Here is a 113,914-nt window from a genome sequence, read left to right as displayed (position 1 = left end):
CTGGTGAGCTTTTAGAACGTCCTGCTTTGAATCGCTTAAGGGAGGATGCAGGCAAGGGACTTATAAGTCAAGTCATTTGTTATGATCCAGACCGTCTTTCTCGGAAATTAATGAATCAGCTTATCATTGATGATGAACTCCGAAAGCGAAATATACCATTAATATTTGTAAATGGAGAATACGCCAATTCTCCAGAAGGTCAATTATTTTTCGCAATGCGCGGAGCAATCTCAGAATTCGAAAAAGCCAAAATCAAAGAACGGACATCAAGCGGCCGACTTCAAAAAATGAAAAAAGGCATGATCATTAAAGATTCCAAACTATATGGCTATAAATTTGTTAAAGAGAAAAGAACTCTTGAAATATTTGAAGAGGAAGCAAAAATTATTCGAATGATTTTCAACTATTTCACCGATCATAAAAGCCCTTTTTTCGGCAGAGTAAATGGTATTGCTCTACATTTAACTCAGATGGGGGTTAAAACAAAAAAAGGTGCCAAAGTCTGGCACAGGCAGGTTGTTCGACAGATATTAATGAACTCTTCTTATAAGGGTGAACATAAACAGTATAAATATGATACAGAGGGTTCCTATGTTTCAAAACAGGCAGGGAACAAATCTATAATTAAAATAAGACCTGAAGAAGAGCAAATCACTGTGGCAATTCCAGCAATTATTCCACCTGAACAATGGGATTACGCCCAAGAGCTTTTAGGCCAAAGCAAAAGAAAGCACTTGAGTATCAGTCCCCACAATTATTTGTTATCGGGTTTGGTTAGATGCGGGAAATGCGGAAATACCATGACAGGGAAGAAAAGAAAATCACATGGTAAAGACTACTATGTGTATACTTGCCGGAAAAATTATTCTGGCGCAAAGGATCGCGGCTGCGGAAAAGAAATGTCTGAGAATAAATTGAACCGGCATGTATGGGGTGAAATTTTTAAATTCATCACAAATTCTCAAAAGTATGCTTCTTTTAAAGAGATTGAACAATCAAATCACCTGTCTGATGAATTAGAACTTATTCAAAAAGAGATAGAGAAAACAAAAAAAGGCCGCAAGCGTCTTTTAACGCTAATCAGCCTAAGCGATGACGATGATTTAGATATTGATGAAATCAAAGCACAAATTATTGAGCTGCAAAAAAAGCAAAACCAGCTTACTGAAAAGTGTAACGAAATTCAATCAAAAATGAAAGTCCTGGATGATACAAGCTCAAGTGAAAATGCTCTAAAGAGAGCCATCAACTATTTTCAATCAATCGGTGCAGATAACTTAACTCTTGAAGATAAAAAAACAATTGTTAACTTTATCGTGAAAGAAGTTACTGTTGTGGATTCTGACACCGTATATATTGAAACGTATTAAAGAGGGGTGTATGCACCCCCCTTTTGTAATTACAATCTCATTTTCAATACACCGCGCGGCATACGTCGCCAGCTTTGTCCCTTTTCCGGCGGAATAGCTTTCAATTCCTTTGATCAGCCCGATTGTTCCGATGGAGATTAAGTCCTCTGCATCCTCACCTGTATTTTCGAACTTTTTCACAATATGGGCGACCAAGCGAAGATTATGCTCAATTAGCATGTTTCTGGCATGTTCATCCCCTTTAGCCATGAGCTCTAAGTATTTTTTTTCCTCGCTGCTTGAGAGCGGTTGTGGAAAGGCATTGTTTTTCACGTAAGATACTAAAAAGACAAGCTCTTTAACAACAAAGCCGAGCGCTGCGAAAACACCTGTCACCATCGTCACCTCCACAAAAGTATGTAGGCAAAAGCCTATATGTAAATGTATGTGAGCAGGAGGCTGTCTGTGTCTGTACCGGGAAATTTCTCGCAGGGGAGCCTGGCTTTCGTGAGCAGCAGGCCAACTTCAAATTTTAAAAATAATCTTTATCATGCGCCCATACATTGAAATGAACGATGTATGGGGGGATGGGAATGAAAAAATGGATGGCAGGCCTGCTTCTTGCTGCAGCAGTTTTTCTTTGTTTAGTGGTTCCGCAGCCGATCAAGAGCGCTTCTTTGTATGACAAAGTGTTGTATTTTCCGCTGTCTCGTTATCCGGAAACAGGGGATCATATTAGAGATGCGATTACAGAGGGACATTCTGATATTTGTACCATCGACAGGGATGGAGCGGACAAAAGGCGAGAGGAATCATTAAAAGGAATTCCGACGAAGCCGGGCTATGACCGGGATGAGTGGCCAATGGCGGTTTGCGAGGAAGGCGGCGCAGGAGCTGACGTCCGATATGTGACGCCTTCTGATAATCGCGGGGCCGGCTCGTGGGTAGGGAATCAAATGAGTGGTTATCCTGACGGCACCAGAGTGCTGTTTATTGTGCAGTAATCAAGAAGAGGCTCTTTCTTGAGCCTCTGTTGTTACGATCCTTCGCGATGCTGAATGTTCGGAGGATAGGTTTCTGCTTTTCGCCAATACTGGCGTGTGCCTTCGTCTCGAACAACGATGCCCAGCTGTGCAAGCTCGAGACGGAATTCTTCTACATCGTCTGTTTCCTCGTCTTTCAGCGCTTTGTGACGAGCCTTCAATAAAGCATGAGCGCCTTGAGAGAGGTCCGGTGCATCAGGTATCCACCGGCGAAATTGATCTTTAAACGGATCACCATCTGCTGCCCATTCGTAATGATGCTGTCTAAAGGCCTTCTCGACGTTTACTGGTTTTTTATCAATTTCTTCCCGTGCCAATTCATATCCAGCTGTTCCTAGGAGGACAAGCCGTTTGTGATCGATAAACACAAGAGCGATGTCCTTGGAACGAATCGTTTGCACTTTCTTTCCTTTGATTAATTCCACTGTGTCACCTGTTATCCTTACAGTCAGCAGTAATGAAATAACAGAGTGGGCGAACCAAATCCCCGCAGACATTGAGCAGCGCAGTGATAAATGCAGCTGCCTGAAAAGAGGTGACCAGCCTGAGCGGTCCTTCAAAAGGAATCCACGGAAGGGATAATGCCCATTTCGCAAACTGCGGGATCAAATACCCAATCGTAAGTCCGATGATTGCAAGTGCGGCGTATAAAAAGTATGCAGCGGTTTTCGTAACTCCAATGAGAGTGTGGGATTGATCGTGCAACGTGTCACCTTCTTTTAAAGAAATCGATCTCTTCCCATATTTTAACTCAAGCAGATGGTAAATTAGGATAAACTTGTGGTTTTCATAAAAGGAGAGTCGGTTATAGGGAGATAAAAACATAAGGTTTCCATAAGAAATGCACCTGATTTTGCAGTCGTGCAAGTAAAGCGGCTTATAGTACTTCGGAAAAAGAAAAGCTGATGGTGAACAACATACAAATCAAAATGAAGGGGCGCAGTGAAATTCTGTAAGACATTTGTTTTTTGCGTATCACAATACAATTCAAAGGGAACATAAAGATTATAGGCTTTTTAGCAAACCAGGAGGAACAGACATGAAAATCGGATTAATCGGCTTAGGGAAAATGGGCATTAACATAGGAAAGCAATTCATTGATCGCAATCATCAAGCGGTCGGGTATGATGTAAATCAAGCGGCTGTTGATGAACTGAAAGCATATGGGGCTAGAGGGACAACGAATCTAAAAGAGTTGGTTTCTTCATTAGACACGCCGCGTATACTATGGGTTATGGTGCCGCATGGCGTTGTCGATGCTGTTTTGCGTGATGTGACACCTTTATTAAACAAAGGCGATATTGTCATTGAAGCCGGAAACTCTCATTATAAAGAATCGATTCGCCGCTACAATCAAATGAAAGAAGCGGGTATCCATTATCTTGATGCCGGAACGTCGGGCGGAATGGAAGGCGCGCGCCATGGAGCCTGTTTTATGGTGGGAGGTAATCCCGAAGCATGGGATATTGTAGAGCCGCTGTTTCAGGATACTGCCGTCGAAAACGGATATCTATATGCGGGTGAACCGGGAAGCGGACATTTCTTGAAGATGATCCATAATGGCATTGAGTACGGAATAATGGCGGCGATCGGTGAAGGATTCGAAGTACTTGATAACAGCCAATTTGATTTTGACTACGAAAAAGTTGCGAGAGTGTGGAATCATGGCTCTGTCATTCGCTCTTGGCTCATGGGGCTGACTGAGCGAGCATTCTCTAAAGATGCAAAGCTGGATCAGATCAAAGGCATTATGCATTCCTCAGGTGAAGGGAAATGGACAGTGGAAACAGCACTTGAACTGCAAACGGCAACTCCGGTGATCGCCATGTCGCTGCTGATGAGATACCGTTCTTTAACAAACGATACGTTTACAGGAAAGGTTGTGGCTGCACTTCGGAATGAATTCGGTGGCCATGCAACAGAAAAAAAGTAAGGGGGCAAACAGGCCTCCTTATTTTTTTTGTGCCTTCAGCAGATGAGGGAACTTTTTATAAATGATCAGCATCATGATCAGAATGTAGGCTCCGTAAATACTGAAGGACAGTAATTTATTGCTGGTAAAATTAGCACCAGCAATGGTGACAACGATAATATTCGGGATTTTTCCTATTAAAGACGCGAAGAAAAAAACATGCCAGCGAACCTGACTCAGTCCACATATCACGTTCATGACAAGAGAAGGAATGACCGGAATAAGTCTTCCTAGTAAAACAGCGGCAAAAGCATTTTTGTGGAAGAGAGCCTCGTAGCTTTGGATGGCAGGATAGGCCTGAACTTTTTTTCTGGCCCAATCTCTAAAGCTGTACCTGGCGAGAAAAAACAGCATCATTGTACCAAGCATTGAGCCGGTTAATGTAATCCAAATCCCATTGGCCATTCCGAACACAGCGCCATTTAAAGCGGCAACCAAAGCAAACGGCACAATTGGGAAAAAAACATCGGCAGCAATCAGCAGCATACTGAATAAAACAGAAAACAGCCCTCCTGCTTTGATCGCATCAAGCCAAGCTTCTTTCTGAAAAAAAACGACTGCAATGATCGTAAACACCACGATGATACCTAGAATCTTTTTGAACATGTCTATGGTCACTCCCAACTAAGATGATGTCAGGAGCCAAAACCTCCGTCATCTAGGGTTAGTATAACTGGTGTCATTTCAACGGTTCAACTGAAAATCATGTTTGGGAACACAATTCTTTTTTATCTTGTAAAATAGGCTGTCCATCTCTCTGTTTGCTGCATTCTTTAATAGTAGGGAGGGATGTGAAATGGTAACGATAAAAAAGGATTTTATTCCGGCATCGAACGATAATCGTCCTGGCTATGCGATGACTCCTGCTTACATTACGGTGCATAATACGGCAAATACCGAAAAAGGCGCAGATGCGAAAATGCACGCCAATTATGTGAAAAATCCAAGCACATCTGTCAGCTGGCATTTTACAGTTGATGATTCAGTCATCTATCAGCATCTTCCGATAGATGAAAACGGCTGGCATGCGGGCGACGGCACAAATGGGACAGGGAACCGCAAATCGATCGGGATTGAAATCTGCGAAAATGCTGACGGCGATTTTGAAAAAGCAACAGCAAATGCCCAGTGGCTGATCCGAAAACTAATGAAGGAAAACAACATTCCGCTGAAACATGTGGTTCCCCACAAAAAATGGTCCGGAAAAGAATGTCCGCGCAAACTCTTGGATCACTGGAACTCTTTTATAAACGGAATTTCTTCCTCCGATACACCTCCAAAAGAGTCATCTCCAACATATCCGCTGCCGTCAGGAATTATCAAACTCACTTCGCCTTACCGAAAGGGCACGAAAGTCCTGCAGCTGCAAAAGGCTTTAGCCGCGCTTCATTTTTATCCTGATAAGGGTGCCAAAAATAATGGGATAGATGGGGTTTACGGACCAAAAACAGCGAATGCCGTCAAGCGTTTTCAGCTCATGAACGGATTAACTGCAGACGGTATCTATGGACCAAAAACTAAGGCCAAGCTTAAATCGAAGTTAAAGTGAATGCTGAATTCAAGGGATAACCTGTTTCCAGTGTGGATTCAGGTTATTTTCTATCCTATTCATTGCGTGTTTTTTCAATGGAGAAGAAGGGAATTTGAAAAGAATCACCTGATATGTCGCATTGAAAAGAATGATTTTCATTGAGGGGGACACGTTAACTATAGAAAAAACAGTGCACGAAAAACTCTTCGTTGAATGAAGGGAAACAGAGGTATAACATTAAGGTGAGGATTTTGGGGGTGTAAAGATGAAGCATTTTTTCATCCTTTTCCTGTTGCTGTTCGTTACAGCAGGATGCGAGGGAAGGGGATATGAAGATGTTGTAGCATTTGGTGACAGTAATACGCGAGGCTCTAATTGGGATTATCGTGATTATCCAAAAGCACAACAGTGGGTCAATATATTAAAAACGGCTGAACGAGGAAAGCTTGATATACTCAATGCGGGAATTGGCGGACAGACGACAGAGGATGCCCGTCTGCGGTTTCAGACAGATGTGCTGGATCAAAAACCGAAGTATTTGTTTATTATGTTCGGCACAAATGACGCCGCGATACTGACTGAGGGGAAACCGAGAGTGTCGAAGCAGCGTTTTAGAGAAAATCTGGTTTATTTTATTAAAGAAAGCAGAGAACACGAGATCAAGCCAATCCTAATGACATGTATCCCAATTATTGAAGGAAACGGGAAGCATCATCTGTTTTACTATTCGAGATATAAAGCAGCTGCTTTTGAACCGAAAGGCGGGGCGAGGAAATGGCACAACTCATACAACGATATTACAAGAGATGTGTCGAAGCGCCTGGATGTCCCTCTTGTAGACAACTGGAAGCATTTTATAGAAGCAGACGGCGGAAAAGCAACCGATGAAGCGCTTATCCAATCCGGTCTGATAGATCCTTCAGGCAATCATATGACACCTAAAGGGGCAAGGATTGTATATGAAGGAATACAAGATGGGCAGGTTTTGACGTACTGAGCCGGACAACGGCCTAAGCCGTTTTATTTCTCCTACATAGGCTGTTATAAACCTTATTTAAGGAGGCGCTTCACATGTATGGCGCAGGCAGAGCATATGGATACGCTTTTATTGTTGTTTTAGTTGTTGTTCTCCTAGTTGTGGGCGGCATATATTGGTTAGCGTAGGAACCGGCCCTTTAAAACACCTCTTTTAGGGGTGTTTTTTGCTGAAAACAGTAGTAAAGCCCGTAACTGAAGTGATATAATATCAGTCATCTGAGTAAAAAAAGGAAATACGCCCGGAAAAAATAGACAAATTCCTATTAAGAAGATACGGAAATAATATGTCCGAGCGATCTTCTTTTTATTTCGTTTTCAATTAACTCGATAAAGTCACGGTTTAAATTCATTTCGGTGGCTTTGAAATAAGATTCTATTAGTAATTCATCAGACAGTTTTCTCATGCTAGGAACCCAATTAATGGGAGAGACACCTCCTTAAAAGTTGGAATCATTCATGATTTTAACGCATACATTGATAAGTTGCGTTCATCTGTGGCTGAAGTTATCTTTAATCTACCATGAATTGCATATAAGAACAATCGTTCTGTTATCCACACCAGAAAGTGGATAACTTGTGAGTATCGTGTTTATAATTTGTCTAAAGAGTGATGTAATAAGAGTGGATAGTGTGTGTAATTTTATCCACACCTGGTGAAGAAACCCAATTTTTGTCGAAATTTTTTTGCTCAGTTTTTCTTTAGGCGCAAGTTCGATTTTTTTCGACAATCATTTTGAGAGAAAGAAAAGGGAAGGGTGCGGGTTTTGTTAAAAAAGTTTTTTTTACCTGACGAGTTTGTAAAAAATATTTTTCATATTACACCTGAGAAATTAAAAGAACGAAATGTAAAAGGAATTATTACCGACCTGGATAATACGCTTGTTGAGTGGGACAGACCAAACGCGACGCCGCGTTTGATCGAGTGGTTTGAAGAAATGAAGGAGCACGGCATTAAAGTGACGATTGTCTCTAATAATAATGAGAGAAGAGTAAAACTTTTCTCAGAACCGCTTGGAATCCCATTCATCTACAAAGCAAGAAAACCGATGGGCAAAGCCTTTAACAGAGCGGTGCGCAATATGGAGCTAAAAAAAGAGGACTGCGTTGTCATAGGAGACCAGCTGCTGACCGATGTACTCGGAGGAAACCGAAACGGCTACCATACAATTTTGGTCGTGCCTGTCGCTTCCTCTGATGGATTCATTACGCGCTTTAACCGCCAGGTCGAACGCAGAATACTGAGTGCTCTCAAACGAAAAGGGCACATTCAGTGGGAGGAGTAAGAAATGGAAAAGGTTGTTTGTATCGGCTGCGGAGTTACAATCCAAACCGAGGACAAAACAGGTCTGGGATACGCGCCGCCTGCATCGCTTACGAAAGAGAATGTGATTTGCCAGCGCTGCTTCAGACTGAAAAACTATAATGAAATACAAGATGTTTCCTTAACAGATGATGATTTCTTAAATATTCTTCATGGTATTGGGGAAACGGATTCTCTCGTTGTTAAAATTGTTGATATTTTTGATTTTAACGGCAGCTGGATCAATGGGCTGCAACGCTTGGTGGGAGGAAACCCTATCTTATTGGTTGGAAATAAAGCGGATATTTTGCCTAAGTCTTTGAAAAGAGAGCGTCTGATCCAGTGGATGAAGCGTGAAGCGAAAGAGCTTGGCTTAAAACCGGTTGACGTGTTTTTGGTCAGTGCGGGACGCGGCCAGGGGATCAGAGAAGTGATTGATGCGATTGAGCATTATCGCAACGGAAAAGACGTCTATGTTGTTGGATGTACCAATGTAGGGAAGTCAACCTTTATTAACCGGGTTATTAAAGAAGTGTCAGGTGAAGAAGATATTATTACGACATCCCAATTTCCTGGCACAACTCTTGATGCAATTGAAATCCCGCTGGACGACGGCTCAGCGCTTTATGATACACCGGGAATTATCAACCATCATCAAATGGCGCACTATGTCAATAAAAAGGATCTTAAAATCCTATCTCCTAAAAAGGAGCTGAAACCTCGCACATTTCAGCTTAACGATCAGCAAACACTGTATTTTGGCGGGCTTGCAAGGTTCGATTATGTGTCCGGAGAAAGGGCTCCTTTTATTTGCTATATGCCGAATGAGCTGATGATTCATAGGACAAAACTGGAAAATGCAGACGCGCTTTATGAAAAGCATGCAGGGGAATTGCTCACACCTCCGGGAAAAGATGAAATGGATGAGTTTCCGGAATTGGTCGCCCATACGTTTACGATAAAAGACAAAAAGACAGATATCGTTTTCTCAGGGTTAGGCTGGGTAACAGTGCATGACGCCGATAAAAAAGTAACTGCTTACGCGCCTAAAGGCGTTCACGTATTTGTTCGGCGCTCATTAATTTAATGAAAAGGGGAGAGGAGTATGAAAAAGCTGTACGGAGTTATCGGAAATCCGATTGGCCATTCCATGTCACCTGATATTCATAACGCATCATTGAAAGATCTCGGTCTAGACGGACATTACCATGCTTTCAAGGTAGAAGAGGATGATCTGGAAGATGCGGTAAAAGGAATAAAAGCACTTGGCGTACAAGGAATCAATGTGACTGTTCCGCATAAGGTTTCCATTATGGATTACCTGGATCATATTGATGATAGTGCAAAAGTGATCGGTGCCGTAAATACGGTCAGAAGAGAGGGAGACAAGCTTGTTGGATACAATACCGACGGGGAAGGCTTTGTGAAGTCATTAATGAAGGTATTGGATAAGCCCATCTCTGAACTGTCATTCTTAATGATCGGCGCGGGCGGAGCGGCAAGAGCCATTTTCACAACAATTGCCCGCAATGTTCCGATAAAGTTTGACATTTGCAACCGGACGTTGGAAAAAGCAAAGCAGCTTACAGAATCCACTCCCTCGTTTCACAATAAAGAAGTGTTAAGCATAAAAGAAGCAGAAGCAAGGCTTGAGCAGTATGATGTTATTATCCATACAACGTCTGTGGGCATGTATCCGAACGTGAACGATGTGCCGATTTCATTACAGCGTGCCGCAAGCAGTGCCGTCGTATGTGATATCGTGTATAATCCAATTCAGACGGCTCTTTTAAAAGAAGCAAACCAAAAAGGCCTGAAAACACTCGATGGAGTGGGCATGTTTGTTGAACAAGCAGCATTGTCTTTCCAACTGTGGACTGGACAAGAGCCTGATATTGAAAAAATGAGATCAATTGTCATAGGAAAATTAGGAGGAACAGAATGTTAACAGGTAAACAAAAACGTTTTTTGCGCTCAAAAGCGCATCATTTAACGCCGATTTTTCAAGTAGGTAAAGGCGGAGTAAACGACAACATGATTAAGCAAATTGCTGAGGCGCTTGAAGCGAGAGAGCTGATTAAAGTAAGTGTTCTTCAGAATTGCGAAGAGGATAAAAACGATGTAGCGGAAGCCCTAGTAAAAGGAAGCCGCTCTCAATTGGTGCAGACAATCGGCAATACGATTGTGTTATATAAGGAATCAAAGGAAAATAAACAAATCGAGCTTCCTTAAAGGTGGTTGAAATGAAGAAAATCGGAATTTTCGGAGGCACGTTTGATCCTCCGCATAACGGTCACCTCTTAATGGCCAATGAGGTGCTGTATCAAGCGGGGCTTGATGAAATTTGGTTTATGCCCAATCAAATTCCGCCGCATAAACAGGACGAAAACTATACGGACAGCTTTCATCGCGTGGAAATGCTGAAGCTTGCGATTCAGTCTAATCCGTCCTTTAAGTTGGAACTCGCTGAAATGGAAAGAGAAGGGCCTTCATATACCTTTGATACCGTTTCTTTACTGAAGCAGCGTTATCCGAATGATCAGTTGTTTTTTATTATCGGTGCCGATATGATTGAATATTTGCCGAAATGGTATAAGCTGGACGAGCTGCTGAACCTCATTCAATTTATTGGAGTAAAGCGCCCCGGTTTTCATGTTGAAACCCCTTATCCGCTTCTCTTTGCAGACGTTCCGGAATTTGAGGTATCATCAACTATGATAAGAGAACGGTTTAAAAGCAAGAAGCCCACTGACTACTTAATCCCTGACAAAGTGAAGAAGTATGTAGAGGAGAATGGTTTATATGAATCGTGAGGAGGCACTTGCATGCGTTAAGCAGCAATTGACCGAACACCGATATACCCACACTATTGGCGTGATGAACACGGCGATCGAACTTGCGGAGCGTTTTGGAGCCGACCCTAAAAAAGCGGAAACAGCAGCTATCTTTCATGATTACGCCAAATTCCGCCCGAAAGAAGAAATGAAACAAATTATTGCGCGAGAAAAAATGCCTTCACATTTATTGGATCATAATCCGGAGCTATGGCACGCTCCGGTCGGCGCTTATTTGGTCCAAAGAGAAGCTGGAGTTCAAGATGAAGACATTCTTGACGCCATCAGGTATCATACCTCTGGGCGGCCTGGCATGACACTTTTAGAAAAAGTCATTTACGTTGCCGATTACATTGAGCCCAACCGGGCATTTCCCGGTGTCGATGAGGTACGTAAACTTGCTGAGACAGATTTAAATCAAGCGCTGATTCAATCCATCAAAAATACAATGATGTTTCTTATGAAAAAAAATCAACCGGTTTTTCCAGACACATTTTCAACGTATAACTGGCTTGTGTCTGGCAACTGAACAGGAGGAATTTGTGAATGAACCAAAAGTCCATTTTAAAGATCGCAGCTGCGGCTTGCGATGATAAACGGGCAGAGGATATTTTAGCACTGGATATGGAAGGCATTTCTCTGGTTGCTGATTATTTTCTGATCTGCCACGGGAATTCAGATAAACAGGTGCAAGCGATTGCCCGTGAAATCAAAGATCAAGCTGAAGAAAACGGCATTCAAGTCAAAAAGATGGAAGGCTTCGATGAAGCAAGATGGGTGCTCGTTGATCTTGGTGATGTGATTGTCCATGTCTTCCACAAGGACGAAAGAAGCTACTACAACCTTGAAAAGCTGTGGGGGGACGCTCCGCTCGCAGATCTTGAGCTTGGATTGAACCAATGATTTACCAAGGCTTTGCAAGCGTGTATGACGAGTTAATGTCACACGCACCTTACGATCAATGGACAAAGTGGATTGAAACATCTCTCCCGGAAAAAGGCCGTATCCTCGATCTTGCATGCGGCACGGGAGAAATCTCAATCCGGCTTGCCGACAAAGGCTTCGAGGTCACGGGGATCGACCTCAGTGAGGAAATGCTTTCCTACGCCCAGCAAAAGGTCTCTAGTAACCAGCCTATTCTTTTTCTTCAGCAGGATATGAGAGAGATTACCGGCTTTGATGGCCAGTTTGACGCTGTTGCGATATGCTGTGACTCATTAAATTATTTAAAATCGAAAAATGATGTGATCGAAACCTTTAAAAGTGTATTTCGAGTGCTGAAGCCTGGAGGCATTTTGTTGTTTGATGTTCACTCATCTTATAAAATGGCCGAAGTCTTTCCGGATAGCACATTTGCTGACCAAGATGAAGATATCAGCTATATTTGGCAGAGCTTTGCCGGAAGTGAAGAGCTTTCTGTCATTCATGACATGTCTTTTTTTGTGTGGAACGGAGAGGCGTATGACCGCTTTGATGAGACGCACGAGCAAAGAACGTTCCCGGTGGATGAATACGAAGAGATGCTGAAGAGCTGCGGCTTTCAGCTTCATCGCGTGACAGCTGATTTTACGGATTCAGAGCCGTCAGCACAATCAGAACGCCTATTTTTCAAGGCGCAGAAATCAAAAACCATCGTTTCCTAAGACGATGGTTTTTTAAAACGCTTTTTTATGTTTTTGCAGTACAGACAAACATATGACATACTCGTCTACACATGAAACTGCTTCTTCACTGCGGATATATCCTCTTCGTATTTCAAATGAGTATTTTGAAATACCCGGTGAAACATATCCTGCACACCGCTTTCCAGCGCTTTAATGCCTTCTCCTGTCACACCGCCTTTAACGCAAACCTTTTCCTGTAATGCTGGCAGGCTATACAATTCGGTTTCTAACAGTTTTCCCATTCCGACAAGCATTTCCTTACACATTAGAATAGCGTCCTGTTTGGACACTGACGTTTCTGAAACTGCTGCATCTATAAACCGCTGAATCAGATAGCTCATAAAAGCGGGACCGCAGCTTACGATATCTGATGCCACTCTCGTGATGTCACTTTCAATTTGCAGCGGATGAGAGATATGCTTCATCAGCTCATTGATTTTCGCTTTTGCAGCTTCTCCGCAGCTTGTGCCGAAAGTGACGAGAGACACGCCCGCCAGCGCCCTGTTCGTAATACTTGGGATCACTCGCGCCACTTGACACGGCACATACTGTTCGAGCTGTTCGGTTTGAACTGGGCTTGTAATTGAAATGAGAATATGATCCTTTCTTAAATAAGGTAACGCTCTTGCGAGTAAAGGGTATATATCCAACGGCTTAACACAAATAAAAATCATCTCGTTTTCAGAAACAAGCCTTTCCAGACTTTCTGTTACGCTTATGCTGTTGTAGCGGTTTTTTATGTGCAACGCTTTTTCAATTGTGCGGTTTGTGATTGTTATGTTTGAGGGATCGGCTGCTTTTGATTCAATAAATGATTCTATAAGGATCGTACCCATATTTCCTGTGCCGATAAAGCCTATCTTCAATGGTTTCCCCTCCTTTTAGCTATTATCCTCTAAACCATATGTGTTATGAAAATAAAATATGACGAAAGCGAGGAACATGCACAATGAATTGGTTGAATCAGCATAAGAAAGCAATTGTTTTAGCTGCTTCTGCGGCTGTTTTCATAGCGGTTATTGTCTTCCTGGCCAGCGGAAAAAACAAAGAGCCGGTGAAGCACGCTGTATCAACTGAGACAGAAAATACGGAGGTAAAGCAGGAAGAAGTCAAAGACGAGTCAAACGAAACAATTGTGATTGACATCAAAGGTGCTGTTCAGCATCCTGGCGTTTATGAAATGCGAACAGGGGATAGAGTGTCTCAGGCAATTGAGAAAGCAGGCGGAACCAGTGAACAAGCAGACGAAATGCAAGTGAATTTGGCGGAGCTGCTGCAGGACGGGATAGTAGTGTACATCCCGAAAAGGGGGGAGGAGTCAGCGGTGCAGCAAGCAGCCGGAGGCGCTATCCAGAGCGATGGAGGGAAGGGGGCGCTGGTAAATATCAATACAGCAACCTTAGAGGAATTACAAGGCATCTCAGGGGTGGGGCCATCCAAAGCTGAAGCTATTATTGCATACCGGGAAGAAAACGGGCGTTTCCAGACAATTGAAGATATCACGAAGGTTTCAGGAATCGGTGAAAAGTCGTTTGAGAAAATAAAGTCCTCCATTACAGTAAAGTGATTTGACGGTCATGCATAATGATAGGTAAACTAAAGGTCAGGCAACACACAATTTGGAGGGAACAACGTGGAACGAATTTCATGGAATCAATACTTTATGGCTCAAAGCCATTTACTGGCGCTGCGCAGCACCTGCCCTAGATTGTCTGTCGGCGCTACTATAGTCAGAGACAAACGCATGATTGCAGGAGGCTATAACGGGTCAATCGCTGGCGGCGTGCATTGTGCAGATGAAGGATGCCTTATGATAGATGATCATTGCGCAAGAACGATTCACGCTGAAATGAATGCAATTCTTCAATGCTCTAAGTTCGGGGTGCCGACTGATGGAGCAGAGATCTATGTGACGCATTATCCGTGCATTCAATGCTGTAAATCTATCATACAGGCTGGTATCAAAACGGTTTATTATGCTGAGGATTACAAAACAAATCCTTATGCACAGGAATTATTTGAACAGGCGGATGTAACTGTTGAACAGGTTGAACTCGCTGAAATGATCGTCGATCTGAAAAACAGGGAAAAGCTTTCATTTGTAGCTGGTCTTTTAGAGAAACTGGCGGATGCTGGTCTGGCAGAGGAAGATTTGAAAAAGATACATGAACAGGCGAATACACTTTTCACGAGCTATGTGTGATTAATGCGTAATTCGCGTTTGTTATTGCCTTTGGCGGCAGCTTCGGCGACAGCTGGAATTACTGCCGCCGTTTATATCTCCGCTGTTTTTCTTTTCTTCCTCTTTTTCCTCATCATTTTAATCAAAACGAGACACGCTTTTCTCATTTTTGTTTGTTTCTTCTCTTTTATGTTATTTTTTGCACTTCATGCAGTCACAGATTCCCAGAATGTCTCTTTATATCAGCGGGGCACCTATCAAGTCAAGGCAGTGATTGACAGTATTCCTAAAATTGATGGTGACCGTATGTCTATGGTAGTTAAGACGCCTGATAGTGAAAAATGGGCCGCATCGTATCGCATTCAGTCTGCTGATGAAAAGGATCGGCTGTCATATGTAGAACCGGGAATGGCATGTGAATTAACTGGTTCATTGGAAGAACCGAAACATTCAACTGTGCCGGGTACATTTGATTATAACGAATATCTTTACCGACAGCATATTCACTGGAACTATTCTGTCACATCGATCCAAAATTGCAGCGAACCTGCAAATGTCAGGCATAAGCTGCTCAGTTTGAGAAAATACATCGTATCATTCACAAACGATTTGCTGCCTCCTGACTCGGCAGGAATCGTACAAGCACTTACAGTCGGTGACAGATTTTATGTGGAGGACGAAGTACTTAACGCGTATCAAAAGCTCGGTGTCGTCCATCTCTTGACGATTTCAGGACTTCACGTCGGCATTTTGACAGCTGGCTTGTTTTATATCATGATCCGTATTGGTATAACAAGAGAAAAGGCGTCAATCCTGTTGCTGTTATTTCTGCCGCTCTATGTGATATTGACTGGTGCTGCTCCTTCAGTGCTTCGCGCAGCGCTGATGTCAGGCATTTACTTAACTGGAAGTCTAGTGAAATGGCGTGTAGATTCAGTCGCTGCAATCTGCCTTTCATACATCGTCCTCTTGCTCTTCAATCCTTACCATCTCTTCGAAGCGGGTTTTCAGCTGTCATTCGCCGTCAGTTTTTCTTTGATACTTTCCTCTTCTATTTTTCAGCAAGTCAAAACCTTCTTAGGTCAGCTGATAATGGTATCGATGATCGCTCAGCTGGGCTCACTTCCTGTTCTCCTGTATCATTTCCAGCAGTTTTCTATGATCAGTATGCCGATGAACATCGTGCTTGTTCCTTTTTATACGTTCTATGTTTTGCCGGGCGCTATTGCAGGTGTTTTTCTATTAAGCCTTTCAGCATCGGCCGGTCAATTGTTCTTCCGCTGTTTTGATTTCTTGATGAGCTGGACCAACAAGCTGATTACAAAAATTGCAGAGATTGATGTATTCACGATCATCTTTGCACGTCCCGCACCTGCTCTGCTCTTTTTGTTCACGGCCACAATCATTCTATTGCTTATGGTGATTGAAAAACGCTCCGTTTCGCAGTTGATGGCAACTGGCGGTATGTGCTGCGCTGTGCTCTGTCTTCTCTTTATTTTTCCTCGTCTAAGTTCTGAAGGAGAGGTCGATATGATTGATATTGGGCAGGGTGACAGCATGTTTGTAGGTGCTCCTCATCAGCGTGGCCATGTCTTAATTGATACTGGCGGCACTTTGTCTTACTCGTCAGAGCCTTGGCGGGAAAAACAGCATCCTTTTTCACTGGGAGAAAAGGTGCTGATTCCGTTTTTAACTGCCAAAGGAATCAAACAGCTTGATGCCTTAATTTTAACGCACGCTGATCAAGATCATATCGGAGAGGCAGTGACTCTGTTGAAGCATCATAAAGTGAAGCGCCTCTTGATTCCGAAAGGGTTCGTCTCAGAACCTAAAGACGAAAAAGTGCTGCAGGCAGCCAGAGAGGAGGGAGTGCCAATTGAAGAGGTGAAGCGAGGGGATGTATTGCAAATAAAGGATTTGCAGTTTCATGTACTGTCACCGGAAACACCTGATCCGGCAAGCAAAAATAATTCTTCTCTCGTTCTGTGGATGAGAACGGGCAGTATGAGCTGGGTATTGACGGGTGATCTGGAGAAAGAAGGGGAACAGGAGGTAATGAACGTGTTTCCGAATATAAAAGCAGACGTTTTAAAGGTGGGGCACCATGGAAGCAAAGGCTCTACCGGTGAAGAATTCATCAAACAGCTTCAGCCGAAAACGGCCATTATCTCGGCCGGGGAAAACAATCGGTACCATCATCCCCATCAAGAAGTTCTTCAAATATTACAGAGACATTCCATCCGCGTGCTCCGCACCGATCAAAACGGAACGATCCAATATAGATATAAAAACAGAGTTGGAACCTTTTCTGTCTATCCTCCATATGATACATCAGATATAACAGAGACGAACTAAAAAAAGACTGCCGAGAAATCAGCAGCCCGGGCAGTCGCTGTTATGAACCAACCAGGTGAATAACCGTTGCCATAACAAACAAGAAGGCGAAAAATCCGAAGGACACAACAAAACCAACAGCTGAATCTACAGCATCATTTCGTTTGCTTTGAACGTTTTTTTCAAAATCATTCAACTTTATCCCTCCTGACTGATTTAAGTATAATGGAATCGTTTTGAAAAATCTAGAAGCTAAGGTAACGTTTTCTGTTCTGGTGATTATCGCCTTTTTACAAGCTGTCCCGGGGGCTTGCAAACTGGCGTTTAATATAAATGGGGAAGCAGCAGTCAGGCTTCCTCTTTACTATTTTGCAAACTCAATTTAGGATAGAAGGGGATGACGAAAGAGAGGAAGTCGTACAACAATGGTATTTGATGTGTGGAAAAGCCTGAAAAAAGGAGATGTCCATCCGGTTTATTGTTTATACGGAAAAGAGACGTATCTGCTGCAAGAAACCGTCAGCAGGATCAGACAGACAGTTATTGATCAGGAGACAAAGGATTTCAATCTATCCGTTTTTGATCTGGAAGAGGACCCGCTGGATCAAGCAATTGCAGATGCTGAAACGTTTCCGTTTATGGGGGAGCGGCGTCTTGTTATTGTGAAAAATCCCTATTTTTTAACAGGTGAAAAGAAAAAAGAAAAAATTGAGCACAACGTCAGTGCGCTTGAAACATATATACAATCACCTGCGCCATACACGGTCTTTGTCCTTCTTGCCCCGTATGAAAAGCTGGATGAGCGGAAAAAATTGACGAAAGCGTTAAAGAAGCACGCGTTTATGGTGGAGGCGAAGGAATTAAACGCAAAGGAGACGACAGATTTTACTGTCAACCTTGCAAAAACAGAGCAGAAAACAATCGGCACAGAAGCCGCGGAGCATTTGGTTCTGCTTGTGAATGGACATCTGTCATCGATTTTTCAGGAGATTCAAAAGCTCTGCACGTTTATTGGAGATCGTGAAGAAATTACGTTGGATGATGTGAAAATGCTTGTTGCGAGAAGCCTTGAACAAAATATTTTCGAGCTGATTAATAAAATCGTCAACCGGAAACGAACGGAGAGTCTGCAAATTTTTTATGATTTGCTCAAACAAAATGAAGAACCTATCAAAATTATGGCGCTTATTTCGAACCAGTTCCGGCTGATTCTGCAGACAAAGTACTTCGCGGAACAAGGATACGGGCAAAAGCAAATCGCTTCTAATTTAAAAGTTCATCCATTTCGGGTTAAGCTGGCGATGGATCAAGCAAGGCTTTTTTCAGAGGCCGAGCTCCGGTCAATTATTGAACAGCTTGCCGTCATGGACTATGAGATGAAAACAGGGAAAAAGGACAAGCAGCTTCTGCTCGAACTGTTCCTTTTACAGCTGTTAAAAAGAAATGAAAAAAACGATCCTCATTATTGAGGATCGTTTTTATATTATGCAGAAAGTCCGTTCACTTTTTTCGCTAGTCTTGATTTGTATCGAGCTGCGGTATTTTTGTGTACAAGACCTGTTTTCACTGCTTTATCAATACGTTTAGCTGCTTCAGTAAGAGCAGTTTTCGCTTTGTCAGCTTCGTTGTTGGCAACAGAAGCTTCAACTTGTTTGATTGCAGTACGCATAGCAGATTTGATTGTCGCGTTATGAACGCGGCGTTCGTTGTTTGTTTTTGTACGTTTAATCGCTGATTTAATGTTTGGCATGTGTTTCACCTCCTAAGATACAACCTGTAGCACAGTGTCTTAAGGTTAAATCTTCTTCACAATAGAACAAATTGTATTCTATCAAACACATCTTTAGATTGCAATATAAATGTAAAGTATTTTTCATTGAAGGATCTCTTTTTCGCATGATTCATTCAGCAAATGGCAACAATATAGGTACTTAATATGAAGGAGGCCCCCTGATGAAAAAGAGTGAGCTGGATGTTAATCAGTATTTGATACGTACCGATTTAGCAGTTGAAACGAAGGAAGCGATGGCCAATCAGCAGGCTGTGCCGACAAAAGAAATTAAAGGTTTTATTGAAAAAGAACGGGATCGCGGCGGAATTAAAATCCGCACTGTTGATATTACAAAGGAAGGCGCGGAGCTCTCGGGAAAAAAAGAAGGACGCTATTTAACACTTGAGGCGCAAGGCATCAGAGAGAATGATTCGGAAATGCAAGAAAAGGTCTCTGCTGTCTTTGCGGAGGAATTCTCAGCCTTTCTTGAAAGCCTTAATATCTCAAAAGATGCGAGCTGTTTGATCGTCGGGCTCGGTAACTGGAACGTGACACCTGATGCGCTGGGACCGATGGCTGTAGAAAATCTATTGGTAACAAGGCACTTGTTTAAGCTTCAGCCGGAAAACGTGCAGGAGGGCTACAGGCCTGTCAGTGCATTTGCCCCTGGTGTGATGGGGATAACGGGAATCGAAACAAGCGACATTATTAAAGGTGTGATTGAGCAATCGAAGCCTGATTTTGTCATTGCGATTGATGCATTGGCGGCGCGGGCGGTGGAAAGGGTCAACACAACCATTCAAATATCGGATACAGGCATTCACCCGGGATCAGGGGTGGGGAATAAAAGAAAAGATTTAAGCAAAGATACGCTTGGCGTACCGGTGATTGCCATCGGAGTTCCGACGGTCGTTGACGCTGTGACGATTGCCAGCGATACGGTGGACTACATATTAAAACATTTTGGCAGAGAAATGAAGGATAACAGGCCGTCAAGATCGCTTGTTCCGGCTGGCATGACGTTTGGGAAAAAGAAAGTGCTCACTGAAGAAGATCTTCCTGATCAAAAGCAGCGTCAATCGTTCCTCGGCATTGTCGGAACCCTTCAAGAAGATGAAAAACGACAGCTCATTCATGAGGTGCTTTCGCCTTTAGGCCACAACTTAATGGTTACGCCGAAGGAAGTTGATTCTTTTATCGACGATATGGCAAATGTGCTGGCGAATGGGTTAAACACAGCGCTACACGAAAAAGTGTCACAAGAAAACAAAGGCTCCTACAATCACTAAACAGTTCTACTTCCTCTAGCTTGTTCATAGAGTAATTACTAGACAAGCGCTGGAGGGATTTAATGAGAAATAAACGCAGAAACAGACAAATTGTTGTTGCGGTAAATGGCGGGAAAGCGGTAAAAGCCATCTTTCTATTTATCGCAAGCCTTATCGTGATTTTTGTTCTATCCGGTGTGCTGACGTCTCTCCGGCCGGAACTCAGGCCGTCGTCTGACTCTTTTTACGGGATTGCTGAAGAATTGCCGGGTGACGTGTTTGCACACTTGCTGCGGATGGAAAACCATTATTTCGCTTCTGATCTTTCTCAAACCGACAGCTCATTTCATCTTTCGCGTCTTTCTTTGAAGCTGGCGACAAGCATTAACCTCGAAGATCCGCGGAGCTTTCTAGGCCGGGAGCTGCCGGGGTTTGCACAATTTGATACCGAGATTCTGTTAGCTGGACAAGGCACGGACTATACGAATATGCCTGCGGAATCTCCGCCGCCGTCTAAGGTGATGGAGGAAGAAAGAGAAGCGAATTTGGCAGAGATTGAAAAACAGCAAACACAATCAGACAATGCACAAAAGGATCCGCCGAAACAAACAACCGGTGATAAAAAAGTTGTCTTTATCTATCACACGCACAATACAGAATCATATCTCCCTCTATTAAAAGGCGAGACCGATCCTGATATGGCGCGCCATTCTAAAGCCAACGTCACCCTTGTAGGGGATATGTTCGGAAAAGCGCTTGAATCCCAAGGCATCGGAGCCACAGTGAACAAAACGGATATACAGGCAATGCTGAACAAAAAAGGCTTAAACTATGCCAGATCCTATGATGAATCAAGGCCAGTCATCAAAGATGCGCTCGCCTCGAACAAAAATCTGCAATATATCATTGACATCCACAGAGACTCACGGCGCAAAAAAGATACGACGGCAACGATTAAGGGAAAAAGCTATGCCCGGGTAGCCTTTGTCGTCGGCAAAAAAAACAAAAACTTTGAAGAAAACTATAAAATTGCGAGCGAGCTTCATAAGCTGATGGAGAAAAAATACCCCGGACTCAGTACAGGTGTCTTTTCAAAAGGCTCGCCAGGCGATAATGGTGTTTACAACCAGGATTTAACCGACAGAGCGCTTTTGCTCGAATTTGGCGGAGTAGATAATAATCTCGAAGAGCTGCAGCGTGCGGCTGACGCAGCCGCAGACGTATTCAGCGAAATGTACTGGGATGCTGAAAAGGTCAACGCGGAGAGCGGCGAGACGAAAAAACAATAAGAAATAGGTGGTTGATTTGATTGCATACTTTGGGAAATGCTTGCTGCTAGTCACGATCATGTTTTTAGGCGTCCTGTTCGGCATGCAGCAGGCGAATAACGGGATGCTCAGTATGAAGGGCTATCATGACCCTTCACTTAAGGGAGCGTTTACGCTCACCGACGGAAAAAACAATGAAAAAGAAGCCTCGATCTTAGGAGAAACAGTCACAGCGAAAGATTTAGAAGAAAAACAAAAAGAGCTTGAAAAGGTGGAAACGTTCAATATGTTCTCTAAAGCCGGAAAAGCGCTTTCGGATACCGTAACCAACACTGCCCAGTCAATGTATGAATGGATACGGGATCTGAATCAATAGGTGCGTGAAAGAGAAAAGCAGCCCAGGTATGACAGGGAACTTTTCTCTTTCTTGTTTTACATTGAATCTTTACAATCCTATTGATATAATCTAAGCTAGTGTATTTTGCGTTTAATAGTAGGAGTGATAGATTGTGACAGATAAAGAAAAGCGTTTAGAGAGGCAGTCGAGAATACGGAACTTCTCTATCATTGCCCATATTGACCACGGAAAATCGACCTTAGCGGATCGTATTTTAGAAAAAACGTCGGCAATCACTCAACGAGAAATGAAAGAACAATTGCTCGATTCTATGGATCTTGAACGTGAACGGGGCATAACGATTAAGTTAAACTCTGTTCAGCTTAAATACAAAGCAAAAGACGGAGAGGAATACATTTTTCATCTGATTGATACGCCGGGACACGTCGACTTCACGTACGAAGTATCCCGAAGCCTAGCTGCCTGCGAAGGAGCGATTCTTGTCGTGGATGCAGCACAGGGGATTGAAGCGCAGACGCTCGCCAATGTCTACTTAGCGCTTGACAACGATCTTGAAATACTTCCAGTCATCAATAAAATCGATCTGCCGAGTGCCGAGCCGGAACGCGTGCGTCAAGAGGTAGAGGATGTCATCGGCCTTGACGCATCGGAAGCCGTGCTGGCTTCAGCAAAAGCCGGTATTGGGATTGAGGAGATTTTAGAACAGATCGTAGAAAAGGTGCCTGCTCCGACCGGAGACCCGGAGGCGCCGCTCAAAGCGCTGATCTTCGACTCACTTTATGACGCCTACCGCGGTGTCGTGGCGTATATCAGAGTCGTTGAAGGGACGGTAAAGCCGGGACAAAAAATCAAAATGATGGCAACCGGCAAAGAATTCGAAGTAACAGAAGTCGGCGTATTTACGCCGAAAGCGACTCCGACAAATGAACTGACGGTCGGTGATGTAGGCTTCCTGACTGCCTCAATCAAAAATGTCGGTGACACACGTGTCGGTGATACGATAACGAGCGCTGCCAATCCTGCAGACGAAGCTCTGCCGGGATACCGCAAGCTCAACCCGATGGTGTACTGTGGTTTGTATCCAATTGATACAGCGAAATATAATGATTTAAGAGAAGCCCTTGAAAAACTTGAGCTGAATGATTCCTCCCTTCAATATGAAGCGGAAACTTCACAAGCGCTTGGATTCGGGTTCCGCTGCGGATTTTTAGGCATGCTCCACATGGAGATCATTCAGGAGCGGATTGAGCGTGAGTTCAACATCGACCTGATTACGACAGCGCCAAGCGTTATCTATGACGTGTATATGACAGATGGCGAAAAGGTCGTTGTCGACAACCCGTCAAACATGCCGGACCCTCAAACGATCGAACGGATTGAGGAGCCGTACGTTAAAGCGACGATGATGGTGCCAAATGACTATGTCGGCGCTGTAATGGAGCTTTGCCAAGGCAAACGCGGCAATTTCATTGATATGCAGTATTTAGACGCAAACCGTGTCAGTATCATTTATGACATGCCGTTAGCAGAAATCGTATATGAGTTTTTTGACCAGCTGAAATCAAGCACAAAAGGCTATGCGTCCTTTGATTATGAATTGATCGGCTACAAACCGTCTAAGCTTGTGAAAATGGACATTATGCTTAACGGTGAAAAAATCGATGCTTTGTCCTTTATCGTGCATCGTGATTACGCATATGAACGCGGAAAAGTGATCGTTGAAAAACTGAAAGAGCTCATTCCGCGCCAGCAGTTTGAAGTTCCGGTACAAGCCGCAATCGGCCAGAAAATCGTGGCCCGCTCTACCATAAAAGCAATGCGTAAAAACGTATTGGCTAAATGTTACGGAGGGGACATCTCGCGTAAACGGAAACTTCTTGAAAAACAAAAAGAAGGAAAACGCCGAATGAAGCAGGTCGGCTCAGTTGAAGTGCCGCAAGAAGCATTCATGGCAGTTCTGAAAATGGACGACAGTCCGAAAAAACAATAGAAGCCGCCGCAGTCCTGTACTGCGGCTTCTTTCTGTAAAGAAGGTGAATTCGTTGAAATCAGCTTATATCCACATCCCGTTTTGTGAGCACATTTGCCACTACTGCGATTTCAATAAATATTTTATTCAAAGCCAGCCTGTTGACGAGTATTTAAACGCGCTCGAACAGGAAATGATAAATACAATAGCAAAAACAGGGCAGCCTGACCTTAAAACGATCTTCATCGGAGGAGGCACGCCAACATCTCTCTCTGTGGAACAGCTCAAAAAGCTGATGGACATGATCATCCGAGTGCTGAAGCCTTCAAGCGCCTTATCGGAATTTGCGGTTGAAGCGAATCCGGACGACTTGTCCGCAGAGAAATTAAAAGTATTAAAAGAAGCCGGCGTAAATCGCCTCAGCTTTGGTGTCCAAACGTTCGAAGACGATCTGTTAGAAAAAATCGGCCGGGTGCACAAACAAAAAGATGTATTTACTTCTTTTGAAAGGGCTCGGGAAATCGGTTTTGACAATATCAGTCTTGATTTAATGTTCGGGCTCCCGGGACAAACCCTTAAGCATCTGGATCATTCCTTAAACACTGCTTTATCGCTGGATGCCGAGCATTATTCCGTATATTCCCTCATTGTAGAGCCGAAAACGGTATTTTATAATTTGATGCAAAAAGGGCGGCTTCATCTGCCGCCGCAGGAGCAGGAAGCCGAAATGTATGAAATGGTAATGAGCCGCATGAAAGCTTATGGCATTCATCAATATGAAATCAGCAACTTTGCCAAGGCAGGTATGGAATCAGAGCACAATCTGACGTATTGGAGCAACGAAGAATATTTCGGCTTTGGAGCAGGGGCCCACGGATATATCGGCGGCACACGGACCGTGAACGTCGGGCCTGTTAAACATTACATTGACTTGATAGCCGAAAAAGGCTTTCCGTACAGAGATACACATGAAGTGACAACAGAAGAACAAATTGAAGAAGAAATGTTTTTAGGTTTGAGAAAAACAGCCGGTGTCAGCAAAAAACGATTCGCAGATAGATACGGTCGTTCACTGGATGAACTTTTTCCAAGCGTATTAGAAGACCTCACTGAAAAAGGGCTGATTCACAATTCGGAGTCTGCTGTTTGTTTGACTCATCAGGGGAAATTATTAGGTAATGAAGTTTTTGGCGCTTTTTTGGGTGAGTTATAATTGACATTTTTCTTGTGGTTTGATACTTTTGTTATAGAATTAGCACTCGCTTATTGAGAGTGCTAACAGAGGTGATGATGATGTTAACAAATCGTCAGCTGCTGATCCTTCAGGTCATAATCAACGATTTTATTAAATCGGCACAGCCGGTAGGATCAAGAACTCTTTCGAAAAAAGATGAAATCACATTTAGCTCTGCAACAATAAGAAACGAGATGGCTGACTTGGAAGAATTGGGCTTCATTGAAAAAACCCATTCATCCTCAGGACGTGTTCCGTCAGAAAAAGGGTACCGGTACTATGTTGACCATTTGCTGTCACCCGTCAAACTGACAAAAAGCGACCTGAACCAAATCCACTCGATCTTCAAAGAGAAAATTTTCGAGCTGGAGAAGACAGTTCAAAAATCAGCTCAAATTTTGTCCGATCTGACGAATTATACATCCATCGTACTCGGGCCGAAGCTGAGTGAGAATTACCTTAAACAGATTCAAATCATACCGATTCAGCCTGATATGGCGGTAGCAATTCTCGTTACCAATACGGGGCATGTGGAAAACAAAACGATTAATTTTCCAGCCAAAATGGATCTGTCTGATATTGAAAAACTGGTAAATATATTGAACGAGCGTTTAAGCGGCGTTCCAATGGATGAACTGAATGAGCGTATATTTAAGGAAGTCGTCATGTACTTAAGACAGCACATTAAGAACTATGACAATATACTTGACGCGCTTCGTTCAACCTTTCATTCCACAAATCACGTTGAAAAATTGTTTTTCGGCGGAAAAATCAATATGCTAAACCAGCCGGAGTTCCATGATATCACCAGAGTTCGGTCGCTGCTCTCATTAATCGAAAAAGAACAGGATGTTTTAAAGCTTGTTCAATCCCCGCACACGGGAATTTCGATTAAAATCGGGAAAGAAAATGATTATGAAGAGATGGAAAACTGCAGTCTGATTACGGCTTCTTATTCCGTTGATCAGAAGCAGATCGGCTCAATTGCGATCATCGGTCCGACACGCATGAATTATTCCAGGGTTGTCAGCCTGCTTCAGCATGTGACTTCGGACTTGTCAAAAGCATTAACAAGTTTGTATGATGAATAAGGGAATTTTGGCAAATTTTATCGAAGGGCAGAACCCGCCCTTCTCCTTACACTTTGAGGGAGGTGAACACAATGTCAGAAGAAAAACAAACCGTTGAAAAAGTTGAAGAAAACGAAACAGAAGAGCAAGAAGTCGTTGAAGAACAGCAGGAAGAAACAAATGAAAGCGATCTTCTTCAAAATCAAATTAATGAATTGCAAGGTTTGCTTGAGGAAAAAGAAAACAAACTTTTGCGTGTTCAAGCAGACTTTGAAAACTATAAACGACGCAGCCGTTTAGAGATGGAAGCGTCCCAAAAATACCGTTCTCAAAACATCGTGGCTGATTTGCTGCCGGCTCTTGACAGCTTTGAAAGAGCGCTTCAGGTTGAAGCCGACAATGAACAGACGAAAAGTTTGCTCCAGGGAATGGAAATGGTCCACCGTCAGCTCGTAGAAGCCTTGAAAAAAGAAGGCGTGGAAGCCATCGAAGCTGTAGGGCAGGAATTTGATCCTAATCTGCACCAAGCCGTAATGCAGGCTGAAGATGAAAATTATGGCTCCAACATTGTTGTTGAGGAAATGCAAAAAGGCTATAAGCTGAAGGATCGCGTCATTCGCCCTTCCATGGTTAAAGTGAATCAATAATTACATAGCAGGAGGTTATTCAAGTGAGTAAAGTTATCGGAATCGACTTAGGAACAACAAACTCATGTGTGGCAGTGCTCGAAGGCGGCGAGCCTAAAGTTATTGCTAACGCTGAAGGAAACCGCACAACGCCATCAGTTGTTGCATTCAAAAACGGCGAACGCCAGGTAGGGGAAGTGGCTAAGCGACAATCTATCACAAACCCTAACACAATCATGTCTGTTAAACGCCATATGGGTACTGATTATAAAGTTGAAATTGAAGGAAAAGATTACACTCCTCAAGAAGTGTCTGCTATCATCCTTCAACACCTTAAATCATACGCTGAAAGCTATCTTGGCGAAACAGTATCAAAAGCAGTTATCACAGTTCCTGCTTACTTTAACGATGCTGAGCGTCAAGCGACAAAAGACGCTGGTAAAATTGCAGGTCTTGAAGTAGAACGTATTATCAACGAGCCGACTGCAGCAGCGCTTGCATACGGACTTGATAAAACAGATGAAGATCAAACAATCCTAGTATACGACCTTGGCGGAGGTACATTCGACGTTTCTATCCTTGAACTTGGCGACGGTGTATTCGAAGTTCGCTCAACTGCCGGTGACAACCGTCTGGGCGGTGACGATTTTGACCAAGTCATCATCGATCACCTTGTGTCTGAATTCAAAAAAGAAAACGGCATTGACCTGTCAAAAGACAAAATGGCGCTTCAACGTTTGAAAGACGCAGCTGAAAAAGCGAAAAAAGATCTTTCCGGCGTATCTTCTACGCAAATTTCTTTACCGTTTATCACAGCTGGAGAAGCAGGACCGCTTCACCTTGAACTTACATTAACTCGCGCTAAATTCGAAGAGCTTTCTGCTCATTTAGTAGAGCGCACAATGGGTCCTGTCCGTCAAGCGCTGCAAGATGCAGGACTTTCTGCAAGCGAAATCGACAAAGTCATCCTTGTCGGCGGATCAACTCGTATCCCTGCCGTACAAGAAGCAATCAAAAAAGAAACTGGAAAAGAAGCGCATAAAGGCGTAAACCCAGATGAAGTTGTAGCGCTTGGTGCTGCGATTCAGGGCGGCGTTATCACTGGTGACGTAAAAGACGTAGTTCTTCTTGACGTTACACCGCTTTCTCTTGGTATCGAAACTATGGGCGGCGTGTTCACAAAACTGATCGACCGCAACACTACGATCCCGACAAGCAAATCTCAAGTGTTCTCAACTGCTGCTGATAACCAAACAGCTGTTGATATCCATGTTCTCCAAGGTGAGCGCCCAATGTCTGCCGACAACAAAACACTCGGCCGCTTCCAGCTTACTGATATTCCGCCAGCACCACGTGGCGTGCCTCAAATCGAAGTTTCTTTCGATATTGACAAAAACGGTATCGTAAACGTAAGAGCAAAAGACTTAGGCACAGGAAAAGAACAAAACATTACAATCAAATCTTCTTCAGGTCTTTCTGATGATGAGATCGAACGCATGGTAAAAGAAGCGGAAGAAAATGCTGACGCTGATGCGAAGAAAAAAGAAGAAATCGAAGTCCGCAACGAAGCAGATCAACTTGTTTTCCAAACTGAGAAAACATTAAAAGATCTAGAAGGCAAAGTGGACGAAGAACAAGTGAAAAAAGCCAACGATGCCAAAGACGCTTTAAAAGCAGCGATTGAGAAAAACGAATTTGAAGAGATCAAAGCGAAAAAAGATGAACTTCAAACAATCGTTCAAGAGCTTTCTATGAAGCTTTATGAAGAAGCTGCTAAAGCACAGCAAGCTCAAGGCGGAGAAAACGCTGAAGGTAAAGCGGATGACAACGTTGTCGACGCTGAATACGAAGAAGTAAACGACGATCAAAACAAAAAATAAGTTCTTTTTAGAGTCAGTCCCGCTTCTGGGGCTGACAATAAGAACACATTTCATAATCTGATTCAATGATTAGAAAGTCAAAGTCAGGCATCTCTTGGCTTTGACTTTTTTTCTTGCCCGGGATAAAAGGAATTGAAAAATCATAATTCAAAATGATACAATCTAATTTATGTGAGAAATTCGGGAGAGTGAAGCGAGATGAGTAAGCGTGATTACTATGAAGTGCTGGGAGTAAGTAAGAGCGCTTCAAAGGATGAAATTAAAAAAGCTTATCGGAAGCTGTCAAAAAAATATCATCCTGATATTAATAAAGAAGCCGGATCAGATGAAAAATTTAAAGAGGTAAAAGAAGCGTACGAAACGCTGTCAGATGACCAAAAACGTGCGCATTACGACCAATTTGGCCATACTGATCCTAATCAGGGCTTCGGCGGCGGAGGTTTTGGCGGCGGCGATTTCGGCGGTTTTGGTTTCGATGATATTTTCTCAAGTATTTTCGGCGGAGGCACAAGACGAAGAGATCCAAACGCACCGCGCCAAGGTGCCGATTTGCAGTATACGATGACCTTGTCATTTGAGGATGCCGCTTTCGGTAAAGAAACAACCATTGAAATTCCGCGCGAGGAAACGTGTGATACATGTAAAGGCTCAGGTGCGAAACCTGGAACAAACCCGGAAACGTGCTCGCACTGCGGAGGCTCCGGCCAGTTAAACGTGGAGCAAAATACGCCGTTTGGAAAAGTCGTGAACAGACGGGTCTGCCACCACTGTGAAGGTACGGGCAAAATCATTAAAGACAAATGTGCGGATTGCGGCGGCAAAGGAAAAATCAAAAAACGCAAAAAAATTAACGTGACAATTCCAGCCGGTGTAGATGACGGACAGCAGCTTCGTCTCGCAGGACAGGGTGAACCAGGCGTAAACGGTGGCCCAGCCGGAGATTTATTTGTCGTGTTCCACGTGCGCGCCCACGAGTTCTTCGAGCGTGACGGCGATGATATTTACTGTGAAATGCCGTTAACGTTTGTTCAGGCAGCTCTTGGAGATGAAGTGGAAGTTCCGACGCTGCATGGAAAAGTGAAATTAAAAATCCCTGCAGGTACACAAACAGGAACGAAATTCAGATTAAGAGGCAAAGGCGTTCAAAATGTCAGAGGCTATGGACAGGGTGACCAGCATATCGTCGTCCGCGTCGTTACGCCGACAAACCTGACAGACAAACAAAAAGACATTATACGCGAATTCGCCGAGGTCAGCGGAAACCTGCCTGACGAACAGGAAATGAGTTTCTTTGACAAGGTAAAACGCGCGTTTAAAGGCGATTAATTATTGGATGAGGAGTTGGTAGTTTTGAAATGGTCCGAATTAAGCATTCACACAACACATGAAGCGGTCGAACCTATCTCAAATATATTGCATGAAGCTGGTGCAAGTGGGGTTGTGATAGAGGACCCGCTTGATTTAATTAAAGAACGTGAGAATGTATACGGGGAAATCTACCAGCTCGACCCCAATGATTATCCAGACGAGGGTGTCATTGTTAAAGCATACCTGCCGGTTAACAGTTTTCTAGGCGAAACGGTGGAAGGCATTAAAGAAACGATTAATAATCTGCTTCTTTACGATATTGATTTGGGCAGAAATCACATCACTATTTCTGAAGTGAATGAAGAAGAGTGGGCGACTGCCTGGAAAAAGTATTATCATCCTGTGAAAATTTCTGAAAAGTTTACAATTGTGCCGACGTGGGAGGAATATACGCCGGTCCATACTGATGAACTGATTATTGAAATGGACCCGGGAATGGCCTTCGGCACAGGCACACATCCGACAACCGTACTCTGCATTCAGGCGCTTGAACGTATTGTGCAAAAAGGTGATAAGGTGATTGATGTCGGTACAGGTTCGGGAATTTTAAGTATTGCGGCTGCAATGCTTGAGGCTGAATCAGTCCATGCCTACGATCTTGATCCTGTAGCTGTAGAAAGTGCACGCCTCAATCTTAAGCTAAACAAAGTGAGCGATATTGCTCAAGTAAAGCAAAACAATTTGTTAGACGGGATTGACGGGGAACATGATGTGATCGTTGCCAACATTTTGGCTGAAGTCATTCTTCGTTTTACCTCACAAGCGTACGGCCTGTTAAAAGAAGGCGGCCATTTTATTACGTCAGGAATCATCGGGCATAAAAAACAAGAAGTAAAAGAAGCACTGGAACAAGCTGGCTTTACCATTGTAGAAATCCTTTCAATGGAAGATTGGGTCAGCATTATTGCGAAAAAATAACAGTTAGTAGGTGTCACAGCGTATGCAACGATATTTTATCGAGCTCACGAAGCAGCAAATGGAGGAAGCGCCGGCTTTTTCGATTACCGGCGAAGATGTTCATCATATTGTGAACGTTATGAGAATGAATGAGGGTGATCAGATTATCTGCTGCTCTCAGGACGGCTCCGAGGCAAAATGTGAACTTCAATCTGTTTCCAAAGATAATGTGTCCTGCCTTGTGGTAGAATGGACGAATGAAAACAGAGAGCTTCCGATAAAGGTCTATATTGCGAGCGGCCTCCCGAAAGGAGATAAGCTTGAATGGATTATCCAAAAGGGGACTGAGCTCGGAGCTCATGCCTATATTCCTTTTCAAGCCGCGCGTTCTGTTGTCAAGCTGGATGATAAAAAGGCAAAGAAAAAGCGGGAAAGATGGGCGAAAATTGCGAAGGAAGCGGCTGAACAATCGTACCGTAACGAAGTGCCGCAAGTGATGGATGTTCATTCTTTTCAGCAGCTTCTTCAAAGGATGCAGGATTTCGATAAATGTGTCGTTGCATACGAGGAGTCATCGAAGCAAGGGGAAATAAGCGCATTCAGCGCGGTTGTAAGCAGCCTTCCGAAAGGATCATCCCTTTTGATCGTATTTGGCCCTGAAGGTGGTTTAACAGATGCGGAGGTTGAACGGCTCACAGAGAAAGACGGTGTGCCGTGCGGCCTTGGACCGAGAATTTTAAGGACAGAAACCGCTCCGCTCTATGCGTTGAGTGCGATTTCTTATCAAACAGAGTTATTAAGAGGTGATCAGTAATGGCAACTGTTGCTTTCCATACGCTTGGCTGTAAAGTCAACCATTATGAAACAGAAGCAATCTGGCAGCTTTTTAAAGAAGCGGGCTATGAAAGAAGAGACTTTGAACAAACAGCTGATGTATATGTCATTAATACATGTACGGTAACAAATACGGGAGATAAAAAAAGCCGCCAAGTGATCAGACGCGCCATTCGTCAAAATCCTGACGGCGTCATCTGTGTCACAGGCTGCTATGCGCAAACCTCGCCTGCTGAGATTATGGCAATCCCTGGTGTCGATATTGTAGTCGGAACGCAGGACCGGGAAAAAATGCTTGGCTACATTGACCAATACCGTGAAGAACGCCAGCCAATTAACGGCGTCAGCAACATCATGAAAGCAAGAGTGTATGAAGAGCTTGATGTACCTGCTTTCACGGACCGGACAAGAGCGTCATTGAAAATACAGGAAGGCTGCAATAATTTCTGCACATTCTGTATCATTCCATGGGCGCGCGGCCTGCTCCGCTCCCGTGACCCTGAAGAAGTCATTAAACAAGCGCAGCAGCTTGTCGATGCCGGGTATAAAGAAATTGTTCTTACCGGTATTCATACAGGCGGCTACGGCGAAGATATGAAAGATTACAACTTCGCTAAGCTTTTGAGTGAATTAGACACTCGTGTTGAAGGCGTTAAACGAATCAGAATTTCTTCAATTGAAGCCAGCCAAATCACAGATGAAGTGATCGAGGTCTTAGACCGCTCAGATAAGATTGTAAATCATTTGCATATTCCTATCCAATCTGGATCAAACACAGTGCTTAAACGGATGAGACGTAAATATACGATGGAGTTTTTTGCAGACCGTTTAAACAAACTGAAAAAAGCACTGCCAGGCTTAGCTGTCACTTCTGATGTCATTGTAGGGTTCCCTGGCGAAACAGAAGAAGAATTTATGGAAACCTATAACTTTATTAAAGAACATAAATTCTCTGAGCTGCATGTTTTTCCTTATAGTAAACGTACAGGAACGCCAGCTGCGCGAATGGAAGACCAAGTGGATGAAAACGTAAAAAATGAACGTGTACACCGCCTGATTGCTCTTTCTGACCAGCTCGCGAAGGAATATGCTTCTCAGTATGAAAATGAAGTGCTTGAGATCATCCCTGAAGAAGCGTATAAGGAAACGGAAGAAGAGAACATGTTTGTCGGTTACACAGACAACTATATGAAGGTTGTTTTCAAAGGTACGGAAGATATGATCGGCAAAATCGTGAAAGTCAAAATTCTAAAAGCAGGCTACCCTTACAACAAAGGGCAATTTGTCCGTGTTGTTGAGGATGAAATAACTGAACACATGCGTTTGTCTTCTTAATCTAAAACCGGTGCATCTACATGTACCGGTTTTTTTATTTAGTTGGAATAATAAAGTGAATCAAGCGGTAAAACAAGTTTGTAAGCGGAAGAAATAAAAGAGCTGTCACCACATTAAATAAAAGGCTGAAATGCGCGATCCTTTGTGCGGGATCAGGTGATAACTGGTCTACAAAGCCGGTCGCTGCCGTCAGAAAAGGAAATACTAGAGCCACACCCAGCACGTTAAACACCACATGAGCATACGCTGTCTGTTTCGCCGCATATCCGCCGGATACAGCAGCCATGACAGCTGTAATGCATGTCCCGATATTGGATCCAAGCACGACGCTCATCGCCTGCGTCAGTCCGATAATGCCTTCATTCATAAAGCTCATCAAAATGCCGATACAGACAGAGCTTGAGTGAATGATAGCAGTTAAGACCATACCGATGAGCAAAGCGGACCAGTTTGAATCGTTAACGTGGTATAGAACTTCAGCTCCCGTTTTCAGCTTTGTAAGCGGCCCTGCAAGATGGCTGAACCCGCTGATGCAAAAAAAGATGATGCCGAGACCGAGGAGGCTTGTTCCCAGCTGTTTCAAGGGATACCTGCCAATCAGAAAAAACACTAACCCGCCTATCAAAAGAATCCAAATCAAAACATCCATTTTGATAGCAATAAATTCAGTTGTAAAAGTAGATCCGATATTTGTTCCCAGAATCATTGGTATCGTCCGCTTAAAAGAAAGAACGCCCGCACTGACAAAGCCGATGACAATGACCATAAAGGCTGAACTGCTCTGAAGAATGCCTGTAAATACAATACTAATCAGAAACGCTTTTAACGGATGATCTGTAAATAAAAGCAAACGTTCTTCAATTTTTGAGTACGCCATTGAAATTAAGCCTTTTCGAAGCATGTTCATGCCTGCGAGAAAGAATAATATAAGAGCAGTAAAGCTAATCAGAATTAACATCCTATTCACCAACCCCTTTCCATCATTATATAGACAGGCAGTCGTACTCATGACGGAAAAGTGAACTCACTTAGTTGACCTGACTCATGGCTTATATTATAATGTCAAAGTACATGTTTATATGTGTAACTTAAAGGTAGTCGATTGGTGTATTCGGAGGGAGGGAAAGAGAATGTCAAAAACGGTCGTTAGAAAAAACGAATCGCTTGAAGATGCTCTTCGTCGCTTCAAACGCAGTGTATCAAAGACAGGTACTTTGCAAGAAGCAAGAAAGCGCGAATTTTATGAAAAACCTAGCGTAAAGCGCAAGAAAAAGTCTGAAGCTGCTAGAAAACGCAAATTCTAAAAGAGGGTGGATTTATGAGTCTTCTTGAGCGTCTTAACCAGGATATGAAGCTATATATGAAAAACCGTGAGAAAGACAAACTAACTGTCGTTCGAATGGTTAAGGCTTCACTTCAAAATGAAGCAATTAAGCTTAAGAAAGACAGTTTGACCGAGGATGAGGAACTCACTGTCCTTTCTCGTGAACTTAAGCAACGTAAAGACTCCCTCCAGGAATTTTCAAACGCTAATCGTTTAGATTTAGTAGATAAAGTTCAAAAAGAGCTGGACATTTTAGAAGTTTATTTACCCGAGCAGCTGTCAGAAGAAGAACTGCTTACAATCGTAAATGAAACCATTGCTGAGGTTGGTGCGAGCTCAAAAGCGGACATGGGAAAAGTAATGGGTGCAATTATGCCTAAAGTAAAAGGTAAAGCTGACGGAAGCTTAATTAATAAGCTTGTCAGCAGTCAATTGTCTTAAATGGCGTAAAAAAGGACATCTTTCTAAGAGAGATGTCTTTTTTTATACATAAAAAAATGAAACCTTTGATACATTTGTTACGTATGAAGAGAAGGCACTTATTATAAATGGAAGGAGGGATACACCGCCCTTGCTTCAAATCAAAGGACTCCGTGCTGCTCTTTTGAGTATATTTTTACTTTCTTTATTAGGCGTACAGATGAGCGCCAAAGCAGAAAAACAAACGGTTTATGTGATCCCGGTTGAAAAAAATGTCGAACAGGGCCTCGCCTCGTTTTTATCCCGTTCATTACAGGATGCGAAAGAAGCGCATGCAGATCATATTATTCTTGATATCAATACGCCGGGAGGATTGGTCAAATCAGCTATTGATATAGCGGACTCGATAACCGAAAGCGAGATCCCCGTAACTGCATATGTAAACAAACGCGCGTTGTCGGCTGGTGCATATATAGCTCTGCAAGCCGATAACATTTATATGGCGCCTGGCGGAAAAATGGGAGCGGCCGCGATTATTGACGGTAAAGGCAATGCCGCTGACCAAAAAGCTGAATCACTTTGGCTGGCAGAGCTGGAAGATGCCGCATTGAAAAATAATCGCGATCCAAAATATGCACTCGCAATGGCTGACCCGGCTATAGATGCCAAGGAAGCTGGCGCGCCGAAGGGAGATCTGCTGACACTTAACGCCGATAAAGCAATTGATGTAGGTTATTCAGAAGGCACGGCTGACAATTTATCCGCGCTCGTAAAGAAGCTTGGGTTCGAAAAGGCGGAAACCATCTATTCAAAGGAAAGTTTTGCAGAAAAGACAGCAAGATGGCTGACAAACCCGGTCATTGTTCCTATTCTGCTGACAATCGCTTTTTTAGGTCTGACAGTAGAGCTTTTTTCACCGGGTGTCGGCATTCCTGGAACAGTTGGATTTATCGCTTTGTTGCTATTCTTTTACGGGCATCTCGCGGCTGGCTTTGCCGGATACGAGACGATTCTTCTCTTTATAGCAGGGGTGATCCTCATCCTGCTTGAGATTTTCCTTCCCGGAGGAATTATTGGATTACTGGGCTTAGGAGCGATTGTTACGAGCCTGTTTTTAGCCGCGGGGAGCTTCACTGTCATGGCGGTTTCTCTCTTGATCGCCTTAGCTGTTTCTATAACAGCTTTCATCTTACTGACAAGGGTGTTGGGAAAGCGTATGAAATTCTTTAAGAAATTTGTATTAAATGATTCTACAAATACGGAGAGCGGCTACGTTTCAAATCAAACGCGTACGGATTTAATAGGCAAAGTAGGAGTAACCTTTACACCGCTGCGTCCTGCTGGTACTGTCATTATTGATGATGAACGCCTAGACGTTGTGTCAGAGGGATCGTTTACAGAAAAAGATAAGAAAGTAAAAGTGGTTAAAGTGGAAGGATCACGCATCGTCGTGAGAGAAATTTAAACAGAAACGAGGAGAATAGATATGGATCCATCAACACTCATGATTCTGGCTATTATCGTAGTAGGGATCATTGTTTTAGCTGTATTTTTTACATTTGTGCCTGTTATGCTTTGGATTTCAGCATTAGCAGCCGGAGTGAGAATTAGCATTTTCACTCTAATCGGGATGAGGCTTCGCCGCGTTATACCAAACCGAGTGGTGAACCCATTGATTAAAGCCCATAAGGCTGGGCTTAATGTTGCTACCAATCAGCTTGAAAGCCATTATCTCGCCGGAGGAAACGTTGACAGAGTTGTCAACGCGCTGATCGCTGCTCAGCGTGCCAATATTGAACTCACATTCGAACGCTGTGCTGCTATTGATCTTGCCGGCCGTGACGTATTGGAAGCCGTTCAAATGAGCGTCAATCCTAAGGTGATTGAAACGCCGTTCATTGCCGGTGTTGCTATGGACGGGATTGAAGTAAAAGCGAAAGCGAGAATTACAGTAAGAGCAAATATCGAGCGTCTCGTTGGGGGAGCAGGGGAAGAAACCATTGTAGCCCGTGTCGGAGAAGGGATCGTCTCTACAATCGGTTCATCCGAAAGTCACAAAAAAGTGCTTGAAAACCCTGATATGATTTCTCAAACGGTACTTGGGAAAGGATTGGACTCAGGAACTGCGTTTGAAATTCTCTCGATCGATATTGCTGATGTTGACATTGGCAAAAACATTGGCGCGATTTTACAAACCGATCAGGCCGAGGCTGATAAAAACATCGCGCAGGCAAAAGCGGAAGAACGCCGTGCGATGGCTGTCGCTCAAGAACAGGAAATGCGCGCCCGCGTAGAGGAAATGCGCGCGAAAGTGGTAGAAGCCGAAGCGGAAGTGCCGCTTGCGATGGCAGAAGCCTTGCGTGAAGGGAATATTGGCGTCATGGACTACATGAATATCAAAAACATCGATGCTGACACAGAAATGCGTGATTCATTCGGCAAGCTGACGAAAGATTCGTCTGATGAAGACAGTAAATCATAATCTCTCTAAGAAGGGAGAACGCTGATGGAAGATATACTGACCAATCCGCTAATTATCGCAGCGGTTATCGGGATCATTTCTATGATTTTCGGTAAAAAGAGCAAAGAGGAAAAGAACAACAGCCAAAGCAGAAATAAACCTCAGCAGGTGCAAACTGCTTCTCCTCAAAAGAAGCAGTCAAAAGAAGAGGCTCCTGTACCTATTCCCAACCGCATGGAACAGGTAAAGCGGGAAGCGGAAGAAAGACGCAGAGAAACAGAAAGAAACCTGAAAGGGCTGGAACGTGACCTTACTGCAGTTAAACAAAAAGCAGTGTACACAAAACAAAAAATGCTCCAGGTTAATAAAGACACTGTGGTACAGGGGATCGTCTTAGGAGAGGTATTCGGGCCTCCTAGGGCGAAAAAACCTCACCATACGATGCGCTCGGTCCGTAAAAATTAAAGTGTTAGAACCTTCTTTCAAATCATACATATGAGATGAAAGGGGGTTCTTTTTGTATGGGGCAAAGAAAGAATCGTATGAAAGCTTGGCTGACAAGAGCATTGGAAATTCCCCCGGACGTTATGATGGATCTGCCGCGGATTACAATGGTTGGCAGACTTCATATCTACATAGAAAACCACAGAGGCCTATTGCTTTTCAGTGAGAATGAAGTGAGGCTGATGCTGAAGCAGGGCCAGTGCATCATATCAGGTAAAAATTTTGTCATCAAGGCAATTCTTCCGGAAGAAATTCTTTTGGAGGGTACGATTGATATCGTTCGATATGTTGAGTCATAAAGCCGAGGGGGAAATGTTGTGAAAAATAAATGGCTGTCTTTTTTTTCGGGTAAGGTCCAGCTTGAATTGACGGGAAGAGGGATCGAGCGGCTCCTTAATGAATGCACAAGACAGGGGATTCCGGTCTTTCATGTCAAAAAAAAGAAAGAAGCCGTATCGTTATATATACAGCTTCAGGATGTACATGCCTTTCGGCGGGTCAGAAGAAAATTTAAATGTAAAGCCCGATTTATCAATCGGAAGGGATTTCCTTTCCTGCTGCTGAAATCAAAGCTGAATATAGGGTTTACGATCGGTTTTTCAATGTTTTTCATCCTTTTGTTTTTGCTTTCCAATATGGTGTGGAAAATTGATGTGACAGGCGCTAAGCCTGAAACGGAACATCAAATGATGCAGCATCTTAATGAAATCGGCGTCAAAAAGGGGCGTCTGCAGTTTTTAATGATGTCCCCCGAAAAAATACAAAAATCGTTAACCAATGGAATAGACAATATCACCTGGGTCGGAGTTGATCTGAAGGGGACGACTATTCACATGAAAGTCGTGGAGAAAAATGAGCCTGAAAAAGAAAAGTATGTTAGCCCGCGCGATATTGTCGCCAAAAAGAAAGCAACCATTACAAGAATGTTTGTGCAAAAAGGACAGCCGATGGCCGCAATCCACGATCATGTGGAAAAGGGTCAGCTGCTTGTTTCGGGACTGATCGGCAGTGAAGAGCATCAGCAGGAAGTCGCCTCAAAAGCAGAAATTTACGGAGAAACTTGGTACAGATCTGAAGTGACGGTCCCGCTTGAAACATTATTTAACGTCTATACGGGCAAAGTAAGGACAAAGCACAAGCTTTCTTTTGGCTCTTTGGCAATCCCGATCTGGGGGATGACGTTTAAAAAAGAGGAATTGAAGCATCCAAAAACAGAACAAGAAAGGCATTCGCTGAATTTTCTCGGATTTAAGCTCCCTGTTTCCTATATCAAAGAGCAGACGAGAGAAAGTGAAGAGGCTTTGCGAAAATATACGAAAGAAGAAGCAGTTCAAGAAGGCATTAAATTGGGTAAACAGGATGTAGAGGATAAAATAGGCGAAAACGGCGAGGTGAAAAGTGAAAAAGTTTTGCACCAGACTGTTGAGAATGGTAAAGTAAAGTTGATTATTCTCTACCAAGTTATAGAAGATATCGTTCAAACCACACCTATTGTCAGGGAGACTGAAGAATGACAGAACATTTACTTGCGATGAATCAAAAACTGAAAAGCCCGGACGAGGCGCTTTCACTGTTCGGGAACCAAGATTCTTTTTTGAAATTGATGGAGAAAGATCTGAATGTAAATATCATTACGCGCGGCGAAACGATTTATGTCTCAGGCGATGAAGAATCGTTTCAGATTGCAGACAGGCTGCTGGGATCGCTCCTCGCTTTAATTCGCAAGGGGATAGAGATCTCTGAACGTGATGTGATTTACGCCGTCAAAATGGCAAAGAAGAATGAACTTGAATACTTTGAAAGCATGTATGAAGAAGAAATAACAAAAAACGCAAAAGGCAAACCAATCCGTGTAAAAACGATAGGACAGCGGGAATACGTGGCCGCAATGAAGCGGAATGACCTTGTATTCGGCATCGGCCCGGCGGGAACCGGGAAAACGTACCTGGCTGTCGTAAAAGCAGTCCATGCTTTAAAAAACGGACATATCAAAAAAATCATTTTAACAAGACCTGCCGTGGAAGCCGGTGAAAGCCTCGGTTTTCTCCCAGGTGACCTCAAAGAAAAAGTAGATCCTTATTTGCGCCCGCTGTATGACGCCCTTCATGATGTGCTTGGAGCAGATCATACAGAACGACTGATGGAAAGAGGCATCATTGAAATTGCTCCGCTTGCATATATGAGGGGACGGACGCTAGATGATGCTTATGTTATACTTGATGAAGCACAGAATACCACGCCTGCTCAAATGAAAATGTTTTTGACGAGACTGGGTTTTGGCTCTAAAATGATCATTACAGGTGACGTTAGTCAAATTGATCTGCCGAAAGGCGTCAAATCGGGACTTGCAGTAGCGAAGGAGATGCTGAGAGGAATAGACGGCATTTCTATGATTGAGCTAGACCAGACAGACGTGGTCAGACATCCGCTTGTTGCGAAAATTATTGAAGCATACGATAAGCAAAATTAATGCTGAATGACCCGATCGCGCGTTATCGGGTCATTTTTATGATGGCTTATGGGCTTGATGTTTCAAGAGGAGGTTCTTGTGTTGAAAAAGAAGGGGAAGACCAAAAGCAGCTCAAAAAAATGGAGAAGCTTTAAAAATGCCCGCTCCATGCATGTACTGCTGTATCTTCTGCTGGCTGCCATTATGTTTGCTTTGCTCTTTGTACATGTTAAGCCGGAAACACTTGATTTAGACCTATTTTCAGTCAGCGACAAGACCATTTATGCTCCGGCAACCGTGGAAGATCAAAAAGCCACAGAGGAAAAAAAGCAAGCCGCTGAGGACGCGGTTGAAGATCAATATACATTGAAAAAAGAATATACAGACAATCGGATTGACCTTGTGTCATCTATATTCGACAGTATCAGTGAAGTGAAAAAATCATCGGAAGAAGACAGCAAATCACCATCGGAAAAATCAATGGTTAAGTCTGTGAAGAACAAATTAACGTCAGATGTGAATGATGCCATCTCAGAGGATTCCATCAAGACATTGCTGAAAGCAGACAGTGAAGACTTTTCCTTTGTCAGAGATACGGTCATTACGGCAGTGAATACGGTCATGAGCAGTGAAATCTCATCAGATAAACTATCTGATGCAAAGGATAAAGTAGAAAAAGAGCTAAAGGGCAATTCGATCCCATCTAAATACTTGGGAGCTGCGACAGAAATCGGGCGTTTTGCTATTATTCCGAATTACGTCTTCGATCCGAAAGCGACAGAAGCAAAGCGGCAGGAAGCGTCAGACAATGTCCAGCAGGTTCAGATCAAACAGGGGCAGGTGCTCGTGGAAGAAAATGACCTCATTGATCGGGAAGTGTACCGAAAACTCGAGCTGACCGGGTTATTAAATAACTCAAATCTCTTTAAACCGATCAGCGGCCTATTGATAATGATCGGACTTTTCATTGCAACACTTGTATATTATTTTGAAAAACAGAAACAAAACCTGAAGTTTAAAAACCAATCCATCCTGCTGTTCTCCATTATCACAACGCTTTTGCTTGTTATTATGGAGGTTGTTAGTTTATTCCAAAAGATGGAATATAATAATATTGGCTATCTGGTTCCCATTGCTGCAGGCGCAATCTTAATCAAACTGCTGATGAATGAACGCATTGCCATTTTGGGAAGTATCATTCTTGCGATTTGCGGAAGTATGATGTTTAATCAGGGTGTGACAGGTACATTCAATTATGTCATAGGAATTTATTATTTGATCAGCGGGATTTCAGGGGTTTTATTTTTAGGAAAACACAATGCTAGATCAAAGATTCTGCAGACAGGGCTTTTCGTAGCGTTTATCAATATGGTTGTCGTTCTTTCCTTGTTATTGATCCAAAACACTGCGCTGTCAGGTCTTGAAATTGGCACGTTAATGCTGATGGGCGTTGTGTCAGGATTTGCTTCGTCCGTATTGATCATCGGCCTGATGCCGTTTTTTGAGACAGGCTTTGGCATTTTATCCACTATGCGGCTGCTTGAGCTGTCTAATCCTAACCATCCGTTGCTGCGCAAAATATTAACAGAAACACCAGGTACATATCATCACAGTGTAATGGTCGCCAATTTGTCAGAGGCAGCTTGTGAGGCGGTTGGAGCTAATGGTTTGCTTGCAAGAGTCGGCGCGTATTATCACGATCTCGGAAAAACAAAGCGTCCGCAATATTTTATTGAAAACCAAATGAATATTGACAATCCGCATGACAAGCTGTCTCCTCAGCTGAGTAAAAATATCATCATTTCTCATACAACTGACGGTGCGAATATGCTGAGAAGCTATAAGTTTCCGAAAGAGCTTGTCGACATTGCTGAGCAGCATCATGGAACCTCGCTTTTAAAGTTCTTTTATTATAAAGCGAAGGAAAAAGGAGACCAGATTACAGAAGAAGAGTTCCGTTATCCGGGACCGAAACCGCAGTCAAAGGAAGCTGCGATTATATCAGTGGCAGACAGTGTTGAAGCGGCAGTCAGATCCATGCATAATCCAAATCCTGAACGAATTGAAAAGCTTGTCCGGGGTATTATATCCGATAAGCTGCAGGACGGACAGTTCAGTGAATGTGATTTGACATTTAAAGAGCTGGATACAATCGCAAAAACGCTCTGTGCAACATTAAAAGGCATTTTCCACTCCCGGATCGAATATCCGGAGGCTACTAAGAAGGTGAAATAGATGAGTTTACTGATTGATATTGTTGATGAAACAGGGAGTGTCTCTGAAGAGATGCTCAAAGAAGTAGAAAATCTGCTTCAATTTGCCGCTGAGCGTGAAGGCGTTCAGGATCAGGCTGAAGTCTCTGTCACGATCGTTACTAATGAAGACATCCAGCAGATCAATAAAGAATACCGCGGAAAGGATACCCCAACAGATGTCATCTCATTTGCTCTTGAAGAAGAGGGAGAAGGCGAGGTTGAAATTGTCGGAGCCGAAATGCCGCCGGTTTTAGGCGATATTATTATCAGTGCGGATCGCACAAGGGAGCAGGCAGAGGAATATAATCATTCTTTTAAAAGAGAGCTCGGATTTCTTGCCGTGCACGGATTTCTGCATCTTTTAGGATATGACCATATGACGAAAGAGGAAGAAGAGGAGATGTTTACTAAGCAAAAGGATTTGCTGGACGCTTATGGACTCAAGAGATCATAGAAATGAGCTGAAGCGATTCTTCAAAAGCTTCGTGTATGCAGGCCGGGGCATCTGGGAAACAGCGCGGACGGAGCGGAATTTCCAATTTCATGCCGCAGCCGCCTGCGCTGTTCTCATTTGCGGCTTCCTCGTGGAGCTCAGCCCGATTGAGTGGGCGATAATTTTCCTTTTGATCGGAGGAATGTTTTCGCTGGAGCTTTTAAATACAGCCGTTGAACATACGGTTGATTTAATAACAGACAAACATCACCCTCTTGCTAAAGCGGCTAAGGACGCTGCCGCCGGGGCTGTTTGCGTTTTTGCCGTCATTTCGTGTATCATTGGTTTACTTATTTTTTTGCCAAAGCTGTAATGGCTGAAAATTCTTACATTTATTTTACATTTTTAGAAATGGGCGTGAAAAAAAGCGCGCGATTATGTAAAATATAAAGTGATAGCGGTACCATTAAAGGTAAGAGAGGAATGTACACATGAACAGACAGGAATTGATAACAGAAGCATTAAAAGCACGTGATATGGCATATGCGCCGTATTCCAAGTTTCAAGTAGGAGCCGCTCTTCTTACCAAGGATGGAAAAGTGTACAGAGGCTGCAACATCGAGAACGCGGCATACAGCATGTGCAATTGCGCTGAGCGTACCGCTTTATTCAAAGCTGTTTCTGAAGGGGATACAGAGTTTCAGATGCTGGCCGTCGCGGCTGACACCCCTGGACCGGTATCTCCGTGCGGAGCCTGCCGCCAGGTGATTTCTGAGCTTTGCACAAAGGACGTTATTGTCGTGCTGACTAATTTACAAGGACAAATAAAAGAAATGACTGTGGAAGAATTATTGCCAGGCGCATTTTCATCGGAGGATTTACATGACGAACGAAAGCTTTAAATCAGGATTTGTATCCATTATTGGAAGACCAAACGTAGGAAAGTCTACATTTTTGAACAGAGTCATTGGACAAAAAATCGCGATCATGAGCGATAAGCCCCAAACGACGAGAAACAAGGTGCAAGGAGTTTTGACGACAGGCACATCACAAACGATTTTCATTGACACACCAGGGATTCATAAGCCTAAGCATAAACTTGGGGACTTTATGATGAAAGTGGCGCAAAATACATTAAAAGAAGTCGATTTGATCCTGTTTATGATCAACGCTGAGGAAGGCTACGGGAAAGGCGACGAATTCATCATTGAGAAATTGCAGAAGATGTCTACGCCTGTATTTTTAATCGTAAACAAAATTGACAAAATTCATCCCGATCAATTGCTTCTGTTAATTGACGAATACCGCGGGCGCTATCCTTTTAAGGAAATTGTTCCGATTTCTGCTTTAGAAGGAAATAATATCGAAACGTTGCTCGCTCAGATTGAAGCGTATTTGCCGGAAGGGCCGCAATTCTATCCGAGTGATCAGGTAACCGACCACCCAGAGCGCTTTATCATTTCTGAATTAATTAGGGAAAAGGTGCTGCATCTGACAAGAGAAGAAATCCCGCACAGCATTGCGGTGGCCATCGAATCCATCAAAGGACAGGACAACGGTTCTGTGCACGTAGCGGCAACGATCGTGGTCGAACGGGATTCCCAGAAAGGCATTGTGATCGGGAAAAAAGGAAGCCTGCTAAAAGAAGTCGGAAAAAGAGCGAGAGCGGATATTGAAGCACTGTTAGGCTCCCGTGTCTACCTTGAATTGTGGGTCAAAGTGCAGAAAGACTGGCGTAATAAAATGTCCCAGCTTCGCGATTTTGGCTTTAAAGAGGACGAATATTAATATCTCTTGCTGTGTCATTATCTCACAGGAACAGGGATACATTAGCAAATTTTGTTTAACATGAAATGGAGGACATCTGGTCAAGATAAAGGTAAGAATTTGGAGTTTAGGTAAGCTAGTTTAACTACAGAAAGGTGGGTTTCTTGTGTTGAATTTTACCTGGAACGTATTTTCTCAAACAGGAAATGTTGATACGTATCTTCTTTTTAAAGAACTGGAAAAAGAGAACATGGAAAGACCCGAAGAACTAGAAGATGAGCTAGCCCGATTTGATTATCCAATTTTATAAACCTCTTGGCCGCTCCTGCTTTAGGAAGGTGCGGAAATGCTGACAAAATGTGAAGGAATCGTTCTTCGCACAAATGATTACGGAGAAACGAATAAAATCGTTACATTACTGACAAGAGAACACGGAAAAATAGGTGTTATGGCAAGAGGCGCCAAAAAACCGAACAGCCGTTTATCAGCAGTCAGCCAGCCCTTTTTGTATGGTTCATTCTTAATGCAAAAAACAACGGGCCTCGGAACGCTTCAGCAGGGTGAAATGATCCTCAGCATGAGAGGCATCAGGGAAGATTTGTTTTTAACAGCATATGCTGCGTATATTGCTGAGCTAGTCGACAAAGGCACAGAAGAAAAGAAGCCAAACCCTTATTTGTTTGAATTTATTTTAGAATCGTTTAAACAGCTGAATGAAGGAACAGACCCGGATGTTATCACCTTCATTGCTCAAATGAAGATGCTCGGTGTCATGGGGCTGTATCCTGAGCTGAATCACTGTGTGCATTGTAAAAGCCAGGACGGGACCTTTCATTTTTCTGTCCGTGAAAACGGTTTTATTTGCCACCGCTGTTTTGAAAAAGATCCTTACAGGGTTCCGATCAAACCGCAAACGGCAAGGCTTTTGAGACTGTTTTATTACTTTGATCTATCGAGGCTGGGCAATGTGTCCTTAAAGCAGGAAACGAAAGCTGAATTAAAGCAAGTGATTGATTTATATTATGAAGAATATTCAGGGTTATATTTAAAATCGAAGCGCTTTTTAGATCAAATGGAAAGCATGAAACATCTTATGGATGAAAACAAAAGTTGACATCTGGTCCATCTTTTTATATGATCATTTATTATAAAATATGTTGCAGTGAGAGAAAGAAGTACTTGCGTTTACCTCATGAAAGCGACCTTAGGGCGGTGTAAGCTAAGGATGAGCACGCAACGAAAGGCATTCTTGAGCAATTTCAAAAAAAGAGGCTGGGATTTTGTTCTCAGCAACTAGGGTGGAACCGCGGGAGAACTCTCGTCCCTATGTTTGCGGCTGGCAAGCATAGAGACGGGAGTTTTTTGGTTGCTGCCGCAGTCATTTTATGAAGGAAAAGTGGAGGTGCTTGAAATGAATATTCAAGACATGATTCTAACCTTGCAAAAGCATTGGTCCAGTCAGGGCTGTGTGCTAATGCAGGCTTACGATGTAGAAAAAGGGGCCGGCACGATGAGCCCATATACATTTTTGCGCAGTATCGGCCCTGAGCCGTGGAAAGTGGCTTATGTAGAGCCTTCCAGACGCCCTGCAGACGGCCGCTACGGGGAAAACCCGAACAGACTGTATCAGCATCATCAGTTTCAGGTCATTATTAAACCGTCTCCTGATAACATTCAAGAGCTGTATTTAGATTCCTTGCGTGCTCTAGGAATTGATCCGCTTGAGCACGATATCCGTTTTGTTGAAGACAACTGGGAAAATCCGTCTTTAGGCTGCGCGGGTCTTGGATGGGAAGTATGGCTTGACGGAATGGAAATTACACAATTTACGTATTTCCAGCAGGTCGGGGGACTAGAGTGTAAACCGGTCTCTGTAGAGATTACGTACGGAATTGAGCGTCTCGCGTCTTATATCCAGGATAAAGAAAATGTTTTCGACTTGGAATGGACGTCAGGGTTTACAGTAAAAGATTTATTCATGATGGCGGAATACGAGCATTCCGTTTATACGTTTGAAACATCAGATGTCGATATGCTGTTCCAATTGTTCAGCACGTATGAAAAAGAAGCGATTAAGCAAATGGATAACGGACTTGTTCATCCAGCATATGATTATGTGCTGAAATGCTCGCACACTTTCAACCTGCTTGACGCCAAAGGTGCGATCTCTGTTACCGAGCGGACAGGCTATATCGCAAGAGTGCGGAATTTAGCGAGAAAAGTAGCAAAAACCTATTATGAGGAACGAGAAAAACTAGGGTTCCCAATGCTTAAAGGGGAGGGTTCTTCTCATGAGTAAACAGGATTTACTTTTAGAGATCGGTTTAGAGGAAATGCCGGCGCGCTTTTTAAATGATAGCATGGTTCAGCTTGGCGAAAAGCTGGCAAGCTGGCTTAAAGAAAAAAATATCACTCACGGTGAAGTGAAGCTCTTCAATACACCGAGACGTCTTGCTGTATTCGTAAAGGATGTAGCAGAAAAGCAGGATGATATAAAAGAAGAAGCGAAAGGGCCTGCGAAAAAAATTGCCCTTGATGCAGACGGCAACTGGACAAAAGCGGCAATCGGCTTTTCAAAAGGCCAAGGGGCTAATGTGGAAGACCTGTACATGAAAGAAGTGAAAGGCACAGAATATGTATTCGTGCAAAAATTCCAAGCCGGCCAAGAAACGAAATCGCTTCTGCCGGAACTGAGCGGCTTAGTTACAAGCTTGCATTTCCCGAAAAATATGCGCTGGGGAAATGAAGATTTGCGTTATATCCGGCCAATCAAATGGATTGTCGCTTTATTTGGACAGGATGTCATTCCATTTTCGATCACAAACGTTGAGTCTGGACGTACAACACAAGGACACCGTTTTCTTGGACATGAAGTGTCAATTGAATCACCTTCAGCTTATGAAGAGCAGCTGTTAGAACAGCACGTTATTGCAGATCCTAACCTTCGGAAACAAATGATTCAATCTCAGCTGGAAGCAATGGCTGCAGAAAACAATTGGAGTATTCCAGTTGACGAAGATCTACTTGATGAAGTGAATCATTTAGTAGAATACCCGACAGCTCTTTACGGTTCATTTGAATCTGAGTTTCTGTCAATTCCTGAGGAAGTGCTTGTCACGACAATGAAAGAGCATCAGCGCTACTTCCCTGTCAAAGACAAGAACGGTGATTTGCTGCCTCACTTTATCACAGTCCGAAACGGGAACAGCCACGCGATCGAAAATGTGGCCCGAGGCAATGAAAAAGTGCTGCGCGCGCGTCTATCTGATGCTTCATTCTTCTACAAGGAAGATCAGAAACTAAACATTGATGCAAACGTGAAGAAGCTTGAAAACATTGTTTTTCATGAAGAGCTTGGTTCTCTTGCTGATAAGGTTAGAAGAGTCACTTCAATCGCAGAAAAGCTTGCCGGCCGTCTTCAGGCTGATGAAGTTACATTAAAACATGTGAAGCGGGCTGCTGAGATTTCTAAATTTGATCTTGTCACGCATATGATATATGAATTCCCTGAGCTTCAAGGGATTATGGGCGAAAAATATGCGAGAATGCTTGGTGAAGATGAAGCTGTGGCTGCGGCAGTGAACGAACACTATATGCCTAGATCAGCGGGAGGAGAAACGCCTTCTACTTTCACTGGAGCTGTTGTAGCAATGGCGGATAAGCTTGATACAATCGTTTCATTCTTCTCTATCGGCGTTATTCCGACCGGTTCTCAGGATCCTTACGGGCTGCGCCGCCAAGCAAGCGGTATTGTTGCGATTCTTCTAGACCGCAACTGGGGAATTTCGTTTGAAGAGCTTCTTACTTTTGTACAAACGGATAAAGAAAATGAACTACTGGATTTCTTCACTCAGCGTCTGAAATATGTCTTGAATGCTGAACAGATCAGACACGATGTCATCGACGCCGTGCTAGAAAGCTCTGAGCTTGAGCCGTACTCAGCGCTGCACAAAGCACAAGTTCTGGAACAAAAGCTTGGTGCACCTGGCTTTAAGGAAACAGCTGAAGCATTAGGCCGAGTGATCTCTATCAGCAAAAAAGGAGTCCGCGGAGACATTCAGCCTGATCTGTTTGAAAATGAATACGAGGCAAAACTGTTTGTTGCCTACCAAACAGCGAAGCAAAATCTGCAGGAAAGCTTCAGCAAAAAAGATTACGAGGCGGCGCTTGCTTCACTTGCAGCCTTAAAAGAACCGATCGATGCTTACTTCGATCATACAATGGTTATAGCAGATAATGAGACATTAAAGGCAAACCGTTTGGCGCAAATGGTAAGCTTGGCGGATGAGATCAAGTCCTTTGCGAATATGAATGCCCTTATTGTAAAATAAAGAGAGAAAAGGCGGTTGCTGTGTGATCGGCAATCGTCTTTTCCCCATTTATGAGTTTTTTTGTTTGATTACAAGATATTTACGATATAATATGGATTATTATTTCTTTACATAGATATGAAGTGAAAAGGTGGTGAGTACGATCGAACTAAATAAACGGCAAGAACATATTTTGCAGATTGTAAAAGAAAACGGGCCGATTACAGGGGAGCATATTGCAGAAAAGCTGAACCTTACCAGGGCAACATTGCGTCCGGATTTAGCCATACTCACCATGTCAGGATTCCTCGAGGCGCGCCCGAGAGTCGGTTATTTCTACACTGGGAAAACCGGCACCCAGCTTTTGGCAGATAAACTCAAAAAGCTTCAGGTGAAAGACTTTCAATCTATCCCCGTCGTGATTCATGAAAATGTTTCTGTGTACGATGCGATTTGCACCATGTTTTTAGAAGATGTAGGTACTCTGTTTGTGGTGGACCGCGATGCTGTTTTAGTCGGGGTGCTTTCACGAAAAGACTTGCTGAGAGCGAGCATAGGCCAGCAGGAGCTTACATCTGTCCCAGTTCACATCATCATGACAAGGATGCCGAATATTACAGTGTGCAGACGCGAGGATTATGTAATGGACATTGCAAAGCACTTGATAGAAAAACAAATTGATGCACTGCCTGTCATCAAAGATACCGATAAAGGCTTTGAAGTAATCGGCAGAGTGACAAAAACAAATATGACAAAAATACTTGTCAGTTTATCTGAAAATGAAATCCTATAAGATCGCAAACTACGGGGGGATAATATGAATAACCGCATCATCTATGTTGTATCGGATTCCGTCGGTGAAACGGCTGAATTGGTAGTGAAAGCAGCGCTCAGCCAATTTAACGGTTCAGCGGACGATACACATGTAAGAAGAATACCTTATGTTGAAGATATAGGCACTATCAATGAAGTGATTTCACTTGCAAAGACAGACGGCGGCATTATTTGTTTTACACTCGTGGTGCCGGAAATCAGAGAATATTTGATTGCCGAAGCGGAAAAAGCAAATGTTTTATATTATGATATTATCGGCCCGTTAATTGATAAAATGGAAACAGCCTACGGTTTAACAGCGAAATACGAACCGGGGCGGGTGCGCCAGCTTGATGAAGACTATTTCAAAAAAGTGGAGGCCATCGAGTTTGCAGTTAAATACGATGATGGACGTGATCCTAGAGGGATTTTAAAAGCTGATATCGTTTTGATCGGCGTATCGAGAACGTCTAAAACACCGCTGTCGCAATACCTAGCCCACAAGCGCCTGAAGGTTGCCAATGTTCCGATTGTTCCCGAGGTGGACCCGCCGGAAGAACTCTTTAACGTTGATCCGAAAAAATGCATCGGCTTAAAGATTAGCCCGGATAAACTGAATCATATCAGAAAAGAACGGTTAAAATCACTCGGGCTTAATGACAAAGCAATCTATGCAAATATCAACAGAATCAAAGAGGAACTGGAATATTTCGAAAAGATTGTGGATCGGATCGGGTGCCAGGTTGTTGATGTTTCAAATAAAGCGGTTGAAGAAACAGCAAATATTATCCATCATCTCAAAACAAAAAACATGTAACTCAGGACGCTCTATCCTGGGTTTTTGGCTATGCCAAAAGGGAATAATGAAAAACAATAGCATCTTTGTGAAGTTTGTATTATAATAAAAAATTGTGATAAAATGATTAATTTTAGGTTTAAGGTTCGTGTGATACGAATAAACTATTATGGGTAAGATGTCAAGAATTTCTCCTGAAAATTTTTCGACAAATTCATATACGTCCGCAATGATAAAGGATGTGCGATTTTGCTTGCTTTTATGCAGGAGTTTAATGGAGGGATGGAGAATTACTCTTCTTAATGAACAAGAAAAGACGATTTTTGTCGATGCAGATGCTTGTCCGGTAAAAGATGAAATTTTACAAACAGCATCCGAGTATGAAGTTCAAGTTCTTTTTGTCGCTTCATTTGAACATTATCAGCTTTCCAGAAGCAATGAAGAAAAATGGAAGTATGTTGATCCTCATAAAGAAGCTGCTGATTTATATATCGCAAATCACGTAAAACCGGGAGATATTGTCGTGACGCAGGACATCGGATTAGCATCCCTGCTGTTGAACAGAAATGTCTCCGTCATGTCGGAAAGAGGGCGTCTTTACAAAGAAGGCACGATTGATTTTGCTCTTGAGAGCCGTCATTTTTCCGGTAAACAAAGGAGAAAAGGCATATACGCCAAAGGGCCTAAAAAATTGAATAAAGAAGATCGAGAACGATTTATTACACTGCTGCAAAAAATCCTGTCGAACGATGAAGGGATTTTGCACTAAAGCATCGAATAATGTACGACGGAGTGTTATAAGATGGGAAATCGGATACCAGATGAAATTGTAGATCAGGTGCAAAAGTCGGCAGATATCGTTGAAGTCATAGGTGATTATGTTCAATTAAAGAAGCAAGGCCGAAACTACTTTGGACTCTGTCCTTTTCATGGAGAAAGCACACCTTCGTTTTCCGTATCGCCCGACAAACAGATTTTTCATTGCTTCGGCTGCGGAGCGGGCGGCAATGTTTTCTCTTTTTTAAGGCAGATGGAAGGCTATTCATTTGCCGAGTCGGTTTCTCACCTTGCTGACAAATACCAAATTGATTTTCCAGATGATATAACAGTCCATTCCGGAGCCCGGCCAGAATCTTCTGGAGAACAAAAAATGGCTGAGGCTCATGAGCTCTTGAAGAAATTTTACCATCATTTGTTAATAAATACAAAAGAAGGTCAAGAGGCACTGGATTATCTGCTTTCCAGGGGCTTTACGAAAGAGCTGATTGATGAATTTCAGATCGGCTATGCTCTTGATTCTTGGGACTTCATCACAAAATTTCTCGTAAAGAGAGGCTTTAGCGAGGCGCAAATGGAAAAAGCGGGTCTCCTGATCAGACGCGAAGACGGAAGCGGATATTTTGACCGCTTCAGAAACCGCGTCATGTTTCCGATCCATGATCATCACGGGGCTGTTGTTGCTTTCTCAGGCAGGGCTCTTGGCAGCCAGCAGCCTAAGTATATGAACAGTCCTGAAACACCGCTCTTTCATAAAAGTAAACTGCTTTACAATTTTTATAAGGCCCGCCTTCATATCAGAAAGCAGGAAAGAGCAGTCTTATTTGAAGGATTTGCCGATGTCATATCGGCCGTAAGCTCGGGTGTAAAAGAAAGCATAGCCACGATGGGAACGTCTCTGACAGATGAGCATGTCAAGATCCTAAGAAGAAATGTCGAAGAAATCATTCTTTGCTATGACTCTGATAAAGCCGGTTATGAAGCCACCTTAAAAGCTTCAGAGCTTCTGCAAAATAAAGGCTGTAAAGTCAGAGTTGCAATGATTCCTGACGGATTGGACCCTGACGATTACATCAAAAAGTTCGGCGGGGAAAAATTTAAAAATGACATTATCGACGCCAGTGTTACCGTTATGGCGTTCAAGATGCAATATTTCCGAAAGGGAAAGAACCTGTCCGATGAAGGCGATCGCTTAGCTTACATTAAAGACGTACTGAAAGAAATCAGCACGCTTTCAGGGTCTCTTGAGCAGGAAGTGTATGTAAAACAGCTTGCTTCAGAGTTTTCGCTTTCACAGGAGTCTTTAACCGAGCAACTGTCTGTTTTCAGCAAGCAAAACAAACCTGCTGAAAATGGCGGTGAAACGAAAACGCGGCGAGCGCATCTGACGACAAAAGCAAGGCAAAAACGTCTGCGTCCGGCGTATGAAAATGCAGAAAGGCTGTTACTCGCCCACATGCTTCGAGATCGGAGCGTTATCAAAAAAGTGATTGACCGGGTAGGTTTTGAATTTAACGTTGATGAGCATCGCGCATTGGCCGCCTATCTATACGCTTTTTATGAAGAGGGTGCCGAGCTGACGCCTCAGCATCTGATGGCCAGGGTGACGGATGATCATATAAGCCAGCTCTTGTCTGATATATTAATGCTTCAAATTAATCAAGAGCTCAGCGAAGCCGAGTTATCAGATTATGTAAAAAAAGTGTTGAATCAAAGAAATTGGTCAATGATAAAAGAAAAAGAGGCGGAAAGAGCCGAAGCCGAAAGGCAAAAAGATTTTTTAAGAGCTGCTTCTCTAGCTCAAGAAATCGTTACATTGAACCGATCTTTAAAATAACTGGAAAACTGGTGAGAAGCATTTATTGGCAATGATTCCTTGCGGAGGAGCAAATAGATCGCTTAACCTCATCATGAATTGTCATTTCATTATTCGCACATTGTTAAAGGCAGTTCACATAGAAAACGCCTGAATGGACCGAATAAGAATCATACCGCTTATAGAATTCGTTGCAAGCTTTGGAAGGAGGGATCCATAATGGCTGATAAACAAACCCACGAGACAGAATTAACATTCGACCAAGTAAAAGAGCAATTAACAGAGTCTGGTAAAAAACGTGGTGTTTTGACATATGAAGAAATTGCAGAGCGTATGTCCAGCTTTGAAATTGAATCAGACCAAATGGATGAGTATTATGAATTTTTAGGTGAACAAGGTGTTGAATTAATTAGTGAGAATGAAGAAACAGAAGATCCTAATATTCAGCAGCTTGCCAAAGCCGAAGAAGAATTTGACCTTAATGACCTAAGTGTACCGCCTGGCGTCAAAATCAATGACCCAGTTCGTATGTATCTAAAGGAAATTGGCCGGGTTAACCTTCTTTCTGCAAAAGAAGAGATCGCCTACGCTCAAAAGATTGAAGAGGGTGACGAAGAATCTAAACGCAGATTGGCTGAAGCGAACCTGCGCCTTGTTGTCAGTATCGCAAAACGGTATGTCGGACGCGGTATGCTGTTCCTTGACCTGATCCAGGAAGGCAACATGGGTCTGATGAAAGCCGTTGAAAAATTTGATTACCGTAAAGGTTATAAATTCAGTACGTATGCCACGTGGTGGATCAGACAGGCGATTACCCGGGCCATTGCCGATCAGGCGAGAACGATACGGATTCCCGTTCATATGGTTGAAACCATTAATAAATTAATCCGTGTGCAGCGTCAATTACTGCAAGATTTAGGCAGAGAACCAACACCTGAAGAAATTGCGGAAGATATGGATTTAACACCTGAAAAAGTACGCGAAATCTTAAAGATTGCACAAGAGCCGGTATCGCTGGAAACACCGATCGGTGAAGAGGATGACTCGCATCTTGGTGATTTCATTGAAGACCAAGAAGCAACTTCACCTTCAGATCATGCCGCATATGAGCTATTGAAAGAGCAGCTGGAAGATGTACTTGATACGTTAACTGATCGTGAAGAAAATGTATTGCGTCTTCGATTCGGTCTTGATGACGGCCGTACAAGAACATTAGAAGAGGTCGGCAAGGTATTTGGAGTAACGAGAGAGCGTATTCGACAAATCGAAGCCAAAGCGTTGCGGAAACTGAGACATCCTAGCAGAAGTAAACGTTTGAAAGATTTCCTCGAATAGGATAGAACGGGTCTTGCAGATCCGTTCTTCTTTTTTTAAAAAGATATATGGATAATATGCCTTTATTTTACTGAAAAATGATGTCATTTGCAAATGGACATTGTGATGAAAAATTTAAAAATAAGATTCCATATTTTCTATTGTAAGCGTATACAATACATTATACAATAGAACAAAAAGGATATCAGAGAAATAGGCATGTTTCTATTCAATTTTGTATAAAGTGTGAATAAAAAACTTTTGTATAGCAATCCATTTACTTTTTGTTAAAATAAGTTAGAATTAGAAGTGTTTACATAGGGGAAAGGATCAAAAAGGGGGAAGGGAAATGAAATGGAACCCGCTTATTCCATTTTTACTGATCGCTGTTTTAGGAATTGCTCTAACTTTCTTTTTATCAGTAAAGGGGCTTGATGACTCTCGGGAGATTGCAAGCGGCGGAGAAAGCAAGTCTGCTGAAAAGGACGATGCAAACGCTTCACCAGAGGATATTTACAAGGCAAACTGCATCGCGTGCCACGGGGAAAATTATGAAGGTGTTTCAGGTCCGAGCTTAAAAGGTGTAGGGGATAAGAAAGATGTCGCAGAAATTAAAACAAAGATCGAAAAAGGCGGTAATGGAATGCCTTCCGGTCTTGTTCCGGCCGATAAGCTGGATGATATGGCAGAGTGGGTGTCAAAAATTAAATAAAAGATGCTATTTTTCTATTTTTCTCCTTATGCGTTCTCAGGCCGCCGAGATGTTCTCGACAGCCTTTTATTTTTGTCTGCCGTGTGTAGAGACGCATTAAAAGAAAATAAACTGAAAATCATTCGCTCAGCTTGGATTCCGGGCTGATTTTTTATATGATAGTAAAGGAAAAAATGATTGAGAAAAGTTGTGATGACAAGTGAACGAATTAAAATTATCTAAACGATTGCAAACAGTAGCGGAATACATACCGAATGGAGCGGTGATGGCCGATATCGGGTCTGACCACGCTTACCTTCCTTGTTATGCGGTGCTGAATCATAAAGCCAGCGGGGCAATTGCCGGAGAAATAACAGACGGCCCGTTTTTGTCTGCCAAGCGGCAGGTTGAAAAATCAGGCTTGAGCGCGCACATTTCTGTAAGGCAGGGAGACGGCCTGGAAGTCATACAAAAAGGTGAAGCCGATGCCATTACGATTGCCGGAATGGGCGGGTCTTTGATCGCTCACATTTTAGAAGCGGGTAAAGACAAATTAACGGGGAAGGAACGGCTTATTTTACAGCCGAATATTCATGCTGTTCATATCAGAGAGTGGCTTTATAAAGAAGGATATGCGCTGACAGATGAAGTGATCCTTGAAGAAGACGGAAAGTGCTATGAGGTGCTTGTCGCCGAAGCGGGAGACAGAGATGCGGCTTATGCCGGTATTTCTATATCAGCCGGGATGCTCGTCGGCCCTTTCTTGGCAAAAGAAAAGAATGCTGTCTTTTTGAAAAAATGGACACAAGAGCTTCAGCACACGCAAAACATTTATGAACAGATCAGCCGAGCTGCAAGTACAGAGCAAAATAAACAGAAATTAAAGGAGCTCGCAGATCGAATAGAGCTGCTAAAGGAGGTTATCGATCATGGCTAAAAGCGTAAATGGGCAGCAGATTATCCAGCTGTTTGAACAATTTTCCCCGAAAGCCTATGCGGTCGAAGGGGACAAAATCGGCCTGCAAATCGGCACCTTAAACAAACCGATTAAAAACGTGATGGTTACACTAGATGTGTTGGAGAGTGTTATCGATGAAGCGATTGAAAAAGAGGTTGATTTAATTATTGCACACCATCCGCCTATTTTCAGGCCGCTAAAACATATTTCAACAGATCAGCCTGCCGGTAGGTTAATTGAAAAGTGTTTAAAGCATGATATCGCTGTTTACGCAGCTCATACAAATTTAGACGTTGCGGACGGCGGCGTAAATGATTTGCTTGCTGAAGCATTAGAGCTGACTGAAACGGAGGTGATGGTGCCTACTTATACTGATCCTCTGAAAAAGCTGGCCGTGTACGTGCCGAAGGAATATGAAGAGCAGGTGAGAACAGCACTTGGAAATGCAGGAGCCGGCCATATCGGCGAATACAGCCATTGCGCATTTTCATCTGAAGGAATCGGCAGCTTTAAGCCGTTGGACGGCGCCAAGCCTTTTATCGGTGAAGTGGGAGAGCTTGAGCTTGTTCATGAAGTTAGGCTAGAGACTGTGTTTCCTAAAAGCATCGAAAAAGCCGTTATAAATGCAATGATAAAAAGCCATCCATATGAAGAAGTCGCTTACGACATCTATCCTGTCGAACAGTCTCCTGCCGAAAAAGGGCTTGGCCGTGTTGGAACACTTAAAAATGAGATGACACTGAAGGAATTCGCTTTATTTGTGAAAGACAAGCTTGAAATGAATGGTGTCAGAATGGTGGGTGAAGCTGACAGCATAGTGAAGAAGGTAGCTGTTCTTGGCGGAGATGGAAACAAGTATATTCATCATGCGAAACGAAAGGGCGCCGATGTTTACGTTACAGGAGATTTATACTTCCATGTGGCTCATGATGCGATGATGCTAGGCCTGAATGTTGTTGATCCAGGCCATTACGCGGAAAAAATCATGAAAGAAGGCGTCACAAAAAAACTGACAACAATGTGCAAGGATAACAAGCTGGACGTGAATATCTTTGCTTCTGAAGCAGATACAAATCCATTTACATTTCTATAAAAAAACTGAGGCTTACACAGCCTCAGTTTTTTGCTTTTACTTTCGGGAGTATTTTTTTGAGCGGTACATTGTGTTCCGTTGTCCAAGTTGATTGATCTTCATGCTCATACTGCTCCAAAAAACGAATGACTTCTTTTGTGATCGGTGTTGGTGTTGATGCCCCCGCAGTAACTGCAACGGTATTAACGCCTTTCAGCCATTCGAGCTTTAATTCGCTTAGGTCGCCGATTCGGTATGCTTTTGTGCCGGCTATTTCCTCTGACACTTGAGCGAGCCTATTGGAATTGTTGCTTTTCGGGTCGCCGACAACGATTGTTAAGTCCGCTTTTTTCGCCTGTTCTGATACAGCTTCCTGCCGTACTTGAGTAGCGAGGCAAATCTCTTGGTGATATTCAACATGAGGATATTTCTCTTTGACAAGCTCCATGATGTCGTGAACATCCCATTGAGACATCGTTGTTTGATTGGTCACGATTAATTTCTCTGCTTGGATATCAAGGTTTTTCACATCTTCTTCTGTTTCAACTAAGTGAACGATCTCAGGCGCTACGCCAACGGCTCCTTCAGGCTCCGGATGCCCTTTTTTGCCGACATAGATCACGTGATAACCTTTTTCTTTCATCTCTAGAATTAAATTGTGAGTTTTCGTCACATCCGGACATGTAGCATCAATTGCGACTAATCCTTTTTCCTCAGCGATTCTTCGGACTTCGGGAGAAACACCATGCGCAGTGAAAATAACAGTTCCTTTTTCAACCTGCTTCAGGATATCCAGACGATTAGCACCGTCTAAAGTAAAGATTCCTTCCTCTTCAAATGCATCAGTGACGTGTTTATTATGAACAATCATCCCGAGTATATAGATGGGTCTTGGCAAGCTTTTATCTAGTGCCGCGTTTTTGGCGATGACCATAGCATCAACAACGCCATAGCAATAGCCGCGCGGCGAAATTTTAATTACGTCCATTTTCGGTTATCCTCCAATACTGAAGTAGGTAAAGGCAATATAAAAAGCCGTAATCAAACGGCTCTATTCTTGCATTCTTCTGATCTCATTATAGCCAATCTCACTTCAGATATCAAAGAATGTTAAATATATAATCTCGGCTTTGAACTGCCTGATGTTCTTTTCGGAGAAGGAGAGGCAGCTTCATTTTTCTTCGGGGCAGATGTTTTTGATTTTTGTTCTTTCCTGTCAGATGTTTTTGATTGTTTGGGCAGAGAAGAACTTTTTGGTTGTTTTTTTTTGTTCCCATCTGAGGTTTTTGCTTCAGCCTCGTTCTCTGTTTCTGAGGTTTCTTCTGAATCTGTTTGATTTTCATTTTCCTCATTGCTCTCTGTATCATCACTTTTATTTAATTGGCTATACAGCTTCATCATTGCCGGCAGATTGCGGACTAATGGGCCGTACTGCTGGATCATAGGAGTGACTTGCTGCGCCATGCCGAGCACTTTTTGCACATTCCCGAGCATGCTGGATAAAGAAGCAGGATTGGCGATATTTTGAATGCCTTGCAGACCAGCTCCTCCACTCGCTGCTGCGCCTGCTCCTGGAGCTCCCGCGCCGCCAGCGCCTCCTCCGCCGGGTAAGAACCTTGAAAGCATCCCTTTTAAGCCTCCGCCCGCACCATTTCTCGCTCCGGCATTTGCCTGAGGAAGAAATTGTCCGGATTGCTGAAAACCCTGCTGCTGCGGTCCAAATGAAGGTCTTCGCATATTAGGCGGTCTTCTGCCCATCATTTGCTGATTTGGCATGGGGCGGGGCGGTCCGGGCTGCGGATAATTTCTCATCGGCTGCTGTGGTGAAAACATACTTGTACCTCCTTTCAGCTCTCTCTGCTATTAGAATATGCATGGGCTGCGGTATTTGCTTTATATAACTGAATAAAACAAACGCCTTGCAAACGTGGTGTTTTTATGCAAAATCGGGTATAATGTGATGATGGACACATAATGTGCCGCTTTAAGGAGCTGGGAAAAATGAAAGAAACCAAATTTGAACTTTATGAATTGAAACCGTTTATTATAGATGCAGTACATCGCCTTGGTTTTTACGAACCGACTGATATTCAGAAAAGGCTGATTCCTGCAGTGTTAAAAAAAGAAAGCGTCATTGGCCAATCCCAGACGGGAACCGGAAAGACGCACGCTTATTTACTGCCTTTATTAAACAAAATTGATCCTGCCAAGGATGTCGTTCAGGTTGTCATTACGGCTCCGACAAGAGAGCTTGCCAACCAGATTCATCAGGAAGCGCTTAAAATCACACAGGGTGAGGAAGGCAGCCAGATTCGCTCGAAATGTTTTATCGGGGGCACAGATAAACAAAAATCGATTGATAAACTGAAGATACAGCCGCATCTTGTTGTCGGTACGCCCGGACGGATTGCCGATTTAATCAAAGAACAGGCGTTAAGTGTTCATAAAGCGGAATCTCTCGTCATTGATGAAGCGGATTTAATGCTGGACATGGGATTTATTGCAGATGTAGATTACATTGGTTCCCGCATGCCTGAGGACCTGCAGATGCTTGTGTTCTCAGCGACGATTCCGGAAAAGCTGAAACCATTTTTGAAAAAATACATGGAAAATCCGAAGTACGCCCACGTAGAGCCAAAACAGGTGACAGCTGCGAAAATCGAGCATATTCTCATTCCTTCGAAACATCGTGACAAGGACAAGCTCCTTTTTGATATCATGTCTCATCTGAATCCATACTTGGGCATTGTGTTTGCTAATACGAAAAACACTGCTGACCATATCGCTCAATATCTAACTGGAAAAGGTATGAAAATCGGGCTGCTGCACGGCGGATTAACGCCTCGTGAACGGAAAAAAGTCATGAAGCAGATCAATGATTTGGAATTCACTTATGTCATTGCAACTGACCTTGCTGCAAGAGGCATTGATATTAAAGGTGTCAGTCATGTTATCAACTATGAGCTGCCGGATGATCTCGATTTCTATGTTCACCGTGTGGGCAGAACCGCTCGCGCCGGTTCATCGGGGCAAGCGATGACCATTTACGAGCTTTCTGATGAGGATGCTTTAGCCAGACTTGAGAAAATGGGCATCGAATTTGATTACTTAGAGCTTGAAAAGGGCGAGTGGAAAAAAGGCGATGACCGCCAGCGCCGAAAAAAACGCAAAAAAACGTCTAACGAAGCGGATGAAATTGCGCATCGTCTCGTGAAAAAGCCGAAGAAGGTTAAGCCTGGATATAAAAAGAAAATGAGCTACGAGATGGAGAAAATCAAGAAAAAACAGAGAAGAAACCAATCTAAAAAAAGAAAGTAGGGGAACCTGTTGTTGAGAATAGGCTCACACGTCTCGATGAGCGGAAAACATATGCTTCTTGCTGCTAGCCAGGAAGCAGTCTCTTATGGGGCGAACACGTTTATGATCTATACAGGCGCACCGCAAAATACGCGCCGAAAGAAAATTGAAGACTTAAATATAGAAGCGGGCCGGGCACACATGCAAGAAAACGGCATTGACGAAATTATCGTACACGCGCCTTATATTATTAATATTGGCAACACGACAAATCCGTCAACTTTTGAGCTTGGTGTCGATTTTCTTCGTTCTGAAATTGAACGGACAGCGGCCATCGGAGCGAAGCAAATTGTCCTTCACCCGGGCGCTCACGTAGGAGCGGGAGCTGAAGCAGGCATCAAAAAAATTATTGAAGGCTTAAATGAAGTGATTGATCCGAATCAAAATGTCCAGATTGCATTAGAAACAATGGCAGGAAAAGGGTCAGAATGCGGCAGAAGCTTTGATGAGCTTGCACAGATTATTGATGGCGTTACTCATAATGAGCATCTTTCAGTGTGCTTTGATACGTGCCATACACATGATGCTGGATATAACATTATCGAAGACTTTGACGGTGTGCTGAATGAGTTCGATAAAATCATCGGCATTGACCGTATTAAAGTGCTTCATATCAATGACAGCAAAAATGTCAAAGGCGCAAGAAAAGACCGCCATGAAAACATTGGCTTTGGTGAAATTGGATTTGACGCATTGCAATATGTTGTTCACCATGAGCAGTTGAAAGACATTCCAAAAATCCTTGAAACACCGTATGTCGGTGAAGATAAAAAGAATAAAAAACCGCCATACCGTTTTGAGATTGAAATGCTGAAAGAAAAACAATTTGATGACACATTGCTCGAAAAGATTTTACAGCAATAAAAAAATGGGGGATAATTCCCCCATTTTTTTAGGTTGTAAATTGTTTGAAAAGTTCGTTAACAGTTTGAGCTGTTTCTTTTGATGTAATTGCCTCTACTTGTTTTAGCAGCCGCATTCGTTCACTCTCATTAAAAATGTTCACATTTTTTCCGTATAATAGGTTTGCTACTTCAATGGCCTGCGGTCTTGTTAAACTGATTCCGTATTGTTTTGAGTACTTCAGCAAATCGTCAGCAGTAGCCTGATTAAGCCGCTGCAAAATAATTTTTTGAAATAAAATCATCGACCATTCCACCTCCAGACTTAATGTATGGGCAAATCAGTAAAATGTGTCAGTGTTTAATGGTAAAATAGATTTATAATGTATTTAAAATAGTTATTGCAGGAAAGGAGATTTTATGACCCCAACAAAACAACATAAGAGAGAAACATTTTCCCGCTTTATTTTCAGGGTCTTCATGATTCTGTCAGGAGCTGCATGTGCGGCTGTAAGTATCGAATTATTTTTAATCCCCAACGATTTTATTGATGGCGGGATCATCGGTGTATCACTTATATTAGACCACCTCTTTATGTCAACCCCAATTCTGAATTTCGCTTTATTTGTTGTCATGTTAAATATTCCTTTTATGATCTTCGGATATAAATATATCGGTAAGACCTTCCTTGTCTCTACGATGATTGGAATTGTGGGGCTTGCCGTTATTGAATCCTCGCTTCACCATGTAGAAGCCATTACAACTCAGCCTATATTGGCCACTGTGTTCGGAGGTCTTTTACTCGGCTTTGGCGTCGGCCTCGTTATTCGAAACGGAGGTTCGATGGATGGTACAGAAATTCTCGGTATTTTGCTGACGAAAAAGCTGCCGTTTTCAGTAGGTGAGTTTGTTATGCTCATCAATGTATTCATTTTCATTTGGGCTGTTTTTGTGTTTGGTCCTGAGCAAGCGATGTACTCTTTCATGACTTATTATATTGCGATGAAAACCATTGATGCTGTGATCCAGGGACTTGATGAAACAAAAGCTGTCATTATCGTGTCTGACCAGTATGATGAGATTTCCGACGCGATTTTGCACCGTCTCGGTCGCGGAACAACCAAGCTGAAGGGGAAAGGCGGATATACGGACGAAGAAAAGGACGTGATTTACGCGGTTGTCACAAGGCTGGAAGTGACTAAGCTAAAATCGATCGTGTTTGAAGTCGATCAAAATGCATTCATAACAATTATGAATACTCATGAAACGAGAGGCGGGAAATTCAAAAACGCAATCCACTAGGCTTTCATTTACTTTTATTCATTTTATGGGTATAATTTTACCTGCAGTAAAGAAAATGGCTTGCTGGGTCAGACAGCTCCATTTTCTTTTTCAATACATGTGTGTGATACGTTCTTAAGCAAAGCGAAAAGGGGGAACCTTCATGAACGTACAAGAAGCGCTGAACCTACTGAAAGAAAACGGATATAAATATACAAACAAACGGGAGGATATGCTGCAGCTTTTTGCTGATTCAGACAGATATCTTACCGCTAAAAACGTACTGTCTGCATTAAATGATGATTATCCCGGCTTAAGCTTTGATACAATCTACAGAAACCTTTCTTTATATGAAGAACTTGGTATTTTGGAAACAACCGAGCTGTCCGGTGAAAAGCTCTTCAGATTTAAGTGTTCATTTACCCATCATCACCATCACTTTATTTGTCTGGCGTGCGGTAAAACAAAGGAAATTGAATCATGTCCGATGGACAAGCTTTGTGATGATTTGGATGGTTATCAGGTTAGCGGGCATAAATTTGAGATTTACGGCACATGCCCTGATTGTACAGCGGAAAACCAAGAAAACACGACTGCATAATTGCATATATATGAGAAAAAGGAGCCCAATTTGGCTCCTTTTTCAGTTATTGACACGTATGAAGTGATATTTGTTGTTATTTATCCATTGAACGGCTTCTAGCCAGTTGTTTACTCTGATGATGTTTGAATCAATCGGAAGCTGATTATAAGGGGAATTGAACAAAATCACCGGGATACCAGCTTCTTTCGCGATCATCATCGCGTTTCCGTGATGATCTTCAAAAAACAAGTCGATGTTGTGATTTTTGACTGCCTCAACTTTATGATGGCCGCCAACAAGTTCGATGTGGTCGTAGTGAATATTTTGTCTGTCAAACCATTCATAGGTAATATCAGTTAAATGAGTCCGTCTTGCTGTAATATAAATTAGCTTGTGCTCCTCTTTGAGGAGGTCAAGTGACTGTTTTGCATGCTGTGCAAGCAATGCTTCCTTATATATGATTGCTTCATTTTGATTCATCCAATCCCAAAATTCTTCCTGCGTAATGTTTAACAGCTTTGTTAAATCATAATCCGTCATATCGTTTAATGAAATGGAAAGATTAAACGAGCGGTTTAAATAAGGGACGAATGTATCCTGAGCCGTAATTGTGCCGTCAATATCTATTCCTAAGCGTAACATGCCCACACTCCTTCAGTTTCATCCCTTCAAGTGTAACATAAACAATTGACATTAACAGAAAAGTTTAGCAAACATGAATCAGGCAAAATAGATCAAACTATAAAAGCTCCTTTAATAAAAACAGAAGGGGGAATTGAAGGTGGCAAACGATTACGAAAAACGTGATAACAACGGCTACTATGTTGATCATGGTTCTGAAGGAACAAATATAACCCGTGACAATGATGGTTTTTTTGAGGAAACGGCTGCTGAAATCGCAGAGCCTTACCGTGCTGCTGACCGCAGCAATGACCAAGACAATGACCGCAGCGGCGGCAATGTCAATGAAGGACGGGGAATAGGGTATATTGCTTTAGCCTTGTCCATTATTTCATTGTTTGTACTGCCTGTTTTATTGGGAGCTGCCGGTATTATTGTCGGCTATATCGCAAGAAGAAGAGGCGCTCAGGGCCTTGGAGCTTGGGCGATGGGTATCGGTATCGTCTCATTAGTGCTTGGAATATTTATTATTCCATTTTTCTAACACAAAAAGCTTGACGGGTTCCCGTCAAGCTTTTTGTGTCTCTTCTTTTGATTTTGCTTTTTCAGCTTCAAGTTTTGCATAGTGTTCCTCAGCAAGAATGTCGATTTCTTTCTTGAGTTCCTCTACCATTGTTTCCTCTGGAACCTTACGGACAATTTTCCCCTTCCGGAATAACAGCCCTTCACCGCGTGCTCCGGCGATACCAATATCAGCTTCTCTGGCTTCACCAGGTCCGTTTACTGCACAGCCGAGAACAGCGACTTTAATCGGCGCTTTAATTTTAGAAATATATTCTTCCACTTCATTGGCGATGCTGATCAAATCAATCTCAATACGGCCGCAAGTCGGACATGAGATGAGTGTGGCAGCATTGGAGGCTAAGCCGAAAGATTTCAGAAGCTCTCTTGCTACTTTTACCTCTTCCACAGGATCTGCGCTTAATGAAATACGCAAGGTGTTTCCGATGCCCTTGCTTAAAATCGCGCCTAGTCCTGCGGCGCTCTTAACTGTGCCGGCAAACAGCGTACCTGATTCTGTGATCCCGAGGTGTAGAGGGTAATCAAATGCTTTCGACGCTTTTTCATAGGCCTCGATCGCAAGGTTGACGTCAGATGCCTTCATGCTGACAATAATATCGTGAAAGTCAAGATCTTCAAGAATTTTAATGTGATGAAGTGCGCTTTCAACCATTCCGTCGGCTGTCGGATAACCGTATTTTTCTAAAATCCGTTTTTCAAGTGAACCAGCGTTAACTCCGATTCTGATCGGAATCCCTTTTTCTTTAGCCGCTTTAACGACCGCTTCGACTTTTTCGCGGCGGCCGATGTTGCCAGGGTTGATTCGGATTTTATCTGCGCCGCCTTCAATGGCTTTTAACGCAAGTTTATAATCGAAATGTATGTCAACAACGAGCGGAATGGAAATGCGTTTTTTAATATCCGCAATGGCGTTTGCTGCCCGTTCATCCGGACATGCTACCCGGACGATTTGGCATCCGGCTTCAGCCAAACGGTTAATTTCCGCAACCGTTGCTTCTACATCATGTGTTTTTGTTGTTGTCATGCTTTGGATGACAACTTCATTGTTGCCGCCTATTGTTAAAGGTCCCACTTTGACGGGACGCGTTTTTGTACGATGTGTGATTTCACTCACTTGCAATCGCTCCTTAATTGTAGTTGCCGCTTCTAGATATAACAATTCTAGTATGGTTTATGTGAATTTATTTTACAAATTACATTGTAACAGTGTCTTCGCCGAACTGACAAGAAATTAACGTTAATTAAGGATAGACCGGGAATTTGTACGCTGTTCCAGCTTGAATGGTGTTAGCTTTCACATTCGGATTCAGTGCTTCAAAATCCTTTACAATGTCGTCGGGAGAACCTGCTGATCCGACAATTGACATAACCGTGTCACCCGGCTTTACCTTCACCGTTTTATACGCTGGTTCTTGTACAGCCGTTTTTGCTGATGCTTCATAGACAGGGAGGTCCTCAATGGGTATCGTTCCAATTTTAAGATCATAAAAAAGAATAAATAGAATAAAAACAATGCTGCATACAAAAGTGAGACGCTTCATCGCTTTTCCTCCTGCATACTAAATTTATACCATAGTATGCTTGTCCAATTAGTTTCATGACAAAAGAAAAGAGACTGCGAAGGCAGTCTCGGGTTATACAGGAGCTTTTTTGGAAGGAATCTTTTCGTTTAAACATGGTCTTCAGAGAGAAAAAGTATAAATTTAGAACAAAAAGGGTCTTTTATAATATAAATGTTTATATTCCATTATTTACAATGAACGATGGTTTTGTTAGGATAATTAAGTATAGTTTAAAGGAGGATCCAAAAATGAAGCAAGGAAAATTTTCAGTGTTTTTAATTTTGCTACTCATGTTAACGTTGGTAGCGGTACCTAAAGAAAAGGCAGAGGCGGCAAGTAGTGGTTGGCAGCCAGTAAGCGGTATCTCTGGTTGTAAAATAAGAGTTATTACAGACGCTTATACATATACTAAGAGTGCCACATCTATTGATGCTTATGCTGAAACAAATGGTAAATGCGGTAAACTAAATTATAAGAACTTTGGTGTATCTATAGTTGAGGGTGGGAACATTGGTCCGCAATATTCAGGGTACTTTTCAAGTAGAACTCCAACCAAAAAGTTTTACTTCAGTAAATTACCAAAACCGACAGGAACACCTTGGGCAGTAGGTTTATCCGTATATAAGGGAAAAGCTAAGGGAGCTGCATTTGTATATATAAACCCACAAAAAAGATAATAATAGAATAGCGCTGATGATTATCAAGAAGAACGGAAGCCATTTCTAACTTGTTGGTAGTTTAAATTTAAAAAGCTAGGTGCCTATTGGCATCTAGCTTTTTAAATTGCAATTATTATCCTTCTCTTTAAGAATTCTATCCTTTTTTATTAAATACACTCTCTATTTAAAGGTTGAAAATTAATAATATTTTTCTAATTTTTATTAATTATTTTTTTCGAAGGAATCTCTTTTAAAACGAGAAACAGGATGACAAAGTTGACAAACCAGTTCAGCAAAAATTCACTTGGAACTGTCACTTCTACCGCACGCATGATTGTAAAGAATACAGTCGATAGGGTGATGGAATAGGCAGAAAGCTTCCAGAGCTGGTGATAGGACAGATGTTTTTTCTGTGAATTCTTAATGATTACTCCGATAAGCGCTAAGAATGATACTTCAATAAATTTTCCTGCGGCTGTTACGAGGAAAATGAGAGCTGAGAGAACAGTTACAATCATCGCTTTATTTTGATTTAAACCTGCAATGACATCTTTTTTCTTTAACTCAGATGGCATCATTGAGTAAGGCATCTCTTGGGCTTGTCCGTCAATGGCCAAAACAAATTTGTTCTGAAGGATGCCAATCGCGTTTTGCTTTGCTTCAATTTGTTCGGTACCGTAGGCGTCTGTCGGATCAAACACGATAACGAAACCATTTGCCTGTGATTCCGTGGCTTTTTTCTCCTCAGTTTGAAGTTTGCCGTTTGAAATTGTGAAATCAGGGAAATCTTTGTTTAAAACGGTTTTAAAGCCGTTCATTGATTTTACTGTCCCTGAGCTTACGTAATAAGCGGTTGGAATTGCAAAAAGGACAGAGAGCAAAAATACATAAAGAATCGCTTTTCCGATTCCTTGAAATCTTGTTTTTGCAATATCACGGGGAGAGTATGTACTTTTGATGAAAAGCTGAAATACATTCACTATCTTCACTTCCTAGCTATACTAATATATGTTGCTTATTGTATCGTTGCAAGCGTGTGAATACAAGGAAGACATGAAGAAGATGGATGTAAAAAGGGAGGATGGATGCTATGGATTTGTTGTATTGGCTGGTGATTGCGGCGGTATTTATCATCGCTTTTATCGGACTGGTGTACCCAGTTATTCCGAGTGTAGTATTTATTGTTGCCGGCTTTGTATTGTACGGATTTTTGTTTTCATTCAGTCCGTATTCTTATATGTTCTGGCTCGTTGAAGCTGTTTTTGCCGCAGTATTATTCGCCGCAGATTACGTGTCTAATCTGCTTGGAGTAAAAAGGTTCGGCGGAAGCAAAGCCGCCATATGGGGAAGCACGATCGGTTTATTAATCGGGCCTTTCGTCATTCCAGTTGCGGGGATCATATTAGGGCCGTTTATCGGGGCAGTTTGTGCAGAACTTATCGTCCATCAAAAGGACTTAAAGTCAGCGTTTAAAATCGGTCTTGGCTCGCTCATTGGCTTTTTAACAGGGGTTATTGCTAAGGGTATCATCCAGCTTTTGATGATCGGATATTTTTTGTGGACGGTCCTATAAGAATGTCGGGCAGCAGGTTTAATGGGGCGGATTATCGGTTAAAGTGAAATATGTCCGCTGAAATGAGCCAAAATGTGAGCATTTTCATTGATTACAAAGCATTCTTTTGTTACATTGAATGAAGAAAGGCTCGCTGTGAAGCGGCATTTCAGTACATATATATTAAGGAGGAATTATCATGGCTTACGAACTTCCAGAATTACCTTATGCGTACGATGCTTTAGAACCGCATATCGACAAGGAAACTATGACTATTCACCATACGAAACACCACAACACATACGTGACAAATTTAAACAAAGCGGTTGAAGGAAACACTGCTCTTGCAAACAAATCAGTTGAAGAGCTTGTTGCAGACCTTAATGCTGTTCCTGAAAACATCCGCACTGCAGTCCGCAACAACGGCGGTGGACACGCGAACCACAAATTATTCTGGACACTATTATCTCCAAACGGCGGAGGCGAGCCGACTGGCGCGCTTGCTGACGAGATCAACAGTGTATTTGGAAGCTTTGACAAATTCAAAGAGCAATTCGCAGCTGCAGCAGCTGGACGCTTCGGTTCTGGCTGGGCATGGCTTGTTGTGAACAACGGCAAACTTGAAATCACAAGCACGCCAAACCAAGATTCTCCGCTTTCTGAAGGCAAAACGCCTATCTTAGGTCTTGACGTTTGGGAGCATGCTTACTACCTTAACTATCAAAACCGCCGTCCTGACTACATTTCAGCGTTCTGGAATGTTGTGAACTGGGACGAAGTGGCTCGTCTATACAGCGAAGCAAAATAATGTCACAAACAAGGTCCTCAATATAGGGCCTTGTTTTTTTATGTCTTCTTTTTACATATCTCGGTTTGAGTGAGACAGACTAAGGGATAGTAAAGGGGAGTCAGTAATGAGCAAACTAAAAAAAGTGATTGGCGATGTAGAGGTAAACAAAGGATTACTCTTTCTGCTGACCATAGGCGGGCTTTACTCGCTGGGAATTGCACTGTCGAATACATTTGTTAATGTGTATCTTTGGAAGCAGTCAGGGAAATTTATTGATTTGGCGATATACAATTTATCCATTGTGACAATGCAGCCGATAACCTTTTATTTGGCTGGGCGGTTAGCCAAAAAAATAGACAGGGTGTTCATTTTAAGGTTCGGCGTCATTTTTTTAGCTGCCTTTTATTTAAGTGTGCTTTTAGCCGGAGAAACGGCGGCCAGCCGGCTCGTACTGATCGGCGCAGTGCTCGGGGTGGGGTATGGCTTTTATTGGCTTGCGTTTAACGTGCTGACTTTTGAAATAACAGAGCCGGAGACGCGAGACTTTTTCAACGGATTTATGGGCATTCTGTCTTCCTCTGCGGGAATGATCGGTCCGATTGTAGCGGGATTCGTTATCTCAAGGCTTGAAAATAATACGGGTTACACAGTGATTTTCAGTCTCTCCCTCAGTTTATTTGCCTTGGCTGTCGTAATGAGCTTTTTTTTAAAGCGGAGAGAATCAAAGGGCCGTTTTATGCTGAGCAAAGTGTTTGGAGAGCGCCATAGCAATATGAACTGGCGGAGAATTACGAATGCGCATTTTTTTCAGGGTTTGAGAGAAGGGATTTTTGTCTTTTTAATCAGTGTATTTGTATTTATTGAGACAAACAGCGAACTTGCCCTTGGCACATTTGGCCTCGTCAACTCAGCTGTTTCCTTCTTTGCCTACTACTTTGCATCGAGGCTGATAAAGAAAAAGGCAAGAAAAAAAGCGATTTTGCTGGGCGGGCTTATTCTATATGGGGCGATGTTTTTGATTCTGTTTCATATGAGCTTTACGACATTATTGACGTACGGCGTTTTTATTGCCATCGGCTATCCACTTTTGCTCGTGCCATATGTATCACTTACATATGATGTGATAGGCCGGGCGAGGCATGCCAGAAAAGCAAGAATTGAATATATCGTGCTGAGGGAAATGTTTTTAAATGCCGGCAGGATTGTCTCCATTTTATGCTTTCTCCTGATCGTGGCCCTTCTGAAAGAGGATGTGGGAATTCCTTTGTCACTTGCTATATTGGGCGTAGGACATCCGCTGATTTATTACTTTGTCAAGGATATCCGTTTTAAGGAGAAAGAAGAGGAAAATGAAACTATGGAAGAAGACGGCCAAAAACGGGTAACTGAACCGAATCTTTTAAAAGGCGAAAGATAATTTTTTGTCAAAAAGGGGTTATCTGTAGAAAAAAGTCGAAAAAACCTTTAAAATGAAAACTGGCACTCTTACTTGAGTGTCTTTTCTTTCTGTAAATAGAAAAAGGTGATGTTATGAGGAGAAATAAACCAAAAAAGCAAAATCATAAAGAGAAAAAGAAGTCGCTTCCGATCCGGCTGAATATTTTATTTTTGGCTGCCTTTGTCATATTTACCTGGATCATTGTGGAACTGGGCATCAAGCAGATTGTGCAAGGCGATGATTACAAAAATCAAGCTAATAAGCAGGAACAAAGTGAAGTTAGCTCGGCGGTGCCGCGCGGGAAAATTTATGATCGAAACTTTAACGCCATCGTGACAAATAAGGCTTTAAATGCAATCACATACACCAGATCTAAATCGACCACGCAAAAGCAACGTTTAAAGATCGCAAAAAAGCTGTCTGAAATGATTAAAGTTGACACAAAAAAAGTAACAGAACGGGATAAAAAAGATTATTGGATTTTGACTAGACCGAAAGAAGCGAAAAAGCTGATTACCTCTAAAGAAAGACAGCAGGTTGAAGACAAAAAATTATCCGATGACGATTTATATCAGCTTCAGCTAAAACGAATTACTGATAAGCAGCTGAATGAACTGACGGATAAAGACATGCAGATCCTCGCCATCAAAAGACAGATGGATTCAGGATATGCATTGACCCCTCAATATATCAAAAATGAAGATGTATCAGCGAAAGAAATGGCAGTAGTAAGTGAACATTTAGACGAACTGCCGGGGGTTGATGTCACGTCCGATTGGGAACGTGAATATCCGTATAAAAACCTTCTTCGCTCAGTGCTCGGAAGTGTTTCCAGCTCTGATGAAGGATTGCCGTCCAACTTGCTCGACCATTATCTGTCGCTTGGTTACAGCCGAAATGACAGGGTCGGAAAAAGCTATTTGGAATACCAATACGAAAGCCTTCTGCAGGGACAAAAAGCAAAGGTAGAAAATATCACAGATTCAAACGGCAATGTGACGGGAACAAAAACGGTTTCTGAAGGCAAAGCTGGTAAAGATCTTGTGCTTACGATTGATATTGATTTGCAAAAAGAAGTGGAAAAAATTATTGAGAAGAATCTAAAATCTGCTAAAGCACGAGCAAGCACTCAATTGTTAGACCGTGCTTTCGTTGTCATGATGGATCCTAGAAACGGTGAAGTGCTGACGATGGCGGGTAAGCAAATTAAACGAGAAAATGGAGCATACAAGTTTGATGATTACGCATTAGGAAATATGACTTCATCCTATGCCATGGGATCAGCCGTTAAAGGTGCAACTGTTTTGACCGGCCTGCAAACTGGTGCTATTAATTTGAATACGATTTTTAAGGATGAACCTTTGTATATCGGACAAGATAAAAAAGGGAAAAAGTCTTGGCAAAACATGGGGCCAGTTGATATTCAGACAGCATTACAGAAATCTTCTAACGTATTTATGTTTAAAACTGCGATCGCAATCGGAAAAGGTGAATATAAACCGCATCAAGCATTACCAATTGATACAACGGCCTTTGATACATTCCGGAATTACTTCAGCCAATTTGGTTTGGGTGTCAAAACTGGAATTGATCTTCCGAATGAAATGACAGGCTATAAAGGAACAAACAGATTAACGGGATTCTTGCTTGACTATGCGATCGGCCAGTACGATACGTATACACCGCTGGAACTGGCACAATACGTATCAACGATTGCAAACGGCGGCTACCGCTTGAAACCTCAGCTAGTAAAAGAAGTCAGAGAACCTAATGCTGAAAAAGGGATTGGTGCTGTCGTGCAATCCGTTCAGCCGGAAGTGCTGAATAAAATTGACATGAAGAGTGAATACATTAAAGAAGTACAGGCCGGATTCAGACGAGTGATGACAAAAGGGACAGCTGCCAGCCAATTTGCATCAGCTTCTTATCAGCCTGCGGGCAAAACAGGAACAGCACAATCGTTCTATGACGGGCCTGATAAATCAAAAACAGGAACAGCGACATATAATACGACACTTGTCGCTTATGCACCGGCTGATAATCCTGAAATTGCAATCTCAGTAGTAGTACCTTGGGCTTATATTGATTATGGCGCTAAATATACCATTACAAACGAAATTGGCAGAGAGGTAATGGATAAATATTTTGAGCTGAAATCGAAGCAGGACAAAGAAGATACTCAGCAAAAGAATAAAGATAAAATCGAAGAGAATGCAGAAAACACAACGTCTTCTGATAACTAAAAAGAAACGCTCACATGATGTGGGCGTTTTTTTTATACAAAAAAACGCATTGATTTACAAAACCTTAACATTCGATTCAAACCCTTTTTACACAGAACCTTTACTCTATACGTGTAGGACAAATTACACATTATACGCAGGGGGAATTCAGGAAATGAAAAAAAACAAATTGGTGCTTATGCTTCTGATGGCTGCTTTTATGATCATTGCAGCTGCATGCGGAAATGCAGGAGAAAGTGAAAAATCAAATAGCGATTCTGCAAAAGGAGAAGGAAAGGCATCAGGTTCTTTAACCATTTCTGGTTCATCGGCTATGCAGCCATTAGTACTTGCAGCAGCAGAAAAATTTATGGAAGAAAACCCTGATGCTGATATACAGGTACAAGCTGGCGGTTCTGGAACAGGACTTTCTCAAGTCTCTGAAGGAGCTGTTCAGATCGGGAATTCAGACGTTTTTGCTGAAGAAAAAGAAGGGATCGATGCAAAAGCGCTTGTCGATCATCAAGTCGCAGTAGTTGGTATGGCAGCAGCTGTAAACCCTGATGCTGGTGTGAAGGATATTTCAAAAGATGAACTAAAAAAAATCTTCACTGGCAAAATCAAAAACTGGAAAGAGCTTGGCGGCAAGGACCAAAAGATTACACTTGTAAACCGTCCTGATTCTTCTGGCACACGTGCTACATTTGTGAAATATGCGCTTGACGGAGAAGAACCTGCAGAAGGCATTACTGAAGATTCTTCCAACACAGTAAAAAAGATCATTGCTGACACTCCGGGAGCGATTGGATATCTTGCATTCTCATATTTAACAGATGACAAAGTAACTGCTTTATCTATTGACGGCGTAAAACCTGAAGCGAAAAATGTTGCAACTGGTGAGTATCCGATCTGGGCTTATCAGCATTCTTACACAAAAGGTGAAGCAGCAGATTTAGCTAAAGAATTTCTTGATTATCTAAAGAGTGAAGACATTCAAAAAAGCATTGTTACTGACCAAGGCTACATTCCGGTTACTGATATGAAAGTGACACGAGATGCCAACGGGAAACAAAGCTGATCTTAATAAAAAGAGGAGTGCGGACAACCGTTTCTCCTCTTAACACATTCATAGGAGTGTAAAACAATGATAAACAATAGAGAAAATATGTCTGTGAGCGAGCGTTTGATCAGCTCAAGGCAAAATCGGCAATTGGATGAAGTTCGAGGAAGAATGATTGTGACAGCTTGTGCGCTTATTATGATTGCGGCATCTGTTGCGATCACTATTTTCCTCGGCGTTAAGGGGCTGCAATCTTTTCTTGTAAATGGTGTAAGCCCAATTGAATTCTTAACGAGCCTAAATTGGAACCCTACAGATACTGATCCGAAATATGGAGTACTGCCATTTATTTTTGGATCATTTGCAGTAACGATTCTTTCTGCTCTCATTGCTGCACCGCTTGGCATTGCTGGTGCGATTTTTATGACAGAAATTGCGCCCAATTGGGGAAAGAAAGTGCTGCAGCCGGTAATTGAGCTTTTAGTCGGCATTCCATCTGTTGTTTATGGATTCATAGGTCTTACAGTATTGGTACCGTTTATCGCCCAGTTCAAATCGAGCGGAACAGGGCACAGTTTATTGGCGGGAACGATTGTCCTCTCTATCATGATTCTGCCGACCATCACATCGATCTCTGCTGATGCGATGGCTTCCCTTCCGAAGAGCTTAAGAGAAGGTTCTTACGCGTTAGGTGCGACTAGATGGCAGACGATCAGAAAAGTACTTGTGCCTGCAGCCTTTCCGACATTAATGACGGCTGTTGTGCTTGGAATGGCACGGGCGTTTGGTGAAGCTTTGGCTGTTCAGATGGTTATTGGAAATACAAGAGCATTGCCGGAAAGCCTGTTTGACACTGCCGGAACACTGACAACGATCATCACGCTGAATATGGGCCACACCACATATGGCAGCGTTGAAAACAATACGCTGTGGTCCATGGGGCTTGTGCTTCTGGTGATGTCATTCTTGTTCATCTTGCTTATTCGCTACTTGTCATCTAGGAGGAAAGTGTAATGAACCGCAAAATAACAGATAAACTGGCGACTGGAATGTTTGGTTTGTGCGCAGCCATTATCGCTGCAATTCTAGTTGGCTTGTTTTCCTATATTATTATAAACGGTGTTTCACAGCTCAGCTTCGATTTTATTACGACAAAATCGAGCGCCATTGCAGCTGGAGGAGGAATACGCGACCAGCTGTTTAACTCCTTTTATATTTTGTTTATTACGATGCTGATTACAATCCCGCTCGGTGTGGGCGGCGGAGTGTTCATGGCTGAGTATGCGCCTAATAACAAAGTCACTGATTTCATCAGAACATGCATAGAGGTGCTTTCATCTCTTCCGTCTATTGTCATCGGGATGTTTGGATTATTGATGTTTGTCAACTTAACAGGCTGGGGATATACGATCATAGGCGGGGCGCTTGCGTTAACTGTTTTTAACCTTCCTGTCATGGTGCGTGTGACAGAAGACGCGATCCGTTCAGTACCTAAAGATCTGAAGGAAGCCTCTCTCGCTTTAGGTGTATCACGCTGGCATACCGTAAAAACTGTTTTAATTCCAAGTGCGATTCCTTCTATCATCACAGGAGCAATTTTAGCGTCAGGAAGGGTGTTCGGGGAAGCGGCGGCATTATTATTTACAGCCGGTCTGACAACGCCGCGTCTTAACTTTACGGAGTGGAACCCGTTTTCTGAAACATCGCCGCTCAATATTTTCCGGCCCGCTGAAACACTTGCGGTCCACATTTGGAACGTAAATACGCAAGGAATCATTCCGGATGCAGAAGCGATTGCCAACGGAGGTTCTGCGGTGCTGGTGATTTCTGTTCTTGTGTTTAATCTCGCAGCAAGATGGCTTGGCACGATGATCTACAAAAAGCTTACGGCAAATTAGAACGGAAAGAGGCGAAAAAAACATGTCTGTACAAATGGTAAAAGAAAAGCCTGAGCGTTCTGTTTTCGTTCCAAAACAGCGCCACGTGCTCGAAGTGAAAGATCTGTCTATTTTTTACGGCACTAAACAAGCGGTACACCATGTGAATATGGATATTGAAAAGAATGCGGTGACTGCTTTGATTGGACCGTCAGGATGCGGAAAGTCGACTTTTTTGAGAAACATTAACCGAATGAATGACTTAATTCCTTCTGCAAGAGCTGAAGGTGAAATCCTTTATGAAGGTTTAAATATACTGGATGGCAATATTAACGTTGTCAGCTTAAGAAGAGAAATTGGAATGGTTTTCCAAAAACCGAATCCATTTCCGAAATCGATCTATGCGAATATCACACATGCATTGAAATATGCCGGAGAGCGGAATAAAGCTGTTTTAGATGAGATCGTGGAAGAAAGCTTAACAAAAGCTGCGCTCTGGGATGAGGTGAAGGATCGTTTGCATTCATCTGCACTCTCGTTATCAGGCGGCCAGCAGCAGCGTTTATGCATCGCGAGAACGCTTGCGATGAAGCCGGCTGTTCTTCTGCTGGATGAACCAGCTTCAGCACTAGATCCGATTTCAAATGCAAAAATAGAAGAATTAATTACAGAATTGAAAAGCGAATACTCGATTATTATTGTCACGCACAATATGCAGCAGGCTCTGCGGGTTTCTGACCGGACAGCATTCTTTTTAAACGGCGAGCTTGTAGAATACGGACAGACTGAACAGATTTTCACCAGTCCGAAGCAGCAAAAGACAGAGGATTATATTAACGGGAAATTCGGATAGGAGGGCGGCAATGAGTATTGCTACCGAAGCGGTAATGAAACAGGAAGTCTATCAAGTCAATGGTATGAATTTATGGTATGGACAGCATCATGCTTTAAAAAATATCAATTTGAGCATCCATGAAAACGAGGTCACGGCGATTATCGGGCCATCAGGATGCGGGAAATCGACCTTTATTAAAACTTTGAATTTAATGATTCAAATGACGCCGAATGTAAAACTTGCAGGTGAGCTGAACTATAATGGCAGCAACATTTTAAAGGGTAAAGTGGATATCGTGGATTTGCGAAAAAATATCGGTATGGTATTTCAAAAAGGGAATCCGTTTCCGCAATCTATATTTGATAATGTCGCTTACGGACCGAGAGTCCACGGCACCAAAAATAAAAAGAAGCTACAGGACATTGTGGAAAAGTCATTAAAAGATGTGGCGTTATGGGATGAGGTGAAGGATCGTTTGCATTCATCCGCTCTTTCGCTATCAGGAGGCCAGCAGCAGCGTCTTTGTATCGCCAGAGCCCTTGCGACAAATCCTGATATTTTGCTGATGGATGAACCGACATCTGCACTAGATCCAATTTCAACGAGAAAAATTGAAGAACTCATTCTTGAGCTGAAAAATAAATATACCATTGTCATTGTCACGCACAACATGCAGCAGGCAGCAAGGGTTTCTGATCAAACCGCCTTTTTCTATATGGGTGAGCTTGTTGAATGCGACAATACCAATAAAATGTTCTCTAACCCGCAGGATCAAAGAACCCTCGATTACATTACAGGAAAGTTTGGATAAAAAAACAGGCTGACAGTCAGCCTGTTTTTTTATCGTGTTAATGTTTTTACGATCTTTTTGAAACTCATGTCTGATTTTACTTTAAACTCACCGGCGCGGATTTCTTTGTGATAGCCGGCATCAATGACATAGTCATTAAAGTCTTGAGCCGAGGAGATGATGCCTTCTTTTTCAAGAATAGCTGATACATCTGCGGTGCTCATGCCGTCTTTAATGATGAGCTTGTATGTTTTGACTTTGTCTGTTTTTGCGTCTGAGCTGCTGTCATCGTTTAAGGATTTCTCTTTTGAATCGAGAAGTTTTTGATATTCATCACGGTTAACAGAAACCATTTTTTTAGAATCAAGGTAGTTGTTCACGTCTTGTTCGGTTACTGTTTTATTTTCTTTTACAGCAGCGGCCTGATCTTCGTCTGTCAGATAAAAAACAGCTGCAAGAACGGCTGTCGCTAAAATGATACCGCCAGCAAATGCCTGAATGCCCCGTTTTGTCATACGAGCACCTTCTCGTTATCTTTGATAATCGTATTTACGTCTTCCACTGATACATGCTCAGCTTTAGCAATGGCTTCAGCGGACATGCCGTTATTATATTTAGAAAGTATTTGTTTAGCGATTTTTTGATTGATATCGCTATGCTTTGATTTGCGGATGACAAGGTTTGTTTCCAGTAATTCTTCCTCAAGCACTGTCATTTTCTTTTTGAGCTTATAAATTTCTTGCATCGCAGAAAGCTGTAGCGTTTCGAGCTCCTGTTCTACATCTTTCATCGGATCTCTTTGAGAATATGAGAATGCAATTAGCGCTATACTGACGATAAACAACGCAATAATAGCAATTTCCACGTTTCATCACCTTCTATTCTTTTTTTATCCTTCTTTTTTATACCATAAAACCAATGGATTCTAAAGGAATTCGCGAAAAAAACGAGATTTTGTCGAGAAATCTTTCTTTGCTTCCTCTCTATGTAATGGTTTAATAGGAACACTGAGTGAACGATAGGAAAGGAGAATGTTAGAAGTCCATGGATAAATACCCATTTCCCTATAATATACGACATAAGCTTTCTTTTTTTAGGGACACATTCGACATGATCATTCAAAACGCTCACACCTTGACCGTGCGATGGGAAATACCGGAAGAAACAATGCGGCTGGCTGAAGCGGTGCTTTTCGAAAAGCCGCAGGATATGATAAAAGAATTGCGCATTGTCCTCAAAAGAAAAGGCATTGAAGCTGTCAGGACAAAGCGCACAACGTATCATAAAGGGGAATGGACAATTGGACGGGCGGCAGGTGATGCTGTATATCGGGCTGAATATAGAATTGTTAACTCAATGAACGTCTCTCTCAAGCTCGCAGATACAGAGGACATCTATCTTGCGGAAAATGGGATTAGTGATATAAACAGCTTTCAGAATGAGGACGTGTTCACCTCGTGGGAGAAGCAATTTTCTGCCTATACGTGTTATGGGAGAGGAGAAAAAGAACGATGAACATTCTCATGCTTTCACTCGAACTTCCTCATGAACCGAAAAGCGGGCTCGGTGTCCATTTAAATCGTCTCATTTCCTATTTAAAACCGCATATCAACATTACGGTTTGTACTCCAAGCAGGAGGCTGTTTTCATATGCGCAGTTTGAAGATTTTATAGCTGATGCCAACTTTACAATGATTCAGGATGTGTTATCTTGCAATGAACGCTTTGATCTAATTCACGCCCATGACGACATGACAGCCCCTGCTGCCCATGATTTGAAAAAGCGTCTTGGTCTTCCGCTTGCTGCGACAATCCACGGTCTTGAAAGCGAAAGAAAGAAGGTGTGCCAAGAAGCACCGCACCCATACAGACTTCAGACCGAACGGCTCCTTATAAATTCCGCTGATGAACTGATTGTATTAAGCACCTTTATGAAACGGGCTCTTGATAAGATTGCACGTAAAAAACCAACTGTTATCCCGAGTCCTGCATCTATGGAGGAAGAAAAGAGGCAAGTTCCACGGAGTATGAATAAAAGGTTTCTATTTTCATTTGGCAGGTTTGTTCCTGAAAAAGGTTTTTCTCAGCTGTTAAAGGTGTTTGCTATCTTGAGACAGCGCCAGCCTGACCTGCATTTAGTACTGGCTGGGGAAGGGCCGTCTCTGTCCTCCTATGAGAAATTGGCTGCGGAATTGAACGTAGAGGACCGTGTTATGTTCCTGCCGTTTATGCATAGAAGGGACATCAGAGCATTTCTGTCTCGCTGTGAAATGGCTGTTTTCCCTAGTTTTTATGAAGCGTTTGGGCTAGCCGCGCAAGAAAGCATGGAACAAGGTGTACTGACTGCCGTTTCTCAGTCGGGTGGCTTTTGTGACTATGCCGTTCATGACAAAACGGCAATCGCCATTGAATTTACGCGTGTACAGGAAGCTGCTGATCTGCTGAACAGGTTATTAATAGATCGGGAAAAGGCCTGCCGGATAAAAGAAGCCGGCAGACAACAAGTGATCAAACTCCACCATCCCCGGCTCATTACGGAATCATATTTGCAGCTTTATAAGCGTATCATCAATAATTCAGCAATTCATTGAAAAACAGCCTAGCATTCCGTCCATTATAGTGGTATTATATATAAGTCTGAATAAGTAAATGATTTTAGTTTGGAGGGAAAATAATGCGCGTTAATATTACTTTGGCTTGCACTGAATGTGGTGAGCGTAACTATATTTCTAAAAAGAACAAACGCAACAATCCAGACCGCGTTGAATTTAAAAAATATTGCCCACGTGATAAAAAATCTACGTTACACCGTGAAACAAAATAACAGCCTAGCTGTTTGAGGTGTGAGAAAAAAGCCAGAGCTTTGAAAAAGGTTCTGGCTTTTTTTCTATTCCGAGGGGGATGAGAGATGAAATCACAATTAAGAAAAAAGACGATGGAGGCACTATCTGCTGTATCAAGTGAAGATCTTATTCAAAAAACAGCACGTATGTACAAACTTTTGTTTTCACTGCCGGAGTGGCAAAATGCCAGGACCATTGCCGTCACCATATCCAGAGGGGTGGAAATACCGACGCGTTCCGTCATTGAGCAGGCTTGGAAAGAAGGGAAACAAGTTTGTATTCCAAAATGCGACCCGGGCACGAAGAAAATGCAATTCCGCACATATCAGACTGAGGCTCAGCTCGAAACCGTTTACGCCGGACTTCTTGAGCCGGTGATCGAAAAAACAAAAGAAGTGAAACCATCACAAATTGACTTGATAATCGTTCCAGGTGTTTGTTTCGATACTGATGGGTTTAGGATTGGCTTTGGCGGCGGCTATTATGACCGTTATTTAAGCGATTATAAAGGGAAGACAGCCTCATTACTTTTGGAATGCCAGCTGTTTGTACACGTTCCCCGTCTGCCGCACGACATCCCAGTACATAAGCTGATAACGGAGGATCAGATCATTTCTTGTTTTTCATAACTTTCCTGCTCCTTATTCAAGAATAAATAAGAAAGAATGACAAACCCTATTGGCAGGAGGGATATAATGAAAAAACTTATGATTTATGCTATTTTTGCTGTTTCTGCCGTCATGTTTTATCAAAATCGCTACCGTCTTATGAATACCGTACTCAGCCAGCCGGGAATCAGACGGTCTTTTATCCATCTCTTTTTAAGAATTCCATTTATCCGTAATAAGTTTATACAGCAAGCTTTCTAAAATCCCGTGAAAAACGGGATTTTTTGCTTTCAGTAGGCGTTCGGAGCGCCAGCTGTTATAATGAGAAAAAACCATTGGAGCGGTAAACATGTATTTGCTAGAGTATACATATTGGAAAATCGCGGCGCACCTAGTGAAAAACGGGTATGGCGTCATACAAGCCGGTGAGTCAGATGAAATATGGCTGGAAGCACCGGACAAGTCCTCTCATGATCTGATTCGCCTTTACAAGCATGACCTTGATTTCCGTCAAGAAATGGCAAGAGATATCGAAGAACAGGCTGAACGAGTAGAACAAGTCAGAAAGCAACTTGGCAGACGCAAGATGAAGTTGCTGAATGTATTTTTTTCAGCGGAAGCTCCTGTTGATGACTGGGAAGAGATTGCAGAAAAGCCTTTTGAGAACGGAACCGTGTCGGTTGAACCGGCGATCGTGAGGGGAACGATGCTTCGTGATGATCTTCAAGCTGCTTTTCCATCATTTCATGCAGAAGATTGCACAGAAGCCCGTAATTCGTTTGAAGACGTGCAAATGGCGAGAGAACGCTTCCTTTCGCTAGTGCTGAAACAAGAAGAACAGAGGAAAAATGAAGCGGCGGTTTTTCAAAATGGAAAACCAATCTTTACATATTTATTCATCGCGCTTCAGGTCTTGATGTTTTTTTTGCTTGAACTAAACGGGGGCAGTACAAATACGGAGACACTGGTCGCTTTTGGAGCAAAGGAAAATAGCCTGATTGCAGCGGGAGAATGGTGGCGGCTTCTGACTCCGATTGTGCTTCACATCGGGGTTGCGCATTTAGCGTTTAACACGCTGGCTTTATGGTCGGTCGGTACAGCGGTTGAGCGCATGTACGGATCGGGCAGATTTCTGTTGATTTATCTGGCCGCTGGCATTACGGGTTCGATTGCAAGCTTTGTGTTCAGCCCGTACCCTTCAGCAGGCGCTTCAGGAGCCATATTCGGATGCTTAGGCGCACTGCTGTATGTAGCTTTGTCAAATCGGAAAATGTTTTTAAGAACCATTGGAACCAATATTATTGTCATTATTATCATCAACCTGGGCTTTGGTTTTGCGGTTTCGAATATTGACAATTCGGGACATATCGGCGGCTTGATTGGCGGCTTTTTCGCAGCTGCCGCACTGGGATTTCCCAAAGCCCGAGCCTTGGGAAAAAGAGTGTTGTCAGCAGTTATACTGATTGCTTTGGCGGCCGGATTTTTATATTACGGGCTGCATTCCCCTTCCCATCAGGAGGCAGCGCTGATTCAGCAGGCAAACGAGCTGTATCAGGATGGAAAGTATGAAGAAGTAACGGATCTGCTCAACGGAGAAGCGGAGCGAAAAGATGCCTCAGGCGATCTATTAAAAATCCTGGCTGTTTCTGATATTCAACTCGGCGAATATGATCAGGCGGTTTCCCTTTTGGAAAGAGCGGTAAAAAAAGACCCTAAAGACCATGCCTCATATTATTATTTAGCCTTATTGTATGCGGAAAAAAATGAGCTTGGTCAAGCCGAAAAGGCTATCAAGTCGGCTGTAAAACTGAAGCCGAAGAAGCAGCGCTACACAGAGCTGCAGCAGCAAATTGAAAACAATAAAGAATGATAAGGAAGGATGCCAAGGAGGGGGGCTGGCTTTTTTGTCAGCGTTTTCTTCTTGACTGGCCGCTTCCATATGAATACGCTAATGATAGTTAAGATCAAGAATGGTGAGGAAAATGAATACTTTTTATGATGTGCAGCAGCTATTAAAAACGTTTGGCCACATTATTTACTTTGGGGACAGAGAGCTTGAAATTGAGTTTATGCTAGATGAATTAAAGGAATTATACATGAACCACATGATCGAGAAGGAGCAGTGGGCCGAAGCGGCAGCGGTCCTTCGAAAAGAATTGGAACAAACAAAAAAACGGAAGAGATTTATGTAAAGGCTAAGGTGATAAAAATGGACGAGATATGGTTTGCGGGCATTGATCTGGGAGGAACGACGATTAAACTCGCTTTTATTAATCAATATGGTGAAATTCAGCATAAGTGGGAAGTCCCAACTGATAAAACCGGCGACACCATTACAGTTACAATCGCAAAAACAATCGACAGCAAACTGGATGAGCTGCAAAAACCGAAGAATATCATCAAATACATCGGAATGGGCGCACCAGGACCTGTAGATATGGCAGCAGGAGTTGTTTATGAAACGGTAAATCTGGGGTGGAAAAACTATGCTTTAAAGAACCATCTGGAGACAGAAACCGGCATCCCGGCTGTGATAGAAAACGACGCGAATATTGCTGCGCTCGGGGAAATGTGGAAGGGAGCGGGTGACGGCGCGAAAGACGTCATTCTCGTGACACTTGGCACAGGAGTTGGCGGCGGCATCATTGTAAATGGCGAAATTGTACATGGCATAAATGGCGCCGGCGGGGAAATCGGCCATATTTGCAGCATTCCTGAAGGTGGGGCGCCTTGCAACTGCGGCAAAACGGGCTGTATTGAAACGATTGCGTCGGCAACGGGAATTGTAAGAATTGCAAAAGAGAAAATGGCAAATGCTAAGCAGACGACACGTTTAAAAGCAACTGAACAATTGTCAGCGCGGGATGTATTTGAAGCAGCGGGTGAAAATGACGAAATGGCCCTTGAAGTGGTTGATTATGTGGCCAAGCATCTTGGTTTGGTGCTGGGAAATTTGGCAAGCTCGCTTAATCCGTCAAAAATCGTTATTGGCGGCGGCGTATCGAGAGCAGGAGAACTGCTGAGATCAAAAGTCGAGAAAACATTCCGCAAATGCGCATTTCCGCGGGCAGCCGAAGCTGCTGATATTTCAATCGCAGCACTTGGGAATGATGCCGGCGTAATCGGAGGCGCTTGGATCGCTAAAAATGAATGGCTGAAACACCAAAATTGTTAAAATTGTGTAAATGAAATTGATTTTTTGTTATGTTCAGGTTAAGATTTAATTTGATGTGTTAATGAGAATGTTGGGAATAGACTGATTTTTTAAGCGTGCTGCATAGGAGGTTGAAATGCGAAAAACGTTTTTTTCGAAGATTTCATTTATGCTAATTGCCATTTTTTTGATGTGGCTGAAAACGTATGCTGTTTACAAAACCAGTTTTCATATTAAAATCGACAATCTAACGCAGGAATTTATTCTGTTTATCAACCCGTTGAGCTTTTTGCTGCTCATCTTTGGATTCAGCCTGTTTTTAAAAGGCAAAAACAGAAATCGCTACATTATTGCGATGAGCTGTCTTGTCACGTTTGTATTGCTGGCTAATATGGTTTTTTACCGTTTTTACAATGATTTCTTAACAATCCCTGTCCTTTTTCAAACGAGCAACATGGGTGATCTCGGAAGCAGCATCGGAACTCTTCTTGAGCCGACAGACCTTTTATTGGCTGTAGATATTGCGGTTTTAATATGGCTTCACATCCGGCAAAAAGCTTTTCAATCGGACATTCCCTCGACGAAAAATGAACGGGCGGCATATTTTCTGTTTGTTGCTTCTGTTTATTTCTTCAATTTAGGCTTGTCTGAAGCGGAAAGACCTCAGCTATTGACACGCTCATTTGACAGGGAAATGCTTGTTAAAAACATCAGCCTGTTCAATTTTCATATTTACGATGGTGTTCTTCAGTCAAAGCAGTCTGCACAAAGGGCATTGGCTGACAGTAACAGCCTGACGGAAATTGAAAACTATGTAAGCGCTAATGCGAAAGATGCCAACAAAAGCTTATTCGGCGCTGCAAAAGGAAGAAACGTCATTCTCGTATCTTTAGAGTCGACGCAAAGCTTTGTGATTAATGAAAAGGTGAATGGAGAAGAAATCACACCTTTTCTGAATGATTTTATAAAACAGAGCTACAACTTCAATAATGTATACCACCAAACCGGCCAGGGGAAAACATCAGATTCTGAATTTATCGTGGATAATTCACTGTATCCGCTTGGACGAGGTGCCGTGTTTTTTACAAATGCGGGCAATCAATACATGGCCGCACCTGAAATTTTGAAAAACAGCGGTTATTATTCAGCAGTGCTTCACGCTAATAATAAAAGCTTTTGGAATCGTGATTTAATGTACGACTCATTTGGATATGATTCGTTTTTTGATATTAACTCGTATGACGTAACTGATAAAAATTCAGTCGGCTGGGGACTGAAGGATAAAGAATTTTTTGAGCAGTCTTCAGAGCTGATGAAAAATCTGCCTCAGCCGTTTTACTCGAGGCTGATCACGCTGACGAACCACTTCCCGTTTGATCTTGATGAAGAGGATCAATTGATTGATGAATATGATTCAAGCAGCCAGACGCTAAATAAATATTTCCCGACTGTGCGCTATCAGGATGAGGCGCTGAAACGGTTTATCGAAAAGCTGAAAGAAGACGGGTTATACGACAACTCTATTATCGTATTATACGGTGACCATTATGGGATATCGGAAAACCATAATGAAGCGATGGGACAGTTTTTAGGGAAAGAGATTACACCATTTGAAGAAGTGCAGCTCCAAAAAGTGCCGCTTGTCATTCATATTCCCGGTATTACCGATAAAAAGCCGCAAACTATTGAAACAGTAGGAGGGCAGATTGATATCAGGCCGACACTGATGAATCTTTTAGGAATTGATACGAAAGATCACATTCAATTTGGAAACGATCTGCTTTCAGATGAAAAACTGGACTTTACGGTACTACGGGACGGGAGCTTTATTACGGATCAGATCGTTTATACAGATGGTGCTTGTTATGACAAAGAGACCGGAAAGCCGCTAAAAGAGGCAAAACAATGTGAAGCATTTGCTGATAAAGCAAAACAGGAGCTATCACTTTCTGATGAAATCATTTATGGGGATTTGTTACGATTTTATGATCAGAAAAGGCTGGACAACTCGCCAAAACGAAAAGAAGTACAAATGCTTGATCAGGCATCGTAATCACAATGTCTCCCGCATCAAAGTGAGCGGGAGGCTTTCTTTTTTTAAACACGCTGTCATATAGTAACAAAAAGGGGGATGATGATGGCGTTTATTACGGTAAAACCTGAGATCAAGCACAATTTGTCCAGAGTGGCGAGAGAGTTGAAGATAGACGAGGATTTGCTTAGAACTGCAAATCGCTCGGCACAGAAACATCAATTGTATTGTCCTGGTTATATGATTGAAGAGCGTAACGATAAGGAGTTTCAAACTATCCAGGACATAAAGAGCTTTTTACAGCATCGGCAGCTGGACCTTTCTGATAACTGGGTCGAGCAAGAAAAAATTTATGATGATACAGCTGTTGAAAAGGAAATAAAGAAGATCATTGATGTGTTTCCGTTTGTCTCATGCCGGGAAATCGGCCGTTCAGTACTCGGCAGGCCAATCTGGGAGCTGAAGACTGGTGGGGACCATGCCGAAAAAAAGGTCCATATGAACGCCTCATTTCATGCGAATGAGTGGATCACAACGTCTGTCCTGCTGAAATGGTTTAAGGAATACTGTATATCATTATGCTGCAACTCGCCTTTATTCGGCTACTCTCCCATGAAGCTGTTCAGCAGCACATCCTTGTCTCTCGTACCTCTTGTTAATCCTGATGGTGTTGATCTTGTCTTGAACGGATCAGAAGGCATGGAAGCCAGGAAAGATGAACTTGAAAGGCTAAATGAACATCGTCCGAATTTTAATGAATGGAAGGCGAACATAAACGGGGTCGATTTAAATAAACAATTTCCGTCGTTATGGGAAATTGAAAAATACCGCAAACCGGCAGCACCCAGCTACCGCGATTTTCCGGGAATCTCTCCGCTTACGGAGCCGGAATCCATTGCGATGTACCGGTTGATAACGGAGAATCCGCCTGACAGACTGCTGGCTCTCCATACTCAGGGAGAAGAAATTTATTGGGGCTATAAAGGCCTTGAGCCAGAAGAATCTGCTGCTGTCATAAAGGATTTTGAGAAGTTAAGCGGGAACATTTATAAAGGAATAAGGGATATAGACAGCTATGCGGGATTTCGCGATTGGTTTATTCACCATTATTTTAAAGAAGGGTATACGGTGGAACTTGGAAAAGGCCAAAATCCTTTACCGTTTCAGCAGTTTTCACATATTTATAACGCCACAAACGGCATTTTGTGGAGGGCGTTATTTTTTCATGAGTAACTGAAACTTTTTCTTTTTTCTGCCGAAACAAATATGAGACAATAGAGATGATCGGAGGGGAAGCTGATGAGATCAGTTTGTTTCATTCTGCTGTCGGCATTGCTGTTTAGTTTATCGGCATGCGAACCATCTCATCAGCAGCGAAAACAGGCATCGGCGGCAAAAGATGAGGAAAAGGACATCATACCGCTTTCCGCGGAAAAAGCAGACGGGGCAGAAGGATGGCTTAATAACAGCACAATTTTATATACCGCGTCTGATCCGACGAAAACGGAGCTTTTTGCATACCGCATCTTTAGCGGTACAGCGAAAAAGCTCTATCAAACGGATGGTCAAATCGTTGATGTTCAAATCAATCCGAGGAAGCAGATGATTCTGCTGCAAATCACGCACAGCCAAAAGACGACAGTGGTTTTGCTTAATGCAAAAGGAGAGACGCTTTACCAAAAAGATTACGAAACGTATGAGCTTGAGGCTGCTTGGAATCAATATGATCCTTATCAAATAATGGTCACGGTATTCACTGAAAACTGGGATTTTCATACATATCAGGTGGATGCTAAAAAAGACGAGTCTTCCTTAAGTCCGGTGCAGGTTCCGTTTATTCACTGGACATCCAAAAACACGTTTGATTATGTAAAAGAGGGAAGAGACGATAAGTCAGGGCCTTTATATACGTTCGATACAGTATCCAAAGCGGAACAGAAGCTCGAGGACGACGTTCTTTTCTTGGATTCTTTCCATCAAATGAGTTTTAGCGTCAAATCAGCTTCCGGAGATAAAGGGACGTATCAGTTTAAAACGCCACAAACAAAATCGCCAGTTACAGCGGAATGGCCGCTCCAAACGAAATATACAAGTTTGGCTCCGATGGAGTATGACTATGATGAAGCAAAAGGCCTGTTTTATACGTTTAAAGAAAGCGGCGATGCATATATGCTTGCAGCTGTCAATACGGCATCGGGAAAGGCAAAAGATCTTTTCTCTCTGCCGGAAATGGAGCCGATTCAAATATCTCCAAACGGTAAATATGCATTATACGGCTTTCATTTTGAGCAGTTCATTTTTTTGAAATCACATGAAATGAAGCAACTCATCATTGATCAAAAGGAGATGGAATAACGATGGCTATCGCAGATGTAACCATTATCCCAATCGGTACCGAAACACCTAGTGTAAGTGCTTACGTGGCCGATGTGCAAAAGATTTTAGAAGAGTATAAAGCTGAAGGGAAAATCAAATATCAGCTGACACCGATGAATACGCTCATCGAGGGAGAGCTCAGTGACCTTTTCACAGTCATTCAGGCAATTCACGAATCGCCGTTTCAAAAAGGGCTGCACAGAGTGGCGACCAATATCCGCATCGATGACAGGCGTGACAAAAAAACGACGCTTGAAAGCAAAATAGAAAGTGTCAATAAACATTTACAGCAATAAAAACAAACCTGTATCCGATCGGATACAGGTTTTAATGTGCGGTTGGATAGCCGCTGTTTATCACGGTCATCACGGTAAACCAGCCAAAGACAAATAAGGTGGCTCCGGCCAATAAAAATCCAAGTATATTTCTATTTTTAACAGAACGCAAGACTCCCCATAAAGCGAAAAGAGCGACAAGGCCGAAAATCACGACAAGTAACATTACGCAGCCCCCTTTACATTGAAAAACCTGCAATTCTTTCCATTTTTATTCTACCTGTTTTTTATAGGTTTGTCGATAGCGTTTTCATTGTGATTGTTTGAATCTTTTTTCAAAAACCTTCATAATAAAAGCATAAAAAAGAAAGAGGTGATATAAGTGAAATGGAGACGGATGCCAGTAGGGCCGATTCAAGCGAACGCATATTTTCTCATCAATGATGATCAATGCCTGATTTTTGATCCGGGCGGCGAAGGAAATAAAATCAATCAATACATAAAAGAAAAAGGGCTGACGCCTTTAGCCATTTTGCTTACACATGCCCATTTTGACCATATAGGGGCGCTTGATGAAGTGAGAGAAAAATGGGATATCCCTGTTTACCTACATCAGAATGAAAAGAATTGGCTTACGGATGCCTCTTTAAACGGCTCCGGCATGCTGCGAGGGATAGAAGTCACAGCTAAGCCTGCAGATCATCTGATTGAAGGAGACGGTGAGCTGAATATCGGACCGTTTCATTTGGAAACATTATTTACGCCGGGACATTCGCCAGGCAGTGTTTCTTACTACGTGAAGGATGCAGACTTGGTGATCTCCGGAGATGTCCTGTTTCAAGGCGGCATAGGGCGTACGGATTTGATAGGCGGCGATCAAGAGACGCTGCTGACCTCCATTCATGAAAAACTGCTTACGCTGCCGGAGCACACGCTAGTGTTAAGCGGCCATGGCCCTGAAACAGACGTGCAGACAGAGCAGGATCAAAATCCGTTTTTAAATGGGTTTTCATTGTAAAAAAAGAGACAAACCGATAAGGTTTGTCTCTTTTTGCATTTAATGCCCTCCGCCGCCGGGCACCATAATAAAAATCGAGTAATATGTAAAGCCGGCGAAGAAAATCGTTAAATATGCCCCGAAAATATAAATATACATGCGTTCAGTTAAGTTCAAATACGATAGGAATACAAATAAGATCGTCTGTCCAAAAAATAAAAGGGAAGCATCTTTCATATCACCTAAATAAAACATGACTGCAAAAATTCCCGTCCAAAATCCCAGCACCCGGAACATGCGATTCATTTTTATCCCCTCCCGAGAGTCCCTCTGACTGTTATTATAATAGATCACACCTATAAATGTAAACATTTTCATTATTGATATACAAATGGAATTTGTTCCTTTGATTGCGTTTTCTATTATATGAATGGTTTTTAAAAATAATCCGAAAAAAAGTTCTGTAAATGGTTTAAAGAAAAAATGATCCGGGTAGTTATTCTACAAAGAGATGGTTAACTGAGGAGGAAAAAAACGAATGGAACAATTAATTTTTTACTCATATCCGAGCTGCACGTCATGCCGAAAAACAAAACATTGGCTCAAAGCGCATCAAATCGAATTTAACGAACGGCACTTATTCAGAGAAACCCCGACAGTGGAAGAATTAAGGTACATTTTATCATTAACGACAGAAGGAATTGATGAAATTTTAGCGACAAGAAGCCAAACCTTCAAAAATTTAAATCTAAACATCGAAGAGATGACGGTAAATGAGGTGCTGGAACTTTTAATCGAGAAGCCGAAGCTTTTGCGACGTCCGATTCTTGTAGACAACAAAAAGCTGGTAATCGGTTATAATCCGGGAGAGCTGTTGAAGTTATCGAAGAAGAAAACAGTTCATCAATCTGCATGATGATGAAAAACCGAAGATCCGCTGATTTTATACGAATCAGCTTATCTTCGGTTTTTCACCTGTTCAGAAACTGGGCTAGCTGGATTCGAACCAACGATCACGGAGTCAAAGTCCATTGCCTTACCGCTTGGCTATAGCCCATTGAATGTAAACATAGTATGTGTAGAGGCAGACGCGTTATACATATGAAGCATAAATTTTTTCAAAAGAACAGGAGGTAGCTCATTAAGATGATAGCTCTTGATCAGCATGTTACAGAGCACAAAGAAGATATTATGAAACAATGGCTGGAAACTTGTACGTCAAAAGGAAGCTGGCTGCATAACGCTAAAGACCAGCAAAAATTAGAACAAAAGTTAAAAGAGCAGCACGAATCATTAGTGACCATCGTGGCGAAATCCCTTAAAAAAGCAGATGACGTAAAGGATGAGCTCAATCGATGGTCTCTTCAATGTGCGAGAGACCGTGTCGTTCATGAAGTGACTGTAACAGAAAGTGTCGGCCAATTTAACACCTTCAGACACATCATGTTTGAATGGATTCAGAAGTTCAGCGAAGCCTCATCTCAAGAAATCAGCATTCAGGACATTTGTGAGTGGAGCCAGATTTTGAATCAAACCATTGATGAGATCATCGAAGTGTTTACTGAAGAATACTACCAGGTCACCATGATACAATTAAACGCGCAAAAAGAAATGATTAATGAATTGAGTGCGCCGATTATGCCGATTTCTGAGGGAATAGGGATTCTTCCGCTTGTCGGTGAAATTGATACGTACAGAGCGAGGACGATTTTGGAGTCGGTGCTACAGCAGTGTTCAGCGTTAAAGCTCTCGTATTTATTTTTAGATATTTCGGGCGTTCCAATCGTCGATACAATGGTGGCCTATCAAATTTTTAAAGTGATTGACAGCACTAAACTGCTTGGCATTGAGACAATTATTTCAGGTATCAGACCTGAAATTGCCCAAACCGTGGTGAAGCTGGGGCTGGATTTTTCGAATGTAAAAACCGAGCAAAGTCTTGCTAAAGCCTTGGCCAATAAAGGATTTAAAATAGAAGAGTGTTGATGTATCACCATGTTCATCCTGAAGTAAAGCAGCTGAACAGCCTCCCTCGGGCTATTCAGCTTTTTTTACTTCTATAAATAAAATGTGATGGCTGTCGATGTCTTTTACCTTAAATGAGTAGCCGTCATATTCAATGACACTTTCAGGCTCGGCGTCTATGTTTTGTGTCAGAAACCAGCCGCCCAAGGTGTCCACTTCTGCGTCTGATAAATCCGTTCCAAGCAGATTGTTTACATCGCTGATTAATAATTTTGCATTTAATAAGTAGTGATCCTTTCCGAGCTCGCGGATATGAGGCACTTCATCTGCATCAAATTCATCGCGGATTTCTCCTACAATTTCTTCTATAATATCCTCGACAGTGACCAAACCGGAAGTCCCGCCATATTCATCAATGAGGATCGCCATATGAGTGCGTTCCTTTTGCATTTTAAGCAGTAATTTATAAATAGGAATGGTCTCAATAACGTGGATAACAGGCTGAATGAAAGGTTTAATTTGCTGCTTTTTAAGTGAAAAATCTTTCGACAGCATTGAAAACAGCACTTCTTTCATATTGATTACGCCAATGACATTATCTTTATCCTCTCTGACAACTGGGTACCGGGTATATTTTGTTTGCTTCACTGTTTCCTGCAGATTTGGGATGGCATCTTCATCAAGTGACAAACTGACCATTTCATTTCGCGGCACCATGATTTCCTTTGCCATTCGTTTATCAAAGGTAAAGACATTATTCATGTATTTTAATTCACTTTTTTTGATTTCACCGCTTTTATAGCTTTCAGCCAAAAGAACCCGCAGCTCTTCCTCCGTATACGCCAGCTCATGCTCTGATGCCGGCTTCAGCCCAAACGCCCCTGTAATCAACCGGGCAGAGTGGTTCAGCAGCCAAATGAATGGAAACATGATCTTATAAAACCAAATAAGCGGTTTGGCGAGCATCAATGTAATGCTTTCTGCTTTTTGAATGGCGAAACTCTTAGGCGCCAGCTCCCCGATGACGACGTTTAAATATGTCACCGTTAAAAAGGCGATGACAAGTGAAAGAAGGTGGGTCAGAGATTCATTTAAGCCTGCTTTATGAAAAAGCGGCCGAAGCAGAGTTTGCACAGTCGGTTCCCCAAGCCAGCCCAGTCCTAAAGCTGCGACTGTGATACCCAGCTGACAGGCTGATAAATATTCATCAAGGTGAGTGATGACATGCTTTGCCGCTTTAGCACCTTTCTTTCCTTTTGCGACAAGCTGATCAATTCTGGATCGCCGCACTTTTACAATTGAAAATTCTGCGGCAACAAAAAATCCTGTTAACAAAATAAGAATAGCGACTGCTAGTAAATTGATAAATTCCAAAACAATTGCCTTCTCCAAGGAAGGCATGCACCTCCCTTTTCCGATGTCTTTCTACATTCCATACCACCTGAAATTATTCGCAAAACATGCGTAGAAGCGGCTGCATGGTTTAGTGATGCCTTTATTGGGCAATTAAAGAATAAAAGAACAAAAGTTTGGAGGAGCTTGACATGAAGGCACATACGGGAAAGGATTGGTTTTGGTACCAAATGGGCCCCCAGGAAAGAAATAAGGCGAGAGATCTGATCCATTTTTCTCACTGGCCTCAGTGTGAAAAGTGGTTTGAAAATAACCATCATATTAATTTTTTGCGCGTAGACACGACTGAAAGGGAAAATGAAGCGGTGTTTGGCTCGATTGTATATGATCAAGGGCTGGGTGAGGAAAAAGACCATACCGTTTTTCACTTTTATATAACTAGGCAATATTTTTTCACAATTAACTTTGACTTTTCGATTTTGAAGGGGATTAAGGGAAAACAAGTTGTCCAGCAAATGGAAAGAGCGGATAGTACCATGGAGGGATTTTTGATCCTTCTCGGCGAGTTAATGAATGTGTATCTAATCGGTTTAGATGAATTTGAAGTAAAGCTGAGAAAGCTCAGGTGGCAAATCAAAGACGATAATAGCAAAAGCATTTTAAATCGTGTCCATCTCCTGCACCATGAGCTGATGGTCTGGAAAAACTTAATCCTAAGCACTAAAAAAATTGAAATGGCATTGAAAGAAACCTTTTTGCCCCAAAATGAAGGGAAAAAGGTTTATCAACGGATACAACTCAAAATTGACAGGGGGTTTACATACATTAGTGAATTTGAAGGGGAGCTTAATAGTCTGTTGCATTCAGAGGAAGTCATTACCTCTCACAGGGGAAATGAAATATTCAAAGCGCTGACCATTTTCACGACGCTTTTTACGCCGGTTACAGCACTCGGTGCCCTCTGGGGGATGAACTTTTCAGTGATGCCTGAGCTGAATTGGAAATACGGATATCTCTTTTCTCTCTTATTGATTTTCACGTCTACAGTCCTGATCTACCTATACTTGAAGAAGAAAGGCTGGACGGGAGATATGCTGCAGGAGCGGAAGAAGAAATCTCGAAAAAGGCGGACACTGTAGGAGGTTTCATTTTTTGTGCAGCGGATAAAGAATAAATAGAATACGGTAAAGGAGGAATGGAAATGAAAATAAGAGACATCATGACAAAGAATGTAGAATGCTGTGAACTAACCGCTTCAATCACGGAACTAGCGAAAAAGATGAGAGACTCCAATGTCGGTTCTATTCCTATCTGTGAAAATGGCACACTTCAGGGGATTGTTTCTGATCGGGATATTGTGACGAGATGCTTAGCTGAAAGTCAGATGGATGCAAATGCAAGTGACATCATGAGCACTGACATCGTATCCGGCCATCCTGATATGTCTGCTGAAGAAGCGGGGCAGCTTATGGCAGAGCACCAAATCCGCCGTTTACCGATTATTGAGAACGAACGAATTGCCGGTATTGTTGCATTAGGCGATCTTTCAGTTGAGAAGGATACTGATCAAAAAGCCGGAGAAGCATTAAGTGAAATTTCAAAATCAGCATAATGAAAGATGGAGTGAACAGGCATGATGATTATCATGCCTGCTTTTTTATTGAGAAAATAATGAAATCAATGAGGTACATTCAGCTGAAACAATCGTTTCTGCCAGCAGGAATTGATTTTTCTACATATAACATCTCAAGAAATCACTTTTTCCCTGTTTGATTACCGGTCCTTCTTTTTCTACAATACGCATTGAAAGGAGAGGGAAACAAATTGGATTCAATAGAAAAGATAAGCAGAACCTTGATTAAAGAGGCATATATAACAAAGGCTTCTGATATTCACATTGTACCGAGGGAGCGGGACGCCATCATTCATTTTCGGGTTGATCATGCCCTACTGAAAAAAAGGAACATGAAAAAAGAAGAGTGCGTAAGATTGATTTCACATTTTAAATTTCTCTCAGCGATGGATATAGGGGAAAGGCGAAAGCCACAAAATGGGTCGCTTACGCTAAAGCTTGAAGAGGGAAATGTTCATTTAAGAATGTCAACGCTCCCCACAATTAATGAAGAAAGCCTCGTGATCAGAGTGATGCCTCAATACCATATCCCTTCGATTGATAAACTGTCGTTATTTCCGAAGACTGGAGCCACTTTACTATCATTTTTAAAACATTCCCATGGCATGCTCATTTTTACCGGGCCGACTGGTTCAGGGAAGACCACCACATTATACTCTCTTGTTCAATATGCAAAAAAACACTTTAATCGAAATATTGTCACACTGGAGGATCCTGTTGAAACAAGGGACGAGGATGTTCTTCAAGTGCAGGTGAATGAAAAAGCCGGTGTGACATATTCCGCAGGGCTGAAGGCTATTTTGCGTCATGACCCGGATATGATTATTTTAGGTGAGATTAGAGACGCGGAAACAGCTAAAATTGCGGTTCGGGCAGCGATGACGGGGCATCTGGTGCTGACGAGCCTTCATACGAGAGATGCGAAGGGTGCGATTTACAGACTGCTTGAATTCGGTGTGAATATGAATGAAATCGAACAGACTGTGATTGCAATAGCGGCTCAGCGCTTGGTTGATTTGGCTTGCCCGTTTTGTGAAAACAGATGTTCATCAGTGTATTGCCGCCAGTCACGAAACACCAGGAGAGCAAGCGTGTATGAGCTCCTTTACGGAAAAAATCTTCAACAATGTATTCAGGAGGCAAAAGGAAATCATGCAAATTACCAATATCAAACGCTACGTCAAATTATCAGAAAAGGAATTGCACTCGGCTACTTGACGACAAACAACTATGACCGGTGGGTTTATCATGAAACAGATTAGAAAAACCTGGCCGTTAAAGGATCAAGCCCAGTTATTGAAGCGGCTCGGTGAAATGACGGCGGGCGGATATACGCTTCTGGATGGAATACGCCTGATGGAACTTCAGATGAATAAGAAGCAGGCGGCTGACTTGACTGACGCGATCACTCGTTTGAGAGAAGGAGCTCCGTTTTATCAAGTATTAAAGAGTTTGTCATTTCATAAGGAAGCCGTAGGTATTTGTTATTTTGCTGAAACACATGGTGAACTGCCTGCTTCCATGATCCAGAGCGGAGAGCTGCTTGAACGAAAAATTGCACAGGCAGACCAGCTGAAAAGGGTGCTGCGATATCCGCTTTTCCTCATCTTCACAGTCGCTGTCATGTTTTATATGTTACAGTCTATCATTATTCCTCAGTTTTCCGGTATTTATCAATCGATGAATATGGAAACCACACGTTCCACTGACATGCTTTTTGCTATTTTTCAGCATATTGATCTTGTAATCATTTTGTTGGCTCTTTTTGCAGCAGGTTTCGGGCTTTATTATTGGCTTGTGTTTAAGAAAAAATCACCTGTCCGGCAAATGCTTATTTGTGTCAGAATTCCTTTGGTTGGAAACCTTGTCAGGCTGTTTAACAGTTACTTTTTTTCTTTGCAGCTAAGCAGCCTTTTACAATCAGGTCTCTCAATTTATGACAGCCTTAACGCATTTAAACATCAAACGTTTCTTCCTTTTTACCGTTGCGAGGCTGAACAAGTGATTGAACGGCTAAAAGCTGGTGAATCAATTGAAACCGCAATTTGTGAAAGCCCTTTTTATGAAACTGATTTTTCAAAAGTGATATCTCACGGCCAGCTGAGCGGCCGCCTCGATCGGGAGCTTTTCACATACAGCCAGTTCATATTGCAGCGGCTGGAGCACAAGACCCAAAAATGGACAGGCATCCTTCAGCCTATGATTTATGGATTTGTTGCAGCGATGATCTTAATTGTGTATTTATCCATGCTTTTACCTATGTATCAGATGATGAATCAAATGTGAAAGGAAGAGGCCGATGAATGAGAAAGGATTTACACTTGTTGAAATGTTAATTGTGCTCTTTATTATTTCGATCTTGCTTTTAATTACGATACCGAACGTCACGAAACATAATCAAACCATTCAAAAGAAGGGGTGTGAAGGCCTGCAAAACATGATTAAGGCACAAATGACTGCATTTGAGCTTGATCATGAAGGACAGACACCGAGTCTCGCTGATTTACAATCAGAGGGCTATGTGAAAAAGGATGCAGTTTGTCCAAATGGAAAGCACATTATCATCACTGGCGGGGAAGTTAAGGTTGAACAGTAAATTAAACGAGGAGGAGGGATTTACCCTTTTAGAAAGTTTGCTTGTGTTAAGCCTCGCCTCTATCCTCTTGATTGCCGTGTTTACCACACTTCCTCCTGCTTATGACAACACAGCTGTCCGTCAGGCAGCATGGCAGCTGAAAAACGATATTATGCTTGCACAGCAAACTGCAATTTCCAGTCATCAAAGAACAAAAATTCTCTTTCAGAGAAAAGAATATCAATTAGTTATGGGGGATACGGTAATTGAACGTCCGTATGCCACGGGACTTTCTATAGAACCGCAGACATTAAAAGACCGTTTGGAATTTAATGAGAAAGGACACCCGAATGCAGGCGGGAAAATACGAGTAAAAGGGCATGCCGCTTATGACATAACAGTTTATTTAGGGAGCGGGAGAGTCAATGTGGAGAGAAAATAAAGGTTTTTCAACAATAGAAACAATGTCTGCGCTAAGTCTATGGCTGTTTCTGCTGCTGACAGTCGTTCCATTGTGGAACAAGCTGATAGCTGATGAAAATATGGCGGAATCTCGAGAAATAGGCTACCAGATGATGAATGAAAGCATTAGCAAATATATGATGACAGGTGAAGGAACTGAGGAAAAAACGGTTACGACTAACAATAATAACTATACGCTAAAGTGGGAGGAGGAGCGGGAATATCAAAACGTATGCATCTCAGCAGCAGCTTATAAAGAAAAACCATTTTGCCTCAGCATTCTGCGGACAGACTGGCTATACGCTTCTTAACGTATTATTTTCACTTTCCGTCTTTTTGCTCATATCAGGATCGTTAGCTACGATCTTCCATCTTTTTTTGTCACGGCAGCAGGAACATGACGCTTTCACACAGCAGGAATGGATGATTTCGGTGGAACAAATGATGAACGAGTGCAAGCAGTCACACGCAGTCAAGACAGCTGAGCATGGGAGCGTGTTGATCTGTACCAATCCTTCTGGGCAAGACATCCGTTTTGAAACCTATCAATCGATGATAAGAAAAAGGGTAGATGGCAAAGGCCATGTTCCGATTCTAGATCATATTACAGCCATGAGAGCCGATATTAAAAATGGTGCTGTTTTGCTGAAAATTGAGAGTGAAAGCCAAAAAGTGTATCAAACTGCTTTTCCGATTTATACATCTTTAGGAGGAGGATAAATGTACCGTTCGAAAGGGTTTATTTATCCAGCTGTTCTTTTTGTGTCTGCGCTGGTGCTGCTGATCGTAAACTTTACTGCTGCTCAATATGTTTCACGCTGCATGTTTGAAAAGGAAACAAAAGAGTTTTACACAGGAGAGAATTTGCTTCAGAATGGCGCGCTTCTATCAATTCGGCATGTTCTTGAGCAACGGAGAGGCCAAAAGGGTTCGCAGCAGTTTCCATATGGACAGGTTTCTTATTACATTCACGATACATCGATAAAAGAGCAAAAAGAAATCAACCTAAAAGCGTTGACGGAGTCTGGAACAGAAAGATCTGTACAGATCGTGTTTGATCAAAAACAGAAAAAGCTGCTGAGGTGGACAGAATAAAGCAGAGAATAGGTATAAAAAAAGTCATGTGAGCCAACACTTCATAATAATTGAATGATGAGGTGATCACGTGAAAACGAATGATTATGTCAAATATATGACTCAGCAATTTGTCAAATATATAGATACTCCGAAAGATGAGCGAAAAGAACGAAAAGAGGTGCGGAGAGAAACTAAAACTCCCGCTTCACAGCATTGGTTCGGTATTTTACCTTATGGTTTCAGGCTATGGATGAAACGGAAAAAATAATAGCAAATGTAACGAATAAGGTCCTTCAAAAAATGGAGGACCTTATTGATATTCTTCTAATATGGCAATTTTATTGACCTTTTGGCTATAGGGATCAAATGAAATCGTCACAAATACGCCGAATTCCTTTGACCCTTCCCTCAGAGTTAAATGGTATTGCTTCACTGCTTCATCTTTTCTTTTGCGGTCCCATACTTTTTGTTTGAACAGTACCTGAGCGAGCGGGTACCTTTTTTTTGCTTCTTTGACTGCAAGCTCTTCCCATTTGGACATGTGTCGGGCGGTCACAAGCGGTGCTTCTTCTGCGTGAACGGCAGAGTTACCGAAAACGAGAAGAGAAAGACAAATCACACATTGTTTGATCATTATGCTGTCACCCTTTCTTTGTGTATTATTACCAAATCATAATTGGCTATGCATTTAATTTCTCACATAACAATCCCAAAAATTTCAAAAAATCAAAAAGGTGAGCAATACTGAGTAAGACTTTGTAATATGATGAAAACATTCTTTTAAACGAACAAAATGAATGTTTTTGGTGTTTTTCAATCGATTAAACGTTGATTATACTCTATTTGTGTGGTTCTTTAAAAAGAACGATCGTTATATCAAGTGACAGTGTTTTACAGGAGGTAAGATATGTTTCGATTGTTTCGCAATCAGCAGAAGGCGAAGACGAAACTGAAAGTTCTGCTCATTTTTCAGCTTTCAGTCATTTTCAGTCTGACTGCCGCGATATGCCTGCAATTTTCCGGTGATACAAGCGCTGCTTTTCATGATATTGAAACATTTGATGTCTCGCTTCAAACGTGTACAGACTTTCAGCATACAGATAAAAACTGCCATTATGATAAACGATGGGATCAGAGTGATTTGCACCTGTCAGATCAAACGAATACGAAAGGTACTGTATGCTCACCTGTCGCTCTATTTGCTGAGCTCGAAAATACAGGCGAGAAACTTAGGACATCAAAGTGGGAGTGGGAGCTTCATAAGCTGGAAAATGCCCGCAAACCGTTAAAGGATGGGAACGTGATCGAAAAAGGGTTCGTTTCCAAACAAATCGGCGATTCACTTTATAAAATCGAAACGAAGAAAAAAATGAAACCGGGCATTTTTGCATTTAAAATTTACAAACCGGCCGGCTATCCGGCAGACGGCCGTACATTTGAGTGGTCAGAGCCTATGACGCTTGCAAAATGCGATGAAAAACCGACGGTTCCGAAAAAAGAAACAAAGCCGGCCGTCAAAAAGGAGAAGGAAACATCACAAAAGGATCAAGATAAATCAAATAAAGAAGATACATCTCAAGAAGCGGCAACAGAAGAAAAAGAAACTCAATCAGTTCAGAAAGAAAGCGGGGAAGAGGATGAAAAAAGCAATGAAGCTGATCAGTAATATTCTCTACGTGATCATCTTTACTCTCATTATTGTGCTGACACTTGTCGTGATATCAACGCGTTCATCCGGGGGAGAGCCGGCAGTGTTTGGATACACGCTAAAATCAGTATTGTCAGGTTCAATGGAGCCGGAGTTCAACACAGGTTCCTTAATATTGGTCAAAGAGATCACTGATAAGAAGGAGCTCCAAAAGGGTGACGTCATTACATTTATGCAGGATGCAAATACGGCGGTCACCCACAGGATTGTTGACATAACGAAGCAAGGAGACCATTTGTTATTTAAAACAAAAGGGGACAATAATGCAGCAGCTGATTCAGCGCTTGTATCGGATGAAAATGTCCGCGCGCAATATACAGGTTTTCAGCTTCCATATGCCGGCTATATGCTTCATTTTGCCAGTCAGCCGATCGGAACTGCTGTTTTACTGATTGTTCCCGGCGTGATGCTGCTGGTGTACGCTTTTGTGACGATCAGCAGTGCTATTAGAGAAATTGAAAGAAAGACAAAAGCCTTGGAAACAGATGCAAAGGACAGCACCATGTCCACTTAACATCAGTTGTAAACCTGGCAACAGGTTTCGATATAATATCATTCAATAAAAGGGGAGTTTGCCATGGGTATGAAAAAGAAATTAAGTTTAGGAGTTGCTTCTGCGGCACTAGGATTAGCTTTAGTTGGCGGAGGAACATGGGCAGCATTTAACGACATTAAATCAACGGATGCTACTTTTGCGTCAGGTACGCTTGATTTATCTGCTAAAGAAAATTCAGCGAGTGTTAACCTGTCAAATCTAAAGCCGGGAGACAAATTGACGAAAGACTTCCATTTTGAAAATAACGGCTCACTTGCGATCAAAGAAGTATTAATGGCACTGAATTACGGTGAATTTAAAGCAAACGGCGGCAGCAATACATCTGCAGAAGATTTTCTCAGCCAGTTTGAAGTGACTCTATTGACAGTTGGAAAAGAGGGCGGCAATGGATACCCGAAAAATATTATTTTAGATGATGCCAATCTCAAGGACTTGTATTTGATGTCCGCTAAGAATGATGCAGCGGCTACTGAAAAAATCAAAAAACAAATTGACCCTAAATTCTTAAATGCAAGCGGTAAAGTCAATGTAGCAACAATTGACGGTAAAACCGCTCCTGAATATGATGGTATTCCAAAAACACCGACTGATTTCGATCAAGTTCAAATGGAAATCCAATTCAAAGACGACAAAACAAAAGATGAAAACGGTCTAATGGTTCAAAATAAATATCAAGGCAACTCCATTCAGCTTCAGTTCTCATTTGAAGCGACACAATGGAATGGCTTGACAATCAAAAAGGAACATACTGATAAAGACGGTTACGTGAAAGAAAATGAAAAGGCGCACAGTGAGGATAAAAATTAATAGCAGCAAAAAAAAGATGGCCCAGTATATCATGTACTGGGCCGTTTCTATGTTGATTGACAAAAGAGGAGTCAGTGCCTCTGCTCAGGCACTACTCCTCTTTTTGGGATTTTCTCCATTTTTGATAATCTAAAAATTCACGAAATTGTTTTTTCGATACCCCGGATGTCATTGCATCGCGAACCAATTTCTCCCATTCACTATCTAATTGACCATCGTATTCGGATTCATGTTTCTCATCGAGCAAAGTATGAACCGAGACGTCCAGAACAGCGGAGACTTTTTCGAGAAATTGAATGGAGGGGTTCGTTTGTAGATTTCGTTCTATTGAGCTTAAATAAGACTTCGCTACCCCAGCTTTTTCAGCTAGTTCTGATAGTGAGTAGCCTTTTTCTTTACGGTATTGTTTAATACGCTGGCCAATCAATGTCATCACCTTCCTTGTGATATTATAGCACATTCAGAAAGGATTTACGGTATGACTTCTGGCTGCCGGACCAGGATGAGCAGACTTTTTGTTTAAAAGTAAATATTTTCGTATTTCTTCCGGGCTGATATTTGCCTCTTTGGCTTTCATCATTAATTCAACCCATTCTTGATCTAATTCGAAGTACTCTTGTTTTGCATTTTTCATGCAGATTCTCCTCCTAAAATACTTGTTTATGTATTTCAGCCAGTCCGGCCATGACTCATTGTATGCTTCATTGGTCTCTGGAAGTCATTTGCCATTGAAATTGCCAGAATTTTTTTCCAATATACCTTTATTATAATCGCATTTTTTCAAAAAAAACGAGAACGATGTCGAATGGTAAAAAAAGTTAGATTGAAATATTATTTTGCAGATAAAATAATCCGCCATTTTCAATTTCAACTGATATCTTTGGTTGATACAAGGCTTTCAGTGCCTGTTTTTCTAGATGATACTCTTCTGGTTTTTCTTCTATATGCTCATAAAATTTGTCAAGCAATGACATATCATTTTTCCACCTGCTTACCGCCTGTTCTGCCCAGTCTGACGGCTCCTGCATGGCGGATTTTGCAATATAGTTTTCCATCCGCTTAAGGCCGCTTTCTGGTTTGATCATAGGCGATATGGTGAAGCAATAGTCACATATTTGAGACGTCAGTGGTAGCTGTGTCAGCTTGCTGTGAAAATCTTCAATTATGGTTCCAGAGACTAGGTGAAGGCCTAGTGACAATAGCTTATCCTTTTTCATGTCGGACTGGTATGAAATCGTGACATTTATACCAAGCCAAGGCTGAAGTGGAACTTTGGCTCCGGCTGATTCAATTTTCTCATACATTCTGGTAAATCTCCCATTTTGTTTAACAGCTTTGAACATTTGAAAAAGGCGCGGCGCCCCAAAATAAATAAATTCGCCGTCTAGGTCTTTTGGAGCAGTTTCTTTATCTGTAATAAAAGTGATTTTCATCGGATTTGGATCGCCGCCTGTTTTCTCGCGCCAGTGCCAGTAGAAAGGGCGGTTCATGATTTGTTTGTCCATTTCAACTGTAAGCTGCACGGTCATATAGCCTGAACCTTGATCAACGATTGGGCAGCTGTTTGCTTGAAAAAAACGCAGCAGAAAATCGTGAACCTCTTGCTGTCTCACTTATAAAACCTCCTTACAGGCTAAGATCCTCTTTTTTCAGCAGGCTGCTGTTTTTTATAAGACAAAAATGAGGTTAAGTTATCCATTTTTATTTTCATTTCTTCTTCAGTTGCTGAATGGTACAAAATATCGTGCAGGTGCTCTTCAAAATTGTTCACTTGAATTTTCGTTAAAATATCATCAAGTTCGCCGACCACTTTTTCAAATAAATGAATTTTTTCATATAGCAGCTTTAAAATATGCTCTTCCACTGTATGTTTTGTTGCCATGTTGTAAATGTGCACGTCACGCTCCTGCCCGAGCCTGTGAATTCTTCCGATTCTTTGCTCAAGACGCATCGGATTCCATGGCAGGTCATAGTTGATCATGTGATTGCAAAATTGCAGGTTGATCCCTTCACCGCCTGCTTCAGTTGCAATCAGGACTTGAACCTTTCCGCGGAAGAGATCCTTCATCCAATCTTTTTTCCCGCGTTTAAATCCTCCTCTGAATGGCACAGAACTGATGCCGTTTTGCTGAAGAAACCATTGCAGGTAAATCTGGGTGGCCCGGTATTCTGTGAAAATGATGACCTTATCGTCTATCTTTTTGATCAGGTCAACCACTTGAAGCGCTTTAGAGTTTTGTGTCACTTGATTGATTCGATCTATTAAAACCGAAATGGTATGCTCGTCAATGGCCGGTGCTTGTTTCTCTTTTTGATCAAGCATTTTTTTCAGCGTCATATACACCGCTTCCCTGCTCGAACAGCATTCTCTTTGCAAGGTCATAATTGAGAACATGCTGGCCGGCTTATTGATGCCCTCCTTCAGGCTGGAAATTTCATCGTAAAGCACCTGCTCTGATGGAGAAAATTCTATCGGCACTGTTTCAACATGGCGCTGTTTCCAATTCAGCCCGGTGTCATGCCGCCTGTTGCGGATCATGACTTTATTCACAAGATCTTTTAAATGCTCATGTGCTTCTATACTGGATTTCTTCTTGGCAAACTCTTCCTGGAAGTGATTCTGGCTGCCTAAATGGCCAGGCTTTAATAAGGACACCAAGTTGAAAATTTCTTCGATACGGTTTTGAATTGGCGTTGCGGTAAGAAGCAGGCAATATTTTTTTACGAGATTCCGGACAAATTCATAGTTCTTCGTTTTGCTATTTTTCAGTTTGTGTGCCTCATCAATAATGACGAGATCATATGGGATGGACAGCACAATTTCCCGGTGGGGCGAGCGCTTTGCGGTGTCGATTGATGAGACGACAATATCGCATTGCTCCCACACGTAGCTTTTCTTTTGTTCAACAGCCGGGATCAAAAATTTTTCCTGAAGCTCTTTGACCCACTGAGATACAAGGGAAGCGGGCACAAGGATCAAAATTTTTTTGGCTAAACCGCGAATCATATATTCTTTTAGAATCAGTCCGGCTTCAACCGTTTTCCCGAGACCCACCTCATCTGCTAAAATCGCTTTCCCATTCATTTTTTCTACCACTTTTTGCGCCACCTCAAGCTGGTGGGGGAGCGGTGTAAAGGAAGGCAGGTATAAAGGGGCCCGTAAGCCTTCAAATTCAGGAATGGCTAATGTTTTCTGGATTTCTGCAGAGAGCTTGTACAGTTCCCAGTTCGCCCATGGGCCATCGTTTTTCAGTCTTTCAGCGAATTCTTCAGGCCATTTTGCATCGTAGATCATTTCTGCGTTCATGCTTGTAACCGCCTTTCTTATTCTTCGATTCTTAAAATGAACAATATAAGAAAAATCTGCCCAAATTGCTGTTGCCCAGCATATAGTGATGATGGTAGGATATGAGTATGTATTTGATGTAAGATATTGCTATAGTATGTCCATAACAGCATGAAAATATGAGCGAATGACAGCAAGGGGAGAGACCTGACCGAGAACCTCGGGATACAGGCGCCGAAGGAGCAAACTGCGGAGTGAATCTCTCAGGCAAAAGAACTCTTGCTCGACGCAACTCTGGAGAGTGTTTGTGCGGATGCGCAAGCCACCAAAGGGGACGTCTTTGCAAATGCAAAGTAAACTTTCAGGTGCCAGGACAGAGAACCTTCATTTTACATGAGGTGTTTCTCTGTCCTTTTTTGTATGTGTTTTTAGCTGCGCCGTTGAAAAAGGGGAGGAATTCGATGCTGAAAAGAACGCCGTTATTTAAACTGTATAAGGAATATGGAGGGAAAACGATTGATTTTGGGGGCTGGGAGCTTCCTGTTCAATTTTCTTCCATAAAAAAGGAACACGAGGCTGTCCGAACTGCGGCCGGGCTGTTTGATGTGTCTCATATGGGAGAAGTCGAAGTGTCCGGAAACGATAGTTTGCCTTTTTTGCAAAGGCTGATGACAAATGATGTTTCCTTATTAGCGCCAGGCCGTGCGCAATATACGGCGATGTGCTACCCGGATGGCGGAACCGTCGATGATTTGCTTGTCTACCAAAAAGGAGAAAACCGCTATCTGCTTGTCATTAACGCTTCTAATATAGATAAAGACCTGGCTTGGATGAAGGAACATGCAGCAGGTGATGTTCAGATTGACAATCAGTCAGATCAAATCGCGCTCTTGGCTGTACAGGGGCCGAAAGCAGAAACCATCTTAAAAAATCTGACAGATTCAGATGTGTCTGCATTAAAGCCGTTTGCATTTATTGATGAAGCTGATATCAGCGGCTGCAAAGCACTTATTTCGCGCACCGGCTATACGGGTGAGGACGGGTTTGAAATTTACTGCCGCACGGATGATGCGGCGTATATTTGGAAACAAATCATTGATGCAGGGGCAGCATACGGACTGATTCCATGCGGACTCGGCGCACGTGATACGCTCCGGTTTGAAGCGAAGCTCCCGCTCTACGGCCAGGAGCTGACCCGGGATATTACACCGATTGAAGCAGGTATTGGCTTTGCTGTAAAGCACAAAAAAGAGTCTGACTTTTTTGGTAAGTCGGTATTGAGCGAACAAAAAGAAAACGGGGCGAAACGAAAGCTTGTCGGTCTTGAAATGATTGAAAAAGGGATACCGCGGCATGGATATGAAGTGTTCCAAAATGGCAAGTCCGTTGGAAAGGTGACAACCGGCACGCAGTCACCGACATTAGGGAAAAACGTCGGCCTTGCCCTAATTGCTGCGGAAGCAAGTGAAATGGGGACAGTTGTAGAGGTGGAGATTCGCAAAAAATTAGTGAAAGCAAAGGTTGTTAGAACACCATTTTATAAACGCTAATATTTTTTCTTGGGGAGAGGAGTCAACACATGAAGCACCGTTATTTGCCCGCAACAGAAGAGGATAAACAGGAAATGCTTGCCGCTATCGGCGTAAGCGGCATCGATGAATTATTTGCTGATATACCGGAAAACGTCAGATATAAAAAAGAGTATCAAATTAAAAAAGCGAAGTCAGAAACGGAATTAACAAGAGAACTGACAAAGCTGGCCTCTAAAAATCGTGATACGGTACAACATGCGTCTTTCTTAGGAGCAGGCGTATATGATCACTATCAGCCTGTCATTGTGGATCATGTCATTTCACGCTCTGAGTTTTATACGGCGTATACGCCGTATCAGCCGGAAATTTCACAAGGGGAACTTCAGGCCATTTTTGAATTCCAAACGATGATTTGTGAACTGACTGGCATGGATATCGCCAACTCCTCTATGTATGATGGCGGAACAGCCTTGGCGGAAGCGGCAATGCTTGCTTCAGGCCACACGAAAAAGAAAAAAATCGTTGTATCAAAAACCGTGCACCCTGAATCGAGAGAAGTGCTGAAGACGTACGCAAAAGGTCAGTATATTGAAGTCGTTGAAGTCCCCGCTGCAGATGGCGTTACCGATCTTGATGCTTTGCGCCAAACTGTTTGCGAGGACACAGCCGCAGTGATCGTTCAGTACCCGAATTTTTTTGGCCGGGTAGAGCCGTTAAAGGATATTGAGCCTATCGCTCATCAAGGGAAATCCATGTTTATTGTATCATCCAACCCGCTTGCGCTAGGACTCCTCACTCCGCCTGGAAAGTTCCAGTCTGATATCGTCGTCGGTGATGCGCAGCCTTTCGGCATTCCTTCAGCATACGGCGGCCCGCATTGCGGTTTTTTTGCGGTCACCAAAAAATTAATGAGAAAGGTGCCGGGCCGTCTCGTCGGACAAACGGAAGACGAAAACGGAAAAAGAGGCTTTGTGCTTACTTTACAAGCCAGAGAGCAGCATATCCGCCGGGATAAAGCGACATCAAATATATGCTCGAACCAAGCTTTAAATGCGCTGGCAGCTTCTGTCGCCATGACTGCTCTCGGGAAAAACGGCGTGAAAGAAATCGCCCGCCAAAATCTCTTAAAAGCCAACTATGCAAAGCAAGAAGCAAAAAAAGCAGGCCTTACCGTTATGTTTGACGGACCGATGTTTAATGAATTTGTCATCAAACTGGATGAACCGGTGAAAGCTGTGAACCAGCGTTTGCTGGCAAAAGGCATCATCGGTGGATATGATCTTGGACTGACGTATCCGGAGCTGGAATGTCATATGCTGATTGCTGTAACGGAGCTGAGAACAAAAGAAGAAATCGACGCACTCATTCAGGAAGTGGGGGATCGCCATGAGTAATCAGGATCAGGCACTTATTTTTGAGCTTTCCAGAGAAGGCCGTATCGGCTACAGTCTGCCAGAACTCGACGTACCGGAAATCGAGTTGGAGGATCTATTATCAGACACTTATATTCGTGACGAGGACGCTGAGCTGCCGGAGGTGTCCGAGCTGGATATTATGCGCCATTATACAGCGCTGTCCAAACGTAATCACGGGGTGGATTCCGGCTTTTACCCGCTCGGTTCTTGCACAATGAAATACAATCCGAAAATAAATGAAAAAATCGCGCGAATCCCCGGTTTTGCTGCGATTCATCCCCTTCAAGATGAAGACACGGTGCAAGGCGCTTTAGAGCTTTTATATGATTTAAGCAAGCACCTTGAGGAAATAACGGGAATGGACGAGGTCACTCTTCAGCCCGCTGCCGGGGCGCATGGCGAATGGACGGGGCTGATGATGATCCGCGCCTATCACGAAGCGCGCGGGGATTTCAAGCGGACGAAGGTCATTGTTCCTGATTCCGCGCATGGGACGAATCCTGCTTCAGCGACAGTAGCAGGCTTTGAAACGGTGACGGTGAAATCAAATGAAAATGGGCTTGTCGATCTGGAGGATTTAAAAAGAGCGGTGAATGAAGAAACTGCTGCTCTTATGCTGACGAATCCGAACACGCTCGGCTTGTTTGAGGAACAGATTACCGAGATGGCAGAAATTGTTCACCAAGCAGGGGGGAAACTGTATTACGACGGCGCTAATTTAAATGCGGTTTTAAGCAAAGCGAGACCGGGAGATATGGGATTTGACGTGGTGCACCTAAACCTGCATAAAACATTCACTGGCCCTCATGGCGGCGGGGGTCCCGGCTCAGGCCCTGTCGGCGTAAAAAAAGATATGATTCCTTATTTGCCAAAACCAGTTTTAATCAAAAAAGAAGGACACTTTACATTTGATTATGACCGCCCTCACTCGATCGGGCGCGTGAAGCCGTATTACGGCAATTTTGGCATTAATGTCAGAGCGTATACGTACATTCGCTCCATGGGGCCAGACGGGCTAAATGCTGTTACTGAGAACGCAGTGTTAAACGCGAACTATATGATGAGAAAGCTCGCGCCTTATTACGATCTTCCATTTGACCGTCATTGCAAGCATGAATTTGTATTGTCAGGGAAGCGGCAGAAAAAGCTGGGAGTGCGTACGCTTGATATTGCAAAACGGCTGCTCGATTTCGGCTATCATCCGCCTACGATTTATTTCCCGCTTAATGTTGAAGAATGTATCATGATTGAGCCGACAGAGACGGAATCAAAGGAAACACTGGATGCGTTTATCGACGCTATGATTCAAATTGCAAGGGAAGCAGAGGAAACTCCGGAACTCGTCCAGGAGGCGCCGCATACGACGATTGTAAAAAGAATGGACGAAACAAAAGCTGCGAGACACCCGGTGCTCAGATATGAGAAGGAAGAAAGATAAATAAAAACAGCTGTCTGTAATAGACAGCTGTTTTGCTTTATTTCTTCGCTTTAATCTTTCCGCCCCATTTTTTAAAGCCGCCTTTTAGGTTGTAAATCTCAGTGCAGCCGTTTTTGCGCAGGGTTTGTGCCGCGCGTCCGCTGCGGACACTGTTTTGGCAGTACAGATAGACAGGCTTGTCCGGACGGATTTCATTTTTTCTCTGTTTTAGCTGGGACAGCGGGATGTTGCGGGCCCCTAAAATATGTCCGCCTTCAAACTCATTCGGTTCACGAACGTCAACGAGCTGCGCTTTGCGGTAACCCGCGCGGAATTCTTCTTCCGTAAGTGTTTTCATAATTCGCTGCTGATAAACATATGAAGCAATCATATAGACGATAAACACAGCAAAAATAATCAGAACGATCATATTAGACAATGTGATTCTACTCCTTTAGCATATAAAATCAAAACCCTGCTGCATAAAACAAGGCCATAGAGCTGTTTTCGACAAATACTATTATAGTAAAGCACAGCGCGATTGTCATCCATAATGGAACGAAAATATTTTCATTTTCCCGGCAGTTTGATAAACTGATTCTATTAAAACGGTAAGGAAGGTCTCAAAATGGAAAAAGAAACTTGGCGGTTTATAGACTCAGGCAATGCAAGTCCTGCATTCAATATGGCGCTTGATGAAGCGCTATTATATTGGCACAGCGAAAAGAAAATTCCCCCGGTTATCCGTTTTTACGGCTGGAATCCGGCGACTCTTTCTGTAGGGTATTTTCAAAATATTAAAAAGGAAATCAATTTTGAAGCAGTACATAAGTATAATCTCGGATTCGTCAGACGCCCGACCGGCGGGAGAGGTGTTCTGCACGATCAGGAATTGACATACAGTGTGATTGTTTCAGAAGAACATCCCGAAATGCCGGCGACGGTCACTGAGGCATACCGGGTCATTTCAGAAGGCATACTCCAAGGCTTTAGAAATCTTGGTCTGGACGCTTACTTTGCGATCCCGAGAACCGAGAAAGAAAAAGAAAGCTTAAAAAATCCGCGGTCATCCGTTTGTTTCGACGCGCCTTCATGGTATGAGCTGGTGGTCGAGGGACGCAAGGTGGCAGGAAGCGCGCAAACAAGACAAAAAGGCGTGATTCTTCAGCACGGCTCCATTCTGCTTGATTTGGATGAGGACAAGCTGTTCGATCTGTTCTTATATCCAAGTGAAAGAGTCAGAGAGCGGATGCAGCGCAATTTCAAAAATAAAGCGGTTGCCATTAATGAACTCACCGATAAGCGGGTTACGATGGATGAGGCCCGTATAGCCTTTAAAGAAGGGTTTGAAACAGGCCTTAACATTCATTTGGAGCCGTACGAACTGTCCCAGGAAGAGCTTGATTTTGTTCATCACTTGGCAGAAACAAAATACGCCTCAGATGAATGGAATTATAAGCGGTAAACAGGGCTTTTGTCCCGCGAAGCATCCTTGTTTTTTCAAGTTCATTAGTGTAAACTTGTAATGGTTTATAAAGTTAAGGTGCTTTTTGGGAGGGTTTCGATGACAACACCAAGTATGGAAGATTATATTGAACAGATTTATATGCTGATTGAAGAAAAAGGATATGCACGGGTTTCCGATATCGCGGAAGCATTGGCAGTCCATCCCTCCTCTGTAACAAAAATGGTTCAAAAACTAGATAAAGACGAATATTTAATTTATGAAAAATATCGCGGTCTCGTGTTAACGTCTAAAGGGAAAAAAATAGGCAAACGGCTGGTATACAGACATGAATTGCTTGAGCAGTTTTTAAGAATCATTGGTGTTGATGAAGAGAAAATATATAACGATGTCGAAGGAATCGAACATCATTTAAGCTGGAACAGCATTGATCGCATCGGAGATCTTGTTCAATATTTTGAAGAAGATGATGCCCGTAAAAAAGATCTGAAATCAGTCCAAAAGAAAACAGAACATCATAATCAGTAAAAAGGCGGTCTCAAAGGAGGCCGTCTTTTTTGATTCACTGCGCACAGCGTCATTCGTTGGTCTATTTCTTCGCGTATTTTCTTAAAATGGTAATAAACGATTGGATGGAGGGGGAGGGGAATGAGATGTATATTGACGGTGTGTTTTCCGGCGGAGGAGTAAAAGGCATTGCGCTGGCAGGCGCTTATGAAGCACTTGAGGAAAAAGGCTTCCGGTTTAAAAGGGTTGCGGGTACAAGCGCGGGCGCAATTATTGCCGCTTTCATTGCCTCAGGTTACACCAGTAAGGAAATCCACGCTTTGATTGAAGAAGTGGACGGAGAGAAATTGCTGGACCAGAGATACTCATTTCTCCCCTTAAAGATGCTCCAGTGGGTGTCCATCTACTGGCGTCTCGGCTTATACAAAGGCGACACGATAGAAAAATGGATTGCTGATCTGTTAAGAGCGAAAGGCATAAGGGTTTTCGGTGATTTGCAGAAAGGGTCTCTGCGCCTTATCGCTTCTGATCTGACAAACGGCACCATGATTGTTTTGCCAGACGATTTGGTACGTTACGGGCTAAATCCCGATATGTTTCCTGTTGCCAGAGCAGTAAGAATGAGCTGCAGCATTCCGTATTTCTTTGAACCGATAAAATTAAAAACGGACACAGGCACCGCCACGGTAGTTGATGGAGGGGTGTTAAGCAATTTTCCAATCTGGCTGTTTTCAAAGGAAAAAAAACGCCCTGTAATCGGTGTAACGCTTGCGCCGCGGGAAAGAGAGCGTCCGAAAAAAAATATCCGCAACGCTTTCGAACTGTTTGGCGCCCTGTTTGAAACGATGAAGGATGCACATGACGCAAGGCATATTGCGTCACGCTATGAACAAAACATCATTTTTCTGCCCGTTGACGACGTAATGGCAACCGATTTTCATTTAACACAACAAAAAAAACTAGCCCTGATTGAGCTAGGTAAAAGACAAACAGAGCAGTTTTTAAAACAGTGGACCTATTAAAAAAGCGCTCTGTTTTTCTTTTTATTTTTTTTCCCTTCTATAACAGTCAGCTGAGTCTGGCTTTTTTTCTTGAGAATCATCGGCTTAGGCTTGCTGGCGCTCGGAACGCTTCGCAGGTGGCTGACACGTCCCTTATGTCCGGCGCGGTGCTTTGCTTTTTGTTCTTTCATCCGGCGCCGCGATTGTTTCGCCGCTTTTTTGAAGGCCGCTCCTTCGCTGCCCGCATTTCGATTCATTACATATTTCACAATAAAATAAATAATGACACCTGCCACGATGACGGTTACCGCCATTTTTGCCATTTCTCCGGGATTGGTTACCAGCACATAGAGGAAACCGAATGCTCCCAGCGCAATTAATACAGCAATAATAGGTTGTACACGATGATTCATAACTGTCCACCTCCGAAAGTAATAGCAGGGCAACGGATACTAGATGACGTTGTGAGAAGGCTTCTGATTTTGTTCAGACATTTCTTCGAGTTTGAGAAGCTCGTTAAAGCTTTCGATGGCAACTTCAACCTGGTCATCCTTAGGTTCTTTTGTTGTTAACAGCTGAAGCCAGAGACCCGGGTAGCCAAGGAATTTCAGTCCGGGAATATCACGAACTTTGTTTGTCAGCTGCAGAACTTCAAAGGATATGCCGAGTACGACAGGTATCAGTGCAACACGATCTATAACACGCAGCCAAAGCGGATCTGTCGGAACAAGCAAATAGACAAACATGCCGACAATAATCGTAAATAAAATAAAGCTGGATCCGCAGCGGTAATGAAGCCGGGATTGGTTTTGAACATTCTCCACTGTAATTGGCAAATTCTGTTCATAACAGTTTATGACTTTATGTTCGGCTCCATGATATTGAAACACTCTTTTAATAAGCGGTGTCATGGACAAAAAATAAATGTAACCGAGCAGCAAAATCAACTTAAACAGGCTTTCAACCGCAATTTGCGCTATGTCCGATGAAAAAATCGGCCTTGTCAGTTCAGCTAAGAAAACAGGTACCAATGTAAATACGAACTTACTGAACAAAAATGATAAGACGCCGATTACCGCGAGGCTGAGATACATAGACAGCCCGGAGGCTTTTTTTTCTTCCTGCTCAAGTGTCTCGTCTTCAGATGGATCGAGCCCGTAACGTTCGCTCGAAAAATTCAAATGCTTTGTGCCGTTTGCGCTCGCTTCAATAATGGCCGCGATCCCCCGTAAAAACGGTATCTTTTTAACGATGTTCAGTTTCGGATTGTGTTTGCGTGGAAGCTTAAAGAAGTCAATGCTCCCATTCGTTCTTCTGATAGCCGTAACGTAATGATGCTTTCCGCCAAACATAACGCCTTCCACAACTGCTTGCCCGCCGTAAGCGGGCGGAATTTTATGTTTTGACATATTATCAACCTGCCTATTTCTTTAGGATTGCTAACCATTTCCTTTCACTCTATTGTACAGGAAACAGCGCTAAACCTCTAGATTGACAGGTTGAAAAATTGCCATAGCCATGCTTTTTCTACATG

General features: G+C 42.6%; 129 protein-coding genes, 1 tRNA gene, 3 pseudogenes, 1 riboswitch and 1 other annotated feature (1 of these 135 running past the window's edge). Of the genes and pseudogenes, 104 read left to right on the top strand and 29 right to left on the bottom strand.

The window, feature by feature from the left end:
- Positions 1-1,370, top strand: partial view of a site-specific DNA recombinase SpoIVCA gene (spoIVCA, locus tag M0696_RS12805; protein ID WP_248602773.1) — the 3' portion only. Its footprint begins 91 nt before the window's first position; 1,370 of the gene's 1,461 nt are visible here — the last part of the coding sequence; the start codon falls outside the window, past its left edge; the stop codon is at positions 1,368-1,370.
- A gap of 27 nt (positions 1,371-1,397) precedes the next feature.
- On the opposite strand, the pseudogene M0696_RS12800 reads toward spoIVCA, so the two are convergent.
- Positions 1,398-1,748: pseudogene (locus M0696_RS12800) on the bottom strand (sigma-70 family RNA polymerase sigma factor); the annotation flags it as partial.
- Between the two features lie 194 nt (positions 1,749-1,942).
- Between M0696_RS12800 and M0696_RS12795 the strand changes: the two are divergent.
- A complete protein-coding gene (locus tag M0696_RS12795) occupies positions 1,943-2,353 on the top strand; it encodes a NucA/NucB deoxyribonuclease domain-containing protein (RefSeq protein WP_084993633.1) in 411 nt (136 codons plus the stop codon).
- Between the two features lie 32 nt (positions 2,354-2,385).
- On the opposite strand, the pseudogene M0696_RS12790 reads toward M0696_RS12795, so the two are convergent.
- Positions 2,386-3,097: pseudogene (locus M0696_RS12790) on the bottom strand (YqeB family protein).
- A gap of 334 nt (positions 3,098-3,431) precedes the next feature.
- Here M0696_RS12790 and gnd point away from each other — a divergent pair.
- Positions 3,432-4,325, top strand: coding sequence for a phosphogluconate dehydrogenase (NAD(+)-dependent, decarboxylating) (gene gnd / locus M0696_RS12785; protein ID WP_222143203.1), 894 nt, complete (start codon positions 3,432-3,434; stop codon positions 4,323-4,325).
- An 18-nt stretch (positions 4,326-4,343) separates the two neighbouring features.
- Here the strand turns inward: gnd and M0696_RS12780 are convergent, their stop codons facing one another.
- Positions 4,344-4,970: a TVP38/TMEM64 family protein gene (locus tag M0696_RS12780; protein WP_222143202.1), complete on the bottom strand. Its 627-nt coding sequence runs from the start codon at positions 4,968-4,970 to the stop codon at positions 4,344-4,346.
- A gap of 190 nt (positions 4,971-5,160) precedes the next feature.
- Here M0696_RS12780 and M0696_RS12775 point away from each other — a divergent pair, with 190 nt between their 5' ends.
- Together M0696_RS12775 and M0696_RS12770 are read left to right on the top strand one after the other, a co-directional pair.
- Entirely contained in the window at positions 5,161-5,913 is a 753-nt protein-coding gene (locus M0696_RS12775; RefSeq protein ID WP_222143201.1) for a peptidoglycan recognition protein family protein, read from the top strand.
- Between the two features lie 247 nt (positions 5,914-6,160).
- Entirely contained in the window at positions 6,161-6,892 is a 732-nt protein-coding gene (locus M0696_RS12770) for an SGNH/GDSL hydrolase family protein (protein ID WP_222143200.1), read from the top strand.
- 304 nt (positions 6,893-7,196) lie between these two features.
- Here the strand turns inward: M0696_RS12770 and sda are convergent, their stop codons facing one another.
- Positions 7,197-7,337 (bottom strand): sporulation histidine kinase inhibitor Sda, encoded by a 141-nt coding sequence (gene sda / locus M0696_RS12765; RefSeq protein ID WP_003226124.1) that lies wholly within the window; start codon positions 7,335-7,337, stop codon positions 7,197-7,199.
- Between the two features lie 360 nt (positions 7,338-7,697).
- On the opposite strand from sda, the gene M0696_RS12760 reads away from it, so the two are divergent.
- The 8 genes from M0696_RS12760 to M0696_RS12725 are packed head-to-tail and all read left to right on the top strand — an operon-like array spanning position 7,698 to position 12,710.
- Entirely contained in the window at positions 7,698-8,216 is a 519-nt protein-coding gene (locus M0696_RS12760; protein ID WP_003226126.1) for a YqeG family HAD IIIA-type phosphatase, read from the top strand.
- A 3-nt stretch (positions 8,217-8,219) separates the two neighbouring features.
- Positions 8,220-9,320, top strand: coding sequence for a ribosome biogenesis GTPase YqeH (gene yqeH, locus M0696_RS12755; RefSeq protein WP_166850590.1), 1,101 nt, complete (start codon positions 8,220-8,222; stop codon positions 9,318-9,320).
- Positions 9,321-9,338: 18 nt separating this feature from the next.
- Entirely contained in the window at positions 9,339-10,181 is an 843-nt protein-coding gene (gene aroE, locus M0696_RS12750; protein WP_222143199.1) for a shikimate dehydrogenase, read from the top strand.
- Positions 10,175-10,465 (top strand): ribosome assembly RNA-binding protein YhbY, encoded by a 291-nt coding sequence (gene yhbY, locus M0696_RS12745; protein WP_003226133.1) that lies wholly within the window; start codon positions 10,175-10,177, stop codon positions 10,463-10,465. The genes aroE and yhbY overlap by 7 nt, the downstream gene beginning before the upstream one ends.
- An 11-nt stretch (positions 10,466-10,476) precedes the next feature.
- Positions 10,477-11,046 carry a nicotinate-nucleotide adenylyltransferase gene (locus tag M0696_RS12740; RefSeq protein WP_166850596.1) on the top strand — a complete coding sequence of 190 codons (570 nt, stop codon included), beginning with the start codon at positions 10,477-10,479 and terminating at the stop codon, positions 11,044-11,046.
- A complete protein-coding gene (gene yqeK / locus M0696_RS12735) occupies positions 11,036-11,596 on the top strand; it encodes a bis(5'-nucleosyl)-tetraphosphatase (symmetrical) YqeK (RefSeq protein WP_166850599.1) in 561 nt (186 codons plus the stop codon). Before M0696_RS12740 ends, yqeK begins: the two co-directional genes overlap by 11 nt.
- A gap of 17 nt (positions 11,597-11,613) precedes the next feature.
- Positions 11,614-11,970: a ribosome silencing factor gene (gene rsfS / locus M0696_RS12730; RefSeq protein WP_166850602.1), complete on the top strand. Its 357-nt coding sequence runs from the start codon at positions 11,614-11,616 to the stop codon at positions 11,968-11,970.
- Entirely contained in the window at positions 11,967-12,710 is a 744-nt protein-coding gene (locus tag M0696_RS12725) for a class I SAM-dependent DNA methyltransferase (protein WP_222143198.1), read from the top strand. The genes rsfS and M0696_RS12725 overlap by 4 nt, the downstream gene beginning before the upstream one ends.
- Before the next feature lie 65 nt (positions 12,711-12,775).
- Here the strand turns inward: M0696_RS12725 and comER are convergent, their stop codons facing one another.
- On the bottom strand, positions 12,776-13,597 hold the full coding sequence (gene comER / locus M0696_RS12720) for a late competence protein ComER (protein ID WP_222143197.1): 822 nt from the start codon (positions 13,595-13,597) through the stop codon (positions 12,776-12,778).
- A gap of 83 nt (positions 13,598-13,680) precedes the next feature.
- On the opposite strand from comER, the gene M0696_RS12715 reads away from it, so the two are divergent.
- The 3 genes from M0696_RS12715 (at position 13,681) to M0696_RS12705 (ending at position 17,268) form a co-directional block, all read left to right on the top strand.
- Positions 13,681-14,298: a helix-hairpin-helix domain-containing protein gene (locus M0696_RS12715; protein ID WP_222143196.1), complete on the top strand. Its 618-nt coding sequence runs from the start codon at positions 13,681-13,683 to the stop codon at positions 14,296-14,298.
- A gap of 66 nt (positions 14,299-14,364) precedes the next feature.
- Positions 14,365-14,934: a ComE operon protein 2 gene (locus M0696_RS12710; protein WP_222143195.1), complete on the top strand. Its 570-nt coding sequence runs from the start codon at positions 14,365-14,367 to the stop codon at positions 14,932-14,934.
- Between the two features lie 3 nt (positions 14,935-14,937).
- Positions 14,938-17,268: a DNA internalization-related competence protein ComEC/Rec2 gene (locus tag M0696_RS12705; RefSeq protein ID WP_222143194.1), complete on the top strand. Its 2,331-nt coding sequence runs from the start codon at positions 14,938-14,940 to the stop codon at positions 17,266-17,268.
- Positions 17,269-17,308: 40 nt separating this feature from the next.
- On the opposite strand, the gene M0696_RS12700 is transcribed toward M0696_RS12705, so the two are convergent.
- Positions 17,309-17,443 (bottom strand): YqzM family protein, encoded by a 135-nt coding sequence (locus M0696_RS12700; RefSeq protein WP_003229983.1) that lies wholly within the window; start codon positions 17,441-17,443, stop codon positions 17,309-17,311.
- Between the two features lie 40 nt (positions 17,444-17,483).
- Here M0696_RS12700 and M0696_RS12695 point away from each other — a divergent pair, with 40 nt between their 5' ends.
- Positions 17,484-17,633, top strand: coding sequence for a hypothetical protein (locus M0696_RS12695; RefSeq protein ID WP_166850619.1), 150 nt, complete (start codon positions 17,484-17,486; stop codon positions 17,631-17,633).
- A 39-nt stretch (positions 17,634-17,672) separates the two neighbouring features.
- Positions 17,673-18,716, top strand: a complete 1,044-nt coding sequence (holA, locus tag M0696_RS12690) for a DNA polymerase III subunit delta (protein WP_222143193.1) — start codon at positions 17,673-17,675, stop codon at positions 18,714-18,716.
- A gap of 14 nt (positions 18,717-18,730) precedes the next feature.
- Here holA and rpsT read toward each other — a convergent pair whose 3' ends face one another.
- Positions 18,731-18,997: a 30S ribosomal protein S20 gene (gene rpsT / locus M0696_RS12685; RefSeq protein ID WP_003229989.1), complete on the bottom strand. Its 267-nt coding sequence runs from the start codon at positions 18,995-18,997 to the stop codon at positions 18,731-18,733.
- 203 nt (positions 18,998-19,200) lie between these two features.
- On the opposite strand from rpsT, the gene gpr reads away from it, so the two are divergent.
- From gpr to mtaB, 12 genes are all read left to right on the top strand, one after another.
- Positions 19,201-20,307: a GPR endopeptidase gene (gene gpr, locus M0696_RS12680; RefSeq protein WP_041905682.1), complete on the top strand. Its 1,107-nt coding sequence runs from the start codon at positions 19,201-19,203 to the stop codon at positions 20,305-20,307.
- Between the two features lie 62 nt (positions 20,308-20,369).
- Complete coding sequence (spoIIP, locus tag M0696_RS12675; RefSeq protein WP_166850629.1) at positions 20,370-21,575, top strand: spore autolysin SpoIIP; 1,206 nt, start codon at positions 20,370-20,372, stop codon at positions 21,573-21,575.
- Positions 21,576-21,591: 16 nt separating this feature from the next.
- Positions 21,592-21,930: a YqxA family protein gene (locus tag M0696_RS12670; RefSeq protein ID WP_166850632.1), complete on the top strand. Its 339-nt coding sequence runs from the start codon at positions 21,592-21,594 to the stop codon at positions 21,928-21,930.
- A gap of 133 nt (positions 21,931-22,063) precedes the next feature.
- On the top strand, positions 22,064-23,902 hold the full coding sequence (lepA, locus tag M0696_RS12665) for a translation elongation factor 4 (RefSeq protein ID WP_222143192.1): 1,839 nt from the start codon (positions 22,064-22,066) through the stop codon (positions 23,900-23,902).
- A gap of 52 nt (positions 23,903-23,954) precedes the next feature.
- Positions 23,955-25,094, top strand: coding sequence for a radical SAM family heme chaperone HemW (gene hemW / locus M0696_RS12660; RefSeq protein ID WP_222143191.1), 1,140 nt, complete (start codon positions 23,955-23,957; stop codon positions 25,092-25,094).
- An 80-nt stretch (positions 25,095-25,174) separates the two neighbouring features.
- Positions 25,175-26,206 (top strand): heat-inducible transcriptional repressor HrcA, encoded by a 1,032-nt coding sequence (hrcA, locus tag M0696_RS12655; protein WP_166854627.1) that lies wholly within the window; start codon positions 25,175-25,177, stop codon positions 26,204-26,206.
- A 71-nt stretch (positions 26,207-26,277) separates the two neighbouring features.
- Positions 26,278-26,832 carry a nucleotide exchange factor GrpE gene (grpE, locus tag M0696_RS12650; protein ID WP_222143190.1) on the top strand — a complete coding sequence of 185 codons (555 nt, stop codon included), beginning with the start codon at positions 26,278-26,280 and terminating at the stop codon, positions 26,830-26,832.
- Between the two features lie 23 nt (positions 26,833-26,855).
- Positions 26,856-28,691, top strand: coding sequence for a molecular chaperone DnaK (gene dnaK, locus M0696_RS12645; RefSeq protein WP_166850644.1), 1,836 nt, complete (start codon positions 26,856-26,858; stop codon positions 28,689-28,691).
- Between the two features lie 198 nt (positions 28,692-28,889).
- Positions 28,890-30,017, top strand: coding sequence for a molecular chaperone DnaJ (gene dnaJ, locus M0696_RS12640; RefSeq protein WP_166850646.1), 1,128 nt, complete (start codon positions 28,890-28,892; stop codon positions 30,015-30,017).
- Between the two features lie 24 nt (positions 30,018-30,041).
- A complete protein-coding gene (prmA, locus tag M0696_RS12635; RefSeq protein ID WP_222143189.1) occupies positions 30,042-30,977 on the top strand; it encodes a 50S ribosomal protein L11 methyltransferase in 936 nt (311 codons plus the stop codon).
- A gap of 22 nt (positions 30,978-30,999) precedes the next feature.
- Positions 31,000-31,770: a 16S rRNA (uracil(1498)-N(3))-methyltransferase gene (locus tag M0696_RS12630; protein ID WP_166850653.1), complete on the top strand. Its 771-nt coding sequence runs from the start codon at positions 31,000-31,002 to the stop codon at positions 31,768-31,770.
- Positions 31,770-33,125: a tRNA (N(6)-L-threonylcarbamoyladenosine(37)-C(2))-methylthiotransferase MtaB gene (mtaB, locus tag M0696_RS12625; protein ID WP_222143188.1), complete on the top strand. Its 1,356-nt coding sequence runs from the start codon at positions 31,770-31,772 to the stop codon at positions 33,123-33,125. Before M0696_RS12630 ends, mtaB begins: the two co-directional genes overlap by 1 nt.
- Positions 33,126-33,159: 34 nt before the next feature.
- On the opposite strand, the gene M0696_RS12620 is transcribed toward mtaB, so the two are convergent.
- On the bottom strand, positions 33,160-34,083 hold the full coding sequence (locus M0696_RS12620; protein WP_222143187.1) for a Na/Pi symporter: 924 nt from the start codon (positions 34,081-34,083) through the stop codon (positions 33,160-33,162).
- Positions 34,084-34,255: 172 nt separating this feature from the next.
- Here M0696_RS12620 and rpsU point away from each other — a divergent pair, with 172 nt between their 5' ends.
- From rpsU to M0696_RS12495, 25 genes are all read left to right on the top strand, one after another.
- Positions 34,256-34,429, top strand: coding sequence for a 30S ribosomal protein S21 (rpsU, locus tag M0696_RS12615; RefSeq protein WP_003152957.1), 174 nt, complete (start codon positions 34,256-34,258; stop codon positions 34,427-34,429).
- Between the two features lie 14 nt (positions 34,430-34,443).
- Entirely contained in the window at positions 34,444-34,890 is a 447-nt protein-coding gene (locus tag M0696_RS12610; protein ID WP_003226182.1) for a GatB/YqeY domain-containing protein, read from the top strand.
- Positions 34,891-35,020: 130 nt separating this feature from the next.
- On the top strand, positions 35,021-36,334 hold the full coding sequence (locus M0696_RS12605; protein WP_222143186.1) for an NfeD family protein: 1,314 nt from the start codon (positions 35,021-35,023) through the stop codon (positions 36,332-36,334).
- Between the two features lie 21 nt (positions 36,335-36,355).
- Positions 36,356-37,351: a flotillin-like protein FloA gene (gene floA, locus M0696_RS12600; protein WP_166850663.1), complete on the top strand. Its 996-nt coding sequence runs from the start codon at positions 36,356-36,358 to the stop codon at positions 37,349-37,351.
- 24 nt (positions 37,352-37,375) lie between these two features.
- Positions 37,376-37,795 carry a hypothetical protein gene (locus M0696_RS12595; RefSeq protein WP_222143185.1) on the top strand — a complete coding sequence of 140 codons (420 nt, stop codon included), beginning with the start codon at positions 37,376-37,378 and terminating at the stop codon, positions 37,793-37,795.
- Between the two features lie 56 nt (positions 37,796-37,851).
- On the top strand, positions 37,852-38,133 hold the full coding sequence (gene yqfC / locus M0696_RS12590; RefSeq protein WP_222143184.1) for a sporulation protein YqfC: 282 nt from the start codon (positions 37,852-37,854) through the stop codon (positions 38,131-38,133).
- A gap of 18 nt (positions 38,134-38,151) precedes the next feature.
- The gene (yqfD, locus tag M0696_RS12585) at positions 38,152-39,348 is read left to right on the top strand and encodes a sporulation protein YqfD (protein ID WP_166850669.1); all 1,197 of its coding nucleotides are present in this window, start codon (positions 38,152-38,154) and stop codon (positions 39,346-39,348) included.
- Entirely contained in the window at positions 39,345-40,304 is a 960-nt protein-coding gene (locus tag M0696_RS12580) for a PhoH family protein (RefSeq protein ID WP_166850672.1), read from the top strand. Before yqfD ends, M0696_RS12580 begins: the two co-directional genes overlap by 4 nt.
- A gap of 78 nt (positions 40,305-40,382) precedes the next feature.
- Positions 40,383-42,518, top strand: a complete 2,136-nt coding sequence (gene pgpH / locus M0696_RS12575; protein WP_248602002.1) for a cyclic-di-AMP phosphodiesterase PgpH — start codon at positions 40,383-40,385, stop codon at positions 42,516-42,518.
- Positions 42,519-42,992: an rRNA maturation RNase YbeY gene (gene ybeY / locus M0696_RS12570; protein ID WP_166850678.1), complete on the top strand. Its 474-nt coding sequence runs from the start codon at positions 42,519-42,521 to the stop codon at positions 42,990-42,992.
- On the top strand, positions 42,973-43,344 hold the full coding sequence (locus tag M0696_RS12565) for a diacylglycerol kinase family protein (protein WP_166850681.1): 372 nt from the start codon (positions 42,973-42,975) through the stop codon (positions 43,342-43,344). The genes ybeY and M0696_RS12565 overlap by 20 nt, the downstream gene beginning before the upstream one ends.
- A gap of 118 nt (positions 43,345-43,462) precedes the next feature.
- Positions 43,463-43,873: a cytidine deaminase gene (locus M0696_RS12560; RefSeq protein WP_003230049.1), complete on the top strand. Its 411-nt coding sequence runs from the start codon at positions 43,463-43,465 to the stop codon at positions 43,871-43,873.
- The gene (era, locus tag M0696_RS12555) at positions 43,854-44,759 is read left to right on the top strand and encodes a GTPase Era (protein ID WP_003226207.1); all 906 of its coding nucleotides are present in this window, start codon (positions 43,854-43,856) and stop codon (positions 44,757-44,759) included. Before M0696_RS12560 ends, era begins: the two co-directional genes overlap by 20 nt.
- A gap of 145 nt (positions 44,760-44,904) precedes the next feature.
- Entirely contained in the window at positions 44,905-45,048 is a 144-nt protein-coding gene (locus M0696_RS12550; RefSeq protein WP_003230053.1) for a YqzL family protein, read from the top strand.
- A 36-nt stretch (positions 45,049-45,084) separates the two neighbouring features.
- Positions 45,085-45,852 carry a DNA repair protein RecO gene (gene recO / locus M0696_RS12545; RefSeq protein ID WP_222143182.1) on the top strand — a complete coding sequence of 256 codons (768 nt, stop codon included), beginning with the start codon at positions 45,085-45,087 and terminating at the stop codon, positions 45,850-45,852.
- A gap of 39 nt (positions 45,853-45,891) precedes the next feature.
- Positions 45,892-46,067 (top strand) — a binding site (T-box leader).
- 82 nt (positions 46,068-46,149) lie between these two features.
- Positions 46,150-47,037: a glycine--tRNA ligase subunit alpha gene (gene glyQ / locus M0696_RS12540; protein WP_003226213.1), complete on the top strand. Its 888-nt coding sequence runs from the start codon at positions 46,150-46,152 to the stop codon at positions 47,035-47,037.
- On the top strand, positions 47,030-49,069 hold the full coding sequence (gene glyS, locus M0696_RS12535) for a glycine--tRNA ligase subunit beta (protein WP_222143181.1): 2,040 nt from the start codon (positions 47,030-47,032) through the stop codon (positions 49,067-49,069). The genes glyQ and glyS overlap by 8 nt, the downstream gene beginning before the upstream one ends.
- Before the next feature lie 133 nt (positions 49,070-49,202).
- Positions 49,203-49,841 (top strand): transcriptional regulator CcpN, encoded by a 639-nt coding sequence (gene ccpN / locus M0696_RS12530; protein ID WP_003237058.1) that lies wholly within the window; start codon positions 49,203-49,205, stop codon positions 49,839-49,841.
- A gap of 24 nt (positions 49,842-49,865) precedes the next feature.
- Positions 49,866-50,678, top strand: coding sequence for a pyruvate, water dikinase regulatory protein (locus M0696_RS12525; RefSeq protein ID WP_166850690.1), 813 nt, complete (start codon positions 49,866-49,868; stop codon positions 50,676-50,678).
- Between the two features lie 253 nt (positions 50,679-50,931).
- Positions 50,932-51,426, top strand: coding sequence for a YaiI/YqxD family protein (locus M0696_RS12520; RefSeq protein ID WP_003226221.1), 495 nt, complete (start codon positions 50,932-50,934; stop codon positions 51,424-51,426).
- A 33-nt stretch (positions 51,427-51,459) separates the two neighbouring features.
- Positions 51,460-53,271 carry a DNA primase gene (gene dnaG / locus M0696_RS12515; protein ID WP_222143180.1) on the top strand — a complete coding sequence of 604 codons (1,812 nt, stop codon included), beginning with the start codon at positions 51,460-51,462 and terminating at the stop codon, positions 53,269-53,271.
- A gap of 198 nt (positions 53,272-53,469) precedes the next feature.
- Positions 53,470-54,585, top strand: coding sequence for an RNA polymerase sigma factor RpoD (rpoD, locus tag M0696_RS12510; protein ID WP_003226225.1), 1,116 nt, complete (start codon positions 53,470-53,472; stop codon positions 54,583-54,585).
- 328 nt (positions 54,586-54,913) lie between these two features.
- Complete coding sequence (gene cccA / locus M0696_RS12505; RefSeq protein WP_222143179.1) at positions 54,914-55,276, top strand: cytochrome c550; 363 nt, start codon at positions 54,914-54,916, stop codon at positions 55,274-55,276.
- Positions 55,277-55,541: 265 nt separating this feature from the next.
- Positions 55,542-56,192, top strand: coding sequence for a tRNA (adenine(22)-N(1))-methyltransferase TrmK (gene trmK, locus M0696_RS12500; RefSeq protein WP_246303150.1), 651 nt, complete (start codon positions 55,542-55,544; stop codon positions 56,190-56,192).
- Positions 56,185-57,306, top strand: coding sequence for a Nif3-like dinuclear metal center hexameric protein (locus M0696_RS12495; RefSeq protein ID WP_222143178.1), 1,122 nt, complete (start codon positions 56,185-56,187; stop codon positions 57,304-57,306). Before trmK ends, M0696_RS12495 begins: the two co-directional genes overlap by 8 nt.
- Before the next feature lie 22 nt (positions 57,307-57,328).
- Here M0696_RS12495 and M0696_RS12490 read toward each other — a convergent pair whose 3' ends face one another.
- Positions 57,329-58,273, bottom strand: a complete 945-nt coding sequence (locus M0696_RS12490) for a 4-hydroxy-3-methylbut-2-enyl diphosphate reductase (protein ID WP_222143177.1) — start codon at positions 58,271-58,273, stop codon at positions 57,329-57,331.
- A 122-nt stretch (positions 58,274-58,395) separates the two neighbouring features.
- Positions 58,396-59,118, bottom strand: coding sequence for a YqfQ family protein (locus tag M0696_RS12485; RefSeq protein WP_222143176.1), 723 nt, complete (start codon positions 59,116-59,118; stop codon positions 58,396-58,398).
- A 168-nt stretch (positions 59,119-59,286) separates the two neighbouring features.
- Here M0696_RS12485 and cshB point away from each other — a divergent pair, with 168 nt between their 5' ends.
- Positions 59,287-60,603 (top strand): DEAD-box ATP-dependent RNA helicase CshB, encoded by a 1,317-nt coding sequence (gene cshB / locus M0696_RS12480; protein WP_248602001.1) that lies wholly within the window; start codon positions 59,287-59,289, stop codon positions 60,601-60,603.
- A 9-nt stretch (positions 60,604-60,612) separates the two neighbouring features.
- Positions 60,613-61,506, top strand: a complete 894-nt coding sequence (locus tag M0696_RS12475) for a deoxyribonuclease IV (RefSeq protein ID WP_222143174.1) — start codon at positions 60,613-60,615, stop codon at positions 61,504-61,506.
- A 28-nt stretch (positions 61,507-61,534) separates the two neighbouring features.
- Here M0696_RS12475 and M0696_RS12470 read toward each other — a convergent pair whose 3' ends face one another.
- Positions 61,535-61,789 (bottom strand): DUF2624 domain-containing protein, encoded by a 255-nt coding sequence (locus M0696_RS12470; protein WP_166850735.1) that lies wholly within the window; start codon positions 61,787-61,789, stop codon positions 61,535-61,537.
- Positions 61,790-61,904: 115 nt separating this feature from the next.
- On the opposite strand from M0696_RS12470, the gene M0696_RS12465 reads away from it, so the two are divergent.
- Entirely contained in the window at positions 61,905-62,786 is an 882-nt protein-coding gene (locus M0696_RS12465; RefSeq protein ID WP_222143173.1) for a YitT family protein, read from the top strand.
- A gap of 142 nt (positions 62,787-62,928) precedes the next feature.
- Complete coding sequence (gene zur, locus M0696_RS12460) at positions 62,929-63,366, top strand: zinc uptake transcriptional repressor Zur (RefSeq protein WP_004398578.1); 438 nt, start codon at positions 62,929-62,931, stop codon at positions 63,364-63,366.
- Between the two features lie 42 nt (positions 63,367-63,408).
- Here zur and M0696_RS12455 read toward each other — a convergent pair whose 3' ends face one another.
- Positions 63,409-63,990 (bottom strand): hypothetical protein, encoded by a 582-nt coding sequence (locus tag M0696_RS12455; RefSeq protein WP_166850740.1) that lies wholly within the window; start codon positions 63,988-63,990, stop codon positions 63,409-63,411.
- Between the two features lie 133 nt (positions 63,991-64,123).
- On the opposite strand from M0696_RS12455, the gene M0696_RS12450 reads away from it, so the two are divergent.
- Positions 64,124-64,513, top strand: coding sequence for a DUF308 domain-containing protein (locus M0696_RS12450; RefSeq protein WP_166850743.1), 390 nt, complete (start codon positions 64,124-64,126; stop codon positions 64,511-64,513).
- Positions 64,514-64,537: 24 nt separating this feature from the next.
- Here the strand turns inward: M0696_RS12450 and ispG are convergent, their stop codons facing one another.
- Positions 64,538-65,671 (bottom strand): flavodoxin-dependent (E)-4-hydroxy-3-methylbut-2-enyl-diphosphate synthase, encoded by a 1,134-nt coding sequence (gene ispG / locus M0696_RS12445; protein WP_222143172.1) that lies wholly within the window; start codon positions 65,669-65,671, stop codon positions 64,538-64,540.
- Positions 65,672-65,792: 121 nt separating this feature from the next.
- On the bottom strand, positions 65,793-66,092 hold the full coding sequence (locus M0696_RS12440) for a LysM peptidoglycan-binding domain-containing protein (protein ID WP_222143171.1): 300 nt from the start codon (positions 66,090-66,092) through the stop codon (positions 65,793-65,795).
- A gap of 269 nt (positions 66,093-66,361) precedes the next feature.
- Between M0696_RS12440 and yqgA the strand changes: the two genes are divergently transcribed.
- The gene (gene yqgA / locus M0696_RS12435) at positions 66,362-66,790 is read left to right on the top strand and encodes a cell wall-binding protein YqgA (protein WP_166850752.1); all 429 of its coding nucleotides are present in this window, start codon (positions 66,362-66,364) and stop codon (positions 66,788-66,790) included.
- Positions 66,791-66,984: 194 nt separating this feature from the next.
- Here the strand turns inward: yqgA and M0696_RS12430 are convergent, their stop codons facing one another.
- Complete coding sequence (locus tag M0696_RS12430) at positions 66,985-67,752, bottom strand: DUF1189 domain-containing protein (RefSeq protein ID WP_222143170.1); 768 nt, start codon at positions 67,750-67,752, stop codon at positions 66,985-66,987.
- 110 nt (positions 67,753-67,862) lie between these two features.
- Here M0696_RS12430 and M0696_RS12425 point away from each other — a divergent pair, with 110 nt between their 5' ends.
- The 9 genes from M0696_RS12425 to pstB (M0696_RS12385) all read left to right on the top strand — a co-directional run bounded on the left by M0696_RS12425 (position 67,863) and on the right by pstB (M0696_RS12385) (position 77,357).
- On the top strand, positions 67,863-68,345 hold the full coding sequence (locus M0696_RS12425) for a DUF456 domain-containing protein (protein ID WP_222143169.1): 483 nt from the start codon (positions 67,863-67,865) through the stop codon (positions 68,343-68,345).
- Positions 68,346-68,523: 178 nt separating this feature from the next.
- Complete coding sequence (gene sodA / locus M0696_RS12420; protein ID WP_222143168.1) at positions 68,524-69,132, top strand: superoxide dismutase; 609 nt, start codon at positions 68,524-68,526, stop codon at positions 69,130-69,132.
- Positions 69,133-69,238: 106 nt separating this feature from the next.
- On the top strand, positions 69,239-70,531 hold the full coding sequence (locus tag M0696_RS12415) for an MFS transporter (protein WP_222143167.1): 1,293 nt from the start codon (positions 69,239-69,241) through the stop codon (positions 70,529-70,531).
- Positions 70,532-70,644: 113 nt separating this feature from the next.
- Entirely contained in the window at positions 70,645-72,795 is a 2,151-nt protein-coding gene (gene pbpA / locus M0696_RS12410; protein ID WP_166850765.1) for a penicillin-binding protein 2A, read from the top strand.
- 154 nt (positions 72,796-72,949) lie between these two features.
- On the top strand, positions 72,950-73,852 hold the full coding sequence (locus tag M0696_RS12405) for a phosphate ABC transporter substrate-binding protein (protein ID WP_222143166.1): 903 nt from the start codon (positions 72,950-72,952) through the stop codon (positions 73,850-73,852).
- 66 nt (positions 73,853-73,918) lie between these two features.
- The gene (pstC, locus tag M0696_RS12400) at positions 73,919-74,848 is read left to right on the top strand and encodes a phosphate ABC transporter permease subunit PstC (RefSeq protein ID WP_166850771.1); all 930 of its coding nucleotides are present in this window, start codon (positions 73,919-73,921) and stop codon (positions 74,846-74,848) included.
- Positions 74,848-75,732 carry a phosphate ABC transporter permease PstA gene (gene pstA, locus M0696_RS12395; protein WP_014114423.1) on the top strand — a complete coding sequence of 295 codons (885 nt, stop codon included), beginning with the start codon at positions 74,848-74,850 and terminating at the stop codon, positions 75,730-75,732. Before pstC ends, pstA begins: the two co-directional genes overlap by 1 nt.
- Before the next feature lie 22 nt (positions 75,733-75,754).
- On the top strand, positions 75,755-76,564 hold the full coding sequence (gene pstB / locus M0696_RS12390; RefSeq protein WP_166850774.1) for a phosphate ABC transporter ATP-binding protein PstB: 810 nt from the start codon (positions 75,755-75,757) through the stop codon (positions 76,562-76,564).
- A gap of 10 nt (positions 76,565-76,574) precedes the next feature.
- Positions 76,575-77,357, top strand: a complete 783-nt coding sequence (gene pstB / locus M0696_RS12385; protein WP_166850777.1) for a phosphate ABC transporter ATP-binding protein PstB — start codon at positions 76,575-76,577, stop codon at positions 77,355-77,357.
- Positions 77,358-77,386: 29 nt separating this feature from the next.
- Here pstB (M0696_RS12385) and M0696_RS12380 read toward each other — a convergent pair whose 3' ends face one another.
- Positions 77,387-77,851 (bottom strand): endolytic transglycosylase MltG, encoded by a 465-nt coding sequence (locus M0696_RS12380; RefSeq protein ID WP_166850780.1) that lies wholly within the window; start codon positions 77,849-77,851, stop codon positions 77,387-77,389.
- Entirely contained in the window at positions 77,848-78,201 is a 354-nt protein-coding gene (locus M0696_RS12375) for a hypothetical protein (RefSeq protein ID WP_003226272.1), read from the bottom strand. Before M0696_RS12375 ends, M0696_RS12380 begins: the two co-directional genes overlap by 4 nt.
- Positions 78,202-78,380: 179 nt before the next feature.
- On the opposite strand from M0696_RS12375, the gene M0696_RS12370 reads away from it, so the two are divergent.
- The 12 genes and pseudogenes from M0696_RS12370 (at position 78,381) to M0696_RS12315 (ending at position 88,645) form a co-directional block, all read left to right on the top strand.
- Positions 78,381-78,851 (top strand): hypothetical protein, encoded by a 471-nt coding sequence (locus M0696_RS12370; RefSeq protein WP_166850783.1) that lies wholly within the window; start codon positions 78,381-78,383, stop codon positions 78,849-78,851.
- Entirely contained in the window at positions 78,848-79,927 is a 1,080-nt protein-coding gene (locus M0696_RS12365) for a glycosyltransferase family 4 protein (RefSeq protein ID WP_222143163.1), read from the top strand. The genes M0696_RS12370 and M0696_RS12365 overlap by 4 nt, the downstream gene beginning before the upstream one ends.
- 83 nt (positions 79,928-80,010) lie before the next feature.
- Positions 80,011-80,160, top strand: coding sequence for a 50S ribosomal protein L33 (rpmG, locus tag M0696_RS12360; protein WP_003153056.1), 150 nt, complete (start codon positions 80,011-80,013; stop codon positions 80,158-80,160).
- Between the two features lie 84 nt (positions 80,161-80,244).
- Positions 80,245-80,808: a 5-formyltetrahydrofolate cyclo-ligase gene (locus M0696_RS12355; RefSeq protein WP_222143162.1), complete on the top strand. Its 564-nt coding sequence runs from the start codon at positions 80,245-80,247 to the stop codon at positions 80,806-80,808.
- 66 nt (positions 80,809-80,874) lie between these two features.
- Complete coding sequence (locus M0696_RS12350) at positions 80,875-81,048, top strand: hypothetical protein (RefSeq protein WP_087990719.1); 174 nt, start codon at positions 80,875-80,877, stop codon at positions 81,046-81,048.
- 88 nt (positions 81,049-81,136) lie between these two features.
- Complete coding sequence (yqgP, locus tag M0696_RS12345; protein WP_222143161.1) at positions 81,137-82,657, top strand: rhomboid protease YqgP; 1,521 nt, start codon at positions 81,137-81,139, stop codon at positions 82,655-82,657.
- A 112-nt stretch (positions 82,658-82,769) separates the two neighbouring features.
- Positions 82,770-82,986 (top strand): annotated as a pseudogene (locus tag M0696_RS12340) (YqgQ family protein).
- A 10-nt stretch (positions 82,987-82,996) separates the two neighbouring features.
- Positions 82,997-83,962: a glucose kinase GlcK gene (gene glcK, locus M0696_RS12335; protein WP_166850797.1), complete on the top strand. Its 966-nt coding sequence runs from the start codon at positions 82,997-82,999 to the stop codon at positions 83,960-83,962.
- A 115-nt stretch (positions 83,963-84,077) separates the two neighbouring features.
- Positions 84,078-85,994 carry an LTA synthase family protein gene (locus M0696_RS12330; RefSeq protein ID WP_222143159.1) on the top strand — a complete coding sequence of 639 codons (1,917 nt, stop codon included), beginning with the start codon at positions 84,078-84,080 and terminating at the stop codon, positions 85,992-85,994.
- Positions 85,995-86,075: 81 nt separating this feature from the next.
- The gene (locus M0696_RS12325) at positions 86,076-87,206 is read left to right on the top strand and encodes a M14 family metallopeptidase (protein WP_222143413.1); all 1,131 of its coding nucleotides are present in this window, start codon (positions 86,076-86,078) and stop codon (positions 87,204-87,206) included.
- A gap of 66 nt (positions 87,207-87,272) precedes the next feature.
- A complete protein-coding gene (locus tag M0696_RS12320) occupies positions 87,273-88,328 on the top strand; it encodes a YqgU-like beta propeller domain-containing protein (RefSeq protein ID WP_222143158.1) in 1,056 nt (351 codons plus the stop codon).
- Between the two features lie 2 nt (positions 88,329-88,330).
- Complete coding sequence (locus M0696_RS12315; protein WP_003226294.1) at positions 88,331-88,645, top strand: MTH1187 family thiamine-binding protein; 315 nt, start codon at positions 88,331-88,333, stop codon at positions 88,643-88,645.
- 31 nt (positions 88,646-88,676) lie between these two features.
- Here the strand turns inward: M0696_RS12315 and M0696_RS12310 are convergent, their stop codons facing one another.
- Entirely contained in the window at positions 88,677-88,850 is a 174-nt protein-coding gene (locus tag M0696_RS12310; RefSeq protein ID WP_014114408.1) for a DUF2759 domain-containing protein, read from the bottom strand.
- 156 nt (positions 88,851-89,006) lie between these two features.
- Here M0696_RS12310 and M0696_RS12305 point away from each other — a divergent pair, with 156 nt between their 5' ends.
- Positions 89,007-89,642 (top strand): MBL fold metallo-hydrolase, encoded by a 636-nt coding sequence (locus M0696_RS12305; RefSeq protein WP_003226297.1) that lies wholly within the window; start codon positions 89,007-89,009, stop codon positions 89,640-89,642.
- Between the two features lie 39 nt (positions 89,643-89,681).
- Here M0696_RS12305 and M0696_RS12300 read toward each other — a convergent pair whose 3' ends face one another.
- Entirely contained in the window at positions 89,682-89,927 is a 246-nt protein-coding gene (locus M0696_RS12300) for a DUF2626 domain-containing protein (protein ID WP_003226300.1), read from the bottom strand.
- A 232-nt stretch (positions 89,928-90,159) separates the two neighbouring features.
- On the opposite strand from M0696_RS12300, the gene mgsR reads away from it, so the two are divergent.
- A complete protein-coding gene (gene mgsR, locus M0696_RS12295; RefSeq protein ID WP_003226302.1) occupies positions 90,160-90,537 on the top strand; it encodes a transcriptional regulator MgsR in 378 nt (125 codons plus the stop codon).
- A gap of 70 nt (positions 90,538-90,607) precedes the next feature.
- On the opposite strand, the gene M0696_RS12290 is transcribed toward mgsR, so the two are convergent.
- Positions 90,608-90,678, bottom strand: a tRNA-Gln gene (locus M0696_RS12290).
- 89 nt (positions 90,679-90,767) lie between these two features.
- Here M0696_RS12290 and M0696_RS12285 point away from each other — a divergent pair.
- Positions 90,768-91,607: an STAS domain-containing protein gene (locus tag M0696_RS12285; RefSeq protein ID WP_166850806.1), complete on the top strand. Its 840-nt coding sequence runs from the start codon at positions 90,768-90,770 to the stop codon at positions 91,605-91,607.
- Between the two features lie 51 nt (positions 91,608-91,658).
- Here M0696_RS12285 and M0696_RS12280 read toward each other — a convergent pair whose 3' ends face one another.
- A complete protein-coding gene (locus tag M0696_RS12280; protein WP_222143157.1) occupies positions 91,659-92,987 on the bottom strand; it encodes a hemolysin family protein in 1,329 nt (442 codons plus the stop codon).
- A 143-nt stretch (positions 92,988-93,130) separates the two neighbouring features.
- Here M0696_RS12280 and M0696_RS12275 point away from each other — a divergent pair, with 143 nt between their 5' ends.
- From M0696_RS12275 to M0696_RS12230, 10 genes are all read left to right on the top strand, one after another.
- On the top strand, positions 93,131-94,078 hold the full coding sequence (locus M0696_RS12275) for a magnesium transporter CorA family protein (protein ID WP_222143156.1): 948 nt from the start codon (positions 93,131-93,133) through the stop codon (positions 94,076-94,078).
- A 62-nt stretch (positions 94,079-94,140) separates the two neighbouring features.
- Complete coding sequence (locus M0696_RS12270) at positions 94,141-94,551, top strand: CBS domain-containing protein (RefSeq protein WP_222143155.1); 411 nt, start codon at positions 94,141-94,143, stop codon at positions 94,549-94,551.
- Positions 94,552-94,763: 212 nt separating this feature from the next.
- Positions 94,764-95,834, top strand: coding sequence for a competence protein ComGA (gene comGA / locus M0696_RS12265; RefSeq protein WP_166850818.1), 1,071 nt, complete (start codon positions 94,764-94,766; stop codon positions 95,832-95,834).
- Positions 95,821-96,858 (top strand): competence type IV pilus assembly protein ComGB, encoded by a 1,038-nt coding sequence (gene comGB / locus M0696_RS12260; RefSeq protein ID WP_222143154.1) that lies wholly within the window; start codon positions 95,821-95,823, stop codon positions 96,856-96,858. Before comGA ends, comGB begins: the two co-directional genes overlap by 14 nt.
- A gap of 13 nt (positions 96,859-96,871) precedes the next feature.
- Positions 96,872-97,168, top strand: coding sequence for a comG operon protein ComGC (gene comGC, locus M0696_RS12255; RefSeq protein WP_166850840.1), 297 nt, complete (start codon positions 96,872-96,874; stop codon positions 97,166-97,168).
- The gene (comGD, locus tag M0696_RS12250; RefSeq protein ID WP_166850843.1) at positions 97,158-97,589 is read left to right on the top strand and encodes a competence type IV pilus minor pilin ComGD; all 432 of its coding nucleotides are present in this window, start codon (positions 97,158-97,160) and stop codon (positions 97,587-97,589) included. The genes comGC and comGD overlap by 11 nt, the downstream gene beginning before the upstream one ends.
- Positions 97,573-97,920, top strand: coding sequence for a competence type IV pilus minor pilin ComGE (comGE, locus tag M0696_RS12245; protein ID WP_166850846.1), 348 nt, complete (start codon positions 97,573-97,575; stop codon positions 97,918-97,920). The genes comGD and comGE overlap by 17 nt, the downstream gene beginning before the upstream one ends.
- 25 nt (positions 97,921-97,945) lie before the next feature.
- The gene (gene comGF, locus M0696_RS12240; RefSeq protein WP_248602000.1) at positions 97,946-98,329 is read left to right on the top strand and encodes a competence type IV pilus minor pilin ComGF; all 384 of its coding nucleotides are present in this window, start codon (positions 97,946-97,948) and stop codon (positions 98,327-98,329) included.
- Complete coding sequence (gene comGG, locus M0696_RS12235; protein ID WP_166850848.1) at positions 98,330-98,704, top strand: competence type IV pilus minor pilin ComGG; 375 nt, start codon at positions 98,330-98,332, stop codon at positions 98,702-98,704.
- Between the two features lie 70 nt (positions 98,705-98,774).
- The gene (locus M0696_RS12230) at positions 98,775-98,954 is read left to right on the top strand and encodes a YqzE family protein (RefSeq protein ID WP_166850851.1); all 180 of its coding nucleotides are present in this window, start codon (positions 98,775-98,777) and stop codon (positions 98,952-98,954) included.
- Positions 98,955-98,996: 42 nt separating this feature from the next.
- Here the strand turns inward: M0696_RS12230 and M0696_RS12225 are convergent, their stop codons facing one another.
- Positions 98,997-99,323 (bottom strand): YqzG/YhdC family protein, encoded by a 327-nt coding sequence (locus tag M0696_RS12225; RefSeq protein WP_222143412.1) that lies wholly within the window; start codon positions 99,321-99,323, stop codon positions 98,997-98,999.
- A 270-nt stretch (positions 99,324-99,593) separates the two neighbouring features.
- Between M0696_RS12225 and tapA the strand changes: the two genes are divergently transcribed.
- The 3 genes from tapA (at position 99,594) to tasA (ending at position 101,757) form a co-directional block, all read left to right on the top strand.
- Positions 99,594-100,352 carry an amyloid fiber anchoring/assembly protein TapA gene (gene tapA, locus M0696_RS12220; RefSeq protein ID WP_248601999.1) on the top strand — a complete coding sequence of 253 codons (759 nt, stop codon included), beginning with the start codon at positions 99,594-99,596 and terminating at the stop codon, positions 100,350-100,352.
- Complete coding sequence (gene sipW / locus M0696_RS12215) at positions 100,336-100,908, top strand: signal peptidase I SipW (protein ID WP_166854631.1); 573 nt, start codon at positions 100,336-100,338, stop codon at positions 100,906-100,908. Before tapA ends, sipW begins: the two co-directional genes overlap by 17 nt.
- Before the next feature lie 63 nt (positions 100,909-100,971).
- Positions 100,972-101,757 (top strand): biofilm matrix protein TasA, encoded by a 786-nt coding sequence (gene tasA / locus M0696_RS12210; protein WP_166850876.1) that lies wholly within the window; start codon positions 100,972-100,974, stop codon positions 101,755-101,757.
- Between the two features lie 91 nt (positions 101,758-101,848).
- On the opposite strand, the gene sinR is transcribed toward tasA, so the two are convergent.
- The 4 genes from sinR to M0696_RS12190 all read right to left on the bottom strand — a co-directional run bounded on the left by sinR (position 101,849) and on the right by M0696_RS12190 (position 105,064).
- On the bottom strand, positions 101,849-102,184 hold the full coding sequence (sinR, locus tag M0696_RS12205) for a transcriptional regulator SinR (protein WP_166850894.1): 336 nt from the start codon (positions 102,182-102,184) through the stop codon (positions 101,849-101,851).
- Positions 102,185-102,217: 33 nt separating this feature from the next.
- Positions 102,218-102,391 (bottom strand): anti-repressor SinI, encoded by a 174-nt coding sequence (gene sinI / locus M0696_RS12200; protein ID WP_166850897.1) that lies wholly within the window; start codon positions 102,389-102,391, stop codon positions 102,218-102,220.
- Between the two features lie 184 nt (positions 102,392-102,575).
- Positions 102,576-103,370, bottom strand: coding sequence for a YqhG family protein (locus tag M0696_RS12195; RefSeq protein ID WP_222143151.1), 795 nt, complete (start codon positions 103,368-103,370; stop codon positions 102,576-102,578).
- Between the two features lie 20 nt (positions 103,371-103,390).
- Positions 103,391-105,064, bottom strand: a complete 1,674-nt coding sequence (locus M0696_RS12190) for a DEAD/DEAH box helicase (protein WP_222143150.1) — start codon at positions 105,062-105,064, stop codon at positions 103,391-103,393.
- 166 nt (positions 105,065-105,230) lie between these two features.
- A riboswitch (glycine riboswitch) is annotated at positions 105,231-105,332 on the top strand.
- Positions 105,333-105,504: 172 nt separating this feature from the next.
- On the opposite strand from M0696_RS12190, the gene gcvT reads away from it, so the two are divergent.
- Genes gcvT through gcvPB form a run of 3 tightly spaced genes read left to right on the top strand, consistent with a single transcriptional unit; the run spans position 105,505 to position 109,428 of the window.
- Positions 105,505-106,593, top strand: coding sequence for a glycine cleavage system aminomethyltransferase GcvT (gene gcvT, locus M0696_RS12185; RefSeq protein ID WP_222143149.1), 1,089 nt, complete (start codon positions 105,505-105,507; stop codon positions 106,591-106,593).
- Between the two features lie 29 nt (positions 106,594-106,622).
- Complete coding sequence (gene gcvPA, locus M0696_RS12180) at positions 106,623-107,969, top strand: aminomethyl-transferring glycine dehydrogenase subunit GcvPA (protein WP_222143148.1); 1,347 nt, start codon at positions 106,623-106,625, stop codon at positions 107,967-107,969.
- The gene (gene gcvPB, locus M0696_RS12175; RefSeq protein WP_222143147.1) at positions 107,962-109,428 is read left to right on the top strand and encodes an aminomethyl-transferring glycine dehydrogenase subunit GcvPB; all 1,467 of its coding nucleotides are present in this window, start codon (positions 107,962-107,964) and stop codon (positions 109,426-109,428) included. The genes gcvPA and gcvPB overlap by 8 nt, the downstream gene beginning before the upstream one ends.
- Before the next feature lie 37 nt (positions 109,429-109,465).
- On the opposite strand, the gene M0696_RS12170 is transcribed toward gcvPB, so the two are convergent.
- Positions 109,466-109,846 carry a rhodanese-like domain-containing protein gene (locus M0696_RS12170; protein ID WP_166850914.1) on the bottom strand — a complete coding sequence of 127 codons (381 nt, stop codon included), beginning with the start codon at positions 109,844-109,846 and terminating at the stop codon, positions 109,466-109,468.
- A gap of 189 nt (positions 109,847-110,035) precedes the next feature.
- On the opposite strand from M0696_RS12170, the gene lipM reads away from it, so the two are divergent.
- The 3 genes from lipM (at position 110,036) to M0696_RS12155 (ending at position 112,401) form a co-directional block, all read left to right on the top strand.
- Positions 110,036-110,872 (top strand): octanoyltransferase LipM, encoded by an 837-nt coding sequence (gene lipM / locus M0696_RS12165; protein ID WP_166850917.1) that lies wholly within the window; start codon positions 110,036-110,038, stop codon positions 110,870-110,872.
- Positions 110,873-110,971: 99 nt separating this feature from the next.
- A complete protein-coding gene (gene mntR / locus M0696_RS12160; RefSeq protein ID WP_166850920.1) occupies positions 110,972-111,400 on the top strand; it encodes a transcriptional regulator MntR in 429 nt (142 codons plus the stop codon).
- A gap of 125 nt (positions 111,401-111,525) precedes the next feature.
- Entirely contained in the window at positions 111,526-112,401 is an 876-nt protein-coding gene (locus tag M0696_RS12155; RefSeq protein ID WP_166850923.1) for a patatin-like phospholipase family protein, read from the top strand.
- Here M0696_RS12155 and M0696_RS12150 read toward each other — a convergent pair.
- The gene (locus tag M0696_RS12150) at positions 112,398-112,793 is read right to left on the bottom strand and encodes an SA1362 family protein (protein ID WP_222143146.1); all 396 of its coding nucleotides are present in this window, start codon (positions 112,791-112,793) and stop codon (positions 112,398-112,400) included. The genes M0696_RS12155 and M0696_RS12150 overlap by 4 nt on opposite strands.
- 39 nt (positions 112,794-112,832) lie before the next feature.
- Complete coding sequence (locus tag M0696_RS12145) at positions 112,833-113,789, bottom strand: DUF1385 domain-containing protein (RefSeq protein ID WP_222143145.1); 957 nt, start codon at positions 113,787-113,789, stop codon at positions 112,833-112,835.
- Positions 113,790-113,914: the final 125 nt, after the last annotated feature.

This window comes from Bacillus rugosus, from assembly GCF_023238245.1.
Taxonomy (GTDB): Bacteria; Bacillota; Bacilli; order Bacillales; family Bacillaceae; genus Bacillus; species Bacillus rugosus.
This window is presented reverse-complemented; position numbering and strand designations above follow the sequence as displayed.

Coding starts and splice junctions, on each gene's coding strand:
- M0696_RS12285 (WP_166850806.1), top strand. CDS start 90,768: ATGATAGCTCTTGATCAGCATGTTACAGAGCACAAAGAAGATATTATG.
- gcvT (WP_222143149.1), top strand. CDS start 105,505: ATGCTGAAAAGAACGCCGTTATTTAAACTGTATAAGGAATATGGAGGG.
- sinI (WP_166850897.1), bottom strand. CDS start 102,391: ATGAAAAATGCAAAACAAGAGTACTTCGAATTAGATCAAGAATGGGTT.
- glyS (WP_222143181.1), top strand. CDS start 47,030: ATGAGTAAACAGGATTTACTTTTAGAGATCGGTTTAGAGGAAATGCCG.
- M0696_RS12310 (WP_014114408.1), bottom strand. CDS start 88,850: ATGTTACTTGTCGTGATTTTCGGCCTTGTCGCTCTTTTCGCTTTATGG.
- pstB (WP_166850777.1), top strand. CDS start 76,575: ATGAGTATTGCTACCGAAGCGGTAATGAAACAGGAAGTCTATCAAGTC.
- tasA (WP_166850876.1), top strand. CDS start 100,972: ATGGGTATGAAAAAGAAATTAAGTTTAGGAGTTGCTTCTGCGGCACTA.
- sodA (WP_222143168.1), top strand. CDS start 68,524: ATGGCTTACGAACTTCCAGAATTACCTTATGCGTACGATGCTTTAGAA.
- gnd (WP_222143203.1), top strand. CDS start 3,432: ATGAAAATCGGATTAATCGGCTTAGGGAAAATGGGCATTAACATAGGA.
- rpoD (WP_003226225.1), top strand. CDS start 53,470: ATGGCTGATAAACAAACCCACGAGACAGAATTAACATTCGACCAAGTA.
- M0696_RS12610 (WP_003226182.1), top strand. CDS start 34,444: ATGAGTCTTCTTGAGCGTCTTAACCAGGATATGAAGCTATATATGAAA.
- M0696_RS12370 (WP_166850783.1), top strand. CDS start 78,381: ATGGATAAATACCCATTTCCCTATAATATACGACATAAGCTTTCTTTT.
- yqeH (WP_166850590.1), top strand. CDS start 8,220: ATGGAAAAGGTTGTTTGTATCGGCTGCGGAGTTACAATCCAAACCGAG.
- cshB (WP_248602001.1), top strand. CDS start 59,287: ATGAAAGAAACCAAATTTGAACTTTATGAATTGAAACCGTTTATTATA.
- M0696_RS12620 (WP_222143187.1), bottom strand. CDS start 34,083: ATGTTAATTCTGATTAGCTTTACTGCTCTTATATTATTCTTTCTCGCA.
- pstA (WP_014114423.1), top strand. CDS start 74,848: ATGAACCGCAAAATAACAGATAAACTGGCGACTGGAATGTTTGGTTTG.
- yhbY (WP_003226133.1), top strand. CDS start 10,175: ATGTTAACAGGTAAACAAAAACGTTTTTTGCGCTCAAAAGCGCATCAT.
- M0696_RS12300 (WP_003226300.1), bottom strand. CDS start 89,927: ATGAATCGCATGTTCCGGGTGCTGGGATTTTGGACGGGAATTTTTGCA.
- M0696_RS12315 (WP_003226294.1), top strand. CDS start 88,331: ATGGCTATCGCAGATGTAACCATTATCCCAATCGGTACCGAAACACCT.
- mntR (WP_166850920.1), top strand. CDS start 110,972: ATGACAACACCAAGTATGGAAGATTATATTGAACAGATTTATATGCTG.
- M0696_RS12270 (WP_222143155.1), top strand. CDS start 94,141: ATGAAAATAAGAGACATCATGACAAAGAATGTAGAATGCTGTGAACTA.
- yqeK (WP_166850599.1), top strand. CDS start 11,036: ATGAATCGTGAGGAGGCACTTGCATGCGTTAAGCAGCAATTGACCGAA.
- aroE (WP_222143199.1), top strand. CDS start 9,339: ATGAAAAAGCTGTACGGAGTTATCGGAAATCCGATTGGCCATTCCATG.
- M0696_RS12145 (WP_222143145.1), bottom strand. CDS start 113,789: ATGTCAAAACATAAAATTCCGCCCGCTTACGGCGGGCAAGCAGTTGTG.
- rpsT (WP_003229989.1), bottom strand. CDS start 18,997: ATGCCAAACATTAAATCAGCGATTAAACGTACAAAAACAAACAACGAA.
- M0696_RS12595 (WP_222143185.1), top strand. CDS start 37,376: ATGGAAGATATACTGACCAATCCGCTAATTATCGCAGCGGTTATCGGG.
- M0696_RS12470 (WP_166850735.1), bottom strand. CDS start 61,789: ATGATTTTATTTCAAAAAATTATTTTGCAGCGGCTTAATCAGGCTACT.
- M0696_RS12775 (WP_222143201.1), top strand. CDS start 5,161: ATGGTAACGATAAAAAAGGATTTTATTCCGGCATCGAACGATAATCGT.
- M0696_RS12380 (WP_166850780.1), bottom strand. CDS start 77,851: ATGACAAAACGGGGCATTCAGGCATTTGCTGGCGGTATCATTTTAGCG.
- M0696_RS12465 (WP_222143173.1), top strand. CDS start 61,905: ATGACCCCAACAAAACAACATAAGAGAGAAACATTTTCCCGCTTTATT.
- rpmG (WP_003153056.1), top strand. CDS start 80,011: ATGCGCGTTAATATTACTTTGGCTTGCACTGAATGTGGTGAGCGTAAC.
- M0696_RS12275 (WP_222143156.1), top strand. CDS start 93,131: ATGAAGGCACATACGGGAAAGGATTGGTTTTGGTACCAAATGGGCCCC.
- gcvPA (WP_222143148.1), top strand. CDS start 106,623: ATGAAGCACCGTTATTTGCCCGCAACAGAAGAGGATAAACAGGAAATG.
- comGG (WP_166850848.1), top strand. CDS start 98,330: ATGTACCGTTCGAAAGGGTTTATTTATCCAGCTGTTCTTTTTGTGTCT.
- cccA (WP_222143179.1), top strand. CDS start 54,914: ATGAAATGGAACCCGCTTATTCCATTTTTACTGATCGCTGTTTTAGGA.
- M0696_RS12320 (WP_222143158.1), top strand. CDS start 87,273: ATGAGATCAGTTTGTTTCATTCTGCTGTCGGCATTGCTGTTTAGTTTA.
- hrcA (WP_166854627.1), top strand. CDS start 25,175: ATGTTAACAAATCGTCAGCTGCTGATCCTTCAGGTCATAATCAACGAT.
- M0696_RS12325 (WP_222143413.1), top strand. CDS start 86,076: ATGATGGCGTTTATTACGGTAAAACCTGAGATCAAGCACAATTTGTCC.
- glyQ (WP_003226213.1), top strand. CDS start 46,150: ATGAATATTCAAGACATGATTCTAACCTTGCAAAAGCATTGGTCCAGT.
- M0696_RS12565 (WP_166850681.1), top strand. CDS start 42,973: ATGGACTCAAGAGATCATAGAAATGAGCTGAAGCGATTCTTCAAAAGC.
- M0696_RS12725 (WP_222143198.1), top strand. CDS start 11,967: ATGATTTACCAAGGCTTTGCAAGCGTGTATGACGAGTTAATGTCACAC.
- lipM (WP_166850917.1), top strand. CDS start 110,036: ATGGAAAAAGAAACTTGGCGGTTTATAGACTCAGGCAATGCAAGTCCT.
- M0696_RS12495 (WP_222143178.1), top strand. CDS start 56,185: ATGGCTAAAAGCGTAAATGGGCAGCAGATTATCCAGCTGTTTGAACAA.
- tapA (WP_248601999.1), top strand. CDS start 99,594: ATGTTTCGATTGTTTCGCAATCAGCAGAAGGCGAAGACGAAACTGAAA.
- grpE (WP_222143190.1), top strand. CDS start 26,278: ATGTCAGAAGAAAAACAAACCGTTGAAAAAGTTGAAGAAAACGAAACA.
- M0696_RS12525 (WP_166850690.1), top strand. CDS start 49,866: ATGAATAACCGCATCATCTATGTTGTATCGGATTCCGTCGGTGAAACG.
- M0696_RS12425 (WP_222143169.1), top strand. CDS start 67,863: ATGGATTTGTTGTATTGGCTGGTGATTGCGGCGGTATTTATCATCGCT.
- mgsR (WP_003226302.1), top strand. CDS start 90,160: ATGGAACAATTAATTTTTTACTCATATCCGAGCTGCACGTCATGCCGA.
- spoIIP (WP_166850629.1), top strand. CDS start 20,370: ATGAGAAATAAACGCAGAAACAGACAAATTGTTGTTGCGGTAAATGGC.
- yqfC (WP_222143184.1), top strand. CDS start 37,852: ATGGGGCAAAGAAAGAATCGTATGAAAGCTTGGCTGACAAGAGCATTG.
- pstB (WP_166850774.1), top strand. CDS start 75,755: ATGTCTGTACAAATGGTAAAAGAAAAGCCTGAGCGTTCTGTTTTCGTT.
- gpr (WP_041905682.1), top strand. CDS start 19,201: ATGAAAAAGAGTGAGCTGGATGTTAATCAGTATTTGATACGTACCGAT.
- M0696_RS12715 (WP_222143196.1), top strand. CDS start 13,681: ATGAATTGGTTGAATCAGCATAAGAAAGCAATTGTTTTAGCTGCTTCT.
- recO (WP_222143182.1), top strand. CDS start 45,085: ATGCTGACAAAATGTGAAGGAATCGTTCTTCGCACAAATGATTACGGA.
- sda (WP_003226124.1), bottom strand. CDS start 7,337: ATGAGAAAACTGTCTGATGAATTACTAATAGAATCTTATTTCAAAGCC.
- zur (WP_004398578.1), top strand. CDS start 62,929: ATGAACGTACAAGAAGCGCTGAACCTACTGAAAGAAAACGGATATAAA.
- M0696_RS12405 (WP_222143166.1), top strand. CDS start 72,950: ATGAAAAAAAACAAATTGGTGCTTATGCTTCTGATGGCTGCTTTTATG.
- ybeY (WP_166850678.1), top strand. CDS start 42,519: ATGAGTTTACTGATTGATATTGTTGATGAAACAGGGAGTGTCTCTGAA.
- yqgA (WP_166850752.1), top strand. CDS start 66,362: ATGAAGCAAGGAAAATTTTCAGTGTTTTTAATTTTGCTACTCATGTTA.
- M0696_RS12630 (WP_166850653.1), top strand. CDS start 31,000: ATGCAACGATATTTTATCGAGCTCACGAAGCAGCAAATGGAGGAAGCG.
- M0696_RS12795 (WP_084993633.1), top strand. CDS start 1,943: ATGAAAAAATGGATGGCAGGCCTGCTTCTTGCTGCAGCAGTTTTTCTT.
- mtaB (WP_222143188.1), top strand. CDS start 31,770: ATGGCAACTGTTGCTTTCCATACGCTTGGCTGTAAAGTCAACCATTAT.
- glcK (WP_166850797.1), top strand. CDS start 82,997: ATGGACGAGATATGGTTTGCGGGCATTGATCTGGGAGGAACGACGATT.
- trmK (WP_246303150.1), top strand. CDS start 55,542: ATGGCCGATATCGGGTCTGACCACGCTTACCTTCCTTGTTATGCGGTG.
- M0696_RS12740 (WP_166850596.1), top strand. CDS start 10,477: ATGAAGAAAATCGGAATTTTCGGAGGCACGTTTGATCCTCCGCATAAC.
- M0696_RS12440 (WP_222143171.1), bottom strand. CDS start 66,092: ATGAAGCGTCTCACTTTTGTATGCAGCATTGTTTTTATTCTATTTATT.
- M0696_RS12150 (WP_222143146.1), bottom strand. CDS start 112,793: ATGAATCATCGTGTACAACCTATTATTGCTGTATTAATTGCGCTGGGA.
- era (WP_003226207.1), top strand. CDS start 43,854: ATGACGAACGAAAGCTTTAAATCAGGATTTGTATCCATTATTGGAAGA.
- rsfS (WP_166850602.1), top strand. CDS start 11,614: ATGAACCAAAAGTCCATTTTAAAGATCGCAGCTGCGGCTTGCGATGAT.
- M0696_RS12770 (WP_222143200.1), top strand. CDS start 6,161: ATGAAGCATTTTTTCATCCTTTTCCTGTTGCTGTTCGTTACAGCAGGA.
- floA (WP_166850663.1), top strand. CDS start 36,356: ATGGATCCATCAACACTCATGATTCTGGCTATTATCGTAGTAGGGATC.
- comGC (WP_166850840.1), top strand. CDS start 96,872: ATGAATGAGAAAGGATTTACACTTGTTGAAATGTTAATTGTGCTCTTT.
- dnaG (WP_222143180.1), top strand. CDS start 51,460: ATGGGAAATCGGATACCAGATGAAATTGTAGATCAGGTGCAAAAGTCG.
- M0696_RS12780 (WP_222143202.1), bottom strand. CDS start 4,970: ATGTTCAAAAAGATTCTAGGTATCATCGTGGTGTTTACGATCATTGCA.
- M0696_RS12415 (WP_222143167.1), top strand. CDS start 69,239: ATGAGCAAACTAAAAAAAGTGATTGGCGATGTAGAGGTAAACAAAGGA.
- M0696_RS12365 (WP_222143163.1), top strand. CDS start 78,848: ATGAACATTCTCATGCTTTCACTCGAACTTCCTCATGAACCGAAAAGC.
- M0696_RS12355 (WP_222143162.1), top strand. CDS start 80,245: ATGAAATCACAATTAAGAAAAAAGACGATGGAGGCACTATCTGCTGTA.
- M0696_RS12580 (WP_166850672.1), top strand. CDS start 39,345: ATGACAGAACATTTACTTGCGATGAATCAAAAACTGAAAAGCCCGGAC.
- pbpA (WP_166850765.1), top strand. CDS start 70,645: ATGAGGAGAAATAAACCAAAAAAGCAAAATCATAAAGAGAAAAAGAAG.
- M0696_RS12155 (WP_166850923.1), top strand. CDS start 111,526: ATGTATATTGACGGTGTGTTTTCCGGCGGAGGAGTAAAAGGCATTGCG.
- comGB (WP_222143154.1), top strand. CDS start 95,821: ATGAAACAGATTAGAAAAACCTGGCCGTTAAAGGATCAAGCCCAGTTA.
- dnaJ (WP_166850646.1), top strand. CDS start 28,890: ATGAGTAAGCGTGATTACTATGAAGTGCTGGGAGTAAGTAAGAGCGCT.
- M0696_RS12485 (WP_222143176.1), bottom strand. CDS start 59,118: ATGTTTTCACCACAGCAGCCGATGAGAAATTATCCGCAGCCCGGACCG.
- M0696_RS12490 (WP_222143177.1), bottom strand. CDS start 58,273: ATGGACGTAATTAAAATTTCGCCGCGCGGCTATTGCTATGGCGTTGTT.
- holA (WP_222143193.1), top strand. CDS start 17,673: ATGGTATTTGATGTGTGGAAAAGCCTGAAAAAAGGAGATGTCCATCCG.
- pstC (WP_166850771.1), top strand. CDS start 73,919: ATGATAAACAATAGAGAAAATATGTCTGTGAGCGAGCGTTTGATCAGC.
- sipW (WP_166854631.1), top strand. CDS start 100,336: ATGAAGCTGATCAGTAATATTCTCTACGTGATCATCTTTACTCTCATT.
- M0696_RS12350 (WP_087990719.1), top strand. CDS start 80,875: ATGAAAAAACTTATGATTTATGCTATTTTTGCTGTTTCTGCCGTCATG.
- rpsU (WP_003152957.1), top strand. CDS start 34,256: ATGTCAAAAACGGTCGTTAGAAAAAACGAATCGCTTGAAGATGCTCTT.
- M0696_RS12280 (WP_222143157.1), bottom strand. CDS start 92,987: ATGCCTTCCTTGGAGAAGGCAATTGTTTTGGAATTTATCAATTTACTA.
- gcvPB (WP_222143147.1), top strand. CDS start 107,962: ATGAGTAATCAGGATCAGGCACTTATTTTTGAGCTTTCCAGAGAAGGC.
- M0696_RS12455 (WP_166850740.1), bottom strand. CDS start 63,990: ATGTTACGCTTAGGAATAGATATTGACGGCACAATTACGGCTCAGGAT.
- comGE (WP_166850846.1), top strand. CDS start 97,573: ATGTGGAGAGAAAATAAAGGTTTTTCAACAATAGAAACAATGTCTGCG.
- M0696_RS12190 (WP_222143150.1), bottom strand. CDS start 105,064: ATGAACGCAGAAATGATCTACGATGCAAAATGGCCTGAAGAATTCGCT.
- M0696_RS12520 (WP_003226221.1), top strand. CDS start 50,932: ATGGAGGGATGGAGAATTACTCTTCTTAATGAACAAGAAAAGACGATT.
- M0696_RS12705 (WP_222143194.1), top strand. CDS start 14,938: ATGCGTAATTCGCGTTTGTTATTGCCTTTGGCGGCAGCTTCGGCGACA.
- yqgP (WP_222143161.1), top strand. CDS start 81,137: ATGTATTTGCTAGAGTATACATATTGGAAAATCGCGGCGCACCTAGTG.
- M0696_RS12330 (WP_222143159.1), top strand. CDS start 84,078: ATGCGAAAAACGTTTTTTTCGAAGATTTCATTTATGCTAATTGCCATT.
- M0696_RS12560 (WP_003230049.1), top strand. CDS start 43,463: ATGAACAGACAGGAATTGATAACAGAAGCATTAAAAGCACGTGATATG.